A 113,733-nucleotide genomic window follows, 5' to 3' on the forward strand; every position below is an offset into this window, starting at 1 on the left:
GACGCGATCATGTCCCACAGCGGGGTGGCGTAGTCCATCTGCGGCTGCCACATGTCGGGCCGGTAGGCGTTCGGGTTGAGCGCCGCCGTGTCCGCCCGGTCCACGTCGAACGCGGCGTGGATCAGGGCGTTGACCCGCTTGAGCGCTTCCTGGTCCGCGCCGTTGCTGTTGATCGCGCCGAACAGGTCGGTGGAGAAGTCGTAGCCGTTGGGGCCCGCTTCGAAGATGTGCCGCCCGCCCTGGTACGAGAACCGGTAGGGCAGCGACTCGTTCACGCTCACGCTGGCGTTGAGTCGGGTCGGGTTGACCACCTGGCGCTCCTCCTGCTCGGGGCGGAGCTTGGCGGCCACCTTCTCCGCCAGCGCGTCCATGTCGAAGGTCTGTCCCGGCGCGTCGGCCGGGGCGGCGGGAGCCTGCGGCTCAGTCGTCGCGTCGGACATGTCGTTCTCCTCATCTCTGCTCGCGGCCACTCTGGTCACGCGAGCGTCGTCAAACACGGGCATCGGGGTCAGCGACACCTCGCGAAGGTCAGCGCGGCGCACCAGCGTCACGCCCTTGTTGCGCGGGTCCGGGACGGTGTCGGCGGTCATGTCGAAGTCCACGCCAACGGACATGCCGTCGTAGACCCCGTCTTCGGCCAGGCCCAGCAGTCGATCCCCGTCAGCGCCGCGCGCCACCTTGAACTTCACCCGAAGGCCCGCCGGGGTATCGGTCAGCTCAAGCGCACGGCCGATCGCCTGCTGGTGGACGTCGTACAGCTTCACGCGGCCGGGGTCGGCCCACTGGAGCGATCCCCGGTCGAACCGGTACGCCATGCCGTTCTTACGACCGACACGGCCGTACGGCATCGCCAGGCCCTCCACCGTGCGGGTCTCCGTGTCCACGGAGAACCCGGTCACCTCAGCGTCGAACGTCAGCCCCGACGGGCTGTCGAACGTCATCGCCGGGGGAGTGTCCGCCTCCACCTGCTCCGGCCGCTCTGCGGGCTGCTCCTCTGGCCGCGCGGCCAGAGGGAGGTCCGCCCAGCCTTCCGCTTCGCGGATCTCCTCCACGCTCATCGCTCCCAGGTTCTTCGCCGCTGTGTAGGTCGCCCAACGCTCCGTCGGGTTGCTCTTGAGGTAGTCGGTCAAGTCGAAGGTGACCGTGTAGCCCCGCTTCGTGACGTCACCCATCGACAGGCGGTCAGTGACCGCCCGCATGTACGGGGCCAGCACGTCATTGATGCGGTCCCGCCGACGGTCGATGACGTTGGCGTAGGTGCGGCTGGTGGTGCTGATGCCGAGGTCTTCCGGGTCGACGCCGAACGCGTTGGCGATCTCCAGCCCGGCCTGCCGCTTCAGCTCGACCAGCTGGAGCTCGCGCGGGGACGGCTGCGAAACGCTGTTGTACTTCAGCGCGGCCGGGATGTACGCGGTGCTGCGCTGCTTGCGGGCCTGCTTCCAGTCGTCGAGCATCTCGCGGATGTCGTCGTCGTCCGCCGGGTCGGCACCCTCACTGGGGGTGAAGAACGATGTGGGCTGCGGGTCGTCGGCGTACGCGGACGCGGCCCGCTTCAGCAGCATCGCCTCGCGGATCGCCTCGCCTGCCACGTCCAGCACGGCCGGGTTCGGGCTGTCGAAGCGGATCATCTCCGACGCGGGCACCGGGCGGCCCTCGACGTACACCACCGCGTCGCGCGGGTCGAGCCCGGACGGCAGCGGCGCCGGCGCGCGGGTCGACGGCGGCGTCAGCGACACGGCGGCCGGGTCGAGTCGGCGGACGCTGGTCGGGTAGCCGTCCCAGCCGAACGCGGTCACCCGCCACCACGCGATGCCGTCGAAGACGAGGTCCTCGAGAGTCTGCGACAGGTGCACGACGTTGGCCACGTCCGGGTCGAACTGCGCGAACAGCGGGTTCTCCGCCACCTGGCGGTCGGGCCGGCGCTGCACCAGCGGCAACGTTGCGATCGAGCAGATCAGGTTGCGGCCCTTGAGCACCGCGGGCACCGACAGCGCCTCAGTGCGGCCCACCGTCAGGGCACCGACGCGGTCCATCCGTGCCAGCAGCAGCTGGTCGACCGGGCGCGGCGCGGACTCAGAAAACACGGCAGTGGGACTGGCGTTGAACCAGTCCCACGCGCGCCGCAGCATCCCCACGACCCCAAGTGTAGCGCGTCTACATGTAGCGGGCCTACTTATGTGGTTGCGCCACCTACTAGGCGACGATCACCCGCGGCTTCCCCACCGGCGACGGCAGCGTCCGCGCCAGATGGACGGCACCAGCAGCGGCGTACGCGGCGTCAACATGCCCGTCGCCCTTCCGGCTGAACACCCACGCGTCACCGCGCCGCAGCCGCTCGGCGGCGCCCACGTGCGCGTCGAGCAGCGGGTCACCGGAGTGCAGCACCTGGCCGGCGGTGACCAGCTCGGCGAAGCCCATGCACAGCGCCGACACCTCGCCGCGCACCTCCTCCACCTTCACCCCGCGCGGCGGCCAGCCGGTCCGGCCACGGTCGGCGAGGTCGGCAGCCAGGGACGCCGCCGGACCGTTCGGCAGCCAGCCCAGCGCCTGCGGGCGGACCCGGGCCAGCTGGGCGGGGAGGTCCCGGCGCAGCTGGTCCGTGCACCCCTGCCCATCCCACGCCGCCACGACCTCGACGCGGGTCCGCCCGTCGGCGAGCACCGCGGCGGCGGCCAGCGTCGCGTGCCGCTGGTCCGGCGCCACGTCAAGGAACAGCGCCACCCGCGCCCGCACGGCCGCCAGGTCGCCGACGTCGAGGCAGTCCTCCCACTTGCGCGGATCCACCGCCGGGTTCAGCATCCGCACCCGCTGACACAGGATCTCCGTACGGAACCCGGCCTCTTCCTCGCCGCCGGCGGCCTTCGCTCGAGCAGCCGGACCGGCGATGTCGTCGGGGTGTACCCGGCGGCCCAGGTTCGGGTTGGCAGCCGCCCACGCCTGCGGGTCGTCGAGCTCGCAGCCCTCCGGCGCCGACCACTCGAAGATGCCCAGCCGCTGGTCGCCCTCGCCCGAGTCGATGAACCGCAGCGCCGACTCCCGCAGCGAGTCCAGCACCACCGACCGGTCGTCGCCCTGGTTGGTGATGGCGAACGCCTGCGCGTTGGGGCGGGCGTTCATCGCCGGGACCGCAGCATTCCACGCCGACCAGTCGTGATGCTCCCGCAGCTCGTCGAGGATCAGCCGATCGATCGACAGCGACCGGCCGCCGCGCCGGTTCGACGCCGCCACCTTGTACCGGCAGCGGTCCACCGTCGTCATCTGCTGCTCGCCGTTGGCCAGGCGCACGTTCTCCACCAGCCCCGACAGCTTCGGCGACTCCTCGGCCTGCTCGACGGCCTTCAGCCACGACTCCATCGCGTAGCTGAGGTTGGTCGACATGCCGACCACCAGCGGCTGCTTCTCCATGAACAGCCAGAACAGCGACAGCGTCTTGAGCAGGTGCGTCTTGCCCGACTGGCGGGCCACCACCACCAGCACCTGGCGGAACCGCGGCCTACCGTCCGGGAGCAGCTCGCCGGCGTGCTTCACCAGCCACTCCTGCCACGGGTCGAGCGGCTCGCCGAGCACGTCACGCGCGAAGTCGATGACAGCGAACCCGTACGACGTCTTCCGGGTCAGCTTGCGCAAGGGCGGCGTGTACAGCCGCGGCTCGGTCTTGCCGAGAACCCGGCTCTTCGCGAGCGTGGCGGTCACGATCTGCTCCGATCTGGCTCGTTCGGGGGAGAGAGAAAAGGGACAGAGCGGGCTGTCCGTGGGGGTGGCTGGCGGGGAAAACCGGGGCTCACCATCGCGTGCGTGGCTTCGGTTTCGGGTCGGCGTTCTTCGTTGGATCACCGATGGCGAGGTTGCATGGTGCGCAGCTGGCTACGAGGTAGCGCATGTCGTCGCCTGCTGCCTTGCCTCGTGTGTGGTGTACGTGTGTGGCTGTGTGTGTGCACACCTGGGGTAGGCGTACCTGGCACACCCCCCCATCCCTGGCCAGCACCAGGGCACGGGTTCTACGCCATGCCCTGGTGCTGCCCTTGCCCCACGCTTTGCTCATGTGCGCTTGCGGATTGCGGGCTTCTGGCGTGCGAGCCGCTGGACGGCTGCGTGCCGCACCAGGGCGACCGCTCGGCCGAGGTGCTTCTGGCAGAGCAGCACGTCACCGTCGGGGTCTACGGCTTCGCCCGTGCACATGTCGTCGTTGCGGCGCCGGTAGCGGCAGCGGGTGAGGCGGTCGCTCATCGCTTCGCCATCCGGGTGATGATCCAGCCGACGGAGGTGAGGGCCAGGACGAAGGCGAGGTTGTCGCCGACTTCGATGGTGAACATGGGTCAGCCCTTCTTGGCTTGGACGTCGTAGGCGATGGCAACGGCGTGCCGGGCGAATGCGCAGGCGTACGCCTGGATGGCCCGGTTCAGTTCCTGGTCGGCGCTGAGAGTGATTCCACGCCGCTTGAGCTGCGCTTCCAGCTCCGTGCCCTCCATGACTCGGACGGCGAATTCCTCTGCTGGGGTGTTCACGGGTTCTCCTTCAGTGGTCCTGGTCCTGAAGTGGTCCTTGCGTGGTCCTGAGGACCGCCCTCAGGTGGTCCGGTCCTGGGTGCGGGTGTATACACCCAGGACCAGGACCATCGGGTGTCCTGGCGGACTCGGCGGGGTGCTCATTCGTCGTCTTTCCGCAGGTCACGCCACCTGGCGAGTGCCTTTTGGGCCCGGTCCGACCCCCACTTGAGGCGGTCCTGAACGTCCCTCTTGCTGGTGGGCGGCGGGACCAGTCCGTCAAGCTCAGCGACGTCTGCGTCCGGGACCAGTCCGGGGGCTGAGGCGACGGTGGGTTTGGTGACCTTCCACGTGGTGGTGCCGTCGGGGTGGGCGGTCATGACGAACCGTCCGGCGGGCTGGCTCTTGCCGTTGGCCGGGCAGTGCGCGCGAACGCCACCGGGGCGGTCCTTGTGGATGGTCATGGACGCGGCACCCCCGCGGCCGGGGGCGAACGGCTCGGCGACGGTGACCCGCAGCGAGATGCCGTTGATGGTGCGCCGCTTCGCCAGGGTGCCCGTCTGCCCGTGAGAGCGGGCGTCCTCGGACTTGGGCAGGTGGTCGATGGCGATGACGGCCGCGCCGGCGTTGGACAGCGGGGTGAGTACCCGCCGGTTGCCGGACGTGTAGTCGTCGGGGCTGTTGCTGGACAGACCGAGCAGCGGCATCAGCTCACCGAGGGAGTCGACGATGGCCACAGCGGGCCGCCACGCCCTCAGCGCCGCCACCACGAGGATCAACCCTTCGGTGTCCTCCGGCTCGGCCAGGCGGAACCGGTTGGGGTCGCCGAGCATCGCCGGGGTGGCACCGAGCATCAGCAGCCGGGACAGGATCTCCGCGGCGCCGTTGTGGTCGAGGTCGATGACGGCGACCCGCCGGCCGCCCTGTAGCGCCTCCACAGCGGCAGCGAGGGCGATCCACGTCTTGCCGCATTCCGGGTCACCGAAGAGCACGTTCACCTTGGCGGCGTAGAACAGGGCGTGTCCGTCCTCCCGGCGCAGCAGCACCGGCGCGGGTGGCTTCGGTAGCCCGTTGGCGAGGATCTGCGCGACGTCTATGAACAGCGGCTCTTCGGGTGGCTCGTCGGGCAGCCGCTGCCCCCATTCCTCTTCGGGTGGGGGGGCGTCGTCGGGCTCGCGGCCTTCCAGTTCGGCGAGGGCGTCCACGAAGCCGGACCCGATGACCTCGTCGGCGATCTGGGCGTCGGTGATGGTCACCGGTCACCCCGCCGGCGGTAGCGGCAGCGCCCTTCCCGGTGTGCGCGCTCCAGCGGGTCCCGGCAGCCGCACGGCATCGGGGGCAGCCGTCGGGCGGCTTCCTGGCGTCGGCGCCAGGCTGCGGCGTCGTCGCGGTGGTTGCGGATCCGGTTGTCGCTCATGCCGCACCGCCCTCGGCGATGAACTCGCCGTCCAGTTCGGCCTCGAGGGCGTCGGCCTCGCGCCGGAGTCGGCGGGCACGGGCTGACTTGAGCGCCAGCCGGGTGTAGTGGGCACTGCGTGCGGACTCGGCGCGACGGAGCCGCTCAGCCTCAGGGAGCGTGCCGTCGGGGTCGACTTCCCGCTCGAAGCGGTCGCGGAACGCCTTGCGGGCGCCGGCGGTCGCGGCGGTGCGGTCGGGAGTCTGGGCCCACCTGGTGTGGGCGGCGACGCGAGCGAGCAGGGCGCGCTCGGTGGGGTCGTGCGCAGGCACGGGTCAACCTCCAGGGTTGGCCCGCACCAGGCTGCAACCTGGGTGCGACGCGCTGCACAACGTACAACCATCCGTCTCGCCGTTCGTGGGCGAACGTTGTACGCTGCGCGTGGGTGCATAGCGCTGCAACGCCATGCACTCCGCTTGTCGCCAAGGCTGCAACCTGGGCGAGCGAGTGAATTACATCCGTGAAACCCCCGCGGGCTTCGACGTCATCCTAGCGTTGAGCGGCGGGGGTTTCGCATGTCCGCACCCGGGACTGAGCCTCCATAGCCCCAGAACCGGTTCGCTCGCGAAAGCGGCGGGGGGCGCAGTCAGGCGTATTCACTGAGCAGGACTGAGCAACACGGAGCAGGTCGGAGCAAACCGGACGTTCAGCGGGTTTCGTCCGCGAAAGAGTGTTAGCTGCGTCACAGTCGGGCGCGGCGTGCCAGCTTGGCCCATGCAGGCCCATCAGAGCCGGTCCCCCAGCCCCATCCGGCGGTGCGCACCCCGTGCCCGCTCCACGGCCGTCGACCTCGCGTAGACCGACAACATGGCGTCCGAGCGCCAGCCGGCCAACTGCATCAGGTCCCGCTCCTGCCCGCCCTCGGCGAGCCAGCGGTGGGCGAACGTGTGCCGGAAGGCGTGCGGGTGCAGGTCGGGCACCTCGGCCACCTTGCCGAGCGACTCGAGACGCCAGCGCACCCCGTCGGCCGAGATCGGCCCGCGCTCGCTGAGCAGCAGCCGCGGTGTCCGCGAGGCGTACGGGTGGGCGGCGCGGACCCGCAGGTACCGGTCGATGGCCTGGCCGGTGCGGGCGCCGAACGGCACCACCCGCGGCCGGTTGCCCTTCCCGGTCACGTAGACCATCTCCTGGTCGAGGTCGACGTGTTCGGGGTAGTCCAGCCCGACCAGTTCGGACACGCGTAGTCCGCAGTCGGCGAGCAGCCGGATGAGCACTTCGTCGCGGCGGCCGTCGAAGATGCGGCGGTCGTACTGGCCGGCCTTCCCGCGGGGCACCTGGCACACCTTGATCAGGCGGCCGAGCTCGTCGTCGGTGAGCACCCGCACGGGCTTCTCCGCACGGGCCGGCATCTCCACGCCCTCGGTCGGGGCCTTGTCGATCTCACCCTCAGCGGCGAGCCAGCGGCAGAACCGGCGCATCCCGCGTAGCCGGGTGCGGACGGTCTCGATGTCGACGCGCTCGGCGAGGTCGGCCAGCCACGCGGTGACGGCGTGGCGGTGCAGCTGGTCGAGCGTCGTGGGCCGGCCCTGCGCGGTGAGCCACTCGCAGAAGAACCTGATGCTCTGTCCGTAGAGGATCTGTGTCCGCTCGGCCTTGCCGGCGGCGCGCAGGTGTCGGCGGAACGATGCGGCCAGGTCGGCGATCTCGGGGGATGACGTCACGGAGGTAGATTATCCGGTGAGTCAGCGTTATGCTACCCCTGTCCACGCTCGACGGATGGACGTTTTACCTGGTAGACCGCCTCGCGCGGCTCGGTTGGACCCTCTTCGGTTCGCCCGGCATTTTCGGGTGGTCCGGCGGGTAGGGCAGATCACCCTGCCCCGCCGCGGCGTCGCGGTCGGCCCACTCGAGCAACGGGGTGATGTCCCACGGGTCGCCGTCGATACCGGCGTGCGGATCGCCCTGCTCGGCCAGCCGGGCCGGAACGGTGGCCAGGTCGAAGTCGTCCGGGTCGACGTCGGGTAGTTCCTCCCAGGTGACCGGCGTGGAGACGGTGGCCCGGGCGTTGGCCCGCAGCGAGTACGCGCAGGCGATGGTGCGGTCGCGGGCCATCTGGTTGTAGTCGACGAAGACCCGGCTGCCACGCTCCTCCTTCCACCAGGAGGTGGTGACCAGCTCGGGGCGGCGCCGCTCGAGCTCCCGGCCGAGTGCGATGGTGGCCCGGCGCACCTCCACGAACGTCCAGCGGGGCTGGATACGCAGGTAGACGTGCACACCCCGGCCGCCGGAGGTCTTCGGCCAGCCGGCGACGCCCAACTCGTCGAGGACGGTGCGCAACTCACCGGCGGCCCGGGCGGCGTCGGCGAAGTCGGTGCCCGGCTGCGGGTCGAGATCGATGCGCAGTTCGTCCGGGTGGTCGGCGGCGGCGGCCCGCACCGGCCACGGGTGGAACACCACGGTGCCCATCTGCGCGGCCCACGCCACGTGTGCGAGGTCGACCGGGCAGAGCTCCGCGGCCGTACGCCCGCTGGGGAAGGTGATCTCGGCGGTCTCCACCCACGGCGGCACGCCCCGGGCCGGTATCCGCTTCTGGAAGAACATCTCCCCCTCGACGCCCTCGGGGAAGCGCTGCAACGTCGTGGGGCGGTCGCGCAGGGCCCGCAGGATGCCATCACCCACGGACAGGTAGTAGTTGAAGACGTCAGCCTTGGTGAAGCCCCGTTGCGGGAAGATCACCCGGTCCGGACTGGTCAGCCGTACGGTGTGACCGGCGACCTCGACCTCGGTGACGGCTGCCTTCGTGGTGCCACCCATCAGGCGACCATATGCGAAGCCTCCGACATCCGGCGTACGGTTGCCCGGTGAGTCTGGAAGACACTGAACTGCCCCGCACCGAGGACGAGTGGCGTGTCCGGCTGACCCCGGAGGAGTTCCGGGTGCTGCGGGAGGCCGGCACCGAGCGACCGTTCACCGGCGAGTACGTCGACACCAAGACCCCCGGGGTCTACCACTGCCGGGCCTGCGGGCTCGAACTCTTCTCCAGTGACACGAAGTTCGATTCGCACTGCGGCTGGCCCAGCTTCGACGACGCCATCCCCGGTCGGGTCAAGGAGATCGAGGACCGCACCCTCGGGATGGTCCGTACGGAGATCCGCTGCGCACGCTGCGACAGCCACCTCGGGCACGTGTTCCGGGGCGAGGGTTTCACCGACAAGGACACCCGGCACTGCGTCAACTCGATCTCCATCCGTCTCGAACCCCGCTGAACGATGGCCGACGCGAGTCGGCCATCCATCGGTTCATCGGCCGGCGGGCGGTCGGCCCGTGAGGAGCCGCACCTCGGCGGTACGTGACTGCTCGATACGCCGGGCGAGGTCGCGTACCCGCTCGTCGGTGCCGGCGGCCAGGTGCGCGCGGGCCAGGTCGGCGGCCGCCTGCTGGTGTTCGGCGAGCACCTCGCGCAGCACGCGGTCGACCTCGGTGCCGGTGGCGTCGCGCAGCCGGGCCAGGTCGGCGGCGGACAGGCCGTGCCCCGAGTGGTCGTGCCGGTGCCGGTCCGCGGCCGGGCCGGCCGCTCGCAGCCAGGCGCGCATGGTGGCCAGTTCGTCGGTCTCCGTCGCGCCGATCGCGGCGACCAGCGTCCGCAGTTCCTGATCGGAGATCCGGTCCCGGGTCAACCGGACCGTCTCCAGGGTCTGCTCGGTGTGCGCCGCCATCACGCCCAGGAAGATCAGGTCGAGCCCGCTCGGCGTCCGCAGCGCCGAGTGATCGGGTGCCGGCACCGCGTTCGCCGGTGGTGCGGGCGGATCGTCCGCCGGGCCGGCCGCACAACCGGTGGCCAGCAGCACGGCGACGAGCGGGGCCGCCACGGCCAGCCGGGTCATGTCGCTCTCCCACCTGGGGCGGGCGCGGCTCGACGCTGGGACGGCGGCCGCGCCCGCACGGTCAGATCCGGCTCCACAGCGCGGGCACGTTCGGCGGTTCCCAGCCGGCGATGGCGGTGTGCGCCTGCCGGCAGCGGTACGTCGATCCGCCGTAGGTGACCTGATCGTCGACCTGGTAGGCCCGGCCCGCCGTCCAGGTGCCACCCGAGGCGGGGGGCGGCGTGGGTCCGGGCGTCGTCGGCGTCGGTGTCGGGGTGGGTGTGGGCGTGGGCCCGGGCCCGCCACCTGCGCCGATCTGGAGGTCCACGCAGGAGTAGAACGCGTTGGCGGTGTCGGCGATGTTCCAGATGGCGAGGAGCTTGTGCCGGCCGGAGAAGCCGCTCAGATCGACGGTGTGGGACACCGTCGCCCCGGGCTGCTGGCCGTTGCCGTTGACGACGGCCACCCGGGTGTCGCCGATGTAGTACTCCCAGTTGCTGGTGGCGTGCCGGGCCGTGTTGATCCAGGTGAACGTCACCGTGCCGCCGACCGAGGTGGCGGGCCAGCCCCGGCTGTCGTCGTTGAGAACCGCGAAGTGGGCGATGTTGGCGTGGCAGTTGCGCAGCCCCTTGGGGCCCTCGACGCTCTGCGGCTCGTACTTGATCTGCCCGCAGTCCGGGACCCGGTTCTGCGCGCAGAGCGCCTGCCGGCTCGGTGGCGACGATACGTAGCCGTGGGCCTGGGCCGGGGCCGCGACGGCGAGCGAGGACAGGACGGCGCCCGCCGCCACGACCGGGAGGGTGATCCTTCGACGCATGGTGGCACCTCCGCGGGGTGATGAAGATGCCACCAACATAAATTAAACTTTGTTAACTGTAAAGACTTTCGTCGATGGATGCGGGACGTTTCCCGAGGTCTCAGATCATCAGGATGCTGCCCTGCTCGTCCACCCGGTCGGCCGTGTCGTCGTCGAGCCAGACCCCGCCGGTGCCCAGGTAGCGGAACCGGTACTCCCCCGGGCGCAACCGCACGGTCACCGTCCGGGTGCCGTCGCGACGCGGAACCAGCTCGTGCCGGCCCGGTTCCCAGTCGTTGAAGCTGCCGACCACGCTCACCGCTCCGGGCGGCACGTCACGGGGCAGGCAGAAGGTGACCCGGGTCTGATTGCCGAAGAGCCTGCTGCGCTTGATCACGAGGTACCTCCAGGGCTCAGGGCGGTCTACCAGGCACAACGGGCGACACGCGGGAGCCGACACGCCGCCGGCGGCGACACGGATAGCCGCATTCGTCCTGCCCCCGCCATCGCACTGCTGCAACCTGGGAGGCAAATGTCACGATTCAGGGGGTTCTGATGGCGACCTGCGAGGTCTGCGGCAACGACTACTGGATGGCGTTCGAGGTGCGGACGGTCAGCGGTGACACCCACACCTTCGACAGCTTCGAGTGCGCGATCCACCGGCTGGCGCCGATCTGCGAGCACTGCCAGGTCAAGATCGTGGGGCACGGGGTGGAGGTCAACGGCCGCTTCTTCTGCAGTGGGCACTCTGCCCGCGCCGTCGAGGGCACCCAGGGCGCCGAGATCCGCGACGCGGTCGGCGTACGCCCCTCCTGACGCGCGTCCACGGTATGGTCTGCCGATGCGGCCTTTCCAGGGCGTTCTGCCTCCCCCGCGCTCCTGACGGAGCGCGCCGCCCCACGCCGACCGGTTGACCCGGACCGGCCATATCGCTGTGCGCTCCGCCGACGTCGTCCCCCGTCAGCGGCTCACCCTTTCGGAGCGCACACATGCCCGCTTCCCGTACCGCGCCGGCCTCCCGACCGGCGCCGGTCACGCCTGTCTCGCCCGTCCGCACCGGCCTGATCCAGATCACCGTCGCCGGGGCCCTGTGGGGCACCACCGGGATCGTCGTACACGTCGTCCACGAGACCACCGGCCTGAACCCGGTCAGCATCGGCTTCCACCGCCTGGCGATCGCCGCGCTCGTCCTGTCGGCGTTCGCCGCCCCACGGCTGCGCCCGACGCTGGCCGCTCTGCGCGCCGCGCCACTGCCGCTGCTGGCGACCGGGGTCGGGCTCGGCATCTACCAGGCGCTGTACTTCGCGGCCGTCGCGCTCGCCGGAGTCGGCGTGGCCACGCTGGTCAGCCTCGGCCTGGCCCCGGTGTTCGTCGTGGCCTGGGAGTCGGTCCGGGCCCGCCGGCTGCCCGGCCCGTTCCGGCTGGCCACACTCGCGACCGCGGTCGCCGGACTCGCGCTGGTCACCGGGGCTTCGGCCGAGCCCACCTCGGCGGCGCCCCGACCGCTGCTGGGGCTGCTCGCGGCAGCCGGGTCCGGCCTCGGGTACGCCGCGACGACCCTCGTGAGCCGGCACGTCTCCCGAACGACCCCACCGATGACGCTCACCACCATCTCCACCGTGATCGGCGCGCTGACCCTCGCCCCGTTCGCCCTGTCCGCAGGGCTGACCGTGCCGGCCCGCCCGGACGTCGTGGCGCTGCTGCTCCACCTCGGGTTGGTCACCACCGCGCTGGCGTACGTGCTGTTCAACGCCGGGCTGCGGACCGTCGAGGGCAGCGTCGCCGCGGTGCTCACCCTCGTGGAACCGTTGACCGCCGCGGCGCTCGCCGTCGTGCTCCTCGGCGAGCCACTGCCGCTCCCCGTGCTCACCGGCGGGGTGCTGCTGCTCACTGCGGTGGCCGCCACGTACCTGGCTCCGCAGGCCGGTGGACCTACGATCGCAGGATGCCTCCGCAGACGATCGAGGTCCGCACCGCCGCGTTCCCGGACCTGACCACCCGCACGTTCCACGACCTGCTCAAACTGCGGATCGACGTGTTCGTGGTGGAGCAGAACTGCCCGTATCCGGAACTCGACGGCCGCGACGTCGAGCCGGGCACGCGGCATCTCTGGCTCACCGACGGCGGCACTCCGCTCGCGTACCTGCGCATCCTCGCCGACCCGGGCGGCGTGGCCCGGATCGGCCGGGTGGTGGTGGCCCCGCACGCCCGCGGCGGCGGGCACGCCGGCCGGCTGATGACCGAGGCGCTGGCCCTCGTGGGCGACCGGCCGTGCGTGCTGGAGGCGCAGTCGCACCTCGTCGGCTTCTACGCCCGGCACGGCTTCACCGTCAGCGGGCCGGAGTACGTCGAGGACGGTATCCCGCACACCCCGATGCGCCGCGCCGCGGACGGAAAACAGGTCGCGTAGGAGGCGCGCCGGCACGAGCATGCTCTCGTGATCGATATCAGGCCGCTCACCCCCGACGACTGGAAGCTCTGGCGCGAGGTCCGCCTCGCCGCGCTGGCCGAGGCCCCGTACGCGTTCGGCTCCCGGCTCGCCGACTGGCAGGACGACGGCGACCGCGCGGAGCGCTGGCGCTCCCGCCTCGAGATCCCCGGTTCCCACAATCTCGTCGCCCAGCTCGACGGGCGACCGGTCGGCCAAGCCAGCGGGGTGCCCACCTCCACCGCCGGGGTCGCGGAACTCATCTCGATGTGGGTGCACCCGGAGGTCCGCGGCCACGGCGTCGCAGACGCGCTGGTGGACGCCGTGGCCCGGTGGGCACGAGAGGTCGGCGCCGACCGGCTGCGGCTGGCGGTGACGGCGGGCAACGAGCGGGCCACCAGGCTGTACCGACGCCACGGCTTCATGCCCACCGGCGAGCTGGGCGACCTCATGCCCGACGGCGTGCAGCGGGAGCAGGTGATGGCCCGGGACCTGCGCGGGACGTGACCTGCGCGGGACGTGACCTGCGCGGGACGTGACCTGCGCGGGTCGCGGGCTTCGGGGCCGGGCGCCCGCTCCGGGTCACCCAGTCTGGACGCTGTCGAGCTGCCCCAGATATGGGACCACGACACCCCGACGACCCGAGCCACCCGACGCGGGACGGCCGGCCCAACACCACCCGACGCGCGACGGCCGGCCCAGCACCACCCGACGCAGGACGGCCAGCCCATCACCACCCGACGCAGGACGGCCAGCCCATCACCACCCGACGCGGGATGGCCGGCCCATCACCACCCGACGCGGGACGGCCGGCCCATCACCACCCGCACCGTCGACTCCGCGATGACCGTCGCCGGACGCCGGCCATCGCCCGTCGGCCATCGGACGGTGGACGCCGGCCATCGGACGACGGTCCACAGGGGCGCCGGACCCGCCGTGCGCTCGAGCGATGGAGCCGCCCTGCCCCGATGGAGCCGTCCTGCCCCATTTCTGGGGCAGCTCGACAGGACGCACACCACACTCCCGGGTCCGGCCGGACGGCCGCGACGACCCACCGCGCCCGACGCCGCGAACGGCGAAGCGCCACGGATCGTCGCGTCAGACCAGGCAGTTGACGATCTCGGCGATCGACCGGCGGCGACCGGTGTAGAACGGCACTTCCTCGCGCACGTGCCGGCGGGCGGCGGAGGCGCGCAGGTCGCGCATCAGGTCCACGATCCGGTGCAGCTCGTCGGCCTCGAAGGCGAGCATCCACTCGTAGTCGCCGAGGGCGAACGAGGCGACCGTGTTGGCGCGCACGTCCGGGTAGCCGCGGGCCAGCCGGCCGTGCTCGGCGAGCATCTCCCGCCGCTCCGCGTCCGGCAGCAGGTACCACTCGTAGGAGCGGACGAACGGGTAGACGCACAGGTAGGCGCGGGCCTCCTCGCCGGCGAGGAACGCCGGGATGTGGCTCTTGTTGAACTCGGCCGGCCGGTGCAGGGCCATCTGCGACCAGACCGGCGTCATGCTCCGGCCGAGGGTCGTACGGCGGAAGCGCAGGTACGCGTCCTGCAGCGCGTCGCTGGACGCGGAGTGCCACCAGATCAGCAGGTCCGCGTCGGCGCGCAGGCCGGACACGTCGTACGTGCCGCGGATCGTCACGTCCTTGCCGGCCAACTCCTCGAAGAGCGCCTCGATCTCGGCGGTGACGTTGTCCCGCAGGGACGGCAGTGGGCTGCTGGCCCGGAACACCGACCACATGGTGTAGCGGATGGTCTCGTTCAGCTCCCGCAGCCGGGCCGCGTTCGTCTGCTCGGTCATGTCCCCGATCCTCCCAATGCAGTGATGATCTCGTCGGCCGCCGTCTCGCCGGAGCGGACGCAGACCGGGATCCCGACCCCGTCGTAGCCGGCCCCGGCCAGGGCCAGGGTGGGGTGGTTGGCGCGCAGTGCGGCGCGTACCGCGGCCACCCGGTCGGTGTGTCCCGGGGCGTACTGCGGCAGCGCCCCGCCCCAGCGCTGCACGTGCCCGTCGACCGGCGCGGGCAGCGGCGTGCCGAGCACCGCGGACAGCTCCCGGTGCACGGTCGCGGCCAGGTCCTCGTCCGGGCGCTGGAGCTGCGCCTCCTCGCCGTACCGGCCCACCGAGGCACGCACGAGGGCCAGCCCGTCCGGCCGGCGCAGATGCCCCCACTTGGTGGTGAAGAAGGTGGACGCCTTGATCAGCAGTCCCTCGGTGCCGGGCACCAGGAGACCGGAGAGCTCCGGCAGCCGCGGCTGTGGCAGGGCCATGGTGACCAGCGCGACGCTGGCGTAGTCCAGCTGCCCGACGACGCCCGCCAGCTCGGGCGCCGGCCCGGCGAGCAGCCTCGCGGCCGGACGCGCCGGTACGGCGAGCACCACGGCGTCGACCTCGACGTGTTCCGGGTCACGGGTCGGGCCGACGGTCAGCCGCCAGCCGGACGGTGTCGGACGCAGTTCGCGGACGGTCGCGTCCTGGCGGATCGTCGCGCCGCTCTCGCGCGCCGCCGCGGCCACCAGGGTGCCGAGCCCGCCGACCAGGCTGCCGAAGACCGGGACGCCCGGCGCGCGCGGCGCGGCGGCCTGCGCGGCGCGGACCGCTCCGACCAGGGTGTGCTCGACCTGGGCGGCCCGGGCCAGCCCCGGCATCGTGGTCACCAGGGACAGGTCGTCGGCGCGGCCGGCGTACACCCCGCCGAGCATCGGGTCGACCAGCCGGTCGACCACCTCGTCGCCGTAGCGCGCGCGGACCAGCGAGCCGACGCTCACGTCCTCGCCGGGGCCGAGCAGCGGGCGGCCCTCGTCGCGGTCGGCCGCCGCGTCCGGCTTGGCCACCGCCGTCACCTTGGCCAGGTCGCCGGGTACGCCGACCAGCGTGCCGCCCGGGACCGGGCGCAGCCCCCCGTCGACGACGAGCGCGGCCTGCCCGACCGTCGGGTGGACGATCCGCTCGGCCAGGCCGAGCCGGCGGACCAGCGCGAGCGCGGCGGACTCCCCACCGGCCGGGTCGCGCATCAGGAAGGACTCGGCGCCGAACTCCACCGGCTGGCCGGCCAGCGCGCCGGTACGCAGCTTGCCGCCGAGCGTGCCGGACTGCTCGTACACCGTGATCTCGGTGCCCTCCGGGGCGCTGTCGCGCAACCGGACGGCGGCGGCCAGCCCGGCGATCCCGCCACCGACCACTGCCACTCGCACCGGACGCCGCATGCCGCTCAGCTCCGCTCGACCGGGCCGGCGGTGAGTTCGTGCACCAGCGCGACCACTCGCGTCAGCACGTCCGGGTCGGTCTCCGGCAGGACGCCGTGACCCAGGTTGAACACGTGCCCCGGGGCGGTCCGGCCCTGCGCCAGCACGCGACGGACCTCGGCCTCCACTACCGGCCACGGGGCGAACAGCACCGCCGGGTCGAGATTGCCCTGCACGGCGCGCTCCGGCCCGATCCGGACGGACGCCACGTCCAGCGGCGTACGCCAGTCGGCGCCCACCACGTCGGCGCCGGCCTCGCCCATCGCGCCGAGCAGTTCGCCGGTGCCCACCCCGAAGTGGATCCGCGGCACGCCCGCGTCGGCGAGCCCGCCGAGCACCGTCGCCGAGTGCGGCAGCACGTACCGGCGGTAGTCCGCCTCGGAGAGCGCGCCCGCCCAGGAGTCGAAGAGCTGCACCGCGGAGACCCCGGCCGCCACCTGGACCCGCAGGAACGCCAGCGTGACCTCGGCCAGCCGGCTGCAGAGCGCGTGCCACAGCTGCGGATCGCCGTACATCAGCGCCTTGGTCTTCGCGTGCGTACGCGACGGCCCGCCCTCGACCAGGTAGCTGGCCAGGGTGAACGGCGCGCCGGCGAAGCCGATCAACGGGGTGTCGCGCAGCTCGGCGACGAGCATCCGGACCGCCTCGTCCACGTACGGGACGTCGTCGCGGCCGATCGGACGGATCCGTTCGACGTCGGCGGCGGCGCGTACCGGCTCGGCCACGACCGGCCCGGTGCCCGGCACGATGTCGAGGTCGACCCCGGCCGCGGCGACCGGCACCACGATGTCGCTGAACAGGATCGCCGCGTCCACACCGTGCCGGCGTACCGGCTGGAGCGTGATCTCGGTGACGAGGTCGGGGCGGCGGCAGGACTCCAGCATCCCCACGTTCGCGCGGATCTCCCGGTACTCCGGCAGCGAACGGCCGGCCTGGCGCATGAACCAGACGGGAGTGTGCGGGCCGGCCTGGCGGCGGCAGGCCCGGACGAAGGGCGAGTCGCCCGGTCCGGCGGGGGCGGGGTCTCCGTCTCGGGTCGCGATGCCCGTGCTGTCCGTGCTCATCGCGGCCATCGTGCCACGCGCCACGACACCTCCGTCGGGCCCGCCCCCACTTTGTGACCCGTCCCCGGCCGCGCGGTTCCGCCGCCGTGCGCCGCCCCCCGTGTCGGCGCGCCGTCGCGGCGGGCGGGGGCACGGCGGCATAGGCTGCCGACATGGCCCCCCCGATCGCGCCCCCGGAGACCTTCGCCCGCGCGGTCGCCGGGCTGCGGTCCGCGACACCCCGCCCCGAGATCGTGCTGGAGGAGGTCGGCGCACCGAAGCGGCTCGCCCCGTACGCCTTCGCGCTCGCCGCCACCGTGCTGCGCGACGAGGACGAGGTGGCCACCGGGCGCCTGATCCTGCTCCACGATCCGGCCGGGCACGAGGCGTGGCAGGGCACCCTGCGGCTGGTCACGTACGTGACCGCCGAGCTGGAGGTCGACCTGGCCGCCGATCCGCTGCTGCCGGGGGTCGGCTGGACCTGGCTCACCGACGCGCTCGACGCCCAGGACGCCGCGCACCGCGCCATCGGCGGGACGATCACGCAGACCATGTCGACGCGGTTCGGCGAGCTGGCTGGGCCGCCCGCCGTCGGCGACATCGAGATCCGCGCCTCGTGGACGCCGGTCGACGACGAGCTCGCCCCGCACCTGCTGGCCTGGTGCGCGCTGCTGGCCTCGACGGCCGGGCTGCCACCGCCCGGGGTGACCGCGCTGCCGGGGCGTCGCCCCGCCGGCGCGGCCTGACCCCGCAGGGGCGGCGTCAGAGGTAGTTCTCGGCCTCGTCGCAGACCTTGTCGAGGCCGCTCATGGCCTTGTCGTACGCGCTCTTGTCGTTGTTCGCGGCCGCGGCCAGCGCGGTGGTCAGCTTGTCCAGGCAGCTGGCGATGACCTTCTTCTGCCGGGCCTGCTCGTCGCGGTCGTTGCGGGTACCGGTGAGGTCCTGCTCGGTGTCGGCCAGCTTGTCCTGCACGCCCTGCAGGTCGGTCTTGAGCTTCTGGATCTCCTGGGCGTTCGCGGCGATCGTGCCGTCGCGCTCGGTGACCTGGGCGGAGAGGCGCCGCTCGGTCCGGTCCAGTTCGTTGTTCTTGGTGACGTAGAGGCCGGTCATCACGCCGCCGAGGACGAAGAGCAGGCCGGCCACCAGGGCCAGGACCAGGACCGCCCGCCCCTTACGGGCTGCCGGGGCGGGCGGCCCGTACGGCGGCAGCGAACCGGGTGGCGCGGACATCGGCGCACCGTAGTAGGGGCCGGCGACCGGCGGCACCGACATCGGCTGGTCGGCTCCGGGGCCGGAGACCGGCGGCGCGGAGACCTGACCGGCGTACGGCGGCACGCCGGCGGGCGACGCGTACCCGCCCGGCGCGGGCGGAGCGGAGAAGGGCTGCGTCGGGGCGGCTTGGGCCGGGATGGGTTGGGTCGGCGCCGCGGGCTGGACCGGCGGCATCGGCTGGGTCGGTTGCCCGGTGCCGTAGGGCGCCGGCTGCTGCGGGAACTGGGGGTTGCCGTCGTACGGCGGTTGACCGGGCACGGCCGGGGGCTGCGCCGGGTCCGGCGAGGGGTAGCCCTGCGGCCCGGTCGGTGGTTGGGTCATCTCTCCTCCAAATGAGCCGATCCGGCGTGACGGATGCCACTGGACCTCCAGTGGTACGACGGCCGGTCAACAGGACCTGGCTGGTTGTCGGCAGGGGCGGCCGAGGCGGGACAGGGCTCAGCCCGGGCGCGGCGGTCGCCTCCCGGGCGGCACGGCGCGGCGGTCAGCAGATCTCGAAGCCGTCGCAGGCGATCTTGATCGGCACGGCGAGGCCGATGCCCTCGGCGTCGCGGGCCTTGGCGGTGGCGATCCCGACGACCTGCTTGCTGCCGTTCACGACCGGACCGCCCGAGTTACCCGGATTGATCGGCGCGTCGAACTGGATGACCGGCCCAGAGCCGTCCCGTGCGTCGCGGAACGCGCTCACCACGCCGGTGGTGACGCTGTCCTCGAGCCCGAGCGGCGCGCCGACCACGACGATCTGCTGGCCGGACTTCACGGCGTCCGGCGCGGCCTTCAGGCCGGTGAACCGCCCGGTGGTGCGCAGGTGGGCGATGTCGTTGGTCTTGTCGATCTTCACGATCGTGGCCGGGAAACGCTGGTCGGTGCGTTCCAGGAAGACCTCCCGGTCGCCCGCCTCCCACACCGCCTCCACCACGTGGAAGTTGGTGAACAGGTTCGTGCCGCCACCGGCGGCCGGCTTGCCGATGGCGAACGCCGTCCCGGTGAACTGCCCGGCGCGGACCCGGAACACGCTGGGCAGCACGGCGCCGGCGACCGCCTCGGGGTTGAACGTGGCACCGGCCTGCTGCTCCAACACCCCGGCCCGCTGCTCCAGGCCGTCGAGGCGGGCGCGGTCCTCGCCCTGGGCCTCGGCCAACCGCCGGTCGGTGGACGCGAGCCGGTCGGTGAGCCGGTCGATCTGGTACGCCTGGAAGCCGGCCAGCCCGGCCAGCAACAGCACGACCAGCGCCGCGACGAGGCCGGGCCAACGCCGTCGGCGCGCTCCGCCCGAAGGCACCGCCGGCGGGCCCGGGTGCGCTCCGGCGCCGGCGGGCCACGCCGGTCCCCCTGGCGGCCCGGCCGGGAAGTACGGCCCGGAGGCCCCGGACGGCGGCGCTCCGGCCGGCCCGTAGGGCGCCGGCGCGGCGGGATCGGCGAACGGGCTCAGCGCCGGCGCGCCGGGCTGAGCCGGAACGGGGCTGCCCGGCTGCACCGGTCCGGGCGCACCGGGCGGGAACGGAGCGGCGGCCTGCGCCGGCACGGACGCGCCGGGCTGGAAAGGACCAGCGGGCTGCGCCGGCACGGGCGGGGCAGGCCTGAACGGTGCCGAAGTGCCGGGCGCGGGCCAGGCGGGCGCCGGACCGTACGCGGGTTCGATCCGGGGCGGCAACGGTCCGGGGCGATTCGTCGCCGGGGCCTCCGCCGACTCGCCAGACCCGTGCCCCACCGGCTGCCCCTCCGCCGGACCGTGCCCACCGGCACCGTGACCGGCCGAACCGTAGCCATCCGTCATGATCGCCACGCCCTCCCGTTGAAGCCCCCGTGCCACCACCCGCGCCGGTACGGTCCATCGACCCACGCGGCGGCTCGATGGACCGTACCGGCGCGGTCGGGGTTTGTCTCCCCCGTTGTCCGTACTCAGGCGACTGTCTGCGGCATCCGGCGGGCACACACGCCGACCGGCTGCGCCCACCGGTCCGCCGGGCGCACTAGGGTTGTCAGGTGACCGACGAACCACCCCTGCGCCGTCGGGCCGCCGAGAGCCGTCCGGGCGACGCACCGCACCACCCGCTGTCAGTTCAGCCGGAGTCGGCGGACGCGGCCAACGACCCGACCGCCGGTGGCCCCGAACTGCTGACCGCGCCCCGTGAGGGCACCCCGCAACCGGTGGCCACCCCGGAGGAGCTGGCCGACGTCGTCGCCCGTTTCGCCGCGGGCAGCGGCCCGGTCGCCCTGGACGCCGAACGCGCCTCGGGCTACCGCTACAGCCAGCGGGCGTATCTCGTGCAGCTGCGCCGCGCCGGCGCCGGCACCGCCCTGATCGACCCGCTCCCCCTGTCCGACCTGACCACGCTCGACGAGGTGATCGGCGAGGCGGAGTGGGTGCTCCACGCGGCCAGCCAGGATCTGCCCTGCCTCGCCGAGGTGGGGCTGCGGCCGCGCCGACTGTTCGACACGGAGCTGGCCGCGCGGCTGGCGGGCTTCGAGCGGGTCGGCCTGGCCGCGCTGACCGAGCAACTGCTGGGGTTCACCCTGGAGAAGCACCACTCGGCCGCCGACTGGTCGAACCGGCCGCTGCCCGAGTCCTGGCTGACCTACGCGGCGCTCGACGTGGAGCTTCTCGTCGACCTGCGGGACGCGCTCGACGCGGAGCTGACCCGGCAGGGCAAGTCGGAGTGGGCGGCGGAGGAGTTCGCCGCGCTGGTCCGCACCGGCGCCCGGCCGCCGCGGGTCCGCGCCGAGCCCTGGCGGCGTACCTCCGGTATCCACCGGGTGCGCGGGGCGCGGGCTCAAGCCCGGGTCCGGTCGATGTGGTACGCGAGAGACCAGATAGCCGCACGTCGGGATTCCGCGCCGGGGCGCGTACTGCCGGACTCGGCGATCATCGCGGCTGCCGAGCTGGACCCGAAGGACGAGAAGAGCCTGCTCACGCTGCCCGGCTTCGGCGGCCGCTCGGTACGCCGGCTGGCCCGCACCTGGCTGGCTGCGCTGGAGGACGCGCGGCAGCTGCCCGAGGACGCCCTCCCGGTCGCCCCGGTGGTGGAGGGCCCGCCGCCACCGCACCGGTGGGCCGAGCGGGATCCGGTGGCCGCGGCGCGGCTGGCCCGGTGCCGGGAAGTGGTGCTACGGATCTCCGGGAAGCATCGGCTGCCCGCCGAGAACCTGATCGCCCCGGACTCCGTACGCCGGCTGGCCTGGGTGCCGCCGGAGGAGGTCACCGAGACGACGGTGGCCGAGACGCTGCGCGGTTTCGGCGCGCGCGAGTGGCAGATCGGCCTGCTCGCCGTCGACCTCACAACCGCCCTGACCCCCCCACCCCCCACCTCCTAACCCCAACCCAACCCCGCCCCACCCCAGCCCCAGCCCCAGCCCCAGCCCCGTTGATCATGAAGTTATTGCCCGGCCAGGCGGCGTGTCGCCGCAACAACTTCATGATCAACGGAAGGTAGGGCGGACGGCAGCGCGGGAGGCGGGGCGGACGGCACTGGGGACGGCGGGCGGGAGGCTGGGGCGCTGGGCGGGCGGAGTGAGCGGTGTGGGATGCGCCACACGGGGCGCGGTGCCGGGGTCGGTTACTGACAAGTAGCATCCGAGGAACCACGCCCGTGCCGGCGACCTCATTCGGTCCGTGCCGCCGCCTGTCGGCGCAGAGGCCGAGTCATGGTCGAAAAGGAGGCTCAAGTGCCCCGTGAAGTTCGGGATGTCGTCTTCGTCGACGGCGTCCGCACCCCGTTCGGCAAGGCGGGTGGCATGTACGCCAACACCCGCGCCGACGACCTGGTGATCCGCTGCATCCGAGAACTCCTGCGTCGCAACCCGCAGCTGCCGCCGGAGCGGGTCGAGGAGGTCGCGATCGCCGCCACCACTCAGATCGGCGACCAGGGCCTCACCATCGGCCGGACCGCCGCCCTGCTGGCCGGTCTCCCCAAGACGGTGCCCGGTTTCGCCATCGACCGGATGTGCGCCGGCGCGATGACCGCGGTGACCACTGTGGCCGGCGGCATCGCCATGGGCGCGTACGACGTCGCGATCGCCGGCGGCGTCGAGCACATGGGCCGCCACCCGATGGGCGAAGGTGTCGACCCCAACCCCCGGATCCTCGCCGAGAAGCTGGTCGACCCGTCCGCGCTGGTCATGGGCGCCACCGCGGAGAACCTGCACGACCTGGTTCCGCACATCACCAAGGAGCGCACCGACGCCTTCGCGCTCGCCTCGCAACAGAAGACCGCCAAGGCGTACGCCAACGGCAAGCTCCAGGGTGACCTGGTGCCCGTCGCGATGCGCGACCCCGAGACCGGCTGGGGCCTGGCCACGGTGGACGAGGCTCCACGGGACACCTCGATGGAGAAGCTCGCCACCCTCAAGACCCCGTTCCGCCCGCACGGCAAGGTGACCGCGGGCAACGCGGCCGGCCTGAACGACGGCGCGACGGCGAGCCTGCTCGCCGACGAGGCGACGGCCCGCGAACTGGGCCTGCCGGTCGCCATGCGGCTGGTGTCGTACGGCTTCGTCGGGGTGGAGCCGGAGGTGATGGGTGTCGGCCCGATCCCGTCCACCGAGAAGGCGCTGCGCATCGCCGGCCTGACCATCGACGACATCGGCCTGTTCGAGCTGAACGAGGCGTTCGCCGTGCAGGTGCTGGCGTTCCTCGACCACTTCGGCATCGCCGACGACGACCCGCGGGTCAACCAGTGGGGCGGTGCGATCGCCGTCGGCCACCCGCTCGCCTCCTCGGGCGTACGACTGATGACCCAGCTCGCCCGGCAGTTCGCCGAGCACCCCGAGGTCCGCTACGGCCTCACCGCCATGTGCGTCGGCATCGGCATGGGCGGCACCGTGATCTGGGAGAACCCACACTGGACGGAGTCCAGCAAGCCGGCTCAGCGGGAGGGTGGAGACAAGTGAGCGCGCTCGCCGCACCGAACGAGGTCGTCACCCGGGCGCTGCTGCGTCAGGTGACCGTACCGGGGCTGGACCGTCCCGCCGCCCTGATCACGCTGGACAACGGTCTCGATCACACCAAGCCGAACACCTTCGGCCCGGCCGGCCTGACCAGCCTGGACGAGGCGATCACCGCCGCCCTCGCGGCGGACCCGGCGTTCGTCGCGGTCACCGGCAAGCCGTACATCTTCTGCGTCGGCGCGGACATCACCGGCCTGCCGCTGCTCGCCGACCGGGAACAGGCGCTGGAGATCGGCCGGCTCGGCCACCGGGTCTTCGCCCGGCTCAGGGACAGCAGCGTGCCGACGTTCGCGTTCGTCAACGGCGCGGCGATGGGCGGCGGCCTGGAGTTGGCGCTGCACTGCCACTACCGGACGCTCTCCGGCGGCGCGGCCGCGCTCGCCCTGCCCGAGGTCTCGCTCGGCCTGGTACCCGGCTGGGGCGGCACCCAGCTGCTGCCGAATCTCATCGGCATCCCCGCGGCGACCCAGGTGATCGTCCAGAACCCGCTGATGCAGAACAGGATGCTCAAGCCGAAGCAGGCCGCGGAGATGGGCATCGCGGACGTCCTGCTGGAGCCGGCCGACTTTCTGGAGCGCTCGCTGGAGTGGGCCGCCGGCGTGGTCCGCGGCGAGGTCACCGTCACCCGGCCCGAGGTGGACCGGGCCATGTGGGCCGGGGTGCTCTACTTCGCCCGGCAGACCCTCGACCAGCGACTGCACGGATCCGTTCCCGCGGCCTACAAGGCACTGGACCTGCTCGACACGGCGAAGGACGCCGACTTCGCCACCGGCACCGCCGCCGAGGACGAGGCGCTGGCCGACCTCATCTTCTCCGAGGAGCTGCGCAGCGGCTTGTACGCGTTCGACCTGGTGCAGCGACGCGCCAAGCGTCCGGCCGGAGCACCCGACAAGAGCCTGGCCCGCCCGGTCACCAAGGTGGGCATCGTGGGCGCCGGCCTCATGGCGAGCCAGCTCGCGTTGCTGTTCGCCCGCCGGCTGCAGGTGCCGGTGGTGATGACCGACCTCGACCAGGCCCGGGTCGACAAGGGCGTCGGATACGTCCACACCCAGATCGAGAAGGCCGTCACCAAGGGCCGGATGGACAAGGGCACCGCCGCCAAGCTGTACGGGCTGGTCAGCGGCGCACCGAAGGCGGAGGCCTTCGCCGCGGCGACGCCGGGCCAGCGCACTTCGTTCGCCGACTGTGATTTCGTGATCGAGGCGGTCTTCGAGGACCTGGCCGTCAAGAAGCAGGTCTGGGCCGAGCTTGAGAAGGTCGTCACGCCGGAGGCGGTACTCGCCACCAACACCTCCAGCCTGGCCGTTACCGCGATGGCCGAGGAGCTGGAGCACCCGGAGCGGGTGGTCGGGTTCCACTTCTTCAACCCGGTCGCGGTGCTGCCGCTGCTGGAGATCGTGCGGGGCGAGCGCACCGACGACGCCACGCTGGCCACCGCGTTCGCGGTCGGCAAGCAGCTGAAGAAGTCGTCGGTGCTGGTGAAGGACGCTCCGGCGTTCGTCGTCAACCGGCTGCTCACCCGCTTCCTCGGCGCCGTCTTCGCCGCCGTGGACGCCGGCACCCCGCTCGACGTGGCGAACAGCGCGCTGGATTCGCTGGGCCTGCCGATGCGCCCGCTCGCCCTGCTCCAACTGGTCGGCCCGGCGGTCGCGTACCACGTGGGCGGGACGCTGCACGACGCGTTCCCGGACCGCTTCGGGGTCAGCGGAAACCTCAAGCGGATCGCCGACTCCGGGCAACCGATCGTCGTCGACGACGAGGTGAACCCGGAGGTGGCCAAGCTGCTGGTGGTCGGCGACGCACCGCTCACCGCCGAGCAGGTACGACAGAACGCGCTGGACGCGCTGGCGCAGGAGATTCGGCTCATGCTCGACGAGGGTGTGGTGGCCGAGGCGCAGGACATCGACCTGTGCATGATCCTCGGTGCCGGTTGGCCGTTCCACCTGGGTGGGATCACCCCGTACCTGGACCGGACCGGCACGTCCGAGCGCGTCACCGGCCGGCGCTTCCTCCCCCGCGGGGCGGCCAGCCTGCCCGCCTGACCCGCCGCTCCCCCCGAAGAGCGCGGTGGCCGACAGCGTCCGGTGCGGACGTGCTCGGCCGCCGCGCTCTTCTACCTGTCGGCTTTCGGGGCAGCGGCGGCGGACCGGGCGTGGATAACATCACCCGTCCCGCTTCTCTCAACGGGAGCTGCCCGATGTCGTACCCGCCGGCTGATTCCTACCCCCCGTCTCCGGGGCGTGGTCCCTACCCGCCGCCCCAGGGCGGCCATCCGGGCCCGCAGCAATCGGATGACCATCCGCCGCGCCAGCAGGGCGGCCATGCCGGCCAGTACGGCGGCGGCTATCCCGGCGGTCATCCACAGCAACCCCAGCAGGGCGGGGGCTACTCCGGCGGCCATGCCCGGCAAGCGCCACACGCCGGCCACCCGGGCGGGCAGCCGACCGGCAGCCACCCCGGCCGGCCGACCGGCAGCCACGGCGAGGCGCACCGTGGCGGTTACCCCGCGCGGGAGCCCGGCGGCTACCCCGGGGCGCAGCCTGGCGGCTACCCACCGCCCCACCAGAGTGGTCACCCCGACCAGCACGGCGGTCACCCCGGCCAGCACGGCGGTCACCCCGGTGGGCCGACGGGCGGTTACCGGCCGCAACCGCAGCCGGGCGGCCACCCCGGCCAGCAGTACGACGGCTACCCCGGCGGCTACGCCGGCCAGCAGGCCGTTGGCTACCCGGGCGGTCGTCCCGTTCAGCAGACCGACGGATACCCGGGCGGCTACCCCGGCCAGCAGACCGGCGGTCATCCGCAGCAGCCTCAGCAGGGCGGCTACCCGGGCAGCCAGCAGCCCGTCGGCTACGCCGGGCCGCAGCCCGGCGGTCACCCCGGGGCGCAGCCCGTCGGCTATCCGCCGCACCAGCAGGGTGGCTCGATTCCGTCCCAGAGCGGCCAGCCGCACGGGGGAACCTCGCTCGGCCCGTCGGCGCCGAAGAGGTCCAACACCGGCAGGATCGTCCTGATCGCGGTCGCCGTGGTGCTGGTGCTCTGCCTCGGCGGCGGGATCGCGACCTGGTTCGTGATCAAGAATGACGTGAGCGAGGGCCTCGAGGCCGCCAGTACCCGGGTCGTCGCACCGGAGACGCTCGCCGGCCGGCCCAGGGTCACCAACACCGAACTTCAGAGCATCGCCGACCAGATGGTCACCGAGATGAAGAAGGGTACGCAGGGCGGGTTCACCAGCACGGTGGGCGCCTTCTACGGCGACCCCGCCAAGCGGGAACTCACGATGATCGTCAGCGCCTCCGGGCTGATAGCCGATCCCAAGAAGGAACTCGACGGCGCGGTCACCGAGATCTCCCCGGAACTCGCCATCACCGAGACGACGCCAGTGGATCCCGGTCCGCTCGGCGGCGAGGCCCGCTGCGGCGACGGCAAGGTCGACACCACACCGCTTGGCGTCTGCCTCTGGGCCGACCGGGGCAGTATCGGCGCGATCGTGGTCTACTTCAAGTCCGCCGAGGAGATCAAGGCCGATTTCGTCACCATGCGCGGCGAGATCGAGCAGCGGTCCTGACCCGTACCGGACGTGGGCCACGGTCACCGGCCCGGTGACCGTGGCCCCGCCGTCTCAGGCCGACGCGGCCCGCTCCGCAGCGCTACGCAACACGCAGAACTCGTTTCCCTCCGGGTCGGCGAGCAGCACCCAGCCGGAGCCGTCCGGCCGACGGTGGTCGGCGACCTGCGTCGCGCCGATGCCGAGCAGTCGCTCGACCTCCTCGTCCCGGGTACGGTCGGCCGGCTCCAGGTCGAGATGGAGCCGGTTCTTCACCACCTTGTCTTCGGGTACGGCCAGGAAGAGCACCTCCGGGCCGCCGGGCGGCAGCAGCATGGCCTCCGGGTCGCCGGGGAAGTCGTCGGGCTGGCGGGGGCAGTCGAAGACCTGGGCCCAGAACCCGGCCAGAGCATAGGTGTCGCGGCAATCGATGCCGATGTTGTGGATCCGTGCGCTCACGGTCGCTCCTTCGAGCTGGATGAACGCGCTCCGCGGGCCGGCAGAGTCAGCGGTGACCGGGGCGGGGCGCGGGAATCGTCAAGGTGGACATCAACCACACCCCCTCTCGACCGTCGGGCTGACTTCGATGATCCTCGCAGGCCCGGCGGAGTTCGCGCAATCCCGTCGGCCGGTCAACGCCCGGCCACGGGCTCCGTCCCACCCCGACCGTCCGCTGCCGCGGAGGCGGCCGGAACGGCGTCGGCCGAGGGCAGCCGTACCGTCACCTCGAGTCCACCGCCGGGCTGGGCCACCGCCTGCACGGTCCCGCCGTGCGCGTCGCAGACCGCCCGGACGATCGACAGTCCCAGCCCGGAGCCACGCGCGCCGGTACGCTCCCGCCCACCTCGCCGGAACGGCTCGAAGAGTCCGGGCACGTCCGCCGGATCCACCTCGAACCCGGTGTTGCCGACCACGAGCCAGGAGTGCCGCCCATCCGTGCCGGTACGCACCCAGAGCCGCCCGTGCAGGTGGTTGTAGCGGACCGCGTTCTCGATGAGGTTCCCGGCCAGCCGGTCGAGCAGCCCCGGATCGCCGACGACGGATGCGGTCTTCAACGACGTCTGCACGCGCAGCCCGATCCGCTCCACCTCGCGCCGCATCGCCGAGAGCGCGTTGGCGGTCCCGCCCGCCAGATCGCACTCGGTACGCCGGCCGAGCCGACGGCCGGCCTGGGCCTCGCTGCGGGCCAGCACCAGCAGCGCGTCGACCAGCCCGTTCGCCCGTTCGGAGGCGTCCCGGACGACGGTCGCCATCCGGCGATACTCGGCGATGTCCGCCTCGTCGTCGCTGAGCGTCACGTCGATCTCGGTACGCATCACCGCGAGCGGCGTACGCAGCTCGTGCGAGGCGTTCGCCACGAACCGCTTCTGCGTCTCGAACGAGGCGGCGATCCGGTCCAGCATCGCGTCGAACGTCTTCGCCAGCTCGGCCACCTCGTCGTCGGCGCCCGAGTAGCCGATGCGCTGGTCGAGGGTGGCCTCGCCGAGCCGCTGCGCGGTGGCGGTGAGCTGGTGCAGCGGGCGCAGCGTACGACCGGCCACCGCGTACGCCCCGGCCACCCCGACCACGCTGATCGCCAGCAGCGCCACCAGGCCCTTGACGAGCAGCTCGCCGGAGGAGACGTCGACCAGTTGCCGCTGCCACTCGCCCGCGTCGACCGTACGACCGTCGGCGAGCACCACCGTGGTGCCCGGCAGCAGCTCGTCGGTCGGGCGCAGCGCGTCGCGTACCAGCAGCCAGGCGAGCAGCACGAGGATCGCGCCGGCGCCGACCAGCAGCACGCCGTTGAGCAGGGTGAGGCGCAGCCGCAGCGTCGGGCGCAGCCGGAGCCGCCGGTCCGCGCCGGCGCTGCCGGTGGCGGTGGCGGCGAGGCCGGTCATGCTGCCACCTCGGCCGTTCGGTAGCCGGCGCCCACCACCGTCTCGATCAGCGGCGGATCGCCGAGCTTCTTGCGCAGGGTCATCACGGTGACCCGGACGATGGTGGTGAACGGGTCCGTGTTGGCGTCCCAGACCCGCTCCAGCAGTTCCTCGCTGGAGACCACCGCACCGCGTGCCTTCAGCAGCTCGCGGAGCACGCCGAACTCCTTGTTGGTCAGTTCGATCGGTACCCCTGCCCGGGTGGCGACGCGCCGCGCCGGGTCCAGCACCAAATCGGCCAGGGAGAGCACCGGCGGGGCGGCCGGGGTGGCCCGCCGGGCCAGCGCCTGCACCCGGGCGACCAGTTCGTCGAAGGCGAACGGCTTCGGTAGGTAGTCGTCGGCGCCGAGTTGCAGGCCCTCCACCCGGTCCGCCACCGTGCCGCTGGCGGTGAGCATCAGCACCCGGGTCAGCGTCTCCGAGGCCGCCAGTTCGGCGCAGATCTGGTCGCCGTGCACGCCGGGCAGGTCCCGGTCCAGCACCACCACGTCGTAGCGGGTCACGAAGGCCAGCTCGTGCCCGGTGTCACCGTCGTAGGCGACGTCGACCGCCATGCCCCGTTTGCGCAACCCGCGCGCGATCGCGTCGGCGAGGTTGCGCTCGTCCTCCACCACCAGTACCCGCATGCCGATCTCCTCGCTGCCGACCTCCCGACAATCTAGGGCCTGGCGCAAAGAGCCCGGCCTGCCCGCCATTGCCGGGGACCGTCGGCGTGGGCGATGCTTCCGACACCCGGCACAGCGACGAACGGACGGCACCATGAGCACAGCAGCCCCGCCCCGGACCCGGGACATCGCCTACCGCGGCTTCCGCCTCCCCGGCGAGCAGGCGTCCGGTACCACCGCGGGGCTTCGCCCAGACGCGCGCGGGCTGCTGATCGCCGAGCCAGCCGGCGTCCGGCCCAGCCCGCCGGGCGACGAGCAGCGGTACGAGTGGGGCACCTGGACGTCGCCGCCGGTGCCCACCGGCTTCGCCGTCGGCGAGGTGGTCCCGTCGTGGACCGCGGAGACCCCGGACGGCTGCTGGATCGAGGTGGAGCTGCGCGGCTGGCACGGGGACACCCCGGCCACCGGCTGGTACCTGCTGGGCCGCTGGGCGGCCGACGACCGGGCGGTGCCCCGCAGCTCGGTGCCCGGCCAGCGCGACGGGGCCGCCCGGGTGGACACCGACACGCTCGTCGTCGGCGAGGCGACGGTCAGCGGCTGGCAGTTGCGGGTGACGCTGCTCCGGCCGGCCGGCAGCGGACTCGGCCCGGTGTTGCGTACGGTCGGCGCCGTCGCCACCGGCCGCCCGGACGCGGATCCCCCGGCGGCGGACGCGGCCCGCATGCCCGGGCCGGCGACGCACCGGCCCACCTCTGCGGCGGGCGGTCCAGGCGGGGTGCCGACCGCGACCGGCGCGGACCGGCCCGGCGCCGCCCGGGGCGTCGTGCTGGACGTGCCCCGGTACTCGCAGCGGCTGCACGGCGCGTACCCCCACTGGGGTGGGGGTGGCGACTCCTGGTGCAGCCCCACCTGCACCTCGATGGTGCTCGCCTTCTGGAACGCCGCCCCGGCCGCGCAGCGGTACGCGTGGGTCGACCCGCCCGGCCCCCGCCCGGTGGTGGTGCACGCCGCTCGGCACTGCTACGACCACGCCTACGGCGGGGCCGGCAACTGGTCGTTCAACACCGCCTACGCCGGTATGCACGGGGTGGACGCCTTCGTCACCCGGCTGCGGTCGCTGGTCGAGGCGGAGGCGTTCATCGCCGCCGGAATCCCGCTGGTGGTGTCCGCCGCGTTCCGCGCGGGCGAGGTGCCCGGGCTGGAGTACGACACCCGCGGCCATCTGATCGTGCTGGTCGGTTTCACCTCCGGCGGGGATCCGGTGCTCAACGATCCGTACGCCCCGGACGACGAGGCGGTGCGCCGGACCGTCAACCGGGAGCGGTTCGAGCTGGTCTGGCAGCGCGGCAGCGGCGGGATGGCGTACGTCATCCGGCCGGCGGAGGTGCCGCTGCCGCCGGCGCCCGACCAGGCCAACTGGTGAACGACGGGCCGGGGCAGCCACGCTCAGGGTTTCAACCGCCACAGTCCGAACCCGCCCGCCGGCTTCCGGCAGGCCAGCTGGTAGCCGATGCTCTGGCACTCTCCGGAGGCGTCGGGCAGCACATCGAGCGGTCGGGCCGCCCCGGCGACCAGGTCCAGTTCGGCGACGAGCAGTCCCCCGCCCGGCCGCGGCCGGACACCCATGAACGGCCCACCGGCTTCCGTGGGTGCGACCACGTCCCACCGCCCCAGCTGTCCGCGTACCGCGCCGGTGAGAGGGTCGAGCACCTCGAGCCGATCCGCTCCGCTGTCGTTCCCGGCCGTGGCCATCAACCCCGCACCGGTCGACCAGACGATCCAGCCGGGACCCGTCCAGAGTCGGCGACCGGTGGCCGGATCGACCGCCTGGAGGTCGCCGGAGCGGCCCTGGAAGCAGAGGACCGGCCCGCACTCCGACGCGTAGGCGGCACCGTCGAGTTCGGTCCGCCAGCGCCGGTCCAGCCGGTCCAGGCCGTACGCGGTGACCGTCATGGGCCGGCCGCCGAGGGTGAGGAGCAGGTCCCCGACCACCTGCACGCCCATCTCGAGGCCGTCGGTCGGCACGCTCACCTCGCGACCGTCGGCGGGGTTCCACAGATGCGCCTCCGCCCGTACCGCTCCGGTGGCCGCGTCGCGCACCACGACCCGACCGTCGGCGGTGCTGTGCACCAGCCGGTCGACGCCGGACTCGGTGGACCGGAAGGTGAACTGCCCCGCCGGTTTGTCCGCCCGCCAGCGGACCCTGCCGCAGCAGCTGTCCACCACCCGCAGTGTCCCGCCCTGCTCGTCGTCGCCCGTCTGGAGCAGCAGGCCGCCGCCGCTCACCGGCAGTGGAGACCCCGGCTGCTGCCACCGGGATTCACCGGTGGCCGGATCCAGGGCGATGGTCAGGGTGCCCGGCGGGTCGCCCTCGGTGACCTCGTAGCCGGCGATCAGCAGCATTCCGTCCCGCAGCGACATTCCCCAGTACCGGCCCGGCACCGGCAGCGGCACCTGCCAGATCCGCTCGCCCCCCGGTAGCCGGTACGCGTCCAGCCGGCGCTGGGAACCGTTCGGGCCGGTCGGTTCGATCACCAGGTACAGATCGCCGGCGATCAACGCTTCGGAGCCGAGGGCCGCCGGCAAGGAGATCACCTCGCGTCGCGGCAGCGGTGTTGCGGAGACCAGGGTGGCCAGCAGGAGCAGGAGCACCAGCGCTCCGCGCAGCGGCCGGCCGGCGGCCCGTGGCGGCCGGGGCAGCGGCTCCTCCGGCTCGGCGCCGTGCCGCAACTCGCCGAGGTCGATGACGCGGTCGTTCACTCCGACCACCGCCAGACCCCGAACGACGCGCCGTCGGCGCGTTGGCAGACCAGCGTCGGACCCGCGCCGACTCTGCAGCCGCCGGCCGCACCGGTGATCACGTCCAGCGTGCGGACACGCGCAGCCGCGAGATCCAACGCGACGACGATCTGGCGGCCGCCGGGGCGGCGGCGGATGCCGATCACAGGTCCGTCCGCGTCGTAGCTCGAAAGCAGCTCGTTGGCGCTCAGCTCGACGAGCGGCCGGCCGGTCGCGGCGTCCAGCACGGCGTACCGGGTGACGGCTCTCCGGTTGGGCAGGACGAGCAGTCGATCTCCCCGCGCGGCGATGAGCGTCGCCGGTTCGGGCATGGTCCACCGGACGACGCCCGTCGTCGGGTCGAGCGCTCGAAGGCCGCCGTTCACTCCGACGGCGCAGAGCAGCCGTCCGCAGCTCTCGACGTGCGATGCCATCGGCAGGGAAGCCTGCCATCGTCTGCGCAGCCCGGCCAGGTCGTAGGCGGTCACCGTGGAGGTGAGTCCCTCGATTTTCAGCAGCAGCTCATCGACGACCTCGACGCGCTGCTCCCCGCTCGACACGTCGTAGCCGAGGTCCGCGCGGTGGGTGAGCGCACCGCTCGCCGGGTCGCGCACCTCGACCGTGCCGTCGGTCGCGAGCAGCAGAAGGCCCTCGAGCACGCCGTCGCGCAGGTGGTACTGCGGTCCGTAGCCCTGGTTGGGTATCGACCAGAGCGTCCGACCGGAGACCACGTCCACCGCCCGCACCTTTCCGGCGGCGACGCTGAAGTCGAGCAGCAGCAGCCGCCCGGCGGCGTCGAGCTGGGCGACGCCGGGCTGCCGCCATCCGACGCGTCCGGTGTGGGTGTCCAGCATCACCGATTCGGGTCCCAGCGGCCGCTCGCCCCTGCTGGTCAGCAGTAGCAGGTCATCGCCCGCCTGAATTCGCGCCAGGTCACCGATGGCCGGTAGCCGGGTCCGCCACCGCGGCTCGGGCCGCTGGACGACGAGACTCGCCCGCTCGGGCAGCGGATAGGCGACGACCTCGACGGTGCCGTCGGTCGTCCCCGCCGCCGGCGCCTCCACGATCAGCAGGTCGCCCGCGAGGAACACCCGGGCGCCGAGCGCTGCGGGCACCACGGCGGCGATCCGGCCCTTCCCCGTCTGGTCGGCGGCGAGCAGCGTCAGCACGAGCAGTGCGGCGAGGGCCGTCCACAGCGGACGTCGGGCCGCCCGCCGCCGGGACCGGGACGGGCGGACGTACGGATCCGGGTCCTCGCGCAGCTCACCGAGATCGATGACTGCCAACCTCGCCCTCCTTTTCCCCCGCGGCGCGCGGTCCCTACCCGGCGAACCGGCCGCCGCCGTGCCGGCCCGGCAAATGCCCCGGATCCGGCCTGTACGATGGCCCGTCGTGGCCGTGCCGGTAATAGACCCCTCGCTGAAACCCCTTGCCGACAACGACCAGGCCGAGGTTGGCGCGTCGCGAGCGAGCCGACGTCGGCCGGCGCGAGCCGACCTGATGGCCCTCGGAGCCTATGTGTTGCTCGGGGTTCTCGTCTGCCTCAACTACTGGGGTGATGTGCAGGGCCGGGTCTCCTCACACCTGCCCACCGACCACAGTTGGTTCGAATGGCTGTTCGCGCACGGCGCGTACTCGGTGCGGCACCTGGAGAATCCGCTCTTCACCGTGCGGCAGAACGCCCCGCTCGGGGTGAACATGATGGCGAACACCGCGCTGCTCGGGGTGACGCTGCCGCTGGCGCCGCTGACCATGCTGCTCGGTCCGCAGGTGATGTACGCCCTCTACCTGGGCGGGGCACTGGCGGCCACCGCCGCGACGAGCTACTGGGTGCTCTCCCGGCACCTGGTGCGTTCCCGCGGGGCGGCCTTCGTGGGCGGCGCCTTCCTCGGCTTCGCGCCCGGCATCGTGCACCACGCCAACGGCCAGCCCAACTTCGTCTCCAACTTCCTGCTACCCCTGATCGTGTCGCGGGTGTTGCGGCTCGGCGAGCCGGGACGGTGGCGGCGCAACGGCCTCGCGCTCGGCCTGCTGGTCGCGTACCAGATCTTCATCAACGAGGAGATGCTGCTGCTCACCGCGTTGGCCTGCCTGGTCGTCGTGGTCGCGTACGCGGTGCAGCGGCCGGCCGCCACGCGGGCCGTGGCGGGCACGTTCACCGCGGCGCTCGGCCTCGCCGGCGGGGTGGCGCTGCTGCTCACCGCCTACCCGATCTGGTTCCAGTTCAACGGGCCGCAGTCGTACCGGGGCCTGCAGGGCGGGGTGTTCCACAACTGGGGCGAGGACCTGGCGGCGTTCGTCACCTTTCCCCGGGACACCCTGGCCGGCGACCCCGCCGTCGAGCAGACCATCGGGCTCACCGAGCAGAACTCCTGGTTCGGCTGGCCGCTGGTGCTGGTCGCCGTCGTGGCCGTCGTGCTGCTGGTCCGCCGGTCGCTGGCGGCTCGGATCACGGCGCTGCTGATGGTGCTCTTCACCGTCGCGGCGCTCGGCCCCCGGATCCGGGTCGGCGGCGAGGAGACCACGGTCAACGGTCCGTGGCACTACATTCCGGACGACCTGCCGCTGGTCGAGATGATGATGCCGACCCGGCTGGCGCTGGTGGTGGCGGCCGCGGTGGGCGTGCTGCTCGCACTCGCCTGGGACGCGCTCACGCCCGTCGGCCGTCCGGTCACCGTGAAGGTGCCGGCCCAGCGCACCGGCGAGCCCGACGACGCCGCGGGGCCGGCGCCCACAACCGCCGGTGCGGCCCGCACGACGGCCAACGCGCGACGGTGGCTGCGCCCGGTGGGGTACGCGGCCGTCACACTCGCCCTGCTGCCGCTCATTCCTCGACCGCTACCGGCCCAGCCGGTGGAACCACCGCCGCACTTCGTCACCGCCGGCGGCTGGCGCCCGTACGTCCCGGCCGGACGCACCCTGGTCCCGGTGCCCATCCCGAGCAACGTGCACGGCCTGCCGACGCTGCGCTGGAGCGTCCTGACCGGGCAGGAGTTCCCGATCCCGGCGGGCTACTTCATCGGACCGAACGAGAAGGGCGAGGGAGTCTTCGGCGCGCCCAACCGCCCCACCAGCACCCTCACTTACTCCACGATGGACTCCGGTGAGGTACCCGCGCTCACCGAGGAGAACCGCCGGCAGGCCGTCGAGGATCTGCGCTGGTGGCGGGCCTCGGTGGTGGTGCTCGGCGCCCAGCCGAAGGAGGCGGTGCTGCGGGAGCTGATGACCGGCCTGCTCGGGCAACCGCAGCGGGTCGACGACGTCTGGCTCTGGGACGTACGCCCGTTGGTGGACTGAGCGGGGCGACCCGAGGCCGATCGACGCACCCGGTCGCGGACGTCCCGCACCCGGGCGCCGTCGATCTCACGTCCGGGACCGACCAGCACGTCGCGCGCCGGTGGACATCAAGCTTCGCGGCTGCTCAGCGTCCGCACGTCCCAGACCCAGACATCCAGCTCCCGGCGGCCGGGGCCGGCCAACTGCTCGACCGTACGCCGCAGCGGCTCGACATTCTGCTGGCTGAACGGAAGCACCAGGATCGCCGCCCGCCAGTGCCGCAGTTCGTCCAGGAATCGGCGGCGCTGCCGGTCGTCCAGCTTCGGCGTACGTCCGGTGGTGGCCACCTCCTGCAGCAACTCCCCCACGCCACTGGGCCGACCACCGAATCGGCCCGGGTCGCCGGTGTTGCCGTTACGTGGCGCGAGGAAGTACCCGCCCGGGATCTTGAAGTCGAGGTTGGTGGCGGCCGCCCAGCGCATGCCGTTGGTGTTGCCCATGCTCGGTACCGGGATCGGCACCAGCGTCTGGTCCGGCCCCACGTAGGCCCGCCACCGGTCGGCGGTGATGAACTTCGGCACCGGCGGGCGGGAGACCACACTCAGCGGCATGGGCACGATCGGCAGCAGCGCGAGCACCAGGCCGGCGACGGTGAGTGTCCGGGCGGTACGCCGGTCCGGCAGCCGCAGCGACCAGGCCCGTTCCACCGCGAACGCCAGCAGGATGGCCACCGTCACGGAGGTGATCAGACCGAACCGGGTCGGCACCACCGCGTCGAGCAGCGGCAACCGGACCAACCACTCCCACGGCCCGGTGGCCACCTCCCGGTGCCACCAGGAGATCCGCTCGCCGAGGGAGAGCACGGCGAACAGGGCGCCGGTGACCGCGAGCGCCCGGACCATCACCTCCCGGCGCAGCCAGCACACGATGCCGACGGTGAGCAGGGCGAGGCTCCACCCGAGGAACGCGTTCTCCTCCGAGTAGTTCGGGGCCAGGCCGACGTTCGCCCGTTGGTTCCCGCCGAGCGTGGGCGAGCCGGGTGCGAAGAAGGCGGCGATGTCGTTGCCGTAGTCCCGCACCGCGTCGCTGAGCCCGTGGTACGCCATCGGCCCGGCGAACTGGAAGTGCAACGGGTACGCCAGCAGCGCACCGGCCAGCAGCGCGCACGCGGACAGCCCCACCGCCATCGACCGCCACGCCGCCGCCCAGCGGTGCGGTTCCTGCACGACCACCGCGAGCAGGAACACCGCGCAGGTCAGCGCGGTGAAGAGAAGGATCTCCTCGTTGATGAACGCCTGCGCGGTGACCAGCAGGGCGAGCAGCAGTCCGTCCCGGACCGGTCGGCGGGTGCGGGAGAGCACGAGCACCCGCCAGACGATGAACGGCAGCAGGTACTGGCTGATGATGTTCGGATGCCAGTTGGCGTGCGACAGCATCGCCGGGGAGAAGCCGCAGAACCAACCGCCTACCGCCGCGGCCAGCCGGTTGCGGACCAGGTGCCGGGAGAGCACGTGGTACCAGGCGGCGGCGGTGCCGGCGAGGCCGAGCGTGACCAGCAGCACGAAGGAGACCGCGGGGCCGAAGAGGAGGGTCACCGGCACCATCGGGATGCCCAGCGCCAGGATGGCGGTGTTGGCCATCAGGTTGACGCCGTCGGGGTAGTTGAACTGTTCGGTGTAGAACGGGAACTCGCCGTGCAGCACGACCCGTACGGAGTGCGCGAGGAAGAACTGCACCTGGGCCGGGTCGCTGCTGTAGAGCGACGCGACCCGGCCGGCCGGGTCCATCCAGATCCGACTGGTCACCCAGAGCGCGGCGAGCAGGAAGACGGCGTAGGCCGCCAGGTCCTGCCGGCGAGGGCTCCACCGCCGCCATCGAGCGGCCACGGGCGCGGTGGTGTCGGTCCGGGTCGCGCCGGCCGTGCGGTCGGTCTGCTCGACCAGCGACCGACCGGCGTCCGGGGCGGGCGACGCATCGGTGACGGCCAACGCGATCGCGCCGTCACGTGCGGCCTCGCCGGCACCGTCCACGCCTGCGCAGGCCGCGCTCCGGTCGGGTCGGACGCCCGTGGCGGCGTCGTTATCCAGGGCGGATGCGGCGCGGGGCTCGACAGGCGTCACAGTCGGCGGAGTCTACCGGAGTGGCGAAAAGGCAGGAAAACCATGGTGTCGGTCCTTTGTGGTGTGCCGTCCGGTGCGCACGGCTGGTCCGGCACGAGGTGCTGCGTCATGTTGGTCGGACATCTCGTACTATGGCGCTTCCGACTTGAGGGCGAACGATCGGGGGCGTACAGGTGGCTCCAGTCCGCCGACGCGGCACGACGGCCACCGCGCTGCTGGCCGTACTGCTGGCCGCGACGGCCTGCGCTCCGGTCGCGGACCGTCAACCCGGCGACCTGCGGGTCGGCTACGACAGCCTCGACGGCACGCTCGCGATCTGGCCGCCGCGAGGCGACCTCGCCGGCGACGCTTCCGTGACCGCGGCGATCAGCGAGGCGGTACGCGACTGGCGGTCACCGGCCGACGACCGGGTGCACCTGCCCTCCTCCGGCATCCTCTTCTCCGGTGAGGTCGACGGCGCGCCGTTGGCTCTGGTCGCCGCCGACGTGCCCGGCCACAGCGCCTCCTGGCTGTTGCAGCTCACCCGCGACGGCGACCGCTACGTCGTCGCACAGGCCGCCGAGTACACCGATCCCGGTTATCTGGTCTACTCCGACGTGTTACCGGTGCTGACTCGGGCTGGGCGTCGTTATCTGGTCTCCGACCGGGTACGGCGCCTCGTCGGGCCTGACGGGAAGGTGCTGGCGACCGAGGACGGCGTCAGCGCGCCGGTCCCGGTGCCGGCCTGCCGTGCGGTGCCGGTGACGGCCAGCCTGCGAAGCACCGAGTCGTTGCCCCGCGGTCGGGAGACGCAGCGCCTGCTCGACCTCGGCACGGGCATCGACGACCCGCGCTACCCCCTGGTCGACGACGAGACCGGCTCCGGCCGGCGGGCGCTGACCGGGCTCGACACCTGTGCGCTCGCCGGGGATCGGGGGCCGTTCGGCAGCATCCCACGCCGCATCGGCGACCGGGACGCGCCGGGCTCGGTGCCCGAGTCGTGGCCGATGGCGAAGGTGGCGGTCCGATCGCTCGGCGAGTTGACCCTGGGCCGGGGCGAGCCGGGCGAGCTCGAGCAGCTCACCTGGCAGAGTGCCACCGACACGATGACCGCCGTGGTCTACCGACCACCCGGGCGCGACGCCCCGGTGCTCTCCCCCGCCGACCGGGTCGGCCCGTTCCAGGCCTACCGGCTACCCGTACCCGACCAGCCGCTGGTGGTGTTGAGCTGGCGTTCGACGCGCGACAGCTCTCTGTCGGTGGCACCGGGTACGCCGCTGCTGGTGCAGCGGCCCGGGTTGGCGGTGATGTCGGAGCCCGAGCGGCCCGAGACGGTCAGCTTGGCCGGCACGGAGAAGACCCACTACCGGTCGGTCGGCGGTCGCTGACCGGCTGACGCGCGCCCCGTGGCGGGTGCCCGCTGGAAGCGCCGGTACGCGATCCGGGTGCGACGGCGGCGGGCGTCCCGTCCGGGACGCCCGCCGCCGTCGTCGTCAGTTCTGCGCGGCCGTGTCGTCGGCGCCGACCCGCACCGCATCGACCGACGCGCCGTCGAGCCCCGAGATCCAGCCGGTGACGTCCCGGGCCACGTCCTGCGCGGTGAGCCGCAGGTCGGCGAGGATCTGCGCCCGGGTGCCGTGCGGGTGCCAGTCCGCCGGCACGCCGAGGTCGCGCAGCGGCACCCGGACGTCCGCGTCCCGCATCGCCTGGGCCAGCGCGTCACCGACTCCGCCGACCCGCACCCCGTCCTCGACGGTGACCACGAGCCGGTGCCGGGCGGCCAGCTCGACGAGCTCGGCCGGGACCGGGCGGACCCAGCGGGGGTCGACCACGGTGACGCCGTAGCCCTGCTCGGCGACCCGGGCGGCGACCTCCATGCCGAGGTGCCCGAAAGCGCCCACGGCGACCAGCAGCACGTCGGTACGCGCCGACTCGGTCAGCACGTCGACCGTGCCGACCCGGCGCGCGGCGGGCAGGTCGCCGGCCACGGAGCCGGTCGGGAAGCGGAGCACGGTCGGGCCGTCGTCGATCCCGACCGCCTCGCGCAGTTCCTCGCGCAGGGTGGCGGCGTCGCGGGGCGCGGCGATCCGCAGGCCCGGCACGACACCGAACACCGACATGTCCCAGATGCCGTAGTGGCTCGGCCCGTCCGGGCCGGTGATGCCGGCGCGGTCGAGCACGAAGGTCACCGGGAGCTTGTGCATCGCCACGTCGAGCAGCACCTGGTCGAAGGCCCGGTTGAGGAAGGTCGCGTAGACCGCCACGACCGGGTGCAGGCCGCCCAGCGCGAGGCCCGCCGCGGAGGTGGCGGCGTGCTGCTCGGCGATGCCGACGTCGTACACCCGCTCCGGGTACTTGCGGGCCAGTTTGGCGATGCCCGTCGGTTCGGCCATGGCGGCGGTGATGCCGACCACATCGGGCCGCTCGTCGGCGATCGCGACCAGCTCGTCGGCGAAGACGTGGGTCCACTTCACCGACGGGGCGGCCGTCGCCTTGCCGGTGGCGATGTCGAATGCGCCGGGCCCGTGGAAGCAGTCCGCCTCGTCCTCCTCGGCCGGGCGGTAGCCGTACCCCTTGCGGGTGACGGCGTGCACGATGACCGGGCCGCCGAACTGCTTCGCCGCCCGCAGCGCGGACTCCACCGCGGCGATGTCGTGCCCGTCGACCGGGCCGACGTACTTGATGCCGAGGTCCTCGAACATCGCCTGCGGCGCGACGGCGTCCTTGATGCCCTTCTTGACCGCGTGCAGCACCTCGTACATCGGCCTGCCGACCAGGGGGGTCGAACCGAGGGCGTCCTTGACCGTGTCGAGGACCTTCTCGTAGCCGGGATTGAGGCGCAGCGAGGACAGGTGGTCGGCGAGACCACCGATGGTCGGCGAGTACGACCGGCCGTTGTCGTTGACGACGATGACCAGCGGGTTTCCGGCGGTGGCGATGTTGTTCAGCGCCTCCCAGCACATGCCGCCGGTGAGCGCTCCGTCGCCGACCATGGCGACCACCGAGCGCGACTCGCCGCGCAGCGCGTACGCCTTGGCCAGGCCGTCGGCGTACGACAGGGCGGTGGAGGCGTGCGAGTTCTCAATCAGGTCGTGCTCGCTCTCCGCCTGGTTCGGGTAGCCGGAGAGACCGCCGCGCTGGCGCAGCTTGTCGAACCCGGCCTGCCGACCGGTGATGATCTTGTGCACGTACGCCTGGTGGCCGGTGTCGAACAGGAGCCGGTCCCGGGGAGAGTCGAAGACCCGGTGCAGGGCGAGGGTCAGCTCGACCACACCGAGGTTAGGCCCGATGTGCCCACCGGTGCGCGACACCTTCGCGATGAGGAAGTCACGGATCTCGGCGGCGAGGATCTCCAACTGCTCGGCGGACATCCCCTTGACGTCCCGCGGACCCCGCACCTTCGCCAGCAGTTGGCTGTGGTTGACCGTGTCCTGTTCAACACTCATGACCGCAGAGTCTATCGGCCATCCGTCACTTCGCAGCCGGGCCCGACGACCATCGCGCCCGGCACGGCAGCGGACCGCCGCGCGATCAGCAGGTCAGGGGCGGATCCGCAGCCGTCGAGGCGGGACCGCGGCGGTGGCGCCGGGCGGGGGCCCGGAGGGGGTCCAGGAGCCGAGGACGGCGGCCCGCGCCGCTCCGGTCACCGATCGGATCGAACCGGGCAGGCCATGCCAGGAGAGCCAACCCAGCAGGGCGAAGGCGTACGCCTCCTTGGCCTGCGCCGGCACGCCCAGCTCGTCGGTGGTACGCACCCGCCAGCGCCCCGCCCCCAGCTCGGTGAGCCGGGCGAGCAGCGTCCGGTTGCGCACCCCGCCGCCGGAGGCGATGACCTCGGTCACCCCGTGCCGGTCGCACTCGGCGGCCACCACCCGGGCCGTCAACTCGGTCAGCGTGGCCAGTACGTCGTCGGCCGCGACCGGCTCACCGATCGCCGCGAGGCGCTCGTCCAGGTAGCCGGCGTGGAACAGCTCCTTGCCCGTCGACTTCGGCGCGGGCGCGGCGTAGTACGGCTCGGCGAGGAGCCGATCGAGCAGGCCCGGATGCACCCGACCGGCCGCCGCCCGAGCGCCGTCGAGGTCGCAGGGCCGGCCGAGGAAGCGGCGGGCCGCGGCGTCGAGCAGCGCGTTGGCCGGCCCGACGTCGTACCCGAGCACCGGTGCGCCCTGGGCGACCACCGTGAGGTTGGCGATCCCGCCGAGGTTCAGCGCCGCCCGCGGCGCCCCGGAACGGCCGCTTCCGGCGCCCGTCCCGGCGGCCCCGGCCGCCCCCGTCACCGGCGGTGCGGTCCCGGGGCCGACCGGCGGGTCGGCGTCCGGGGCGAGCAGCAGGGCGTCGAAGGCCGGCACCAGCGGCGCGCCCTGCCCGCCGGCCGCGATGTCCGCCGAGCGCAGATCACTGAGCACCGGTACGCCCACCCGAGCGGCGACCCGAGCCACCGCACCGAGTTGCAGGGTGCCCCGGGCCACCCCGTCCTGCACCCAGTGGAAGACGGTCTGCCCCGGCGAGACCACCAGGTCGGCGCGACCACCGGCGAGTTCCAGCCCGACCGCCGCCGCCTCGGCGAAGACGTCGCCGAGCAGGTTGTCCAGCCGGCAGACCGCCTCGATCGTGGTGGCGGCCGGCGGTAGCAGGTCGCCGACCAGGGCGCGCAGCTCGTCGTCGTAGTCGAGGCCGCGGTGCCCGAGCGGCCGCAGCCGGAGTGTCTCCCCGTCGACGGCGAACTCCGCCGCCGCCACGTCCACCCCGTCGTACGACGTTCCCGACATCAGCCCGACGATCTTCATGTGCGGAGGCTAGCCCCTCCCGCCTCCACCGGGCAGCCATCGGTTGATCATGAGGTTGGCCGGCGAACCGGTGATCGAGTCCCCCGCCCACCTCGTGATCAGGGAGCCGAGGGCGGCAGCAGCAGCCCGACCAGCTCGACGTGCTGGGTCATCGGGAACAGGTCGAATCCGCGCAGCGCGGCGAGCCGCCAGCCCGCCTCGGCGAACGTGCGTACGTCCCGGGCGAAAGCGGCCGGGTCGCAGGCCACGTAGCCGATCGCGCGGGGCCCGGCGGCGACAAGTTCGCGTACCACCCGCGAGCCGGCGCCGGTACGGGGCGGGTCGAGCACGACCACGTCGACCGGACCGGTGATCCGGCGGCGGGCCAGCGCGGTCTCCACCCGGGCGGCGACCACCTCGACGCGGGGCAGGTCGCGCAGGTTCTCCCGAGCCGCGGCGACACCCTGCTCGGCGGCCTCGACCAGGGTGACCCGGCCGGTGTCGCCGACCACGCCGGCCAGCGCGGCGGCGAAGAGCCCCGCGCCGCCGTACAGGTCCCAGGCGGTCTCCCCCGGCTGCGGGTCCACCAGCTCCAGCACCGCCCCGACCAGGGTGTCGGCGGCCGCCGGGTGCACCTGCCAGAAGGCGGTCGCCGGGAGGGTCCACTCCCGGCCGGCGGCCACCTCGCGGACCGTGGTCGGCCCCTCGGCGGTGCTGGCCACGCCGTCGACCACGGTCACGACCGACACGTCACCCCCGGTGGAGGCGACCGTCTCCACCGCCTCGGCGTCCGGCCAGCGGGTGCCGCTCGCGGCCAGCACCGGCAGGCTCTGGATCGCCGGATGGGCGATCAGGCAGCGGTCGATCGGCACCACCTCGTGCGAGCGGTGCTTGAGCAGCCCAGCCCGGTCGCCGGCGTCCACCGCGTACCGGACCCGGGAGCGCCAACCCAACCGTCCACCGGGCAGCGCCTCGACCCGGACGCCGAGGCCGTCCAGTTCGGCGTCCGACAGCCCGCCCAGCCGGCTCAGCTGCTCCCGCACCACGGCGACCTTCCACTCCAGCTGCGCGGCGGGCGCGACGTGCTGCAGGTCGCAGCCGCCGCACCGGCCCGGCCGGGCGTACGGGCAGGGCGGCTCGACCCGGTCCGGTGAGGCGTCCAGCACCGTCACCGCGTCGGCCCGGACGAACCCCCGGTGCACCTCGGTCACCTCGGCGACGACCCGTTCCCCGGGCAGCGCGTGCCGGACGAAGACCACGTGCCCGTCGACCCGGGCCACGCAGTGCCCGCCCGGGGCGACCGCCCCGACGGTCAGCTCGACCCGCTCCGCCTCGGCCAGACCACGTTCAGTCACGGTCACCATCACTCGACTCGCCGGGCGGCACGGAGACCATCGGCGGGACGCTCGGCGGCAGGGCGCTGCGCGGCACGACGCGAGGCCCGCGGGCGGGGCCGCGCGAGAGGGTGGCGTCCAGCCGGGACAGGTTCTTGTTCGCGGTCGAGGCGAGCTGCCACGGCACGCTGGTCACCATCACGCCCGGCTCGAACAGCAGCCGGGTCTTGAGCCGCAGCGCGCTCTGGTTGTGCAGCAGGTTCTCCCACCAGTGCCCGACGACGTACTCCGGAATGAAGACCGTGACGACGTCGCGGGGCGACTCCCGGCGGGTGCTGGCGACGAAGTCGAGGATCGGCCGGGTGATCTCCCGGTACGGCGAGTCGACCACCGTCAGCGGCACGGGCAGCTCCCGCCGCTCCCACTCCTCCTGAAGGTCCCGGGTGTCCTTCTCGTCCACGTTCACCGTCACTGCGGTGAGGGTGTCCGGCCGGGTGGCCCGGGCGTACGCGATGGCCCGCAGCGTCGGCTGGTGCAGCTTGCTGACCAGGACGATGGCGTGGTTCCGCGCCGGCAGCACGGCGCGTCCCTCGTCCGGCGGGGTGAGCTCCTCCGAGACCCGGTCGTAGTGCCGCCGGATGGCCAGCATGAGCCCGTAGATCACCGCCATCGCGGCGATCGCGATCCAGGCGCCGAGCAGGAACTTGGTGAGCAGCACGATCACCAGGACGGTCCCGGTGAGCCCCATGCCGAAGGCGTTGATGGCCCGGGAGCGGTGCATCCGGCGGCGCGCCTCCGGGTCCCGTTCGCTCTTCAGGTGCCGGTTCCAGTGCCGGATCATGCCCGCCTGGGAGACGGTGAACGAGACGAAGACCCCGACGATGTAGAGCTGGATGAGCCGGGTCACCTCGGCCTGGAAGCCGACGATCAACACGATGGCGAAGGCCGCGAGGAAGAGGATGCCGTTGGAGAAGGCCAGCCGGTCGCCCCGGGTGTGGAACTGCCGGGGCAGGAACCGGTCCTGCGCGAGGATCGAGCCGAGCACCGGGAAACCGTTGAACGCGGTGTTCGCGGCCAGGAACAGGATCAGGGCGGTCACCCCGGCCACCACGTAGAGCAGGATCGACCCGGAGCCGAAGACCGCCTCGCCGAGCTGCGTGGTGACCGTCTTCTGCACGTACCCCTCGGGGCCGGCGACGATCTGCGCCGCCGGGTCCTCGACGAACTGGAGGTGGGTCAGCCGGGCCAGCCAGATGATCCCGACCAGCATGGTCACGGCGATCCCGCCGAGCAGCAGCAGGGTGGTGGCCGCGTTACGGCTCTTCGGCGGCTTGAACGCGGGTACGCCGTTGGAGATCGCCTCGACGCCGGTGAGCGCTGCGGCGCCCGAACTGAACGTCCGCAGCAGCAGGAAGATCAGGGCGAAACCCGTCACGCTGTGCTCGGCCTGGATGACCAGCTCGGCGCTGGGGGCGCGCAGCTGGTCGCCGAGCACGAAGACCCGGACGAGGCCGGTTAGCAGCATCCCGCCGATCACGATCACGAACCCGTACGTCGGGATGGCGAACGCGGTGCCCGACTCACGCAGCCCGCGCAGGTTGACGGCGCTCAGCAGCACCACCGCGGTCACCGCGATCATGACCTTGTGGGTGGCCACGAAGGGCACCACCGAGCCCAGGTTCGCCACCCCGGAGGAGACCGACACGGCCACCGTCAGCACGTAGTCGACCAGCAGCGCGCTGGCCACCCCGAGGCCGAACTTCGGCCCGAGGTTGACCGTGGCCACCTCGTAGTCGCCGCCGCCGGAAGGGTAGGCGTGGACGTTCTGCCGGTAGCTGGCCACCACGGTCAGCATCACCACGACCACCGCGAGCGCGATCCACGGCGAGAAGAAGTAGGCCGAAGCGCCCGCGATCGACAGCGTCAGCAGGATCTCGTCCGGCGCGTACGCGACGCTGGACAGCGCGTCGGACGCGAAGACGGGCAGCGCGATGCGCTTCGGCAGGAGGGTGTGCTGCAGCCGGTCGGACCGGAACGGTCGACCGAGGAGCAGCCGCTTCAGCAGCGAGGTGGGACTGGCCACGAACGCCAAGGGTACGTCCACTCCGGCGAGGGTGCGGGGGTGGGCGATCGGCGACGGTGCGTGCGGGCGCGGTACCGTCGGTCCCCGTTCCCAGCCGGGACATGGCAGGCTCGCACTCGACGGGCGCCGTGCGGACGGGCGCGCAGCTTGGGAGGGAAGCGTGCATGTCGTGATCATGGGTTGCGGGCGGGTCGGCTCGACCCTCGCCCACAGCCTGGAATCCCGAGGGCACTCGGTCGCGGTGATCGACCACGACGCGGACGCCTTCCGCCGGCTCGGCCCGGACTTCGCCGGAGTGACGGTGACCGGTGCCGGCTTCGACGGAGACGTGTTGCGGCAGGCCGGCATCGAGCGGGCCGACGCCTTCGCCGCGGTCTCCAGCGGCGACAACTCCAACATCATCTCCGCTCGCCTGGCGCGGGAGACCTTCGGCGTGTGCCGGGTCGCCGCGCGGATCTACGACCAGCGGCGGGCACAGGTCTACGAGCGGCTCGGCATCCCCACGGTCGCCACCGTCCGATGGACCGCAGACCGGATGTTGCGGCACCTCGTGCCGGAGGGGAACGTGGAGATCTTCCGCGACCCCACCAGTACCGTCTCGATCGTCGAGGTGCCGATACACAAGGAATGGGTCGGCCGGCCGGTGCACACGCTGGAGGACGAGACCGGGGCGCGGGTGGCGTACCTCATCCGCTTCGGCATCGGCACGCTCCCCACCACGTCCAGCGTGGTGCAGGAGGGTGACCAGGTCTTCATGCTGGTCACCGACGACATCGTGGCGACGGTCACGTCGGTGGCGTCGCGGCCGCCGGAAGGGGGGCACTGAGCCATGCGGGTCGCCATCGCCGGCGCGGGCAACGTGGGGCGCTCGATCGCCCAGGAATTGATCGAGAACGGCCACCAGGTGATGCTCATCGAACGGCAGCCCAAGATGCTGCGGCCGGACCGGGTGCCCGCCGCCGAATGGGTGCTCGCCGACGCGTGCGAGCTGACCAGCCTGGAGGAGGCGGACATCGCCGGCTGTGACGTGGTGGTCGCCGCCACCGGCGACGACAAGGTCAACCTGGTGGTGTCACTGCTGGCCAAGACCGAGTTCGCGGTGCCCCGGGTGGTGGCCCGGGTCAACCGGGCCGAGAACGAGTGGCTCTTCACCGACCAGTGGGGCGTCGACGTGGCGGTGAGCAAGCCGCGGGTGATGGCCGCGCTGGTCGAGGAGGCCGTCACCGTCGGCGATCTGGTCCGGCTGATGACCTTCCGGCAGGGCGAGGCGAACCTGGTGGAGATCACCCTGCCGCCCGCCGCGCCCTACGTCGGCCGGCCGATCCATGCGGTGCCGCTGCCCCGCGACGCCGCACTGGTGGCGATCGTTCGCGGCAAGCGGGTGCTGGTGCCCAGCCCGGACGACCCGATCGAGGCCGGCGACGAGCTGATCTTCGTGTGCACGGCCGAGGTGGAGGACGACGTCCGCGCGGTGATCCTCGGCCCGGGCAGCGTGGAGCGTACCCGCGGGGGAAGCTGACCTGATCGCTCGCGCCGCCTCGACTCCGGCGGCGCGGGCGACGGACGGTCAGTTGCCGGGCAGTGGCTCGGGAGCCGCCTCCCGGGTCACCCGCCGGACGGTCCAGACGGTGATGAGCAGCAGCAGCGCGTACGGCGGGTAGCCCAGCAGCAGCCGGGCCACACCGAGCGCGGTGTCCTGGTGGGCGAGGTAGAGCCCGGCCTGCACACCGACCTTCGCCAGCCAGACGACACCCCAGAGCACGGTCAGCCCGGTGAACGTACGCACCAGCCGTGGGTCGTCACGCCATTCGGAGCGCCCCTTGGCGACGAGGACCGACCAGATCCACCCCACCAACGGCTGGCGGATGGCGGCGGAGAGCAGCAGGACGAGCCCGTAACCGACGCCGTAGAGGATGCCGGGAAGGTAGAAGTCCCGCTCGTTACCGGTGCGCCAGGCGATGGCCGCGCCGATGGCGATGCCGAAGAGCCCGTTGACGGCGTGCCTGATCGGGCGGCGCTGGGCCAGCCGCAGGCCGGCGATCAACAGCGCCACGGCCACCGAGGCGATCACCGCGGGGCGCAGCTCGCCGATGACGTTGGCGATCACGAAGACCACCACGGGGATGCTGGATTCCACCAGCCCCCGCCAGCCGCCGAGCTGGTCGGCCATCTGCTCGGCGATGCTGGGCAGCCGCTCCTCGTCCGGCGATCCGGCGCCCGGCTGAGCGGCCCGGTCCTGTCCCGTGGTCATCGGCTCCCGTCCGTCCGCGCGGTCACTTCGGCAGGTCCAGCTCGTAGTACGGGTTGTAGATCACCTTGCGTTCGTCCCGCATGGCGACCCGGCCGCGGGCGGTCAGGTGCCGGCCCGGCTCGATGCCGGCGATGTGCCGGCGCCCCAGCCAGACCAGCGTCACCACGTCGCTGCCGTCGTAGAGGTCCGCCTCCAGGGTGGGCAGGTTGGTGCGCGGCGTGTAAACCACGGTGCGGAGCCGCCCGCTCACCGACACCACCTGACCCCGAAAACACTCCAGGGCCGGCACACCGCCGCACTCCGCACTCTCCCGCTGCAGCTCCTGCGCCTCGATCTCGGCCTCGCTCGCGGTGAGCCGGTGCAGGATCCGCCGCAGCGATCCTCGGCTCTCGTCGGTGGTCATGACCCCCGCGTCACCCTCTCCATCTGGCCGGCCACGCCGACACCGGGTCGCCCCGGCGTCGCCGGGACGTCCCGCCAGCGTACGCCGGTCCGCCCGATCCCGGCGGGCCGGCGAGCCCGGTCAGACCTGCCGCGGCTGCTCCGCCGGGCGCCCGCCGTCCGGGCCGGGTTGCGCCGACTCGTCGGCGACTTCCCGCGGCAGCCGCAGCGGCAGCGGCTCACGTACCGGCTTGGCCTCCTGGCCGCGGTCGACCACGAGCCCGTGCAGGCACACGGCCAGTGGACCGGCGGCTGCCGGGTCCACCGCCGCCGCGCCCTGGAAGACGCCGCGCACCATCCACCGCGGGCCGTCGATCCCCACGAACCGCAGGTCGGTCGGGCCGTCAGGGGTACGCACCTGGGCCCGCAGCTCGGGGCCGTACTCGCCCTCGACCTCCTGCGGCGCGGCGCCGTCGTTGAACAGCGACTGGCGGATCTCCTCTCGCACCTCGTCCCAGATCCCCTCGGACCGGGGCGCGGCGAAGACGCCGAGCTGCAACGCGTTCTGCCCGTGCACCAGCACGACCTGCTGGACGACGCCCTGCTGGTCGGCCTGCACCCGCACCTCGACCTCGGGGATCGCGGGAATGTGCAGGCTGCCCAGGTCCAGCCGCGGCACGTCGGACGGGGCCTCGGAGATGTCGTACGGGCCGTGGGTGGGCACCGCCCGGGTGTCCTCCCCCTGGAGGTCGTCGAGGACCTCGGTGGTCCGCTCGTCACCGGCGTGCCGCCCGGCACGCTTCCGGGAGAAGATCACTGCGTCCACCCTCCGCTGTTCGTCTTCAACCTGTCACCTCTTCGCTGCGCCGTTCGCCTCCGGACGGGTCCGCCGGTGGTGGCACCAGGCCGGCGTGCCCGCCGGTGGAGCCGTGCCCGCCCGTCCCGCGCGGGGACGACGGCAGCTCGGCCACCGGCTGGAACTCGACCCGCGCCACCCGCTGCACCACGAGCTGAGCGATCCGGTCGCCCCGGAAGATCTTCGCCGATGCGAACCGATCATGGTTGATCAGGTTCACCATGATCTCGCCCCGGTAGCCGGCGTCGACCGTACCGGGCGCGTTGAGGACGGTCACACCGAGCCTGGCCGCGAGTCCGGACCGGGGGTGGACCAGGCCCACGTACCCCTCCGGCAGGGCGATCGCCACTCCGGTCGGGACCAGGGCCCGGCCGCCGGGCGGCAGCTCCACGTCCGCGGCGGCCACCAGGTCGGCGCCGGCGTCGCCGGGATGGGCGTACGCCGGCAGCGGCAGCTCCGGGTCGAGCTGCCGTACGGGCACGGGTACCACGTCGGTCACGGTTCTCCTCTTCCGTCCGGTACGGCGATGACCCTGCCATCCTGCCGGGTGGCGAGGCCGCCGTCCGCCGTACCCTCGGACTGTGAGCCTGTCGCCGTCGTCATCGTCCTCAGCGCCGCCCGTTCCGACCCGCGTTGAGCGCTCGGAGCGGCTGACCCTGCCCTGGTGGCTGTGGCTGGCCGGTCTGGCGTCCGCCGGCCTGCTCGCCGTCGAGGTCTGGATGGGCGCGCCCGGGCTGCGTGCCTGGCTGCCGTTCGTGGTGCTGTTGCCCGCCACCGCGGCAGGGCTCTGGTGGCTGGGAAGGATCCGGGTCTCGGTCCGGGACGGCGAATTTCTGGTCGACGACGCCCGCCTCCCGGTGCGGTACGTCTCGGACGTGGTTCCACTCGACTCGGCCGGCCGCCGTGAGGTGCTCGGCGTGGGCGCCGACCCGCTGGCCTTCGTGGTGCAGCGTCCGTGGATCGGTGGCGCCGTCCAGGTGGTGCTGGACGACCCGGCCGACCCCACCCCGTTCTGGGTGGTGAGCACCCGCCGCCCGGTCGAGCTGGCCGAGGCGATCCTGGCCGCCCGCGACGCCCACTGACGAGCGACGCCCGCCGGATCGGCGACGGCGGCCGGGGACCCGCTGAACGGGACGTCCCCGGACCGCGCCCACCTGGATCCGCTCGATGCTCCGTGGCGGCTCAGGGGGCATCTGGCAGGGAGCGTGGCGGAACGGGTAGTTGGCGGCGCTTGCGGCGCAGATCGTCTCGCACCTGGTCGCCGAGCCCTCTGGTGGCCCGGCGGTTGAGGTAGCTGGCGACGGCCGCGCCGGTCAGGAACGGCCCCAGTGTGGTGAGGTTGCGCCCGAAGCGTCGTAGCAGGGTGTCGCGCAGCTCCCGGCGGGCGGCGGTGCCGAGCACCGCCCCCACTCCCGCACCGGGCATCGTCGGGCTGATCCCGCGTTGGGTGGCCCAGGCCTGCACCAGGGCGATGGCACGCTGGCCCCGGCCTTCGGGGAGCCCGATGCCGTACACCTCGTGCAGCTCCCCGACGAGCTTGAGTTCGATCGCCACCACGGTGATCGTCTCGGCCGCCAGCAGCACCGGGGCGGACAGCAGGGTGGGCGTGACGGTCCACTCCACGGCGGCCACTCCACCGCCGGCGGCACCCACCCCGGCGGTCGCCCGGGCGGCGTTGCGTACCAGCCGGTCGGCGAGCGCCTCGTCGTCCAGGCCCTCGAAGTGCCGCCGCAACGTGGCCAGGTCCCGGACCGGCACGTGCGGAGCGATCTCGGTGACGGTGTCGACCATCCAGCGGACGGCGGCGCGGGGCTTGAACAGGTCGCCCAGGCCGCGGACGCGGGCCTGACCGACCAGCCGGCTGAGCAGCTGCCGCCGCCGGGCCGGCTCGATGTCGTCCGCGGTCAGCGCTGCCACGGTGGCGCCCAGCTCGGCCGGATCGTGCTTCGGGGCGTCGCCCTGCTCGCTCATCGCACTCGACCTCCCGGATCGCTGGTACGGCTACCCGTTCCGAGTCAAGCAGGTCCCCACCCGTGGCGCATGGCGACGCCGACAGCGGCGGCCTCGTTCCGAAGGCCGCCGCCGGATCAGTAATTGAAGGTCAGACGCACTCGCGGCAGATCAGCTCGCCGTTGCGCTCGACCGCCAGCTGGCTGCGGTGGTGGACGAGGAAGCAGCGAGCACAGCGGAACTCGTCCTGCTGCATCGGCAGCACCTTGACCGTGAGCTCCTCGTCGGCCAGGTCGGCTCCGGGCAGCTCGAAGCTCTCGGCCACCTCGGCCTCGTCGACGTCCACGGCACCCGACTGTGAGTCGACGCGCCGGGCCTTGAGCTCTTCCAGGCTGTCCTCGCCGAGGTCGACCTCGTCGCGACGCGGGGCGTCGTAGTCGGTGGCCATCGGTTTCACTCTCCCATGTTGATGTGGTCGTACGGTTGTAACGCCGGACGACGCTTTTCCGGTTCCGCTGGCCGGCCACCCATTGTGTCGGTCACCCGACCCGACGACCCGTCGGTCGAGGCCGCCAGAGAAACTCCCCCGGCGAGCGCGGTACCTTACCCCCCCTTTGGGCGAGGCATGTATACCGCCCTCGTGGCAGAGATGTACGCCCCCGCACGGCAAGTTGTTCCCAATGTGACTCAGGCGACACGAAGATAGGGGTAGTAGTACCTGGTTCATGGGCGGCGCGCCGCCATGTCCGGCTGTTTCCACGCGACGGTCGGACAACCGTTAACCTCAGCGGCGTACCCGGCGGCCGGGGCGGCACGTCCGCCGTCGGTCGCCGCCACCCTCTCGAAGTCCGGGGAGCGCCCAGATGAGTTTTGCGCGAGTGCGGGCACTCGTTGTCGTCGGCCTGCTGGCGGTCCTCGCCGTGATCTTCGTGGCCGTCGCCGTGGTGCGCGACAGCCAGAGCGAGGCGGGTGCCGCCAAGAGCTGTCCGGACGGCTGGCCGCTCGCCGACGTCACACTGCGCGAGACCAACGAAGTCAAGATCAATGTGCTGAACGCGACCGACGAGGCGGGTCGGGCGAGCAGCGTCGCGGACGATTTCCGCAATCGCAAGTTCCAGGTCAAGAAGGTGGGCAACGCCCCCAAGGGGGTCGACGAGGTGGCAGTGCTGCGGTACGGCCCGAAGGGGGTCGGCTCGGCGCATCTGCTCCGCGCGTACTTCCTCGACAACGCCGAGACCGAATACGACCCGAAGCGCACCGACGACACCGTGGACGTGGTGCTGGGTGACGCCTTCCAGCAGCTGGCCACCACGACCGAGGTGAACCAGTCCCTCGGCGACCTCGGCTCGCCGATCGCGCCGCCCGGTTCCTGCCCCGCGCCCGTCGAGGACTGACCCGGTGTCTCCGGCGGCCTGTCACGGGCCGCCGGAGGCGTCCAGGTCGGCGAGCCGGTCGTGCAGCGGCGCGAAGAGCGCGGGAGGCGCGGCGATCACCAGGTCCGGCCCGGCCGGCAGGCCACCCAGCCCCGCGACCAGCATCCCCGCCTCGGTGGCCACCAGGGCTCCGGCCGCCTGGTCCCACGCGGCCAGCCCCTTCTCGTAGTAGACGTCCACCCGTCCCTCGGCGGCCAGGCAGAGGTCCAGCGCCGCCGCGCCGAGGCGGCGGATGTCCCGTACGTGCGGAATCAGCTCGGCGACCACCCGCGCCTGGTGCGCCCGGCGTCTCGGGTCGTAGCCGAACCCGGTGGCGACGAGCGCCTGACCCAGGTCGGTCTCGGTCGAGCAGCGCAGCCGCTCGCCGTCGCGCCACGCACCGCCACCGGCGGTGGCGGTCCACTCCTCGCCGGTGGTCACATTGCGGACCACCCCGGCGACCACCTCGCCGTCGACCTCGGCCGCGAGCGACACGGCGCAGTGCGGCAGCCCGTATAGGTAGTTGACGGTGCCGTCGATCGGGTCGAGGATCCAGCGAACCCCGCCGGCGCCCACCTCCGTGTCGCCCGGGCCGTACTCCTCACCGAGCACCGCGTCCGCAGGCCGCAGCCGACGCAGCGCGTCGAGGACCTGCATCTCGACCGCCCGGTCGGCAGCGGTCACCACGTCGGTCACCGTGCTCTTGGTGGCGGCGACCGAGACTCCCTCGGCCCGCATCCGGTACGCCGTCGCGGCGGCGTCCCGGGCCAACTCGACCGCGATCTCCAACAGTTCGCCCGCTGACGGCGCCCCACGCTCCATGCCTCGTCCCCTTCCCGCACGATCGGGGTGTCCCGTCTCATGCGCGAGTACCATCCTTACAAACTCCACATCTGCGCCGTTTCGACGGTCTCGACAACCCGATACGCCGTGCGGCGCAGGATGATCGCCGCAGACGGCGTTACAATTCACCCCTGCCCACGCGCCACGGACCGCCGGTGACCGGCCGGCCCGGGACACGGGGGTTCTCAAACCACATCGCCCGGCGCGGTGGCCCCCGCTGCACCGGACAACCCGGCCGTGCTCGCTCTTCGCCTCCGGAAGGTCATTCGTGACAGAACCCCGCCAGAACGGCGCCGACGTTCGCTCGCTCACCGACACTCTGATTGCCCACGCCCAGAGCGCCGGCGGTCAGCTGACGTCGGCCCAGCTCGCGCGCACCGTCGAGACCGCCGAGGTGACGCCGGCCCAGGCCAAGAAGATCCTGCGGGCGCTCTCCGAGGCGGGAGTGACCGTGGTCGTGGACGGGTCGGCCAGCACCCGCCGTCGAGTGGCCGCGGCCCGGTCCGCCACTCCCGCGTCGCGTGCCACCACCGCCAAGACCACCAAGAAGGCCGCCCCGGCCCCGAAGCAGGCGCCCTCCGCCGACGAGGCCACGGCGCCCGCCCCGCGAAAGGCGACCGCCCGCAAGAGCGCCGACACCACGGCCCAGGTGGCCAAGGCGGCGGCACCGGCCAAGGCCGCCAAGGCGACCCGGGCCACCAAGGCGACCGTGGCCGTAGCCGGTAAGGCGAAGGCGGCCTCGGGGAAGGCCAAGGGCGACGGGGCCGAGGGAGACATCGATCCCGAGGAACTGGCCGCCGAGATCGAGGACGTGGTGGTCGACGAGCCGGCCGAGCTCACCCAGGCCGCCGAGGCCGATGCGGCGAACTCCGCCAGCGACAACGACTTCGAGTGGGACGACGAGGAGTCCGAGGCGCTCAAGCAGGCCCGGCGTGACGCCGAGCTGACCGCCTCCGCCGACTCGGTCCGGGCGTACCTCAAGCAGATCGGCAAGGTTCCGCTGCTGAACGCCGAGCAGGAGGTGGAGCTCGCCAAGCGGATCGAGGCCGGGCTCTACGCCGCCGAGCGGCTGCGCGCTGCCGAGGAGGGTGAGGAGAAGCTCACCCGCGAGATGCAGCGCGACCTGATGTGGATCTCCCGGGACGGCGAGCGGGCCAAGAACCACCTGCTCGAGGCCAACCTGCGGCTGGTCGTGTCGCTGGCCAAGCGCTACACCGGTCGCGGCATGGCCTTCCTCGACCTCATCCAGGAAGGCAACCTCGGCCTGATCCGCGCCGTCGAAAAGTTCGACTACACCAAGGGCTACAAGTTCTCCACCTACGCCACCTGGTGGATCCGCCAAGCCATCACCCGCGCCATGGCCGACCAGGCCCGCACCATCCGCATCCCGGTGCACATGGTCGAGGTGATCAACAAGCTTGGCCGGATCCAGCGCGAGCTGCTCCAGGACCTGGGCCGCGAGCCCACCCCGGAGGAGCTGGCCAAGGAGATGGACATCACACCGGAGAAGGTGCTGGAGATCCAGCAGTACGCCCGGGAGCCCATCTCGCTGGACCAGACCATCGGTGACGAGGGTGACAGCCAGCTCGGTGACTTCATCGAGGATTCGGAGGCCGTGGTCGCGGTCGACGCGGTCTCGTTCTCGCTGCTGCAGGACCAGCTCCAGCAGGTGCTGCAGACGCTCTCCGAGCGTGAGGCGGGCGTGGTACGCCTGCGCTTCGGCCTGACGGACGGTCAGCCGCGCACGCTGGACGAGATCGGCCAGGTCTACGGGGTGACCCGGGAACGGATCCGGCAGATCGAGTCGAAGACCATGTCCAAGCTGCGTCACCCGTCACGGTCGCAGGTCCTTCGGGATTACCTGGACTGAGCCCACATCGTCAACCCGGCGTGTCGTTTTGATCACCTGGCGTGCAACGCTGGATGGTGATTCGCCGGTTGCACGATTGTGATCGTTGACGTGGCACCCTTGGTGCACGGCACACTGTGCCTGTCATGTGTGACCTCGGTCCCCCGCGGGCACACAGGGAAGGCCAGACGCCACGAGGATGTTGCAGGATACGTGAGCAACGACCGAAGAGATTGTTCATCGGTGACGACCAGAGGAGGAAGGCGATGACCCCGACCCTCACGCCGCCGCCCGAGACGGTGAGCCCCCCGGCCGCCGATGAACGGTGCGACCGCTGCAATGCTGCCGGCAAGCTCCGTGTCACGCTGGCCGGTGGAAGTGAGCTCGTGTTCTGCGGGCACCACGCGAACAAGTACGCGGAGGATCTTGTGAAGATCACCGTTCGGTACGCGGCGGACCCGGAGTTCAGCTGGCGCGGTGCCGACCTGATGGCGAACTGAATCCGCAAGCCGACATAAAGGCCGGCCGGAAGCATCGAGAGGTGCTTCCGGCCGGCCTCTTTTCGTCCCACCCACCCCAACCGGACCGTCCCCGAACAGCCGGGTCGATCAGGTTGGCCGGTGGAGCCGAATCGCCAACACCGGCAAACCTCCTGATCGACGCGCCGGCGACCGGCGCGGAATCCCGGGACGGGTAGGTCAGAGGGTCTGGACGGTGGCGATGCGCTCCTCGAGCTGCTCGATCGTCGCCTGGGCGCTCGGTGGGCCGCCGCAGAGCCGGCGAAGCTCGGCGTGGATCTTGCCGTGCGGCTGGCCCGTACGGTGGTGTCGGGCCGCCACCAGCGCGTTGAGCTGCCGGCGGAGCGCCACCCGACGCTGGGCGGCACTCATCGGTGCCGGCGGCGCCGCCGGCGCGGCAGCGGCCGGCTCAGCGGTCCGCACGGCCGCCTTGCGTCGCTGGGCGGCCAGCTGCTCGGCCTGCCGCTTCGAGAGCAGCACGGCGACCTGGTCGGCGGTGAGCAGACCGGGCAGCCCGAGGTACTCCTCCTCCTCCGGGGTGCCGGCCTGGGCCGCGGTGCCGAAGGACGCGCCGTCGAAGATCACCTGATCCAGTTCGGCGGTGGCGGACAGCGCGGCGAACCTCTTCTCCAGCTCGCCGCTGGCCTGCTCGTCACGCTGGGCCCGTTCGAGCAGGTCGTCGTCGAAGCCTTCGCGGTCCTTCGGCTTGCCCAGCACGTGGTCGCGGGCGGCCTCCATCTCGCTGGCCAACCCGAGCAGATGCGGCACGCTGGGGAGGAAAACCGAGGCCGTCTCCCCCGGACGCCGAGCCCGGACGAAACGGCCGATCGCCTGGGCGAAGTAGAGCGGGGTGCTCGCGCTGGTGGCGTAGACCCCGACCGCGAGGCGCGGGATGTCGACGCCCTCGGAGACCATCCGTACCGCGACCAGCCACCGTTGCTCGGACGCCGCGAACGTGGCGATCCGGGCGGACGCCCCGGCGTCGTCGGAGAGCACCACCGCCGCCTTCTCGCCTGTCAGCTGTTCGATGAGCTTGGCGTACGAGCGGGCGGTCTGCTGGTCGCTGGCGATCACCAGTCCACCGGCGTCGGGCATTCCGGCGTTACGCAGCACGCCGAGCCGGGCGTCGGCGGCCCGCAGCACCTGCGGCATCCAGTCGCCGGCCGGGTCCAGGGCGGTCCGCCAGGCCTGAGCGATGAGGTCCTGCGTCATCGGCTCGCCGAGCCGCGCTGCCAACTCCTCCCCCGCGTTGGTCCGCCAACGGGTCTCCCCGGAGTACGCGAGGAACAGCACCGGCCGCACCACGTTGTCACGAAGCGCGTCCGCGTAGCCGTAGACCGAGTCGGCGCGGGAACGCAGCAGCCCTTCCTCGCCACGCTCGTACGTGACGAACGGGATCGGATTGTCGTCGGAGCGGAACGGCGTGCCGGTGAGCATCAGGCGGCGTACGGCCGGCTCGAAGGCGGCCTTGACGCCGTCCCCCCACGAGCGGGAGTCACCGGCGTGGTGGATCTCGTCGAGGATTACGAGGGTGCGCCGGGTCATGGTGCGTCGGCGGTGCACCTGCGGGGCCATGCCGACCTGGGCGTACGTGACGACGGCCCCGTGGAAGTCGGCCGAGGAGTGCACGTCGGCGTTGCGGAAGGCGGCGTCCAGCTGGATGCCGACCCGGGCGGCGGCCTCGGCCCACTGCTTCTTCAGGTGCTCGGTCGGGGCGACCACGGTCACCGCCTCCACGGTGCCGTCCACGAGCAGCTCGGCGGCGATCCGCAGGGCGAATGTGGTCTTACCGGCACCGGGCGTGGCGACCGCGGTGAAGTCCTCGGAGCGGCGGCGCAGGTACTCCACGAGCGCCTTGCGCTGCCAGGCGCGTAGTGCCGGAAACGTCTCGATCGCCGGCAACGGGGCTGGCACGCGAAGGCTCCTCTCCGACCGCACGAAGGCGGACCTGGGTGAGGGCCACCGGTCCGCACCGCCCATGAAAACGCCTCCGCGCAGAAGATGCCGCGAAGGCCGACTCAGCATAACCAGCGGGCGTCCCTCCGCCCAGGCGACGCCACGCTGGTCACATCAGCGCTGGCCCGGTCCGGGGTCGCGGGTACGCGGCGGGCGCAGTGTCGCGACCGGCACGGTCCAGCGCCGGCGCAACGCCACCATCCGCAGTCCGAAGATCAGCACCGCCGCGCCCAGGAGCGGTGCCGAGTGGGCCTGACCCGCCCGGTGCAGCACCGCCACGACGACCGCCCCGGCCAGGGCGGCCACGGCGTAGATCTCCCGGCGCAGCACCACCGGGATCTCGCCGGTGAGCAGGTCCCGGCCCAGTCCACCGCCGATCCCGCTGAGCATGCCGACCACGCAGGCCCCGACCGGGGGTACGTGTGCGTCGAGCGCCTTGAGCGTGCCGGTGACCGTGAAGAGCGCGAGCCCGGCCGCGTCGAGTAACAGCACGGTGGTCCGCAGCCGGGCCAGTTGGGGGTGCAGCCAGAAGACTGCGCCGGCGGTGATCGCGGCCGTGGTGGCGTACCGCCAGTCGGCGAAGGCGAGTGGCGGCATCTCCCCGATGACCAGGCCACGGAAGATCCCGCCGCCCAGGGCGGCCACGAAACCGACGAAGACGACGCCGAACAGGTCGAGCCGTTTGGCCACCGCGGCGGAGGCGCCGGAGGCGGCGAATACCGCGACGCCGACCAGGTCGGCGATGAGCAGGGCGGTGGAGGTGGTCACCGCCGAAGGCTACGCGCGGGGCCGGAGCGGGTGCCCCGGATCAGTCGGCCCAGGAGTCGTAGATCTCCTTGCACTTCGGGCAGACCGGTGAGCCCGGCTTGGCGGCCTTGGTTACCGGGAAGGTCTCCCCGCAGAGCGCCACGACGAACGTGCCCATGACGGCACTCTCGGCGATCTTCTCCTTACGGACGTAGTGGAACAACTCCGGGCCGGTGTCGGCGTCCTTCAGCTCCGGCCGTTCGAGAACCTGTGTGCTCACGTCTGCACCTCCAACACTCAAGTTTGGCAGCTCCTGACGGCCCGGTCCAATTCACTGCGACCGGGGGCTGGCCGTACGGTGATCACTGTGACCAACTTTCACATCCGTTACGGCACCGAGGTGGCCGACGCTCTGCGTGACGGGCGTCCCGTCGTCGCCTTGGAGAGCACCATCGTCTCGCACGGCCTTCCCCGACCGGAGAACCTCCGGGTCGCCCGCCGGATCGAAGCGACCGTACGGGACGCCGGAGCGGTACCGGCCACCATCGGCATGGTCGGCGGTGAACTCGTGGTCGGCCTGGACGACGCCCAGCTGACCCGCCTCGCCACCGCCGAGGGTGTGGCCAAGCTCTCCGTACGCGACCTGGCCGTGGCCGCGGCGACCGGCGCGGACGGCGCGACGACCGTCGCGGCGACCAGCGCGCTGGCCGCCACGGCAGGGATCGGTGTGTTCGCCACCGGCGGCCTCGGCGGGGTGCACCGGGAGGCGGCGCAGACCTTCGACGAGTCGGCGGACCTCGTCACCCTCGCTCGGACCCCGATCGCGGTGGTCTGCGCCGGGGTCAAGTCGATCCTCGACGTGGGCGCGACGCTGGAGCGGCTGGAGACGCTCGGCGTGAGCGTGCTCGGTTACCGCACCCGCCGGTTCCCCGGCTTCTACCTCACCGACGGCGGCTTCGACCTCGACTGGTCGGTGGACTCGCCCGAGCAGGTCGCCGACGTGCTCGCCGCCCGGACCCAGCAGGACCTGCACCGAGGGGGCCTCGTCGTGGCCAATCCGCTCCCCGCCGACGAGCAGCTCGACCCGGCGCTGCACGACCGCACACTCACCGAGGGCCTGGCGCGGCTGGAGCGCGACGGGGTGACCGGCAAGGCCGTGACTCCCTACCTGCTGGCCCACTTCCATTCCGCCACCGAGGGCGCCAGCCTGGCGGTGAACGTCCGGATCATCCTGCGCAACGCCGACCTGGCCGCGCGGATCGCGGTGGCCTCGGCCGCCCGCCGCGCCGACACCGAGGCATGAGCCCGAATCACCGGATCGTCGTCGTCGGTGACGTGATCACCGACGTGCTCGCCGTGCTCAGCGGGCCGCTCGCCGCCGGCTCGGACACGGCGGCCGAGATCCGGTTCAGCGGCGGCGGTCAGGCGGCCAACACCGCCGCCTGGCTCGCCGCGCAGGGCGCCCCCGTGACGCTGGTCGCGGCGGTGGGCGACGACGCGGAGGGGCGTGACCGGACGGCCGAACTGCGGTCCGCCGGTGTCGACTGCGCGATCGAGAGCATCGGGGATGCCGTGACCGGCACGGTCATCGTGCTGGCCAACGACGGCGAGCGGACGATGGTCAGCCAGCGCGGGGCGAACCTGCGGCTGACCGCGGAGCACGTCGAGCGGGCCCTGGCCGCGGTACCCGACCCGGGGCATCTGCACCTGTCCGGGTACACCCTTTTGGACGCCGGGTCGCGCGAGGCCGGACTGCGGGCGTTGACCGCCGCCCGCGCGCGTGGGCTCACCACCAGTGTCGACGCGGCGTCCGCGGCACCGCTGCGGCGCGTCGGCGCGACGGCCTTCCTGGCCTGGGTACGCGACGTCGACCTGCTGCTGGTCAACGCGGACGAGGCGACGGTGCTGGCCGGCGGGCTGGAACCGGCGGCCCAGGCGAGGGCGCTGTCGGCGACCGCCCGGCGGGTGGTGGTCAAGCGGGGTGCGGCCGGCGCGGTCTGGGCGGACCGGACGGGCCGGCTCAGTTCGGCGCCCGCCCGCCGGGTGGCCGTGGTGGACGTCACCGGGGCCGGGGACGCGTTCGCCGCGGGCCTGTTGACGGCCTGGCTGGCCGGTGCGGATCCGGATGTGGCGCTGGCCCGGGCCGGTGACCTCGGCGCGGTGGCCGTCTCCACCCTCGGCGCCCGCCCGGCACCCTGACGGCGCCGGGTTCAACCTTGCCCGTCCCCCGGGCGCGGCAACCGAGCCGGTGGTGCCCCTGCCGACCCGCACGCCGGAACGATCAGTCCGGTCGACCGGCAGGCCAGGTACCGGGCTCGGCGAACTCGATGATGTTGCCGAGGTTGTCGGTGACGAACGCGATGCGCTGACCGATCGCGGCTACCGCCATGGGGCCTCCGATCAGCGCCACGCCGAGGTCGCGCAGCGCGGAGACGGTCGCGTCGAGATCCTCGACGGCGAGGCAGAAGTGGTGCAGGCGCACCGGGTCCATGCTCGTCAGGACGTCAGGGATCGGTGGCTGCCGGTGGGACGCGCCGGCCAGGAGCTCGATCTTGACATCCCCGCTGACGAGGTAGACGAACGTCGTGCCGTGGGAGTCGAATTGCTGGTCGACAGTGAAGCCGAGCTTGCTCACGTACCACTCGATGGTGGCGTCGAGGTCCTCGGGAGTCACGCTCAGACCGACATGGTCGTGGGAGAAGGACATGCTCATGCAGCCGAGGCTGCCCGCTCGTCGAGCCCGCGACCAGGGACGGGACGACGGTAGGAACACGGGTACCACCCTCGACCGGAGGTCAGGAGCAAGAATCAACGGCATGAACACGGACGGGACCGCGCTGGGCGCGACGCTGCGCGCGTGGCGCGACCGGGTCTCCCCGGCGGCGGCAGGGCTGCCGGGCCGGCGCGGGCGCCGGACGAAGGGGTTACGCCGGGAGGAACTCGCGGAACTCGCCGGGATCTCGGTCGACTACGTCGTACGTCTGGAGCAGGGGCGGTCCACCACCCCGTCGGCGCAGGTGGTCGCCGCGCTCGCCCGCGCCCTGCGGCTCACGGACGCCGAACGGGATCATCTGCACCGGTTGGCCGGTCTCGGGCCGCCGTCGCACGAGGAGCTTTCCGACCACCTTCCGCCGGGGCTGCGCCGCCTCCTCGACCGGCTGGCGGACACCGCCGTCGCCGTCTTCGCCGCGGACTGGCAGCTGATCTGGTGGAACCGCGGTTGGGCGGCCCTGCTGGGTGACCCCTCGGCGACACCGCCGCCGCTGCGCAACTTCGCTCGCGACACCTTCCCGATCGACGGCGAGGGGCCGCGCCTGTCGCACTGGCCGGTGACCTCGCTCGCTCAGGGCGGGGTGGAGTCGGCCGTCGTGTCCGACCTGCGCCGGGCGACGGGACGCTTCCCCGGCAGCAACCGGCTGGCCGACCTGATCCGGCTGCTCGCCACCGGCAACGCCCGCTTCACCGAACTGTGGGCCGCCGGCGTGGTCGGTGCGCATCGCGAGGATCACAAGATTGTCCACCACCCGACGGTCGGCCTGATCGCGGTGGACTGCGACGTGATCACCGACGGCGACGCGGAACGGAAGATTGTCGTGCTGACCGCGGCCCCGGACACCGAGGACGAGTCCAGGTTCCGGCTGGCGCTGCTATCCGGGTCACCGACCCCACATGCGCCTAGGGCTCGACCTCGATGACCTTGTGCGGGCGCTCCTCGGCGGTGAGGCTCATCGGCGGGTTCTCGTCGCGGTGCCGGGGCTGGAACTTGTTGGCCAGCCGGTGCTCCTCCTTCGGCGGACGGTCGTTGGCCAGCAGCACGGCGAGCCACGGAATGAGCACCATGCCGAGGCCGCAGAGCGGCAGCCAGAGCCAGAGCAGGGGAGCCTGCGCGCCGACCAGGATCGCACCCACGATCAGACAGCCGACCCTGATGCCCATCATCAGCACGTATCGCCGCTGCCGACTGTTGAGCTGGTCGCCCTGGCTGCGTGAGGCGTCGGTGATCAGGATCGGTTGGTACGCCTGACGCTTCACCACGGACCTCCTCGAGGGGGTTACGCCTCATCCTGTCACTTGACAGGCGTGATCAGCGAAGTTCGGTCGCGGCGGCAGCTCCGGGGGCACGGCAGCGCAGGCCCGAGGCGCGCGTGTTACGCGCGTGGTACGCTCCGCCCGTGGGCAGCAGGTTCAGCTTCACCGAAGAGGCGCTGGCTAACCTGAAGGTCTACGACGTCACGCCGGGGGAAGTCTGGGAGGCGCTGCACAGCGTCCGGCGGGTGATCCGCCACCTGGGCGACGACGTGATGGTCGTCTACGCCGCCGCCCGGCGGGGCCGTCGGCTGGCTGTGCTGCTCGCCGAGGCCGACGGCACCGACAACGACTGGGACATCCTCTCCGCCCGTGAGCTCAGCGACGCCGAGTCGAAGCGCTACGACGAGGCAGTGCGGAGAGATCGCCGATGAGGAGGCGGTGACATGCACCGTGACGACGCGACCAAGCAGTTCCACAGCGGCGACGACCGGCTCGCGGAACTGATCGACGAGAGCCAGCCGGCGGAGCTGCCCACCCCCGACACCGACGTGCCGATGGTGAGCCGGTCGGTACGGCTGCCACTGGAGACCTACGAACGGGTGCGGGCGGCAGCCGAGGCGCGCGGCATCGGGGTCACCACGCTGATGCGGCAGTGGATCGAGGCGGGCCTGGCCGACCTCGACGACTCGACCACCGTCTCGCTCGCCGACGTCCGGCGGGCGCTCGCCTCGCTCGCCCACCCCACCGCCGCCTGAGCCCACGCGACGGTCGGCCGGCAACCGCCGCCCCCATTCCGGGCGGGCCCGGCGGCGGTCAGTCGGCGGCCTTCGTCTTGGCCGCCGCCTTCATCTGCTGCTTGTACTCCCGCACCCGGCGCAGCGACTCACCGTCGGTCACATCGGCGACCGAGCGGTACGCGTCCGGGTCGCCGTACCCGCCGGCCGCCTCCCGCCAGCCCTCCGGCCGCACGTCGAAGCGCTTGCCGAGCAGGGCGAGGAAGATCTGCGCCTTCTGTTTGCCGAATCCGGGCAGCTCGGCGATCCGGTTGAACAGCTCCCGGCCGTCTTTCACACCGGCCCAGAGCCCGGCGGCGTCGCCGTCGTACCGGTCGACGAGCATTCGGCACACCTCCTGCACCCGGGCCGCCATCGCCTTCGGGAAGCGGTGCAGCGCGGGCGGCTGGGCGAAGACGGCGATCAGCTGTTCCGGGTCGTACCCGGCCAGCTCCCGCGCGTCGAGGTCGTGCCCGAGCCGCTGCGTCAGCACGTACGGCGAGGAGAAAGCCTTCTCCATCGGAATCTGTTGATCCAGAACCATGCCGAGGATGCGCGCCAGCGGGTCCCGGTTGAGGAGGTCGTTCGCCGCGGAGTCGATCGGAAGAGCCAACGCCATGCCGCCATGCTGCCAGACCGCGATCGGCAGCCGACGGACACACGCGGATGCGCACGCCCACGCCGCCCCGGCAGGGTCGCACCCGGCGCTTGGCGGCACGACCGGTGGCCGCGGAACCGCCCTCGACCGGGACGCCGATGTTCGATAGCGCGTGCTGGCGGCACTGATGTTCCGGGTGGGCGCGTCCGCTCTGGCGGCAGCAGGCAGGATGGCGAGGTGGCCGAACAAGACATGCTGCTCTCTCCCGCCGGGGTCGCGGCGCTGCGCACCGCGCTGACCCGCGCCCGGTTCACCTCGAACGGCATCGCCGACCGGCTCGGTCCGCAGGCGACCGGCGGGGTGGCCCGCAACGACTTCCGCGCCGCCCTGAAGGCGACCGAGGATCGCGACCCGCTCGCCACGCTGATCCGGGTCTTCATCTGCGACCAGACCGAACCGGAGGCCGTGGTGGCCGCCGCGCTCGCGCCGCTCGACATCGCCGAGGCGGTCGACGGCGGGCTGGTCGAGCGACACGGCGACGGCCTGCGAGCCGGCGTCGACCTGGAACCGTACGGGGACGAGTGGTGGGTGCTCGCCGACGTGCCGGCCAGCGCCCGCCCGGGTCGCCCGTTGCACTCCGAGCACGTGCTCGGCATCGGCGGGGCGACCCAGACGTTGATCGGCGCGACCATCCGGCGACCGGTCGAGACCGCACTGGACCTGGGTACCGGTTCCGGCGTGCAGGCGCTGCACCTGTCCACCCACGCGCGTTCGGTCACCGCCACCGACGTCTCTCCCCGGGCGTTGCGCTTCGCCGCCACCACGGCCGCGCTCAACGGCCAGGACTGGGAGCTGCTCCGCGGCGACATGGTGGCGCCGGTGGCGGGCCGCCGGTTCGACCTGGTGGTGAGCAACCCACCCTTCGTGGTCGGGCCCGGCACGACCACGCACGTCTACCGGGACTCCGGCCGGGTCGGCGACGCGATCGGCAGCGAACTCGCCGCGGCCGCGCCCGGCCTGCTGACCGAGGGCGGCACGATGCAGTACCTGGCGAACTGGGTGCACGTCGCGGGCGAGCAGTGGGACGAGCGGGTGGCCGGCTGGTTCGCCGGAACCGGCCTGGACGCCTGGGTCATCCAGCGCGAGGTGGCCGACCCGATGGCGTACGTCAACCTGTGGCTGACCGACGTCGGCGAGGCGCCCGACCCGCAGCGGATGGCCGCCTGGCTGGACTGGTTCGACGCGCACAAGGTGGAGGCGATCGGCTTCGGCGTCATCTCGCTACGCCGCGGCGGGCACGCCGACCCCGTCCTTCGGGTGGAGGACCTCCGGCAGCGGGTCGAGCCGCCGATGGGTGACCGCATCGCCACCTGGTTCGACCGCCAGGACTTCCTCCGGGTACGCGACACCGAAGCGCTGCTCGCCGAGCGCTACCGGGCCGCCGAAGGGCTCCAACTGCGGCAGGAGGCGACCATGGGCGACGAGGGCTGGGCCGTGGACCGGCAGATGCTGACCATGCCGCGCGGTCTGCGCTGGACCGAGGAGGTCGACCCCCTGGTGTTGGCGCTGGTCGGCGGCGCCGACGGCCGTCTGCCGCTTCGCGACCAGCTCGCTCTCCTCGCGGTGGCGCACGACGTGGCGCCCGACGAGCTCGCCGAGGCGGCCGGCCCGATAGTGGCGCACCTGGTGGAGCGCGGCATCATCGAGCCGGTGGCCGGTTGATGGGCGCAGCGGGGTCGCCCCAGCGCATCGTTGCGACCCGGCGCATCGGCGCGCCCCGGCGCATCGGGGCGACCCGGCGCATCGGGGCGACCCGGCGGAGCAACGAAGGTGCGGCGGCCCCCGCCCGGTACGCCGGCGGGAACAGCGGACGCAACGCGTCCGCCGCCAAGCTGGACCCGCGCGGCTACCCCGGCGTGCCCGGCCTCGTCCCGCCGGCCGGCCGGGACGGCTCGCGAACGCCGGGCGCCGTTCCCGGCCGGAACAGCGGACGGAGGGCGTGCTGATGCGTGCGGTGGTGCAGACGGTCGGCCGGGCCAGTGTCACGGTCGGTGACGAGGTGGTCGGCGCGATCGACGACGGGCTGCTGGTGCTGCTCGGAGTGACGCACACCGATACCCCGGAGATCGCCCGGACGATGGCCCGCAAGGTCCACGAGCTGCGCATCCTCGACGACGAGCGGTCCGCCGCCGACACCGGTGCCCCGGTCCTCGTGGTCAGTCAGTTCACCCTCTACGGCGATGCCCGCAAGGGCCGCCGCCCGAGCTGGACGGCCGCGGCATCCGCGGAGGTCGCCGAGCCGCTGGTCACGGCCGTGGTCGAGGCGTTACGCGAGCGCGGCGCCAAGGTGGAAACCGGTCGTTTCCGCGCCCACATGCTGGTCGAGAGCGTCAACGTAGGCCCCCGCACCATCCTCCTAGACCTCTAACCCCACCCCCACCCCCGGCCCACCCCCCCACCCGCAGCCGCAGCCGCAGCCGCGGTGATCATGAAGTTATTGCTCCGACACGCCGAACAGCCGGGCAATAAATTCATGATCACCGCGGCAGGGCAGGGCGGGGTGGGGTGGGAAGTGGGGTGGGTCAGGAGAAGAGGCCGCGGCGTTGGAGGGACTGGCGCAACCAGCCGTCGAGCTGAGCGGTCCAGTCGACCCGGTCCATCGTGGCGTGTTCGACGGTGAACCGGCCGAACGCGTCCCGTCCCTCCGTGAACAGGCCACCGCGCTTGTCCAGCTCCAACACCACCTGCGTCTGCTGCCGGTCGGCGATGAAGGTGACCTCCAGCTGGTTGATCGCCCGGCCGTACTGGGGCGCCGGGTGGAACTCGATCTCCTGGTAGAAGGGGAGCGTCTGCCGCACCCCGTAGATGTGGCCACGTTCCACGTCCGCCCGTGCGAACCGGAAACCCAGCCGCAGCAACGCCTCGAGCAGGCGCTCCTGAGCGGGCAGCGGGTGCACGGCGACGGCGTCCAGGTCGCTCTTGTCGACCGCGCGCGCCACCTCCAGTTCCGTACGCAGCCCCATCGTCATCCCGTGCAGGTGCTGCCCGTACAGCTCGGTGACCGGCGTCTCCCACGGCACGTCGAAGCGGAACGGGATCTCGTGCTGCTGCCCCCGCTCCAGCCGGAACGCGCCGGTGACCCGCTGCCGATGGAACTCCTGGGTGGTGTCGTACTCGTTGTCGCCGCTCTCCACCTCGACCCGGGTGACCAGCCCGAGGGCCACGTACTCGATGTCGACCTGATGGTCGCCACCCGTCACCTGGATGCGGCCCTCCAACTGGCCGCCGGGGCGGCAGTTCGGGTTGGTCAGCACGGTTTCCACCGATGGGCCACCCACACCCATCGCCTGCATGAGCCGTTTGAAGACCACTGCACCCCTCCGTAGCCTCGCGGGCCGGCCACGCCGACCGGTCGATGGCACGGTAACCGGGCCGGGCAAAGCCGACCCGGGCCGACACTCCGGCCCTCGATGCCTCCCCGACTCCACCGATCCGACCATATTGCTGTCGGGTCCCCGATCGCCTCACTCCCGTTTTACGCCCTGCCCGCCAAGCTGTTTGTCACCGGCGGCACCAGGCCGGAATCGCACGACACGGACACGGGGAGAGACGAAGATGGCCCTGCAGATGACGGAGCACCAGATGCGCCCGACCGCGGGCACGGACACCGACCCGAGCGCCGAGGTCCTCACCGACCTGGACGCCACCGACGAGCGGGGCGTCTCCACGGACCTCGTCCGGGCATACCTCAACGGCATCGGCCGGACGAAGCTGCTCACCGCGGCGCAGGAGGTCGAGCTCGCCAAGCGCATCGAGGCCGGCCTGTTCGCCGAGGAGAAGCTGGCCACCTGCACCCCGGTCTCCACCGAATTGGGGGCCGACCTGGAGCTGATCGCCGCGGAGGGTCGGGCCGCCAAGGACCATCTGCTCGAGGCGAACCTGCGGCTGGTGGTGAGCATCGCCAAGCGCTACACCGGTCGCGGCATGGCCTTCCTCGACCTCATCCAGGAAGGCAACCTCGGCCTGATCCGCGCCGTCGAAAAGTTCGACTACACCAAGGGCTACAAGTTCTCCACCTACGCCACCTGGTGGATCCGCCAAGCCATCACCCGCGCCATGGCCGACCAGGCCCGCACCATCCGCATCCCGGTGCACATGGTCGAGCAGGTCAACCGGATGGTCCGGGCCCGCCGGGAGTTGTCGGTGACGCTGGGTCGCGAGCCCACCGTCACCGAGGTGGCACGGGCGCTCGACGTCCCCGAGTTCCAGGTCATCGAGCTGATCTCGTACGACCGTGAGCCGGTCAGCCTGGACCAGGCCGTCGGCGAGGACGGCGAGAGCGCGCTCGGCGACTTCGTCGCCGCGGTGGACCCGCGCGAGCAGCCCGGCGACGCTGCGGCCAACGGCGAGCTGCGCAACGAGGTACGGATCGTGCTGGCCACCCTCTCGCAGCGGGAGCAGGCGGTGATCCGGCTGCGGTTCGGTCTGGACGACGGACGGCAGCGCACGCTCGACGAGGTCGGCCGCGAGTTCGGCCTCTCCCGGGAACGGATCCGGCAGATCGAGAAGGTGACGCTGCTGAAGCTACGTGCCCCGGAGCGAGCGCAGCGCCTGGAGGCGTACGCCTGCTGATCAGGGTGCGTGGTCGGAAGGCCCCGGCGGTTCGCCGGGGCCTTCCGCGCGAGATGACCGGGCTTCGTCCACAACCACGCGGCCCCTGGGGTGGTTGATTCACTCGGCCGGGCCTGCTAACAAGGCGTGACCGGCACCACCCACAGCGTGAGGGGACGCAGCGTGAACTGGACCTTGGAAGTCGTGGTGATCCCAGTCTCCGACGTGGACCGGGCCAAGGCGTTCTACGTCGACCAGCTCGGGTTCAACCTCGACCACGACACCACCGCCGGCGGCCTCGGCCGGGTCGTGCAGCTGACCCCGCCGGGCTCCGGCTGCTCGATCGTGATCGGCACGGGCATCGTTCCGGACATGCCACCGGGGTCGCTCAAGGGGCTGCAACTGGTGGTGAACGACCTCGAGCGGGCCCGCGCCGAGCTGGTCGGTCGAGGCGTGCCGGTCAGCGAGATCCAGGTGCTGGGAAAGAGCCCGAGCCCGACCGGGCACCCGCTGGACAATGTCGGCTTCGTCTTCTTCGCCGACCCGGACGGCAACTCGTGGGCCGTTCAGCAGATCTCTACCCGCGGTTGACCCCGCCCGGCGTACCTCGGTCCGATCCCGCCGGCGTGGCCTTCCGGTCGCGCGGCGAACCGCTCTCACAGCCGGCGCGGGCCGGTGTCGGGACGGTCGGCGGCAGCGCCGAGGCGTACGGAGGCGTGCAGCACCGAGAGGCCGTCCGGGCGGGCGAGCACCGGGTTCAACGTGAGGGCGCGTACCCGAGGCTGCTCGTCGGCCAGCCGTCCGACCCGCAACAGCAGCTCCGCCAGGGCGGACCGGTCCACCGGAACGGCTCCCCGGTGACCCCGCAGCAGTGGGGCGGCCCGTGGTTCGTCGACCAGTTCCTCGGCGTCGCGATCGGTCAACGGCACCGCGCGCCACGCCCGGTCACCGAGCAACTCGGTGGCGACACCGCCGATGCCGAAGCCGACCACCGGCCCGAACGCCGGATCCTCCACCAACTCGATCACGCAGGCCACCCCGGGCGGCACCATCGGCTGCACCAGGACGTCAGCGCCGAAGAGCACGGACATCTCGGCGTATGCCCGGCGGACGGTGGCCGCGTCAGGCAGGTCGAGCCGTACGGCGCCCAGGTCGAGGCGATGCCGAAGCCCGTACGCGGCGGCCTTGAGCGCCACCGGGAAGCCGAGCCGGGCCGCCGCGTCGGCCGCCTCGTCCGCCGAACCCGCCGGCACCGAGTCGACCAGTTCGATCCCGTACGCGGTGAGCAGTCCGGCCGTGTCCACACCGTCGGGACGCAGCGCGGCCTGACCGGCCGCCGAGTCGATGCCGGGAAGCTCCGGCAACGTCCCGGGCGGCCGGCGGAGCCAGTCCGCGTACCGGTGCACCCGGGCCAGCGCCCGGATCGCCTCCTCGACACCCGCGTACGTCGGCAACCCGGCCAGGGGCCGGCCGGCCAGGACGGTCACCACGACAGGCTTGGTGGTGTCCAGCGCGGCGGGCAACGCGACCGTGAGGTCGGCCTCCGCGGGCTGACCGGGCAGCGGCGGGGCGAGCATCACCGCGAGCGCGTCCACCCCGTCGTCGGCGGCCGCCGCGGCGAGCACGGCGGCGAACTCGGCGGCGTCGGCGTTCGGCCCGACGTCGCGGGGATGCCCCTCGGCCAGCGTGAGCCCGTGAGCCGCGCAGGCGCTGGCGGCGAGGCTGCCGAGCGCCGAGGAGTTGCCCACCACGGCGACCCGCGGGCCGGCCGGCAGCGGCTGGTTGGCCAGTAGCACCCCGACGTCCAGCAGCTCGGCGACGGTGTCGACCCGGATCACGCCGGACTGGGCGAAGAGGGCGGCCACCGCCACCTCGTCCGGGCCGGCAGAGCTACCCACTCCCGGCGGTCGGGCCGGCGACGCGAGCGCCACCACCGGCTTCTTCCGCCCGATCCGCCTGGCGAGCCGGGCGAACTTGCGGGGATTGCCGAAGGTCTCCAGGTGCAGCATGACCACGTCCGTACCGGGATCGTCCTGCCAGTACTGGAGAAGGTCGTTGCCGGAGACGTCGGCCCGGTTCCCCGCCGAGACGAAGCTGGACAGTCCGAGGCCGCGCCGGTCCGCCTCCGCCAGCAACGCCACCCCGAACGCCCCGGACTGGCTGAAGATCCCGACCCGTCCGGGCGCCGGCAACGCCGGCGCGAGCATGGCGTTGAGGCGTACCGCCGGGTCGGTGTTGGCCACACCGAGGCAGTTCGGACCGATCACCCGCATCCCGGCGGCGTGTGCCGCCCGGACCAGCGTCCGCTGCACGGCGGCGCCCTCCGCCCCGGCCTCGGCGAACCCTGCCGAGATCACCACCAGCCCGTGCACGCCGGCGGCCGCCGCGTCGGCGACCACGGCCGGTGCCGCGTCCGGTGGAACCGCAACCACCGCCAGGTCCAGCGGTACGCCGGCGTCGACCGCGTGCGGATACGCGGGCAGCCCGGCGACGGTCGGGGCGGTCGGATGCACCGGCACGACGTCCCCCGCGAAGCCGCCGTCGCGCAGGTGCCCGAGCACGGCCGCGCCCACCCCCTGCCCGGTGGCGCTGGCACCGTAGACGGCGACCCCGCGTGGGGCCAGCAGGCGGGCTATCGAGCGGGCCTCGGTGCGATGTTCCCGGCCACGTTGCACGGCCAGGGTCGCCTCGGTCGGTGCGATCGGAAAACTCAGGTGCACCACTCCGTCGGCGAACTGCCGCCGCACCTGGTAGCCGAAGTCCGAGAAGACCCTCAGCATCGCGCCGTTGGCCGGCAGCACCTCGGCGACGAAGTGCACGATGCCGACCCGGCGGGCCACGTCGGCCAGATGCTCCAGCAGCACCGAGCCGATCCCCCGGCCCTGATGGGCGTCCTCCACCACGAAGGCCACCTCGGCCTCGGGGGCCTCCGGCCCGAGGCGCTCGTACCGGCCGACGGCGACGATCCGCCCGCCCGCCAGGACCACGATCGCCTCCCGGTCGTGGTGATCGACGTTGACGAAGCGTCGCAGGTCCCGGTCCGGAATCCGGGGGTACGGCGAGAAGTAGCGCAGGTAGCGGGTGCGCTCGGAGAAGCGGCCGTGCATGGCCACGATCTCCGCCGCGTCCTCCGGCCGGATCGGTCGCAGTTGGACGGTGGTGCCGTCGCTGAGCAGCACGTCCACCGGTTGGTCCACGGTCGTCACGGGCCGGCGTCCCGGGTCGCTCAGTCGCGCGGGTCGTACGGGTCGAGCCCGAGCAGCGGGAAGACCGTCTTGCGGGTTGCCGCGATCGCCCGGTCCACCGCGGTCGGCTCGCCGCTGGGCTGCCACGGCTCGTACGACGGGTCGATGTCGTCGGTCATCCGCAGCGGCACCTCGCTGCCGGGACGGCGCGCGGTGGCCAGCTCACGCCAGGCGGGCGGGGTCAGCGTCGCCGGGTCGAGCGGCTCTCCGGTCGCGACCGCCAGCAGGTGGGTCCAGGCCCGGGGTACCGCCTCGACGAGCGCGTACCCGCCCCCGCCGGTGGCCACCCAACGTCCCTCGCACAACTCGTCGGCGAGCGCCCGCAGTGCCAGGTAGGTGGCGCGCTGCCCGTCGACGGAGAGGTTCAGGTCGGCGAGGGGGTCGAGCCGGTGTCCGTCCGCGCCGCACTGGGTGACGAGCATCTGCGGCCGGAAGGCCCGCAGCACCGACGGGACGATCGCGTGGAAGGCACGCTGCCAGCCCGCGTCGCCGGTACCCGGCGGCAACGCCACGTTGACCGCACTCCCCGCGGCGCCCGGTCCACCGGTCTCGTCCGGGAAGCCGGTGCCCGGGAAGAGGGCGAGCGGGGTCTCGTGCAGGCTGACCGTCAGCACCCGCGGATCGTCCCAGAAGACGTGCTGCACCCCGTCGCCGTGGTGTACGTCCACGTCCACGTACGCGATCCGCTCGGCGCCGAGGTCGAGCAGGCGGGCGATGGCCACGGCCGGGTCGTTGTAGACGCAGAAACCCGCGGCCTGGGCCGGCATGGCGTGGTGCAGCCCGCCGGCCACGTTGACCGCCCGGCGCGCCTCGCCCCGCCAGACCGCCTCGGCGGCGGCCACCGTGGCTCCGGCGACCAGGGCGCTCGCCTCGTGCATCCCGTCGAAGATCGGATTGTCCGAGGTGCCCAGCCCGAAGCCCGCGAACAACGGGTCGCCCGGTGCCGCCCGGACCGCCGACAGGTAGCGCCGATCGTGCACCCGGGTCAGGAGCGCGTCGTCGGCCGGCTCCGGCTTGACCAGGCGTACCCGGGGCCGGTCCAGAACGCCGAGCTCCCGGGCGAGCGCCACGGTCAGCTCCACCCGGACCGGATCGAGGGGATGGTCACCCATGTCGTAGGCGAGCAGCGACTCGTCCCACACCACCACCGTGTCGTCGGACATGCGCACATCGTCGCACGTGGACCGGCCGGTCGCGGTGGACGCGCTGGTCACGACCCGGGTGTCACGGTGGTGCCGGTCACCTCCGGTGGATCAACGCGGCGCCGGTCACGACCAACGGCGGTGTGGCGCCGGTCACGCGTCGTCGGCCGCCCCGGACGATTCCCGTGCCGGGATCACGCGCCGGTGGCCACCGGACGGTCCGGGTCCGCGACCCAGTTGCTCCACGACCCGACGTAGAGCGCGGCGTCGGGCCGGCCGGCGAGGTGCATGGCGAGCACCGCCTGGGCGGCGGTCACACCCGACCCGCAGTACGCCCCGACCGCAGTGCTGTCGGAGACCCCGGCGACGGCGAACCGCTCCCGCAGCGCCTCCGCCGCAGGGAACCGGCCGTCCGTGACGTATTCGGAGGCGGGCAGGTTGACGGCGCCCGGCACGTGCCCGGCCACCGGGTCGATCGGCTCGGTCTCCCCCCGGTAGCGGGGCGCGGCCCGCACGTCGATCAGCACGCCGCCGTCCGCGGCCGCCAGCCGGGCGGCCTCCGCCGCGTCGAGCACGGGCAGCGCGCCGGGCCGGACGGACACGTCCCCCGGCTCCGGTTCGGGTACGTCGGCGCTGGTGGGCAGGGCGGCGGCCGTCCAGGCCGGGTAACCGCCGTGCAGCACGCGGACGTGCGCGTGCCCCACCCAGCGCAGCGTCCACCAGGCGCGGGCGGCCGCCATGCCGTCGCCGCCGTCGTACACCACGACGGGGTGGCCGGTCCGGACACCGGCGGCCCGTAGGGCGGCCTGCAACGCCGAAGGATCGGGCAGCGGGTGCCGTCCGGCGGCGCCGGGCGGGCCGCAGAGCTCCGTGTCCAGATCGACGAAGACCGCGCCGGGCAGGTGACCGACGGCGTAGTCGTCGCGGCCGGGCGGCCCGGTCAGCCGCCAGCGGACGTCGAGCAGGGTGGGCGGGTCGGCGGAGTCGAGCTCGGCGGCGAGTCGGTCGGGCTCGACCAGCAGATCGTCGGTACCGGACATGACGACCAGTCAACACCATTCGGTGAACGGCCTCGCGTTTCGGCCTCGGTCGTTACACCTGCGACGCGGTAACATCGATCACCGGAGGGCCGCTGACGTGAAACACGACCTGGTCGACACGAGCGAGGGTGACGTTACCTCCGGGAAGAGGTGGTAGCGATGGCCAAACACGATCTTGTTGACACGACGGAGATGTACCTGCGCACCATCCTCGAGCTCGAGGAGGAAGGGGTGCCGCCGCTGCGCGCCCGGATCGCCGAGCGGCTGAAGCAGAGCGGTCCCACGGTGAGCCAGACGGTCGCGCGAATGGAGCGCGACGGCCTGCTGACGGTCGAGGGTGACCGCCATCTGTCGCTCACCCTGGAGGGCCGCAACGCCGCTGTCTCCGTCATGCGTAAGCACCGGCTCGCCGAGCTGCTGCTGGTGAACGTGATCGGGATGCCCTACGAGGAGGCCCACGAGGAGGCCTGCCGGTGGGAGCACGTGATGAGCGACGCAGTCGAGAAGCGGGTCTACGACCTGCTCAACCGGCCGACCCGCTCGCCGTACGGCAACCCGATCCCCGGCCTCGAAGGACTCGGCTCCCCGGAGCCTGAGGACACCGTCGTCGTCGACGGTGAACGCAATCTCGCCTTCCCCGGTCTCTCCGGGAAGGTCGTCGTCCGGCGGATCTGCGAGAGCGTGCAGACCAACGCCGACGTGCTCCGCCAGCTGCACGCCGCAGGTGTCGACCCGGGCGCGACGGTGACCGTGGCCCAGGAGCGGGACGGCGTGTCCATCGATCGCTCCGGCGACCGGGTCCGGCTCCCCCGCGAGGTCGCCTCCCGGGTGTTCGTCGCCGCCGCCTGAGGCTTCGGGTCCGGTCGCGCCCGGCCGCATTCGGGCGGGCGCTCCGGAATCCGTGTCGCCTGCCTGAGCCTCTGGGTGCGGCCCGACCCGCTCGTGGGCGACCACCGCTGAGCGGATGCCCGGCCGCACGTGGGGTCGAGGCCCCCGCCCGCGTCGGCCGTCGTCACAGGGCGCGGGTGTCGACCTTCTTGGCCAGGGCCGCCAGCTGGACCGCCACCTTCTCCGCAGCCGACTTGGCGGTGCCCTTCGCGGTGGTCCAGCGCAGTACGGCGAGCCTGCCGTCGGCGGAGAGCCAGCCCACCTCGGCGACCGGCCCGTGCCCGTCCGCCGCGCCGAAGGTACGCCGGTAGGCCTGCTTGCCCAGCCCGGAGACCTTGCCGGCTGAATCGGGCACCACGTCGGCGGCGAAGGTGGCCTTGTCCATCGAGGTCTCCGTCGCCGTCAGGGTCAGCTCCGGCAGGGTGGCCTGGCCGCCCCGGACGACGCAGGTGTGGGTGTCGCCGCGCTCGCTCGCCGCGGCCACGTCGAACCGGACCTTCACATACTGCTCGATCACCGCGAAGTCGAGCAGCCGGCAGGCGCCGCCGGAGGAGGCGGCCGCCACGTCGACCGCCATCGGCGCCGGGGGTGGCACCTCCACCGGTTCCCGCTCTGTCGCGCAGCCCGCCGTGGACAGTACGGCCGCGACGACGAGCAGAATCCGGGAACGCACGTGGAACCTCCGCAGTAGTCGGCGGGGTCACCCGCCGGATGTCCGTCGGACACCGTACGAAACGTCCGGGCCGGGCGGAACCCCTCATCCGTCCCGACGTTCCGGCGTCACCTCCGCGTCACCGGCCAGATCGTCGACGTACGGGCAGTGGCGGCAACCGCGGCCGCAACAGGTGCCGCGGCGGGCCAGGAAACCGGCGGTGAGCACGAAGAGACCCGTGTCCGGGTCGAGGTAACCGGCTTCCCCCGCGTCGAGCGCGGCGGCGTGGGCGGCGAGGAGGCGCTCCCGGCCCGGGTGGTCGCGCGGCAGCCGGGACGGGTGCGGCTCGGTCAGCGGGCGCGCGGCCAACGGTCGTCGCTTCCCGGTCACCGCCGCAGTCTAGGCACGGCAGGACCGGTCAGCGGAACCGGGCCAACGCGGCTTCCAGCGCCTCCGTGTCCAAGCCGGCGGCGAGCAGCAGCCGCAACAGCACCCGTGCCTTGTAGGGGTCGAGCAGCCCGCCGTTGAGCAGCCCGCGCCGCTGCAGGTCGGTCTCCGATCCGACCGCCCCGTACGTCTGGCGCAGCACCGATCCGGCGCCGGTACGGGAGGTGAGCAGCACCGGTATCCGCCCGGTCAGCTCCCCGAGCAGCGGCGCCAGCGCGGCGGGCACGTGTCCCACGCCGAAACCGGCGACCACCAGACCATGGTGGGTGTCGGCGACGCCGGTGAGCAGCAGGCCGTCGTCGTCCAGGGTGACCGGGTACAGGGCGACCCGGGTGGCGTCGAGCCGCTCCGGGTCGACCGACGGCAACGGGTCGCGCCGCTGCGGGCGCACCAGCACGCGTACCTCCCCTTCGATCACCTGCCCGATCGGGCCGGCGTTCGGTGAGGCGAAGGTCGCGGTGCTCGTGCTGTGTGTCTTGCGTACCCAGCGGGCCGCGTGCACCTCGTCGTTCACGACCACCAGTACGCCCAGGTCACCGGCCGCCGGTGCGGCGGCGACGCGGATCGCCGCCAGCAGGTTCGCCGGGCCGTCCGGGCCGGCCAGCGTGGGATTGCGCATCGCGCCGGTGAACACCAGTGGGGCGGCGTGCGGCCAGACCAGGTCTGCCAGGAACGCCGACTCCTCCAGCGTGTCGGTGCCCTGGCTGACCACCACACCGGTCGCTCCGGCGGCAACCGCGGTCGAGGCGACGCCGACCACGTCCAGCAACTGCCGGTAGGTGAGACTCGCACTCGGCACCGCCTGCACGTCCCGGACGTCCAGCTGCACCCCGAGGTCGGCGAGGCCCGGCACGGCCGCCGTCAGGTCGGCGCCGGTGAGCCGGGTGACCACGCCGGGTCGCGCCCGGTCGACCCCGCCCATCGCGATCGTGCCGCCGAGGGTGATGAGAGCGATCGACATCCGCTGGACCTCCGTCCGTCGCCGGTGAGCCCACGGACCCTACCCGGGCGATATCGGCTGGCGCAGTCGGCCGCTGCGAGGGCAGGCTGAGCCGACCCCATGATCGTCCACCACCGACGACGCACCCCACAGACAGGCGAATCCTTGAGCCAGCACGTCGCCGACCCGCCGGCGCCCGCGACCGTCCGACCGCCCTCGCTGCTGCGGAGCCGGAACTTCCTGCTGTTGTGGAGCGGACAGACCGTCAGCGAGCTGGGCACCCGGATCGCCGGCGTGGCGGTCCCGCTGCTCGCCGCGGACACCCTGCACGCCAGCGTCTTCCAGGTCTCGCTGCTCACCTTCCTGGCGTGGCTGCCGTACCTGCTCGTCTCGCTACCGGCGGGGATCCTCGCCGACCGGGTGGACCAGCGCCGCCTGATGATCCTCTGCGACCTCGGCCGTGGCGCGCTGATGCTGTCGCTCCCGGGCGTCGCGCTGGTCGGACAACTCACCCTCGGTTACCTGTACGCGGTGGTGGGGCTCTCCGGTGTGCTCACCGTGCTCTTCACCGTCGCGTACAAGAGCATGCTGCCGGGACTGATCCCGGCGGGGCAGCTGGTCGACGCCAACGCCAAGCTCATCATGAGCCAGGACGCGGCCGAGCTGGTCGGGCCGACGGCCAGCGGCGTCCTCATCGGTCTGGTCGGGGCCACCCGGACGTTCCTCAGCAACGGGCTGGCCTTCCTGGTGAGCGCGGTGACCCTGCTGCTGATCCGGCCCGCCCCGCGCACGGCGGAGCAGCGCGAACGGTTGCCGCTGCGGGTGGAGATGACCGACGGGCTGCGGTTCATCCGCAGCCAGCCGATCCTCCTGCGCATCCTGGCCTGCACGACCACCTCGAACTTCTTCGTCATGGCGGCCGGCTCGATCGAGGTGACCTTCATGCTGCGGGAGTTGCACGCCTCGTCGGTACAGGTCGGACTGGTGTTCTCGGTCAGCGCGATCGGCGGCCTCGTCGTCGGCGCGCTCGCCGGGCGGCTGTCGGCCCGGATCGGCTCGGCCCGGGTCATCTGGGTGGCCATGGCCGCCCCCGGCCCGTTCTACCTGCTGATGCCGCTGGCACAGCCGGGCTGGGGGGTACTCCTCTACGGCGCCGGACTGGCCGCGTTCTCCGCCAACGCGGTGCTGTACAACGTCGCGTCGACCACCTACCGGCAGCGGATCACCCCGCCGGCGATCCTCGGCCGGGTCAACGCGGCGTTCCTGTGGATCTGCTTCGGGGTGATCCCGCTCGGCGCGCTGGTCGGCGGGGGGCTCGGCACGGCGCTGGGACTGCGTACGGCGCTCTGGATCTGCGTACTGGGCACGTGGAGCGCATGCCTGTTCGTGGTGTTCTCTCCACTGCGCCGGCTGCGGGACATGCCGGAACCGGCGGTTTCGTCGTAGCCGACGGGCAGACTCGGCAGCGGATGTCCGATCAGGTGGGAGGCGCAGCGATGCGAAGAATTGTGGTGCACATGAGCGTGTCGCTGGACGGCTACTTCGAGGGCCCCGGTGGCGACCTCAGCTGGCACCTGGTCGATGACGAGCTGCACGAGCACTTCAACGCCGAACTCCGCACGATGGGCGCTTTCCTCAACGGGCGGATCGCGTACGAGCTGATGGCCGCGTACTGGCCGACCGCGGACCAGGACCCGGCGAGCCCGCCGGCGGTGCGGGAGTACGCGGGCATCTGGCGCGAGATGCCGAAGATCGTCTACTCGCGCACGCTGGAACGGGCCGACTGGAACGCCACAGTGGTGCGCGAGGTCGATCCCGACGAGGTGCGCCGGCTCAAGGCCGAACCGGGCGGTGACCTCGCGCTCGGCGGCGCGGACCTGATGGTCACGTTCATGCGGCACGGCCTGGTCGACGAGTGGCGGACCTACGTCCACCCGGTGCTGCTGGGCCGGGGTCGCCCGCTCTTCCCGGCCGGGGTCGGGCCCACCGACCTGCGGCTGGTCGAGAACCGCGTCTTCGGCAACGGGGTAGTCCTGCTGCGCCACCGGCGCTGAGCACCGGGTCGCAGGCGCACTCGTCGTCGCGTCAGCCGAACCAGACCATCGACTGGCCGTGCCCGCGGGTCCAGGCCAGCGGCCTGCCGTCCAGGGCGAGCACGTTGTGCAATGCCTGCCCCGGCTGCTCCGGGAGCCCGTCGTACGCCAGCACGTCTGGGGCCTCATTGGAGATCCAGTGCCCGGGCAGCTCGCGTACCAGGTCGACGAAGGCGTCCCGCCGAGGCTGCGGCACCTGGTAGAGCACCGAGGTGTGGAACACCACGAGCGTCGCGCCGGCCGGTGCCTGCGCGGCCAGCGCCGGCAGGTCGTCCACCAGGTCACCGCGTAGCAGCAGGGGCGGCTCGGCGGCGGCGACGGCAGCGGCGGCCCGCAACCGCTCCCGGCGGTGGGCGTGCTCCGGCCAGATGAGAGCGTCCAGCCACGCCACGTCTTCGGTGTCGGTCACGTCGAGCGGATTCGAATCCAGGCCGGCCCGCCACACCACCTCGGGCAGCCGGGTCGGCGGCACCAGACCATCGGCCGTGCACTCCAGGACCGGTTCGCCCGTGCCGAGCCGCTGGTGGCCGTAGCGGTACGCGTACCGGTCCGGGTAGAGGCACAGCCCGGCGGACGCGCCGACCTCCAGCAACGCGAGCGGCTGCGGCAGCGCGGCGAGCACCGGCAGCAGCACGGCGCAGCGGCCGGCCTCGTTCGTCTGGGTGGCCCGGACCCGCATCTCCGCCTCCACCGCCGGCCAGTGCGTCACCGCGAAGTCGTGGAACGCCGCCGGGTCCTCGACCGGGCCGCCGAGCAGTCGTACGACGCCGAAGAGCAGGTTCGGCTGCCGCTTCGCCGGCGGGAGCGTGCCGAGCAGGGCGAGCAAGTCGTCATCACGGGAGACCGCGAGCGCCAACCGTTCGTACGCGGGTGACAGCCCGCGAAACTCCCGGACGGCTAAGTCGACGTAGTCGACGGCGATGGACATGCCCCGATCGTCGCAGCGGCACCGCCGGGCGGGAACCTGCCGGACGTGACGGAGGGCGCAGTGAGTCGAACGGCACACCCCTGCCCGTGGGAACGACGTGGGGAACCGCCACGGGCAACTCGTAGAGTCTGCGACGGCCGGGGAGCCGGAGCGGAGGCTCAGCCCCGGCCGTGGCGCGCAGTGGGGAGGACTGAACGTGCGGGGTGAGGGTGTCCGGGTACTGATCGTCGGAGGCGGTGTCGCCGGGCTGGCGACGGTTGCCGCACTGCGCGAGTGGGGCGCGACGATCGATCTGGTCGAACGGGCCGAGGCTTCCGCCACCTCCGGCACCGGCATCTACCTGACCGGCAACGCGACCCGGACCCTCGACGTGCTGGGGCTGTGGGAGCCGGTCGCCGACGTGGCCGTGGAGATCAGGCGACAGCGCAGCGCGAACCAGCGTGGCCGGCGGCTCTTCGACATCGACGTGGCCGCCCTGTGGCACGGCGTCGGGCCCTGCGTCTCGCTTCCCCGGGCCGAACTGCACCGGGCGCTGCTCGCCGGCATCGGGAACTTTCCGATCCGGTGGGGCCGCCAACCGGTCGCGCTCAACCAGGAGGGTGACCGGGTGGCCGTCGAATTCGACGGCGGGACCGCGGAGTCGTACGACCTGGTGATCGGCGCGGACGGGGTGAACTCGACGGTCCGGCGGCTCGCCTTCGATGGCCAGGTGGCCCGGCCCCTCGGCCAGTACGCGTACCGCTGGATCGCCCCGCGGATCGACGCCGAGCCGGTCTGGTCCGTACTGTTGGGGCGCGGCATCCAGTTCCTCACGATCCCCGTCTCCGACGAGCTGACGTACTGCTACTACAACGACGGCCCGGTCGCCGACCGGCCGGGCTGGCGCGACGAACTGCGGGCGACGTTCGCCGGGCCGGTCGCCACCATGCTCGACGCGCTCGACGCGGACGCCAGCACCCTGCACGCCGGCCCGAACCAGGAGGTCGTGCTCGACTCGTGGACGCGCGGCCCGGTGCTGCTGGTCGGCGACGCCGCCCACGCCACCTCTCCGAACATGGCGCAGGGCGGCGCGATGGCTCTCGAGGATGCCGTGGTGCTGGCCGACTCGCTCGCGACCGCCGGCAGCATCGCCGAGGCGCTGCGCGGGTACGAGGCACGCCGCCGCCCGCGTACGGACTGGGTGGTCGGTCAGACTCACCGCCGGGACAAGGCGAGCGGGTTGCCACCCGTACTGCGTGACACGGTGATGCGCCACCTCGGCGAGAAGATGTTCCGGTCCAACTACGGACCCCTGTTCGCCCAGCCCTGACCACGACGTCAGCGGCCCACCCGCCGATCATCCACTCGGCTTCCTTCAACTCGGGTGATCCTGCCGGTGGCGGAGTCGGCGACGGCGACGGTCAGGAAGTCGAATTGACCAGTGAATACGGCGCTGCCCCGACCCCCTGACGGGATCGGGGCAGCGCCGCGGGTGTCGTACCTCAGCTGCAGCCGCTGGTGGAGCCGCAGCCCTCGCAGACGTAGCAGCTACCGGCGGGGCGCATCTTCGTACCGCAGGTGAAGCAGAGCGGCGCGTCCGCGACCTGGCCGAGCACGGCCTCCAGCAGTTCGGTGCTGGAGCCGACCGACGGCGCCGGCTTCACCGCGGCCACGTCGGCGACCTCCTGCGCCGGCTGGGCGACCGGGCCGGTCTTCGGCTCCTCCACCTTGATCTCGACCGGGGCGGAGGCGGCCATCGCGGTGAGGTCCGCACCGTTCGCCTCCGCCTCCGCCTCGGCCTGGAGCTGGGCGGCCCGCTCCTTGGCGGTGAAGATGCCCAGCTCCGCGCGGCGCTCGTACGGCAGGAAGTCCAGCGCCAGCCGACGGAAGATGTAGTCCATCACCGAGGCGGCCATCCGCACGTCCGGGTCGTCGGTCATGCCGGCCGGCTCGAAGCGCATGTTGGTGAACTTGCTGACGTACGTCTCCAGCGGGACGCCGTACTGGAGACCGATGGAGATGGCCACCGAGAAGGCGTCCATCACGCCGGCCAGGGTGGAACCCTGCTTCGACATCTTGAGGAAGACCTCGCCGAGGCCGTCGTCCGGGTAGGACGACGCGGTGAGGTAGCCCTCGGCGCCGCCCACCGAGAAGGAGATCGTCTCCGACGGACGCTTCTTCGGCAGCCGCTTACGCACCGGCCGGTACTCGACGACCTTCTCGACGACCTTCTCCACCTCGCCCGGAGCCTCGACGGTGGCCTTGTTCGGCTTCGCCGCGGAGAGCGGCTGGCCGACCTTGCAGTTGTCCCGGTAGATCGCGAGCGCCTTGAGGCCGAGCTTCCAGCCCTCGAAGTAGATCTTCTCGACGTCCTCGACGGTGGCCTGCTCGGGCATGTTGACCGTCTTGGAGATGGCGCCGGAGATGAACGGCTGGACGGCCGCCATCATCCGCACGTGCCCCATCGGGGCGATGGAACGCTCACCCATCGCGCAGTCGAAGACCGCGTAGTGCTCCGGCTTCAGGCCGGGGGCGTCCACCACGTGCCCGTGGTCGGCGATGTGCTCGACGATCGCCTCGACCTGCTCCTCCGGGTAGCCGAGGCTGCGCAGGGCCCGCGGCACCGTCTGGTTGACGATCTGCATCGAGCCGCCGCCGACCAGCTTCTTGAACTTGACGAGCGCCAGGTCCGGCTCGACGCCGGTGGTGTCGCAGTCCATCATCAGGCCGATGGTGCCGGTGGGCGCGAGCACGCTGGCCTGCGAGTTCCGCCAACCGTTCTTGTCGCCGATCTTGTTGCCCAGCGTCCACTGCTTGGTGGCCTCCCGCTGGATGGCGGTGGCCACGGCGCCGGCCGGCTTGATCTCGTCGTTGGCTGCGGCGTGCTTGCGCATGACCCGCTTGTGCGGCTCGGCGTTGCGGGCGTAGCCGTCGTACGCGCCGACGATGCCGGCCAGTTCGGCCGAGCGGCGGTACGCGGTGCCGGTCATCAGCGAGGTGATCGCGGCGGCGACCGAACGACCCTGCTCCGAGTCGTAGGGCAGGCCGGACGCCATCAGCAGCGCGCCCAGGTTGGCGTAGCCGATGCCCAGCTGGCGGTAGGCGCGGGTGGTCTCACCGATCTTCTCGGTCGGGAAGTCGGCGAAGCAGATCGAGATGTCCATCGCGGTGATGACGAACTCGACCGACTTGACGAACTTCTCCACCTCGAAGCCACCGTCGGCGCGGAGGAACTTCATGAGGTTCAGCGAGGCCAGGTTGCAGGAGGAGTTGTCCAGGTGCAGGTACTCCGAGCACGGGTTCGACGCGGTGATCCGCCCGGTCTCCGGGCAGGTGTGCCAGTCGTTGATCGTGTCGTCGTACTGCAGGCCGGGGTCGGCGCACTCCCAAGCCGCCTGGGAGATGGTGCGGAACAGCTTCTTCGCGTTGATCGTCTCGATCACCGCGCCGTCCAGCCGCCCGCGCAGGTCGAAGCTGCCGTCCTTCTCCACCGCGGTCATGAACTCGTCGGAGACCCGAACCGAGTTGTTGGCGTTCTGGTACTGGACGCTGACGATGTCGGCGCCGCCCAGGTCCATGTCGAATCCGGCGTCCCGCAGGGCGCGGATCTTGTCCTCCTCGCGCGCCTTGGTGACCACGAACTCCTCGATGTCGGGGTGATCGACGTCGAGGATGACCATCTTGGCCGCGCGCCGGGTGGCGCCTCCGGACTTGATGGTGCCGGCCGAGGCGTCCGCGCCCCGCATGAAGCTCACCGGGCCGGAGGCGGTGCCACCGGAGGAGAGCAGCTCCTTGGAGGAACGGATCCGGGACAGGTTCACGCCGGAGCCGGAGCCGCCCTTGAAGATCAGGCCCTCCTCCTTGTACCAGTCGAGGATCGAGTCCATCGAGTCGTCGACGGCGAGGATGAAGCACGCGCTTACCTGCTGCGGCGACGGCGTGCCCACGTTGAACCACACCGGCGAGTTGAAGCTGAACACCTGGTGCAGCAGCATCCAGGTCAACTCGTGCGCGAAGATCTCGGCGTCCGCCGGGCTGGCGAAGTAGCCGTACTCCTCGCCGGCCGTCCGGTAGGTGGTGACCACCCGGTCGATCAGCTGCTTGAGCGACCACTCCCGCTCCGGGGTCCCCACCGCTCCCCGGAAGTACTTGGTGGTCACGATGTTCGCCGCGTTGACGCTCCACGACTCGGGGTACTCCACCCCGCGCTGCTCGAAGTTGATCGAGCCGTCCCGCCAGTTCGTCATCACGACGTCCCGGCGCTCCCACGTGACCTCGTCGTACGGGTGGACCCCCTCGGTCGTCCAGACCCGCTCGATCTTCAGGCCTGCGCCTGACTTGCTTCGCGACCTGCTCGTCGTCACGCCGTCGCCCCCCTGTCTGCGCGGTCACCCACCGCGCGTCCCGATACCGTTGGAAAAATTCGAAAAGTCAGTTGGGCCGGCCCGCGGCCTCGACCGCGTCGGCCCCGCCGTTGTCCCGGGCGCGCGCCGCGGCCCGCAACGACTCGATCTCGCGCTCGAAGTCGGCCAGCGAGTCGAAGGACCGGTAGACGCTGGCGAACCTCATGTACGCCACCTCGTCGAGGTCCCGCAGCGGACCCAGGATCGCCAGCCCCACCTCGTGGCTGGGGATCTCGGCGGCGCCCTTGGCGCGGACGGTCTCCTCCACCCGCTGGGCGAGCAGCGCGATCGAGTCCTCGTCGACCGGCCGGCCCTGGCACGCCTTGCGTACCCCGCCGATGATCTTCGTCCGGCTGAACGGCTCGGTCACCCCGCTGCGCTTGACCACCGCGAGGACAGCCTCCTCGACCGTGGTGAACCGCTTGCCGCACTCCGGGCAGGCGCGTCGCCGCCGGATGAGCTGGCCGTCGTCGGCCTCCCGCGAGTCGACCACTCGTGAGTCGGCGTGCCGGCAGTACGGACACCGCATCGCTGACCTCCTTGATCGACCACGGCCGCACCGGGCACTCCCGGGCACAGTGCACCGCGACGGCACCATCGCTCGATGGCCGCTCGCCGTGACACTGTACGGGAGTGCGGTCGGTAGTCGGACCCAACCTATGGGCAACTTACGCCCGTGTGACTACTACATCTAGGGGTCGACCGTATGTCGCCAGCAGACCCCGGTCAAGTTGGCGGCGTGTCCCGCGTGTCACTCCACACCCACGACACCCCTGCCGACACGACCCGCCGAGCAGGCCCGCCCGAACGGCCGACCCACAGCGCGACACCGCCCGCCCGAGCCGCCGGTGGGCCCAACGGGCAGGACCGCGCGGAGTTACCGCCATCCGGTGGGGATTCCACCAGCCCGACCGCCGCAATTCGAACAGGCGTGCCAACCGAAGTAACATTTATCAGAACGCCAGTACGAAAGACGCGCTTTTCATCGCGACACGCCGGTGACAGGTCGTACAGATGTTTGAAAATGGCCGATCTCACCTATACGGTCATGACCAACCGGTCGCGGCGAGTTCCGCCGCACCAGCACGCACACCGGCATCACCGCATGCATCACGGGGCGCCGGGGGGCACCCAGCGCCGACAGGGAGGACGGACGTGACCGAGGACCGGGCCAGCCGGCCGAAGAACCCGCAGCAGGTCGCCGAGGCGGGTCCACCGGCCACTCGGCGCCGGGGCGCCGCGCGCAGCCGGACGGGGCAACCCACCCTGCGGCCTGTCACCCCGGTGGTCAGCAGCTTCCCCGAGCCGGCCACGATCGACCTCACGGCCCGGCAACGGCGAATCCTCGAATTCATCCGCACCTGGGTCGAGCGGCACGGCTACCCGCCGAGCGTCCGGGAGATCGGCGAGGCGGTCGGGCTGGTGTCGCCCTCCAGCGTGGCCTACCAGCTGAAGGAGTTGGAGAAGAAGGGCTTCCTGCGCCGCGACCCCAACCGTCCGCGTGCCGTGGACGTCCGCTCCCCCAACGACGCGTTGGACGACGAGCTGACCCGCTCGCAACGCCCCACCCCGGCGTACGTGCCGATGCTGGGCCGGATCGCCGCCGGTGGCCCGATCCTCGCGGAGCAGGCGGTGGAGGACGTCTTCCCTCTCCCCCGCGAGCTGGTGGGCGAGGGTGAGGTGTTCATGCTCCAGGTCAAGGGCGACTCGATGCTGGACGCGGCGATCTGCGACGGCGACTGGGTGGTGGTGCGGCAGCAGCCCACCGCCGAATCCGGTGACATCGTCGCGGCCATGCTCGACGGCGAGGCGACCGTCAAGACCTACCGGCGCCGCGACGGGCACGTCTGGCTGATGCCGCAGAACCCGGCGTTCGACCCGATTCCCGGCGACGACGCCACCATCATGGGCCGCGTCGTAGCGGTGCTACGACGCATCTGACAGCTACCAGGCATCCCGGTCGACCGGCCGACGTGACAGCCGGGTGACCAACGCACCCGCCTGGTCACCCGCCCTGGACCTCGGCCCACCCACATCTCCAGCGCCAGCACAGCCGCGCAGGCGGTTGTGCTGGCGCGGCTCAGGCAACCCCCAGCGCTGCGCCAGCGGGAGCCGAGACGATCAGTAGCGGTCGCCGCGGTACCGGTCCCGGCCGCCGGGGTACTGGCCGTACGGGTCGACGTCCTCCTGGCGTCGGCGACCACCACGTTGACCCTGGTAGTCCGGATCGGGTCCGCCACGCCGGGGCGGTTCCGCGCGCCCGCCACCACCGCCGTAGGAGCCACCACCGGGCTGCCCGCCGCCGTAGGAGCCACCACCCGGCTGCCCGCCGCCGTAGGAGCCACCACCGGGCTGTCCGCCGCCAGGCCGTCCACCACCCGGGGGCCGGCCGCCACCGTAGACGCCACCGCCCGGGCGGGCGTCGCCTGCACCGTTCGGACGGGCACCCCCATAGACCCCGCCTGCGCCACCCGCCGGACGACCGCCGCCGTAGACGCCACCGCCAGCCGGTGCCGCACCACCCCGACTCGGGCCGCCGCCGTAGACCCCGCCACCGCCTGGGCCGGCATCGCGCCCCGGAGCCCCGCCGTAGACCCCGCCACCGCCCGGTCCGGGGCCTGCGAAATCCTCATCCGTACGGCCGCCGGGCGAGTCGTCGCCGCGGCCACCCGCGGAGCGGTCCGCGCCGGTCGCCTTGCGCTTTCGCGCTCGGAGAATCCCGAAGATCCCGACGCCGACCAGCAGCACGCCCACCACGCCGACCGCGGCGACCAGGTAGGTGATGTCCTGAATGCTGAGATTGTCATACCAGGAGCGGGCCGAGCCCGGCTTGGCGTCAGCGCCCACAGCGACCGGGTCAGCCCCCTTCGTGGAGGGGGTGTAGCTCAGGATCTCGACCTTGGCGTCGTCGTCGCCGAGCTTCGCGACATCCGAGGCCGTGAGAAAACTCGTCCCGTCCGGCGAGTAGGTGATCGCCTCACCGAACGGATCGGTCAACGGCGTCACCCGGGGCTCGCCGCCCGTGAGCGCCTTGACGATGTCGCCGTCCGTGACGTCGTACTCGAAGGCGTCGGCGTACGTCCGCAGCACCACCTTGCTGCCGTCCGGCGAACGGGCCGCACCGGTGATCGCGACCCGGCCCATGACAGCGAGCGGATTCTCCGTCTGCGTCATCGGCAGCGTGAGCGAGCCGACCTTCTCCATGGGCACCGGCTCGGCGTCTCCGCTGGCGAGCGCCGCCGTCGGTCGGTAGATCTCGGCCGCGCCCGACGTGACCTTCGTGATGATCAATGGCAGTTTGTCGTCGCCGACCAGGAGCGCCTCGGCGTCGTGCGGCTTTCCCTCCGGGTAGGAGAGGCGATGCAGGGTCGGCTTCCTGGAGCCGCTGACCGGCATCGTCCAAACCGCCACATGCTTGCGTCGCTCACCGATGGGTTCGTCACCGGTGTCGGCGATCCAGACCGTCTTCTTGTCCGGGGAGAGCGCCACATCCTCCGTGTCGACCGGGCCGTCGCCCGGGTACGACACCTCCTTGGAGAACTTGCACTTGCTGTCCAGGAGGTAGATGCGCTTACGCGACTCGATATCGGAGTCGTCGTTGATGACGACGAAGCCACTGCTCGTCGCGGCCAGACCGGAGAGCTGACGCGGCCGCTCGTCGGTGATGGTGCACAGCTTCTTGCCCGGAACGGGCGCGGTAGCAGACGAGGCGGCGGGAGCCGCCAGCGCGACTCCGGTAAACGCCACGGTCGCCCCGACGAGTCCGAGGGCGACCGTGACCGAGGAAACAGCGCGGCGCATTGCGCAAGTGTCGCATGCCCCGGTTTCGACCGGGTGACGCCGGCAAGGTGTCTAGCGGCGCCCGGCGGCCGTCCGCTCCTCGAACGGAGCCAGCTCCGCGGCGAGTGCCTGGCCGACCCGGACATGCACGCGGGTGCCTTCCGGCAGGTGCGCCGTGCTGAGCACCTCGCCCGTGCGGTGCACCCGGGCGACCAGGTCGCCCCGGTCGTACGGCAGGACCGCGCAGACCTCCACCGCCGGCCGCGGCAGCCGGGCCTCGATGGCGCTGCGCAGATCGTCGACGCCGCGCCCGGAATGCGCGGACACGAAGATCGACTCCGGCCAGAGACGCTTGAGCCGCAGCAGGGTCTCCTCGTCCGCGGCGTCGGTCTTGTTGACCACCAGCAGCTCCGGCAGCCGGTCGGCGCCCACCTCGGCGAGCACCTCACGCACCGCCCGGACCTGCTCCTCCGGATCCGGATGGGCGCCGTCGACGACGTGCACCACCAGGTCGGCGTCGGCGACCTCCTCGAGCGTCGAGCGGAACGCCTCGACGATCTGGTGCGGCAGGTGCCGGACGAAGCCCACCGTGTCGGAGAGGGTGTAGACCCGCCCGTCGGAGGTGGTGGCCTTACGGATGGTCGGGTCCAGGGTGGCGAAGAGGGCGTTCTCCACCAGCACACCCGCCCCGGTCAGACGGTTGAGCAGGCTCGACTTGCCGGCGTTCGTGTAGCCGGCGATCGCCACCGCGGGCACAGCGTTTCGAGTGCGACGGGCGCGCTTGGTCTGGCGTACCGTCCGCATGCCCTTGATCTCACGGCGCAGCCGTGCGATCCGGGTGCGGATGCGGCGCCGATCGGTCTCCAGCTTCGTCTCACCGGGACCGCGCAGACCCACGCCACCGCCGGCACCGCCGCCGCGTGCGCTACCACCGGTCTGCCGGGAGAGCGTCTCACCCCAACCGCGGAGGCGGGGCAGCAGGTATTCCAGCTGGGCCAGCTCGACCTGCGCCTTACCCTCCTTGCTCTTCGCGTGCTGGGCGAAGATGTCGAGGATGAGCGCGGTGCGATCGACCACCTTGACCTTGGTGCGCTGCTCGAGATTGCGCAGCTGGGACGGGGAGAGCTCGCCGTCGCAGATGACGGTGTCCGCGCCGGAGGCGAGCACCACCGAACCCAGGTCGTCGACCTTGCCCCGGCCGATGTACGTCGCCGGGTCGGGCCGGTTGCGACGCTGGATCAGCCCCTCGAGCACCTGCGAGCCGGCGGTCTCGGCCAGCGCGGCCAGCTCGGTGAGGGAGTTCTCGGCGTCGCTCTGCGTGCCCTCGGTCCAGACCCCGACCAGCACCACCCGTTCCAGGCGGAGCTGCCGGTATTCGACCTCGGTGACGTCGGTGAGCTCGGTGGAGAGGCCGGGGACCCGCCGCAGCGCCTGCCGCTCTGACAGCTCGAGCTCGCCGGTGGTGGCGTCGAGCTCCTCGTCCTCGAATGGGACGACGACGGTGTCCTGGTCGCGCAAGCCGATCTCCTGTCCGTTCTGCCGGGTAGAAAGCAATCCTGACATGTGGCAACGCCGCACGCACCTGCTATATGCCCGCGTGGTCGTTTCTTAGGCGCGCGGAGGACGCCAGAGTTCCGTCGCCCCCACGCCACCGCGACCGCCTTCGCGGCACGCGGACGGTGGTCGTACCCACCGGTAGTGGGGCCGGATGCCGAGCGACCTCGGCAGGCGGGTAGAAATGCGAGTCGAGCCGCTCAGCGTTGACGGAGGAAACACCTGTGGCCATCACCCGACTCCCGAGTGCCGGATTCTCCATCACGATCCGGATCGCCGTACCGGCGGACGCCTCGTCGATCGGGCGGCTGACCACCTCCGTCGGAGAGGCCGGAGCGATCGTCACCGCGCTGGACGTGGTCGACTCCGACCCCACCCACGTGCTCGTCGACCTCACCTGCGACACGGCCGACGCCAGCCACGCCGACCAGGTCGTTCAGGCGATCTCCGCGCTCGACGGGGTCGACGTGCGGAAGGTCTCCGACCGGACGTTCCTGCTGCACCTGGGCGGCAAGATCGAGGTCAGCTCGAAGGTCGCCCTGCGGACCCGCGACGAGCTGTCCCGCGCGTACACCCCGGGCGTGGCCCGGGTCTGCATGGCCATCGCGGAGAACCCGGCGGACGCCCGGCGGCTGACCATCAAGCGCAACACCGTCGCCGTGGTCAGCGACGGCTCGGCCGTGCTCGGCCTGGGCAACCTCGGTCCCGCCGCCGCACTCCCGGTCATGGAGGGCAAGGCCGCGCTGTTCAAGCGGTTCGGCGGCGTGGACGCCTGGCCGGTGGTGCTCGACACCCAGGACACGGACGAGATCGTCTCCATCGTGAAGGCGATCGCGCCCGCGTACGGCGGCATCAACCTGGAGGACATCGCGGCGCCGCGGTGCTTCGAGATCGAGGCCCGGCTGCGCGAGGCGCTGGACATCCCGGTCTTCCACGACGACCAGCACGGCACCGCCATCTGCGTGCTGGCCGCACTCACCAACGCGCTGCGCGTCGTCGGCAAGCAGCTCGAGGACGTCCGGGTGGTCGTCTCCGGCGCCGGCGCCGCCGGCACCGCGATCATGAAGCTGCTGCTGCGCCAGGGCGTCGGCGACATCATCGCGTACGACCGGCAGGGTGCCCTGCACCGCGGCCAGACCGGCCTGAACTCGGCCTGGCAGTGGCTGGCCGAGAACACCAACAAGGAGAACTACTCCGGCGACCTGCGCGGGGCGATCCGCGACGCCGACGTCTTCATCGGGGTCAGCGCGCCGAACCTGCTCACCGGCGAGGACATCGCCACCATGGCCAAGGACTCGATCGTGTTCGCGCTGGCCAACCCCGACCCGGAGGTGGACCCGCGGGAGGCGCGCAAGCACGCCGCGATCGTCGCCACCGGCCGGTCGGACCAGCCCAACCAGATCAACAACGTGCTGGCCTTCCCCGGCGTCTTCCGCGGCATGCTCGATGCGCACGCCGAGGAGTTCACCGAGGAGATGGCGATCGCGGCCGCGCACGCCATCGCGGACGTCGTCGGCGAAGACAAGATCAACCCGACGGTGATCGTGCCGAGCGTCTTCGACTCCCGGGTCGCCCCGGCCGTGGCCGCCGCCGTGCGCGCCGCCGCGCACAGCCCTGCCCCCGCGCCGGCCGCCGACCCCGGTCCGGCCGACCTTCCGGAGATCGCCGCCGAGGCCTCCGCCAACCCGTGACGGTGGTCAGCCCGGCAGGTTGGCGGAGGCCAACCTGCCGGTGGCCACGAGGAGAGCGGGGCCGGCGAGCCAGCAGGTGTCAGCGGTGACGGTGACGGTGAGGCGTCCGCCGGGAACGTCGACCGCGACCACGCCGGTGTCCCGTGCGAGGTCCCGCAGCGCCACCGCGGCCACCGCGCAGGCGCCCGTGCCGCAGGACAGGGTCTCCGCCGAGCCGCGCTCGTAGACGCGCATGAGCACGTGCCCGTCGACCCCGTCGACCGCTCCACCCGGGGCGATGAACTCGACGTTCACCCCGGCCGGGAAGACCGCCGGATCGAATTCGGGTGCCCGGGTCAGATCCAGCGTGGGCAGGTCCAGCCCGGCCGGCAGCGCGCAGACCAGGTGCGGGTTACCCACATCGACCGCGGTACCGGCCAGGGTGAGGCCGCCCAGGGTCGCGGTGGAGGCGTCGTACAGCCGGGGGCGACGCATCTCCACCGCGATGGTCTCGCCGTCGACCCGCGCGCGGACGATCCCGGCCCGGGTCGCCACCGGCAACGCCGCGTCGGCGGGGGCGGCCAGCCCGGAGTCGACCAGGTAGCGGACGAACACGCGTGCCCCGTTGCCGCACATCTCGGCGATGGAACCGTCGGAGTTCCAGTAGTCCATGAACCACTCGGCCTCGCCGGCCAGCGCCACGCCCTCCGGGTGCTTGGCGGCCCGCACGACCCGCAGCACCCCGTCTGCGCCGAGCCCTCGCCGGCGGTCGCAGACGGCGGCGACCAGGCCGGGTGTGAGGTCGAGCACCCCGTCCGGGTCGGGCAGGATCACGAAGTCGTTGCCGGTGCCATGTCCCTTGGTGAACTCCACGACTCCATCATCCCGCAGCGGCGGCGACCGACCGCAGGGCCTCGGCGACCAGGCCCGGCTCGGCGGAGTCCAGCCAGTGGACCCGCGGGTCGCGGCGGAACCAGGAGCGCTGCCGGCGTACGAACCGGCGGGTCGCCCGGATCGTCTCCTCGTACGCCTCGGTCTCGGTCAGCTCGCCGGCCAGGAAGCGCAGCACCTGCTGGTAGCCGAGCGCGCGACTGGCGGTACGCCCGTCGGGCAGGCCACGTCCGACCAGTTCGCGGGTCTCGGCGACCAGGCCGTCGGCCCACATCCGGTCCACCCGAAGGGCGATCCGCTCGTCGAGCAGCACGGTGTCCAGATCGACGCCGACCTGCACGGACGGGTAGTACGGGGTCGGTTCGGGCAGCGACGCCGTGAACGGTGCCCCCGTCAGCTCGATCACCTCCAGGGCACGGACGATCCGGCGGCCGTTGCCGGGGAGGATCCCCTGGGCCGCGGCCGGGTCGGCGGCACGCAGGCGCGCGTACAGGGGCGCCGGGCCGAACTCGGCCAGTTCCCGCTCCAGCCGCTCCCGGATCGCCGGGTCGGTGCCCGGGAACTCGAACTGCTCCAGCACCGCCCGCACATAGAGGCCGGAGCCCCCGACCAACAGCGGCACCCGTCCCCGGGCCAGGATGTCGTCGACCGCCGCGCGGGCCAGCCGCTGGTACTCGGCGACGCTGGCCGGCTCGGTGACGTCCCAGATGTCCAGCAGGTGATGCGGCACACCGTCCCGCTCCGCCGGTGTGAGCTTGGCCGTACCGATGTCCATACCCCGGTAGAGCTGCATCGAGTCGGCGTTGACCACCTCGCCGTCGAGCGCGTGTGCCAGCGCGATGCTCAGCGCCGACTTGCCGGCCGCCGTCGGCCCGACCACGGCCACGACCATCCCGACCGGGGGTCGGCTGCCACCGGCCTCGACCGTCCCGCTCACGCCGACTCCCAGCCGGCCACGAAGTAGGCCACGCCGTAGGGGGCCCCGGCGTAGTGCAGCTCGCCCCGCCAGTCGCCACCCGCCGCACGGACCGCGCCGGCGAGCACCTGCCACGGTGCCCGGCCGGCGGCCTTCAGCTCCGCCGACAACACCGGGTCCAGGCCGAGCAGCGCCCCGGCGTCCGCGCCGGCCAGGGCGACGGCGACCGATTCGTCGTACGCCCCCGCGCGCGGGTCGTCGTAGCCGGGTGCCTGTTGCCCCCGGCAGGCCGACCCGTCCCCCATCACGAGCAGCGCCGTGCGCGCCTCGGCGCGCTCGACCAGTTGCACACCCATGTCCTCGCAGTCGGCGGGGGCGGCCTGGTCCGCGATCGCCGCCGCGAACCGGGGCAGCGGCGTACCGGTCCGGCCGACCAGCCACGCGCCGACGGTCAGGCTGAGTGGCAGCACGTCCGCCCCCGCGCGGTCGGTCCTCCACAGCGGCACCGCCCGGTCGAGCCCGTACCCGCGTAGGGATCCGTAGTCGCCGCTACCGAAGCTGCGAGTCTCCGGACCGCTGCCGACCAGCAGGATCGCCTCCGGCTCGGCGGCGAGCAGCCGGGCCAACGCGGCGTCGCAGGCGGCGCGGAGCGGGTCGAGCTCAGCGGCGGCGGCACCGGCCACCTCGGGCACGAGCAGGGGCGGATGGGGGCAGACGGCGGCGGCGACCAGTGGCACCCGTTCACGGTAGCGGGACGCGCCGGTGAGTCTGCGTGCCGATCCGGTCATCTGGGCGCTAGGACACCGTATGGTCACGGTCGGCGATAGGCGCTCGACGGGGACGGGGTCGTACCTGTGACAATGCCGGGGAGAAACTTGGCTGCGCTGTGGCGGCGATCGGGACACTGCTCTCCCGACGCCGGGAGAACGAGGATGGGCACATGAGCGACTGGACTGCCTTCGGACGGGTGGACGCGGACGGCACCGTGTACGTCAAGACCGCCGAAGGCGAGCGGGTGGTCGGATCCTGGCAGGCAGGAGCACCGGAGGAGGGGCTGGCGCACTTCGCCCGCCGCTTCGCCGACCTGGTGACCGAGGTGGACCTGACTGAAGCCCGGCTCAACTCGGGTGCGGCGGACGCCGGCCATTCACTGAGCACGATCCGCCGGATCCGGGCCTCGCTCGCCGAGGCGCACGTGGTCGGCGACATCGACGCGCTGGCCGCGCGGCTGGACCGGCTCGCCGGCGTGGCCGAGGAGAAGGCCGGTGAGGCGCGCGCGGCGCGGGACGCGGCGCGTAGCGAGGCGCTGGCCCGCAAGACCGCACTGGTCGAGGAGGCGGAGAAGCTCGCCGCCGAGTCGACCGGATGGAAGACCGCCGGGGACCGGCTCAAGGAGATCCTCGACGAGTGGAAGACCATCCGCGGCGTCGACAAGAAGACCGACGGGGAGCTGTGGAAGCGGTTCGCGGCGGCCCGGGACGGCTTCACCCGCCGCCGGGGCGCCCACTTCGCGTCCCTCGACGCGCAGCGCAAGCAGGCGCAGACGGTCAAGGAGGAGCTGGTCGCCGAGGCTGAGAAGCTCAAGGACTCCAGCGAGTGGGCGGCCACCGCCAACCAGCTCAAGGACCTGATGACGCGCTGGAAGGCGGCGCCGCGCGCGTCCAAGGAGGCCGAGCAGCGGCTGTGGGAACGGTTCCGCGCGGCGCAGGACGACTTCTTCACCCGGCGCAGCGAGGTCTTCTCCGCTCGGGACACCGAGATGCGGGGCAACCTGGAGCGCAAGCAGGCGCTGCTCGCCGAGGCGGAGGCGCTGGACGTCGACGCTGACCCGAAGGGCGCACAGGCGAAGCTGCGGGACATCCAGGCACAGTGGCACGAGGCCGGCCGGGTGCCCCGCGAGGCGGCCGCCGGGCTGGAGCGCCGGCTGCGGGCCGTCGACGAGAAGGTCCGCGAGGTCATGGACTCGGCGTGGCGGCGGACCTCCAAGGAGGACAGCCCGTTGCTCGCCCAGATGCGGGCGCAGGTCGCCGAGGCCGAGGAGCGGCTGTCCCGGGCCCAGGCCGCCGGCGACGCCCGCCGGATCCGTGAGGCCGAGCAGGCACTGGCGTCCAAGCGACAGTTCCTCCAGCTCGCCGAACAGTCCAGCTGAGCTGATCGCTTTCCGGCGGCCCCGGTTCCCGCGCGGGAACCGGGGCCGCCGGGTATCCGACGGTGGCCCTACCCGGCCTGATGCTCCGCGCGGAGAGTGCGGAGATCTCGGGCGTGCCATGTCACAAGATGACCGACGCCAGTGTGGTCAGTGCGCGGCGCAGCCCGAGGTGGCGGCGGGCATCGCCGCCGGCGCGCCGACCGTGGGCAGCCCGAGCAGCACGCCCGGCGTACGCGGGGAGCGCCCCGCCTCGAACGCGTCCCCGGCCCGGGTACGCCGGTGAGCCAGCGGCTCGCCGTCGGCGTTCAGGTGGTGCGGGGCGGCGTACGTGACGGCGGTGTGCACGATGTCACCCGGGCGGATCTGCCCGGCGAGGGATCCCGCGTCGAAGTGCACGAGGCGGCCGTCGCGAGCGCGGCCGGACATGCGTCCGGTGCGCTCGTCCTTGCGTCCCTCGCCGACGGCGACCAGCACCTCGACGTCCTGACCGACCAACTTCTTGTTCTCCGCCCAGGTGATCTCCTCGACGCAGGCGATCAGGCGGTCGTAGCGCTCCTGCACCACCTGCTTGGGCAGCTGGCCCTCCATGGTGGCGGCGGGGGTGCCGGGGCGCTTGGAGTACTGGAAGGTGAAGGCCGAGGAGAACCGGGACTCGCGCACCACGTCGAGGGTGCGCTCGAAGTCGGCGTCGGTCTCGCCGGGGAAGCCGACGATGATGTCGGTGGTGATCGCCGCGTCCGGCATCGCCGCGCGGACCTTCTCGATGATCCCGAGGTAGCGCTCCGCCCGGTACGACCGGCGCATGGCGCGCAGCACCGCGTCGGAGCCCGACTGCAACGGCATGTGCAGCGAGTGGCAGACGTTCGGCGTCTCGGCCATGGCGGCGATCACGTCGTCGGTGAAGTCCTTCGGGTGCGGGCTGGTGAAACGGACCCGCTCCAGTCCGTCGATCTCGCCGCAGGCGCGCAGCAGCTTGCCGAAGGCGAGCCGGTCACCGAACTCCACCCCGTAGGAGTTGACGTTCTGACCGAGCAGGGTCACCTCCAGCACGCCCTCGTCGACCAGCGCGCGGACCTCGGACAGGATGTCGCCGGGGCGACGGTCCTTCTCCTTGCCGCGCAGCGACGGCACGATGCAGAAGGTGCAGGTGTTGTTGCAGCCCACCGAGATCGACACCCAGCCGGCGTAGGTCGACTCGCGGCGGGTGGGCAGCGTCGACGGGAAGACGTCGAGGGACTCCAGGATCTCCACCTCGGCGGCGGCGTTGTGCCGGGCCCGCTCGAGCAGCACCGGCAGTGAACCGATGTTGTGCGTGCCGAAGACCACGTCCACCCAGGGGGCCTTGCGGACGATGTCGCCGCGATCCTTCTGGGCCAGGCAGCCGCCGACGGCGATCTGCATCTCCGGGTGCTTGTCCTTGACCGGACGCAGCCGGCCGAGGTTGCCGTAGAGCCGGTTGTCGGCGTTCTCCCGGACCGCACAGGTGTTGAAGACGACGATGTCGGGGGTCTCGTCGCCCCCGGCGGCGCGCACGTAACCCGCCTGCTCCAACAGGCCGGAGATGCGTTCCGAGTCGTGCACGTTCATCTGGCAGCCGTACGTCACGACGTTGTAGGTCCTAGCCACCTGCTCGGCGCCCCTTTCCTCGGGCTACCAGGGTAGCGGCCCGCTCGGCCGCCCCGATCGCCCGGCATTGACCCGGCGGCCAATGGCGGGGTCACCCTGCGGGCAGTACGCTGCACAGCAGGACGATGTTCTGGGTGGTTTCGGGGGCTTTGCACTCAAGACCGACAGGTGTGCGTTCGGGGAAGCACATGAAAAAGCCGCGGGAGGCCACCGTGACGCTAGAGAACGCGGCACAGCACACCGTCGTCACCCGCGACGGGCGACGCCTCGCGGTGGAGACCTCCGGCGCGCCGGACGGCCCGGCGGTCTTCCTTCTGCACGGCACTCCCGGCAGCCGCAGCGGCCCGCGGCCCCGTCCGGTCGTCCTCTACCGCCTAGGCGTGCACCTGATCTGCTACGACCGGCCCGGGTACGGCGACTCGGATCGGCACGAGGGCCGTCGGGTGGCCGACACCGCGGCCGACGTCGCGGCGATCGCCGACGCCTTCGGCATCGACCGGTTCGCCCTGGTGGGCCGCTCCGGCGGCGGTCCGCACGCGCTGGCCTGCGCCGCGCTGCTGCCCGACCGGGTGACCCGGGCGGCGGTGCTGGTCGGGCTCGCTCCGGCCGACGCCCCCGACCTCGACTGGTACGCCGGCATGACCGACGAGAACGTCGACGAGCACACCCTGGGCGACGCGGACGCCGCCGAGCTGCGCGACCTGCTCACCGTGCGGGCCAAGGACGTCCAGCGGGACCCCATGACCCTGCTGGAGTTCCTCCGCCCGCAGCTCACCGAGCCGGACATCCGGGTCGTCGACGACGTCACCATCCGCCGCCTGCTCACCGACATGTACGCCGAGGCGCTGCGGCACGGCCCCGAGGGCTGGATCGACGACGTGCTCGCCGTCCACCGGTCATGGGGCTTCGACCTCGGCGCGATCCGGCTACCCGTCCGCCTGTGGCACGGCGAGCAGGACCGGTTCTCTCCGGTTGCGCACTCCCGGTGGCTGGCCGCGCGGATCCCCACCGCCGAGGTCCAGGTGCAGCCCGGCGCCGCGCACTTCGGTGCGGTGGAGATCCTGCCGCAGACCCTCGCCTGGCTGACCACTCCAGAACTCGCGGCGGCCCCGCAGCTCTGACTCCGGTCGGCCGCGGCACCATCCGCGAGCGACCGGGACGACGAGCAATGCCGACCGTCAGAACGGGTTCGGGTCGATGACCCGGGCCACCAGCCGACCACCCCGGAGCGTCTGCACGCTGGGATGCTCGTGGCCGATCACGTCGGCCAGCCGGTCCGCCGCAGCGCCGGCGTCGGCCTCCGGCCCGGTGCCGCCGGTCCGGCGGGTGACCACGGCCACGTCGCCGAGGCAGCGCAGCGTGTCGGGGTGATCGGCGCCGACGGTTGCCGCCAACCGTTCGGCGGTGTCCCGCAGCCGTTGCCGCGCCGACTCCCACTCCCCGTCCTCGGCCAGGCAGACCGCGTGGTTGACCTCGGCCGCCAGGGTGTGCGGATGTTCCGGGCCGAGGACCTTGCGCAGCTCGTCGGCGGCGTGGGCGGCGGTGGCCCGGGCGGCGGGCAGCTGGCCGAGGGACCGTTCGGCCGCCGACCGGTTGCTCAGCGTGGCCAGCGTGTGCGGGTGCGTCGGACCGAGACGCAGCACGTCGTCATACGTCCGGCCGACGGCGACCATCTCGCTGAGCGCCCGGTTCGCGTCGCCGATCGCGAGCAGGTTCGCGGCTCGGCTCGACCGGCAGGCCACCGTGTCCGGGTTGTTCGGACCGAACCGCTCCTCCAGCCGCCGGTAGGCCTCCTCGAAGAGAGGCGTCGCGTCGGCGGCCCGGCCGACGCTGCGCAGCGACACCGCCACGTTGACCTGGGCGGTGAGGGTCAGCAGGTCATCGGCGCCCAGCACCTCGACGAAGCTGTCGTACACCCCGCGCAGCAGCGACACCGCCTTCTCGTACTCGCCGGCCTCCCGCAGGTCGCTGCCGAGCCGCACGGCGGACTGCAGCGTGTACGGGTCGGTGGGGCCGAGGACGGCCCGGCGCCTCTGGTGCACGTCCTCGTCCCACCTGCGGGCCGAGCGGTAGTCACCGACCAACCGGAACGACACGGCCAGGTTGTTGGCCGCGCTCAAGGTGCGGGGGTGCTCCTCGCCGAGCAGGTCGACCCAGGAGGCGTAGGTGGCGCGGTCCCGCTCCAGCGCCTCGGCGTACCGCCCGAGGGCGCGCAGGTCGGCGCCGAGGCTACCGGCCGTCATCAACGCGTGCGGGTGGCTCGCTCCGAGGAGTCGCTGCTGGTCCTCGAGGACCTTCTTGTCGAGTTCCCAGGCCTCGGCGAACCGGCCCATGGTGCGCAGGATGTTCGCCCGGTTGAACCGCAGGTGCAGCAGGTGCTGGTCCGGCTCGAGCCCGCCGCCGGCCCCGGTGAGCTGCGCCGACCAGATCTCGTCGACGCGCCGGCTGAACTCCTCGGCCTGCCCCAGACCACCACGCTGCCACAGGTACCGGGCCCGGTCGATGAGCAACTGGCGCACCGACTCCTCCCGGCAGGTCAACGCGTCGGACACCTCCAGGTGCGGCCAGAGCATCCGCAGGCGCGGCCACGTGGTGGGGTCGTCGACGTTCTCGCGGGGCCGGGACGCGGCCAGCACCAGGTGGACCTGGTGGCGCGCCTCGGCGATCTCCTCGGCGTCCATCCGGTCCCGGACCACGGCCTGCAACAGCCGGTGCACCTGAATCCGGCCGCCCTGCACGTCCAGCTTCAGCAGCGCCAGCCGGTTGATCTGCTGGACCAGGGCGCCGCGCACCAGCCGCTCCGACACCGACGGGTCGTACGGCACCAGTGCCGCCGCCATCTCGTCGCTGTAGATGAGGTCCAGCGCGATCTCCGGTGCCAGCACCGAGCAGAGCTGCAGGAGCCGGTACGCGGCCGGCGCCTGCGCCCGCAGTCGGTTCAGGGACAGGTCCCAGGTGGCCTCGACCGACAGGGCGCTGGGCCCGTGCCGCTCGATCAGCCGCAGGTAGTCGGGGATCGGGGTGCCGGTGTCGGCCAGCCAGGCACCGGCCGCGGCGACGGCGATCGGCAGGTCACCCAACGCCTCGGCGACCCGGTCGGCCTCCTCGCGGCTGATCGCCGGCACCCGCTGGGCGAGGTGCGCGACGCTCTCGGCCCGGTCGAAGACGTCCACCTGGATCGGGTTCGCCCGCTCCCCCCACGCCCGGTTGCGTGAGGTCAACAGCACATGCCCGGGGCCCTGCGGGAGGAACTGCTCGACGTGTTCGAGTTCCTCGGCGTTGTCGAAGACGACGAGCCACCGCTCGTACGGCTCGCCGCGGCCGAGGGACTGCAGCACCGTCTGCACCGTCTCGGGCAGCGCCGGACCGGCCGGCAGGCCGAGGCGGGCGCCCAGGTCGGACAGTGCCGTGTCGACGAACTGCGGCGGGTCCGCCACGACCCACCAGACCACGTCGTACGCCGACCGGAACCGGTGCACGTACTCCAGCGCGACCTGCGTCTTACCGACACCACCCATGCCCTGCAGGGCGACGGGGAGCACCACCGCGCTGCCCCCGCTCTGCAGCTGCCGGCGCAGCTCGGCGAGGTCGTCCTCGCGGCCGGTGAACCGGGCGTTGCGGTTCGGCGCGTTGAAGATCAGCGGCTCGGTGCCGGGGAAGCGGGTGGCAGCGGCCGGGGCGCCCTGCGCGGCCGGCGGCACCGGCCGGCCCACCAGTCGTAGCACCCGCTCGACCGCCGTCTCCGCGGTCACGTTGACCAGGTGGGCGGAGACCTGTGCGGGGAACTCCGCCAGCGGGCGCAGGTCTGCCACGTAGACCGCGAGCGCTGTCGAACCGGTACTCGACTCCCGCGGTGGCAGCCCGCCGGTCGGCGTCGCCAGGTAGGCCGGCGAGATGACGGTCAGTGTCCGCGGGGCCGGCGTGGCCGCCGAGCCGACCGCCGCGGCGGGCGAGACGACCTGCATCCCGGCCGCACTGAGCACCCGTTCCAGCCACTCCGCCCAGACCGCGTCCTCGGGGGCGTGCCGGAGCACGATCTGGTCGTCGACCGCCTCGGCACGTCGGCGGAACCGGGCCTTGCCCCGCTCGCGGACCGACTCGTCCATCACCGGCAGCGCGCTCACCTCGCTGTCGGTGAGGATCCCGGTCAGCGTCTCGAACGCGGACAGCAGCGAGGTCGGCGAGCCGGGCGGGTCGCCGAAGGTGGCGAGGGTCTCCTCGTACGCGTAGAACGGCCGGTACGGCACCTCCACCGCGGCCCAGTAGCGCCGGCGCTCCGCCTCGGTCATACCGGTGGGCAGGCCCGCGAAGCGGCGCATCGCCAGCGAGCGACCGGCCTCCGCCTTCTCCTTCTCCGCCTGGTCGACCCGCATCGGCACCGGCAGGATGCGGATGTCGCGGCGACGGAACCGGTCCCGCACCGAGTGGGCCACCCGGGCCGCACCCTCGATGCCCTGGTCGCTGAGGGTGAAGCAGTCGACGAGGGTGTCCGGCAGGTGCAGGGTGCAGATGTCGGCGACGTCGCTGAGGCCCGTCCGGCTGTCGATGAGCGTGTAGTCGTACTCACGCTTCATGTCGGCGCGCAGCGCCTCGAAGAACTGTGCACCGCCCAGCCGGTTGTAGAAGTTGTCCCAGTCCAGGCCGCTCACCGACACCGCGTAGTCGCTGTTCTGCCGGCCGGCGGAGAGGAAGTCCAGGCTGCCGCCGTCGGGGAAGTTCCAGCGCAGCGAGAAGGCGTGCCGCCGGACCCGGGCGAACTGCTCGACCCAGCGGTCCGGTCGGTCAACGGTGCGAGTGGTCTCCCACTCGTAGTCGCGGATCATGTCGATGACCCCGCTGGTGCTCTGGATCGCCTCGGCGTCCAGGAACGGATGGAAGAAGCGGTGCAGGCCGGGGGATTCCAGGTCCCAGTCGGCGACCAGCACCCGCCGGCCGTTGGCGGCCAGGATCCAGGCGACGTTCGCCAGCGCCATCGTCCGGCCCGTACCACCCTTGAACGAGTAGAACGTGACGACCTGACCTTCACGATCGTTGCTCATCGGTTCTCTCCCCGGGGACGCGGCGACGCCGGATCGTCGTGGGCGGGCGGCGGGTCGAACGACGCGCCGGGGCGTGGGCGGGGCTCCGGCCCGCGCCGCAGGCTGGGTGGCGGTTCGGCCTCGGGGAACTCCGTCACCGGGCCGTGTTTCAGGTACTGACGGCGGGCCTCGGTCACCAGGGCCGGCATGAGGTCCACGAACTCCTGGACGCTCCTGGCCCGCTTGACCTGCGGTACGCCCGCATTCTGCAGCATGTCGCCGATAATTTCGGCGTGCCGCGCGGCGTCCTGCGGGTCGTCGCCGTCGGTGACGACGATCGGCACCACCCAGGGGCGCAGGTCGCGCATCGCTTCGGCGAGGGTTTCCGCCGCGTCCGGGTCCGCGGCCACCCACGGATCGATCAGCAGTACGGTGGGCCGGCGATCCAGCAGGTCGCCGCAGCCCTCGAAGTCCGCGGTGCGTGCCGCCAGCCCCAGCCGCTCAGCGGTGCTGGCGACGTACTCGGCCGCCGGCAGCTTCTGCCGGCCGCCGAAGGGCCGCCACTGGCGGGCGCTGCTCGCGTACCCGCTCTTCGCCCGGCCTACCGGCAGCCGGTCCCGGGTGGGCGCCAGCACGGCCACCACGAGGTCCGGGTCGGCAGGCGCCGGTCGGGTCACCTCGTCCAGGCTGGGCGCCCGGGACGGGCCGAGCGGGTGCCGTTCCGCGGCCTCCACGATCCGGTGGGCCAGCCGTCCGAGCAGGCGGTCGTACTGCTCCCGGTAGGCGGCGAGCATGCACAGCGCGCGCAACCCGTTCTCGGCGTACTCGGGAACGTCCCGGCCCAGCTCCAACGCCTCGTCGAGTTCGGAACGGTTCTCCCAGCTCGGGAACGGGATCCAGAGCACCGGCAGGACGTGCCCGGCGGTGTCCGGCTTGTTGGCTGCGGCCAGCCGACCGCGGAAGGACTCCTGCTCGCCGAGCGCCCAGGGGCGTCGGAAGTAGCCCGGCGAGTAGAGCGGCACGAAGACCTCGACTCCGCTCAACGCCTCGGCCAGCGCGGCCTTCCAATCGGCGTCGGGCGGGATCTGCTGGTCGAAGAAGCCGATCCGCATCCCGGGCACCAGCTCGGCCCGGCGAGCCCGAGCCACCTCCGCCGACAGGTCGGCGAAGAACTGCCCCACCCAGACGTCGGCGTCGGCCCGCGCGCCCTGCGGCGGAGCCGAGTGGGCGTAGCTGAGGAAGAAGTAGGTCCGGCGGGCCCCCGGCCTCGCCGTCCGCGGCACCGCGCCGGGCCGGCTCACCCCGACTCCTCGGCGAACAGATTCCGCAGCTCGCTCACGCCCGCCGGCACCAGCGGTTCGACCCGGTACGCCCGATGGATCGCGACGATGCGCTGGGCGAGCCGCCACACCACCGCCCGGTACGCGTTCTCCATCTGCAAGGTCAGCAATCCGTAGACCCCCTCCCGCTGGTACTGGGCCACGATCTCCGCCGGCATCGGGGTGGGCGAGAACCGCTGGATCTCGCCGACCACCTTCGGCAGGCGGGCACCCTCCGTCGGCGACCAGGTGACGGGGACGATCGCCGTCTCGTGCGCCGAGACGTCGTCGCGTCGCCGCTCGATACGCCGGCGTGAGAAGGCGTGCCACTCCATCCCGCACCAGTCGCTGCGGAGCAGCGCGCTGGACAGCAGGGGTACGAAGACCTGGCAGGTCCCGGCGGCGCGCAGCAGCTCCGGCGTCCACCGTTCCCCACCGGTCATTGCGGTGTCCATGAAACCCGGATCGACCCCGGTCTCCGGACCGACGAGCTCGCTGACGTGCCCCGAGAGGTCCTCGTAGAAGCGGAGCAGGTATTCGGAGGGGCCTGCGGCGGCCCGGCGGGCCGGCGAGCGGGAGTGGCTCAGGAAGAACAGCGGGGCCCGCATGCCGGCGGGCATGTCCACTGTGCTCACCCGTGTGCCTCCGCCCCTCCCCGCGCGGCCGAACCATCAGCCTAGTCCCCACGTCAACGCCCCAGATGTGGTCGGTGGGCGCTGAACCAGCCGACCGCGAAGTCCACTGTGTCACGCACCGGCATTAATCGCGCCTCGGCTCTCCCGACCTGACCGTGACGGACGAAGGGCGCCTCGTCGAGGGCCTGTCCGGCCGCGGCGAAGTCGCTGTCATCCAGGTCGAGCGCGTCGAAATCCAGGCGTACCCGCCGGCCGGCGAGCAGGCGGTAGCAGCTGTAGGGACGGCGCGGCGGAGGTACCGGCAACCAGTACTCCGCCAGGTGCAACGCCGTGCACGCCTGGTAGCCCACACCGAGCAGCAGGATCCAGCCGGCGGCCGCGTACAGCCGGCCCAACGGTGACCGCTCTCCCAGGTGGCAGTCCAGGTCGTGGCCTTCGGTCAGCTCCCGCGCCCGGGGGCCGAGCGCGGCGAAGGAGGTCTGCGGGTGGTCACTGCGGAGCGCGCCGGGAGTGAGCCGGACGTGTTCGGCGAACGCGCCGGTGCCCTCCGACGGCGTGCCGGCCCGATCCCAGCCGGGCATCGCCGCGTGGTAGTCGGCGAGCCGCCCCGCGTCCATCCCCCGGGTCGCAGCCCGGTAGGCCCGCGAGCTCGTCGAGTTGCCGGCGTTCTCGGTCGGTACGAGCAGCGTGCCGGTCGGGCCGAGGACCTCCCGCAGCGCCGACGCCAGAGCCGCGGGACCGCCCTCCGGCCGACCGAGCCGTCGCAGCGAGCAGTGCACCAGGACGTCCCGACCGGCGGTCAGGCCGAGCGCCCGCAGGTCGGCGACGAGGCGCGCCGCGTCGATGTGCCCGGGCAGCACGTCGGCGCTGCCGTCAGCCCTGGTCGGCACGGAACTCCTCCAGGGCGTGCCCCATCCGTCCGACGAACCGCTCACCGAGATCGGTGAGCGTCCCGGACCCGAGCAGGGCCTCGACCGCCTCGCCGGTCCAGTCCCGGTAGCGCACCAGGTGTCCGCGGGCGACCTGCGCGTCCGGCCGGTCGGCCGTGGCGCGGGCATGCCAGACCTCGGTCACCGCCAGGTGGGCGTACGCACCCTGGAGCACCCCCTCGACGGGGCGCGGATCGGGCCGCCAGGCCACCGGGATCCGCACCGACGACGCCGGGTCGACCAGGTCGAAGAGATCGAGCAACGCGCCGAGTTTGCCGTGCTGCCACTCGTGCACGAGGAGCACGGCCATCGCGTCCGCATCGGACATCTCGGCCACGGCGATCGCGCCGAAGGCTTGCCGGGCGGTGGCGCTGCGCCAGGGTGCCCGCGGGTCCGGCGCCAACGGCACCACGGCCCGCAGACCGGCGTCGAGTGCGACGCCGTGCGCCGGCACGTCACGGTGGACGGCCAGCCAGGCCCGGGCGAGCGTACCCCCCATCGCGTTCGCCGCGTCGTCGTCCAGTGTCGGCGCCACCGGCTGGCCGTAGCAGTCCCGTTCTGGATCGACGTCCTCGATGGTGATCGTCGCTCCGGCGACGGGCGCGCGACGGACCGGCTGCCACCCGGTCGGCGTCACGCCGGCACCGTCCAGCGGAACCATCCGGGACACCGCCCCGGCGCGGACGTGCAGCCCGCCCGGGACGGTGCGCACCTCGCCGGCCCGCTCACCGCCGACCGTCAACCGACCCAGCCTGGGCAGCACCAGCGCATCACCTCGCACCGGCACCTCCACCACCGCCTCGACGCCGGCCCGTACGGCGGCCGTGACGGCGAGCGCCGGCAGCAGGTCGACGTCGGGTGCGCCGGGCCGGGCCAACCGGCGAACCAGCCAGGGGCGGACGAACGGGTGCGCCAGCACGGCGCCGACCGCGTCGTCGGCGGTGGCGTCGAGCTCGGCGAGCAATTCCCACGCGCCACTGACGCCGGCGACGTCCCGCCAGGTCTCCAGCAGCGCCCTGGTGATGAAGAGCTGGGTCTGCGCGAGGAAGTCCAGCGCCGACGGACCGCCGTGGCCCCCGGCGATCTCGGCCAGCAACCGGTCGGTGGCCGGGTCGACGGCCCTCTCCTCGGCTCTCTCCGCGGACCGCGGCACGGGGACACCGGGTCGACTCGACGGCCGGCCACCGGCGCCGGCCGAAGCCGGGCCATCCCGCGGGCGTCGGGCGCCGGCCGTTGCCGAGCCGTCGCCCGGGTTTCGGCCGACGGCCTGATCAGGCGCTGGGCGACTGTCCACGGTGGCGATGAGCGCCTGGAGGTCCGCGCAGTAGACCGAGGGGTTGTCGAAGCCGGTGCCGGTCCGCCAGCGATGCGGGTACAACCCTCCGCCACAGCGGCTCACCACCGGGCAGGCACGGCAGGTGGCGCAGAGCCCGGCGAGCCCTTCCTGACGGATCGCCACACCGGGATGGCGGGCGGCCTCGTCGACCGGATGGGCGAAGACGTCCAGGTCGGTGCCGGCCGCGCCGTGGAACGCGACCTTCAACGAGTCGACCTGCTCCCAGCTGCCGTCGGTCTCGACGACGAGCAGGTCGGCCGGGGCGAGCCCGACGGCCTCGGTGCCGCCGCCGGCCCCGGAGGCCAGGGCCTCGAAGAGCCGGATCGGCACGGGCCGCCCGTCGTCCACCCAGCGCCGGTGGATCCGGCCCAGCCAGTCCGCGTACGGGGTGGCGACGCCCGGCGGGCGCCAGGGCGGCCGGTCCCAGGTGGCGTGGGGCAGCAGCAGATCGATCCGGGGTGGCTCCTCGGCCAGCAGGGCCGAGTAGACCTGGTCCGGGTCGTTGCGCACGTCGATGGTGCACAGGATGCCCGCGTAGCTGCTGCGGAACTCCGGACGGCGGAGCAGCGCCAGCGCTCGCCGGGCGTGCGCATGGCTGCTGCCGCCGTGCGCGAAGATCCGATGCCGGTCGTTGGCCGCACGGTCACCGTCGAGCGACACCCCGACCTTCACTTCGTACGCCGCCAGCAGGCGGCACAGTTCCTCGTCGAGCAGCACACCGTTGGTCTGCATCCGCAGGTCGAGCACGACGTCAGGGGTCAGTGCGGCGCGCAGCTCGGCAAGTACCTCGCGCAGCCCCGCCGGACCGAGCAGCAGTGGCTCGCCGCCGTGCAGCACCACGTGCACGACGGGGAGATCGTGTGCCCGGGCGTGCTCGGTGATCCGGATGGCGGCGGCCCGGACGGTCGATGGGGCCATCCGCACCGGCCTGGCCCGCCAGGTCTGGTCCGCCTCCTGGTAGACGTAGCAGTGGTCGCAGCTCAGGTCACACCGGCTGTGCACCTTGAGGACGTACTGGCTGATCGGCCGGCAGGGCGCAGCCGGGCCGGCGGCACCGCACCGACACGCCATACCTCAGATGGACGAGTTGAATGCGGCGACGGGCACGGTGCCCGGTGGGGTGCTGTCGCCCGGCAGGACGCGCCGCCGGACGAGCGCGAGCGCCTCGGGGTGCTCGGTGGCCACCCGACCGAGCGGTGTCCGCAGGCTACGCGTCAGGACGTCGATGGACGGTGGGCTGTGACGAGGGGCTGTCTGGTCCACAATGAGTCTCCGGGGGCCCGGGGCGCGACGGCGCGAGCGGCAGCATGGCTCGAAGGGCTCTGATCCGTGACCAGAATAGACAAGTCTCGACCGCTTGTCACCGTCGGTGCCACACCGGGTACCACCTGTGGCGACCCCGGTCGCAGAAAGAGGAGCAGAGCATGTGCCGGAGCATCAAGACCCTGCGGGAGCCGTACGTCCCGGAGGTGACGCCTGCGGACATCGACGCCGCCGCGTTGCAGTACGTCCGGAAGATCTCGGGCTTCCGGACCCCGGCTCCGCACAACGCGGAGGCCTTCCACGCTGCGGTCGCGGCCGTCGCCGCCGCCACCGCCACCCTGCTCGACCAGCTCGTGGTGCGCGGCGGACGATCAAGCGGGGCCGCCCCCACGGTCCGGTCCTGAGCGGCCCGTTCCTGAGCCTCCGGTCCAGAGCGGCTTGGTCTAGACCGGTCCGGGCCAGAGCGGTCCGGGCGGGCCGGCGTCGTGTCGGCCGCCGGCCCCACCCTGGACCCACCCCTGCCGGGAACCGCCGAACCCGCCCGGCCGTCAGGCCGCCGCGAGTGCCGGGGCGACCGTGTCGGGGGCCCACCGTGAACGGTGACACTGCGACCAGCCACGGCAGGCGGGGTCGGCGTCGGTGCAGAGGCGCTGATTGCCGAGCACCTCGCCGTCATCGGTCTCCCGGACGTCGAAGTGCACCGGGCGGATCGTGCCGTCGGGCGCGACGAGCAGGTGCCGACCGGCGTCGAGGGTGTCGTCACGCAGTACGCAGTTGCGATCCAACAGCCGGGCCAGCGCCGCGATGCTGGCGTGCTCGGAGAGCCGCTCGGGCACCCCGTAGCAGTCCACGATCGTGGCGAACTCGCCCGGCGCCTGCCAGACGTCGCTGATCACCGCGTACGTCGGCAGTCGGGCCGGGTCGGCGATCGCCAGGGGCATCACCACCCGACCGAGCGCCTCCGCCAGCGCCGGGTAGACCTCCACGGGTCGTACCTGGTCGATTCTCCAGTTCCACAGCTCGGTCATGCCGCCTCCTCGCTGCGTTCGTCCCACCGGCCTCCGGATCGGGCCTTACTGACGATGGTGCGGTGCATTTGCCCTCAGCCGGGGGCAAGTTACCGGTCTGTGACCAAACCGGGCAAAAAATCCTCCCGGCCCATAGCTCAAGGTGGCGGGAAGATGACAGTTTATCGGGTACGGTGCCGCATTCCGCTCCGCCGCACCGGGCCGGGCGGCACCGGACCGAGGCCGTCCGAACCGGCGACAGGACTCAACGGACGACGACCATGTGCTCACCACGTGGCAGGAGCTCACCGACCACCGGAGCGCCGGGCAGCTCCCCGGCCACCAACAGGCCGCCCGAGGTCTGCGCGTCGGCCAGCAGCAGCCGCTCCTGCTCCCCCGCCGCGCCGAAGTCCGTCCACGGGGTCACCCAGTCCAGGTTGCGACGGCTACCGCCGCTGACGTACCCGTCCCGTACCGCCTCGCGGGCACCCGCCAGGTAGGGCACCCGAGCGGCGTCGATCGCCACCGTGAGGCCGCTGGCCCGGGCCAGTTTCGACGCGTGCCCGAGCAGACCGAAGCCGGTCACGTCGGTACCGCAGCGGATCCCGGCGGCGACCGCGGCCCGGGCCGCGTCCCGGTTCAGCGTGCTCATCGAGGCCACCGCCTCGCCGAACACCTCGCCGGTGGCCTTGTGCCGGGTGTTCAGCACCCCGACGCCGAGCGGCTTGGTCAGCGACAGCGGTTGCCCCGGTCGGCCCGCCTCCAGTGTGATCAGCTCTTCCGGCCGGACCACCCCGGTGACCGCCAGCCCGTACTTCGGGCCGTCGTCGTCGACGCTGTGCCCGCCGGCGAGATGACAACCGGCCTCGCGGGCCACGTCCTGTCCGCCGCGCAGCACCTCGCGGGCCAGCTCCATCGGCAGTACGTCCCGGGGCCAGCAGAGCAGGTTCAACGCGACCAGCGGGGTGCCCCCCATCGCGTACACATCGGATAGCGCGTTCGCCGCCGCGATGCGCCCCCAGTCGTAGGCGTCGTCGACGACCGGGGTGAAGAAATCGGCGGTGGCGACCAGGCCCGTCCGCTCGTCGAGGCGGACCACCGCGGCGTCGTCGCCGTGGTCCAGCCCGACCAGCAGATCGGTGGTCCCGGTCGCCGGGCCGAGGCCCGCCACCATCAACTCGAGCTCACCGGGTGGGATCTTGCATGCGCAACCGCCGCCCCGGGCGTACCGGGTCAGCCGTACCGGTTCTGTCATCCCCACATGTTCGCCGCACGGAAAGGTCACCCGCTACCGTCACCGGACAAGTCGCCCGGTCGAAACCGGACACTCGACACCCGCCCCGGTGGGTGTTACCGCTCCGTGACCAACTGGGTTGCGTCCTGCCACAACTGGCCGCCTACAGTTGCCCAACCAGGGGTCAACCGGCCCCGAGTGGGAGACGACAGGGACGGTGGACGACGTGACGACGGGCGAACCGCTCATCGTGCTGGACTCGGTCAACAAGTGGTTCGGGCCGTTGCACGTGCTCGACGACGTCTCGCTCTCGGTCGGCCGCGGCGAGGTGGTCGTGGTGATCGGCCCGTCCGGCTCCGGCAAGTCGACGTTGTGCCGGACCATCAACCGGCTGGAACCGATCAACTCCGGCACCATCACCTTCGACGGGCAGCCGCTGCCGGCGGAGGGCAAGGCCCTCGCCAGGCTGCGCAGTGAGGTCGGCATGGTCTTCCAGTCGTTCAACCTCTTCGCGCACAAGACCATCCTCGAGAACGTGACCCTCGGCCCGGTCAAGGTCCGCAAGGAGAAGCCGGCCGCGGCACGGGAACGCGCCATGACGCTGCTCGACCGGGTCGGCATCGCCAACCAGGCCGACAAGTTCCCGGCCCAGCTCTCCGGCGGCCAGCAGCAGCGGGCCGCGATCGCCCGCGCGCTGGCCATGCAGCCCAAGGCGATGCTCTTCGACGAGCCCACCAGCGCACTGGACCCGGAGATGGTCGGCGAGGTGCTGGACGTGATGACCTCGCTGGCGAGTGACGGCATGACGATGGTCGTGGTCACCCACGAGATGGGCTTCGCGCGGCACGCGGCCAACAGGGTCATCTTCATGGCCGACGGCCAACTGGTGGAGGATGCTCCGCCGGCCGAGTTCTTCGCCAACCCGCGCAGCGAGCGGGCCAAGGACTTCCTCTCCAAGATCCTCACGCACTAGGCGTCCACCCAGGAGCGCGCCATCCCCCGGCGGGCTTCGTCGAAGAAGGAGAAGAGTATGCGTATGAAGCGCGTGGCGGCGGTCGCGGCGGCCGCGACCCTCGCCCTCGGGCTGGCTGCCTGTGGCGACAACGGGTCCGACGAGGGCACCGGCAGCGGCGGCGAGAGCAAGTCGTTCGCGGCCGGCAGCACGATGGAGCGGCTCAACAAGGCCCAGGCCATCAAGATCGGCACCAAGTTCGACCAGCCCGGCTTCGGACAGAAGGGCCTGTCGGGCAAGCCGGAGGGCTTCGACGTCGAGGTCGCGAAGATCATCGTCAAGGAGCTCGGCATCCCCGAGGACAAGATCGAGTGGGTCGAGGCCCCCTCGAAGGTCCGCGAGGACGTGCTCGTCAACGGCACCGTCGACCTGGTCGCGGCGACCTACACCATCAACGACAAGCGCAAGGAGCGCATCGCGTTCGCCGGGCCGTACTACGAGGCCGGCCAGAACATCATGGTGAAGAAGAACGACACCGCCATCACCGGGCCGGACTCCTTCGCGGACGGCACCAAGAAGGTCTGCTCGGTCACCGGCTCCACGCCGGCCGAGGAGATCAAGAAGCACGTCAAGGACGTCGCCACCCAGCTGGTGCTCTTCGACACGTACGACAAGTGCCGGGACGCCCTCAAGGGCGGCCAGGTGGACGCGGTGACCACCGACAACGTGATCCTGCTCGGCTACATCGCCAAGGACGAGGCGTCGTTCAAGCTGGCCGGTGCCAACTTCACCAAGGAGCCGTACGGCATCGGCGTGAAGAAGGACGACACCGACTTCCGCAACTTCATCAACGACACGTTGGAGAAGGCGTACAGCGACGGCAGCTGGAAGAAGGCCTGGGACGACACCGCCGGCAAGTTCGGTGCCGAGCTGGGCAACCCGCCGGCCGTGAACCGTTACTGATCTGACCCGTTGATCCGGAGGGTGGGGAGGAAGTCCGACCCGTGAGTGTGCTCATCGACAAGTTCGACGTCTTCGCGGGGGGCTTCTGGCTCACCCTCCAGATCTGCGTACTCGCCGCGATCGGCGCCCTGATCCTGGGCGCCATCGTGGCGGTGCTACGCATCTCGCCCGTACCGCCCTTGCGGGCCGTCGGCACCGCGTACGTCAACATCTTCCGGAACATGCCGCTCACCGTGGTCATGTTCTTCGCCGCCTTCGGCCTGCCGGCGCTGGGTTCCAACGCGGACTTCCTGCGGATCCCCGGGCTCGACGCGATCTTCAACCGGCTCGGCACCGACCTGCCCTACTTCCGCTTCGCGCTGATCGCCCTGGTGCTCTACACCGCGGCGTTCGTCTGCGAGGCGCTGCGCTCGGGCGTCAACGCCGTACCGCCCGGACAGGCCGAGGCCGCCCGGTCACTGGGACTCACCTTCGGCCAGAACCTGCGCTACGTGGTGCTGCCGCAGTCCTGGAAGGCCTCGATCGTGCCACTCGGTTCCGTGATCATCGCGATGATCAAGAACTCCGCCCTGGTCGGCTTCTTCGGCGTGGTCGGTGACCTGTCCCAGACCGCCGACCAGCTCACCTCGGCCGAGGGCTACGCGTTCGTGCCGGTCGCCATCGGCATCTCGATCGGCTACCTGATCATGACCGTTCCCCTCGGCGCTCTCCTCGACCGGATCGAGAAGCGACAGGCGGTGGCCCGATGAGCCAGCAGAGCGTCCTCTACGACGTCCCCGGTCCACGGCAGCGCCGGGTCACCCTGATCAGCAGCCTGGTCGCCACCGTGCTGCTGCTGGTCGGCGCGTACTTCCTGATCTACCAGCCGCTGGACGACAAGGGACAGTTCTCGCTGGACCTCTGGGGACCGCTGGTCGACCCCTCCGACGAGAACTTCTCGCTGGTGTGGGAACGGATCGGCACCGGCTTCAAGAACACTCTGATGGCCGCCGCGCTGGCCATCCTCTCGTCGCTGGTGGTCGGCACCCTGCTGGCGATGCTGCGGATTCAGCTCAAGAGCCTCGCCCAGCGCCGCTTCACCGGGCTGGCCACCCCCGTGTCGTACCTGCTGCGCGGGCTGACCTGGTTGCTCTCCGCGGTCACCCGGATCTGCGTCGAGGTGTTCCGCGGCCTGCCCGTGGTGATCACGATCTTCTTCGTCGCCCGCGGCTTTCCCGAGTTCGGCGTCACGTTCGACACGCTCTGGTACCTGGTCATCGGCCTGACCATCTACAACTCGGTGGTCATCGCGGAGATCCTCCGCTCCGGCATGGAGGGTCTGCCGGGCGGGCAGTCCGAGGCCGCCGCGGCGATCGGGCTCGCCCCGTGGCAGACCACCCGGATGATCCTGCTGCCGCAGGCGTTCCGGATCATGCTGCCGGCGCTGATCAGCCAGCTGGTCGTGGTACTCAAGGACACCTCGCTCGGCTTCATCATCAGCTATGAGGAGACCCTGAGCATCGGCAAGCAGATCATCGGCGCGCTGGACAACCCCATCCAGGTGTACGTGGTGATCGCGGTGATGTTCATCGTCGTCAACTACACGCTGTCGAAGCTGGCCCAGTACGTCCAGCGCCGGCTCTCGCGGGGCCGGAAGACGGCGGGCACCCCGGCCCAGAACCCTCCCCCGGCGGCGCTCATGTCGCAGGCCGAGGGCGGCGGCATGGGCGGCGGCGTCTGAGCCCTGCCGCAACGACCACGAAGGGCCGCCCCGACGATTCGGGGCGGCCCTTCGGCCATCTGCTCCCGACCCCCGTGTCGTGTCGCGGAACGGCGTCGACAAGGCAGACTCACGATCGATGAACAACGTTGTCCGGGTCGTCGTCGGGACGGTCGTGGCGCCGTCCGCGGCCGTCGCCGTCTATCTGCACGGACTGTGGGCGGGGCACTTCCTCGACCTGCGTGCCACCAGCGTGTACTGCCCCGCCAAGCCGTTGGACTCCACCGCGACCAGCGCCGACTGGCTGCCACTGCGGCACCTCTGCCGCTACGCGGACGGCACCACCACGGAGCTGGTTCCCGCGTACGTCAACCCGCTCC

Annotated in this window: 106 protein-coding genes (2 of these 106 only partly in view); 42 read left to right on the forward strand and 64 right to left on the reverse strand. The window is 72.3% G+C overall.

Annotated features, from left to right (window positions below):
- The 9 genes from AB0F98_RS02050 to ligD form a co-directional block, all read right to left on the reverse strand.
- Positions 1 to 2,129, reverse strand: partial view of a phage portal protein gene (locus AB0F98_RS02050; protein WP_357728996.1) — the 5' portion only. 808 nt of this gene lie to the left of the window's left edge; 2,129 of the gene's 2,937 nt are visible here — the first part of the coding sequence; the start codon lies at positions 2,127 to 2,129; the stop codon falls past the left edge of the window.
- Between the two features lie 64 nt (positions 2,130 to 2,193).
- Positions 2,194 to 3,693 (reverse strand): terminase, encoded by a 1,500-nt coding sequence (locus AB0F98_RS02055; RefSeq protein ID WP_357727237.1) that lies wholly within the window; start codon positions 3,691 to 3,693, stop codon positions 2,194 to 2,196.
- A 345-nt stretch (positions 3,694 to 4,038) separates the two neighbouring features.
- Positions 4,039 to 4,227: a hypothetical protein gene (locus tag AB0F98_RS02060; protein WP_357727240.1), complete on the reverse strand. Its 189-nt coding sequence runs from the start codon at positions 4,225 to 4,227 to the stop codon at positions 4,039 to 4,041.
- A gap of 89 nt (positions 4,228 to 4,316) precedes the next feature.
- Positions 4,317 to 4,505: a hypothetical protein gene (locus tag AB0F98_RS02065; protein ID WP_357727243.1), complete on the reverse strand. Its 189-nt coding sequence runs from the start codon at positions 4,503 to 4,505 to the stop codon at positions 4,317 to 4,319.
- A gap of 140 nt (positions 4,506 to 4,645) precedes the next feature.
- Entirely contained in the window at positions 4,646 to 5,740 is a 1,095-nt protein-coding gene (locus tag AB0F98_RS02070; RefSeq protein WP_357727246.1) for an AAA family ATPase, read from the reverse strand.
- Entirely contained in the window at positions 5,737 to 5,901 is a 165-nt protein-coding gene (locus tag AB0F98_RS02075) for a hypothetical protein (RefSeq protein ID WP_357727249.1), read from the reverse strand. Before AB0F98_RS02075 ends, AB0F98_RS02070 begins: the two co-directional genes overlap by 4 nt.
- Positions 5,898 to 6,212, reverse strand: coding sequence for a hypothetical protein (locus tag AB0F98_RS02080; protein ID WP_357727252.1), 315 nt, complete (start codon positions 6,210 to 6,212; stop codon positions 5,898 to 5,900). Before AB0F98_RS02080 ends, AB0F98_RS02075 begins: the two co-directional genes overlap by 4 nt.
- Positions 6,213 to 6,665: 453 nt before the next feature.
- Positions 6,666 to 7,601 (reverse strand): tyrosine-type recombinase/integrase, encoded by a 936-nt coding sequence (locus AB0F98_RS02085; protein WP_357727255.1) that lies wholly within the window; start codon positions 7,599 to 7,601, stop codon positions 6,666 to 6,668.
- Between the two features lie 64 nt (positions 7,602 to 7,665).
- Entirely contained in the window at positions 7,666 to 8,694 is a 1,029-nt protein-coding gene (ligD, locus tag AB0F98_RS02090; RefSeq protein WP_357727258.1) for a non-homologous end-joining DNA ligase, read from the reverse strand.
- A 47-nt stretch (positions 8,695 to 8,741) separates the two neighbouring features.
- Here ligD and msrB point away from each other — a divergent pair, with 47 nt between their 5' ends.
- Positions 8,742 to 9,146: a peptide-methionine (R)-S-oxide reductase MsrB gene (gene msrB / locus AB0F98_RS02095; RefSeq protein ID WP_357727261.1), complete on the forward strand. Its 405-nt coding sequence runs from the start codon at positions 8,742 to 8,744 to the stop codon at positions 9,144 to 9,146.
- Positions 9,147 to 9,179: 33 nt separating this feature from the next.
- On the opposite strand, the gene AB0F98_RS02100 is transcribed toward msrB, so the two are convergent.
- The 3 genes from AB0F98_RS02100 to AB0F98_RS02110 form a co-directional block, all read right to left on the reverse strand.
- Positions 9,180 to 9,764 carry a DUF305 domain-containing protein gene (locus AB0F98_RS02100; RefSeq protein WP_357727264.1) on the reverse strand — a complete coding sequence of 195 codons (585 nt, stop codon included), beginning with the start codon at positions 9,762 to 9,764 and terminating at the stop codon, positions 9,180 to 9,182.
- Positions 9,765 to 9,825: 61 nt separating this feature from the next.
- Positions 9,826 to 10,560 (reverse strand): lytic polysaccharide monooxygenase, encoded by a 735-nt coding sequence (locus AB0F98_RS02105; protein ID WP_357727267.1) that lies wholly within the window; start codon positions 10,558 to 10,560, stop codon positions 9,826 to 9,828.
- Positions 10,561 to 10,660: 100 nt separating this feature from the next.
- Positions 10,661 to 10,936: an isoamylase early set domain-containing protein gene (locus tag AB0F98_RS02110; protein WP_357727270.1), complete on the reverse strand. Its 276-nt coding sequence runs from the start codon at positions 10,934 to 10,936 to the stop codon at positions 10,661 to 10,663.
- 158 nt (positions 10,937 to 11,094) lie between these two features.
- Here AB0F98_RS02110 and AB0F98_RS02115 point away from each other — a divergent pair, with 158 nt between their 5' ends.
- The 4 genes from AB0F98_RS02115 (at position 11,095) to AB0F98_RS02130 (ending at position 13,474) form a co-directional block, all read left to right on the forward strand.
- The gene (locus AB0F98_RS02115) at positions 11,095 to 11,355 is read left to right on the forward strand and encodes a Prokaryotic metallothionein (RefSeq protein WP_357727273.1); all 261 of its coding nucleotides are present in this window, start codon (positions 11,095 to 11,097) and stop codon (positions 11,353 to 11,355) included.
- A gap of 173 nt (positions 11,356 to 11,528) precedes the next feature.
- On the forward strand, positions 11,529 to 12,533 hold the full coding sequence (locus AB0F98_RS02120) for an EamA family transporter (RefSeq protein ID WP_357727276.1): 1,005 nt from the start codon (positions 11,529 to 11,531) through the stop codon (positions 12,531 to 12,533).
- Positions 12,485 to 12,949: a GNAT family N-acetyltransferase gene (locus AB0F98_RS02125; RefSeq protein ID WP_357727279.1), complete on the forward strand. Its 465-nt coding sequence runs from the start codon at positions 12,485 to 12,487 to the stop codon at positions 12,947 to 12,949. Before AB0F98_RS02120 ends, AB0F98_RS02125 begins: the two co-directional genes overlap by 49 nt.
- A 27-nt stretch (positions 12,950 to 12,976) precedes the next feature.
- On the forward strand, positions 12,977 to 13,474 hold the full coding sequence (locus AB0F98_RS02130; RefSeq protein ID WP_357727282.1) for a GNAT family N-acetyltransferase: 498 nt from the start codon (positions 12,977 to 12,979) through the stop codon (positions 13,472 to 13,474).
- 591 nt (positions 13,475 to 14,065) lie between these two features.
- On the opposite strand, the gene hemQ is transcribed toward AB0F98_RS02130, so the two are convergent.
- Genes hemQ through hemE form a run of 3 tightly spaced genes read right to left on the reverse strand, consistent with a single transcriptional unit; the run spans position 14,066 to position 17,276 of the window.
- On the reverse strand, positions 14,066 to 14,767 hold the full coding sequence (gene hemQ, locus AB0F98_RS02135; RefSeq protein ID WP_357727284.1) for a hydrogen peroxide-dependent heme synthase: 702 nt from the start codon (positions 14,765 to 14,767) through the stop codon (positions 14,066 to 14,068).
- Positions 14,764 to 16,173 (reverse strand): protoporphyrinogen oxidase, encoded by a 1,410-nt coding sequence (gene hemG, locus AB0F98_RS02140; RefSeq protein WP_357727287.1) that lies wholly within the window; start codon positions 16,171 to 16,173, stop codon positions 14,764 to 14,766. Before hemG ends, hemQ begins: the two co-directional genes overlap by 4 nt.
- Before the next feature lie 5 nt (positions 16,174 to 16,178).
- Positions 16,179 to 17,276: a uroporphyrinogen decarboxylase gene (gene hemE, locus AB0F98_RS02145; protein ID WP_357727290.1), complete on the reverse strand. Its 1,098-nt coding sequence runs from the start codon at positions 17,274 to 17,276 to the stop codon at positions 16,179 to 16,181.
- Positions 17,277 to 17,428: 152 nt separating this feature from the next.
- On the opposite strand from hemE, the gene AB0F98_RS02150 reads away from it, so the two are divergent.
- On the forward strand, positions 17,429 to 18,001 hold the full coding sequence (locus AB0F98_RS02150) for a DUF3000 domain-containing protein (RefSeq protein ID WP_357727293.1): 573 nt from the start codon (positions 17,429 to 17,431) through the stop codon (positions 17,999 to 18,001).
- Between the two features lie 16 nt (positions 18,002 to 18,017).
- Here the strand turns inward: AB0F98_RS02150 and AB0F98_RS02155 are convergent, their stop codons facing one another.
- On the reverse strand, positions 18,018 to 18,848 hold the full coding sequence (locus tag AB0F98_RS02155; RefSeq protein WP_357727296.1) for a hypothetical protein: 831 nt from the start codon (positions 18,846 to 18,848) through the stop codon (positions 18,018 to 18,020).
- Between the two features lie 163 nt (positions 18,849 to 19,011).
- Entirely contained in the window at positions 19,012 to 20,052 is a 1,041-nt protein-coding gene (locus AB0F98_RS02160; RefSeq protein ID WP_357727298.1) for a trypsin-like peptidase domain-containing protein, read from the reverse strand.
- A 461-nt stretch (positions 20,053 to 20,513) separates the two neighbouring features.
- On the opposite strand from AB0F98_RS02160, the gene AB0F98_RS02165 reads away from it, so the two are divergent.
- From AB0F98_RS02165 to AB0F98_RS02175, 3 genes are all read left to right on the forward strand, one after another.
- Complete coding sequence (locus tag AB0F98_RS02165; RefSeq protein ID WP_357727301.1) at positions 20,514 to 21,842, forward strand: ribonuclease D; 1,329 nt, start codon at positions 20,514 to 20,516, stop codon at positions 21,840 to 21,842.
- A gap of 351 nt (positions 21,843 to 22,193) precedes the next feature.
- Positions 22,194 to 23,417, forward strand: coding sequence for an acetyl-CoA C-acyltransferase (locus AB0F98_RS02170; RefSeq protein WP_357727304.1), 1,224 nt, complete (start codon positions 22,194 to 22,196; stop codon positions 23,415 to 23,417).
- Positions 23,414 to 25,516, forward strand: coding sequence for a 3-hydroxyacyl-CoA dehydrogenase NAD-binding domain-containing protein (locus AB0F98_RS02175; RefSeq protein WP_357727307.1), 2,103 nt, complete (start codon positions 23,414 to 23,416; stop codon positions 25,514 to 25,516). The genes AB0F98_RS02170 and AB0F98_RS02175 overlap by 4 nt, the downstream gene beginning before the upstream one ends.
- Positions 25,517 to 25,587: 71 nt before the next feature.
- Here the strand turns inward: AB0F98_RS02175 and AB0F98_RS02180 are convergent, their stop codons facing one another.
- Positions 25,588 to 26,427 (reverse strand): hypothetical protein, encoded by an 840-nt coding sequence (locus AB0F98_RS02180; RefSeq protein WP_357727310.1) that lies wholly within the window; start codon positions 26,425 to 26,427, stop codon positions 25,588 to 25,590.
- A gap of 72 nt (positions 26,428 to 26,499) precedes the next feature.
- Between AB0F98_RS02180 and AB0F98_RS02185 the strand changes: the two genes are divergently transcribed.
- Entirely contained in the window at positions 26,500 to 27,042 is a 543-nt protein-coding gene (locus AB0F98_RS02185) for a hypothetical protein (RefSeq protein WP_357727313.1), read from the forward strand.
- A 54-nt stretch (positions 27,043 to 27,096) separates the two neighbouring features.
- On the opposite strand, the gene AB0F98_RS02190 is transcribed toward AB0F98_RS02185, so the two are convergent.
- The 3 genes from AB0F98_RS02190 to AB0F98_RS02200 all read right to left on the reverse strand — a co-directional run bounded on the left by AB0F98_RS02190 (position 27,097) and on the right by AB0F98_RS02200 (position 29,566).
- Positions 27,097 to 27,480, reverse strand: coding sequence for a VOC family protein (locus AB0F98_RS02190; protein WP_357727316.1), 384 nt, complete (start codon positions 27,478 to 27,480; stop codon positions 27,097 to 27,099).
- 173 nt (positions 27,481 to 27,653) lie between these two features.
- Positions 27,654 to 28,901 carry a HAMP domain-containing sensor histidine kinase gene (locus AB0F98_RS02195; protein ID WP_357727318.1) on the reverse strand — a complete coding sequence of 416 codons (1,248 nt, stop codon included), beginning with the start codon at positions 28,899 to 28,901 and terminating at the stop codon, positions 27,654 to 27,656.
- Positions 28,898 to 29,566: a response regulator transcription factor gene (locus AB0F98_RS02200; RefSeq protein ID WP_357727321.1), complete on the reverse strand. Its 669-nt coding sequence runs from the start codon at positions 29,564 to 29,566 to the stop codon at positions 28,898 to 28,900. Before AB0F98_RS02200 ends, AB0F98_RS02195 begins: the two co-directional genes overlap by 4 nt.
- A gap of 133 nt (positions 29,567 to 29,699) precedes the next feature.
- Between AB0F98_RS02200 and AB0F98_RS02205 the strand changes: the two genes are divergently transcribed.
- On the forward strand, positions 29,700 to 30,968 hold the full coding sequence (locus AB0F98_RS02205) for a C39 family peptidase (protein ID WP_357727324.1): 1,269 nt from the start codon (positions 29,700 to 29,702) through the stop codon (positions 30,966 to 30,968).
- A gap of 23 nt (positions 30,969 to 30,991) precedes the next feature.
- Here the strand turns inward: AB0F98_RS02205 and AB0F98_RS02210 are convergent, their stop codons facing one another.
- Together AB0F98_RS02210 and AB0F98_RS02215 are read right to left on the reverse strand one after the other, a co-directional pair.
- Positions 30,992 to 32,305 (reverse strand): PQQ-binding-like beta-propeller repeat protein, encoded by a 1,314-nt coding sequence (locus AB0F98_RS02210; protein ID WP_357727327.1) that lies wholly within the window; start codon positions 32,303 to 32,305, stop codon positions 30,992 to 30,994.
- The gene (locus tag AB0F98_RS02215) at positions 32,302 to 33,609 is read right to left on the reverse strand and encodes a PQQ-binding-like beta-propeller repeat protein (protein WP_357727330.1); all 1,308 of its coding nucleotides are present in this window, start codon (positions 33,607 to 33,609) and stop codon (positions 32,302 to 32,304) included. The genes AB0F98_RS02210 and AB0F98_RS02215 overlap by 4 nt, the downstream gene beginning before the upstream one ends.
- Before the next feature lie 106 nt (positions 33,610 to 33,715).
- Between AB0F98_RS02215 and AB0F98_RS02220 the strand changes: the two genes are divergently transcribed.
- Entirely contained in the window at positions 33,716 to 35,620 is a 1,905-nt protein-coding gene (locus AB0F98_RS02220; protein ID WP_357727334.1) for a hypothetical protein, read from the forward strand.
- Between the two features lie 107 nt (positions 35,621 to 35,727).
- Here the strand turns inward: AB0F98_RS02220 and AB0F98_RS02225 are convergent, their stop codons facing one another.
- Positions 35,728 to 37,485 carry a hypothetical protein gene (locus AB0F98_RS02225; protein WP_357728999.1) on the reverse strand — a complete coding sequence of 586 codons (1,758 nt, stop codon included), beginning with the start codon at positions 37,483 to 37,485 and terminating at the stop codon, positions 35,728 to 35,730.
- A gap of 407 nt (positions 37,486 to 37,892) precedes the next feature.
- Here AB0F98_RS02225 and AB0F98_RS02230 point away from each other — a divergent pair, with 407 nt between their 5' ends.
- Positions 37,893 to 39,086, forward strand: coding sequence for a hypothetical protein (locus tag AB0F98_RS02230; protein WP_357727337.1), 1,194 nt, complete (start codon positions 37,893 to 37,895; stop codon positions 39,084 to 39,086).
- A gap of 105 nt (positions 39,087 to 39,191) precedes the next feature.
- Here the strand turns inward: AB0F98_RS02230 and dxs are convergent, their stop codons facing one another.
- The 4 genes from dxs to AB0F98_RS02250 all read right to left on the reverse strand — a co-directional run bounded on the left by dxs (position 39,192) and on the right by AB0F98_RS02250 (position 45,881).
- Entirely contained in the window at positions 39,192 to 41,144 is a 1,953-nt protein-coding gene (gene dxs, locus AB0F98_RS02235) for a 1-deoxy-D-xylulose-5-phosphate synthase (RefSeq protein ID WP_357727340.1), read from the reverse strand.
- Between the two features lie 93 nt (positions 41,145 to 41,237).
- Complete coding sequence (locus AB0F98_RS02240; protein WP_357727343.1) at positions 41,238 to 42,485, reverse strand: anhydro-N-acetylmuramic acid kinase; 1,248 nt, start codon at positions 42,483 to 42,485, stop codon at positions 41,238 to 41,240.
- Positions 42,486 to 42,583: 98 nt separating this feature from the next.
- Positions 42,584 to 43,819 carry a TRAM domain-containing protein gene (locus tag AB0F98_RS02245; protein WP_357727346.1) on the reverse strand — a complete coding sequence of 412 codons (1,236 nt, stop codon included), beginning with the start codon at positions 43,817 to 43,819 and terminating at the stop codon, positions 42,584 to 42,586.
- Positions 43,812 to 45,881, reverse strand: coding sequence for an APC family permease (locus tag AB0F98_RS02250; RefSeq protein ID WP_357729002.1), 2,070 nt, complete (start codon positions 45,879 to 45,881; stop codon positions 43,812 to 43,814). The genes AB0F98_RS02245 and AB0F98_RS02250 overlap by 8 nt, the downstream gene beginning before the upstream one ends.
- A 160-nt stretch (positions 45,882 to 46,041) precedes the next feature.
- On the opposite strand from AB0F98_RS02250, the gene AB0F98_RS02255 reads away from it, so the two are divergent.
- Together AB0F98_RS02255 and AB0F98_RS02260 are read left to right on the forward strand one after the other, a co-directional pair.
- Positions 46,042 to 46,707 (forward strand): TrkA family potassium uptake protein, encoded by a 666-nt coding sequence (locus AB0F98_RS02255; protein ID WP_357727349.1) that lies wholly within the window; start codon positions 46,042 to 46,044, stop codon positions 46,705 to 46,707.
- Between the two features lie 3 nt (positions 46,708 to 46,710).
- Positions 46,711 to 47,400 carry a TrkA family potassium uptake protein gene (locus tag AB0F98_RS02260; protein ID WP_357727352.1) on the forward strand — a complete coding sequence of 230 codons (690 nt, stop codon included), beginning with the start codon at positions 46,711 to 46,713 and terminating at the stop codon, positions 47,398 to 47,400.
- Positions 47,401 to 47,448: 48 nt separating this feature from the next.
- Here AB0F98_RS02260 and AB0F98_RS02265 read toward each other — a convergent pair whose 3' ends face one another.
- The 4 genes from AB0F98_RS02265 to dut all read right to left on the reverse strand — a co-directional run bounded on the left by AB0F98_RS02265 (position 47,449) and on the right by dut (position 49,868).
- Entirely contained in the window at positions 47,449 to 48,132 is a 684-nt protein-coding gene (locus AB0F98_RS02265; RefSeq protein WP_357727355.1) for a DUF3159 domain-containing protein, read from the reverse strand.
- A 22-nt stretch (positions 48,133 to 48,154) separates the two neighbouring features.
- Positions 48,155 to 48,535, reverse strand: a complete 381-nt coding sequence (locus AB0F98_RS02270; protein WP_357727358.1) for an OB-fold nucleic acid binding domain-containing protein — start codon at positions 48,533 to 48,535, stop codon at positions 48,155 to 48,157.
- Between the two features lie 120 nt (positions 48,536 to 48,655).
- Positions 48,656 to 49,330, reverse strand: a complete 675-nt coding sequence (locus AB0F98_RS02275; RefSeq protein ID WP_357727361.1) for a DUF3710 domain-containing protein — start codon at positions 49,328 to 49,330, stop codon at positions 48,656 to 48,658.
- Between the two features lie 25 nt (positions 49,331 to 49,355).
- Complete coding sequence (gene dut, locus AB0F98_RS02280) at positions 49,356 to 49,868, reverse strand: dUTP diphosphatase (protein WP_357727364.1); 513 nt, start codon at positions 49,866 to 49,868, stop codon at positions 49,356 to 49,358.
- 88 nt (positions 49,869 to 49,956) lie between these two features.
- Between dut and AB0F98_RS02285 the strand changes: the two genes are divergently transcribed.
- Positions 49,957 to 50,451 carry a DUF3093 domain-containing protein gene (locus AB0F98_RS02285; protein ID WP_357729005.1) on the forward strand — a complete coding sequence of 165 codons (495 nt, stop codon included), beginning with the start codon at positions 49,957 to 49,959 and terminating at the stop codon, positions 50,449 to 50,451.
- 100 nt (positions 50,452 to 50,551) lie between these two features.
- Here the strand turns inward: AB0F98_RS02285 and AB0F98_RS02290 are convergent, their stop codons facing one another.
- Positions 50,552 to 51,340, reverse strand: coding sequence for a hypothetical protein (locus tag AB0F98_RS02290; protein WP_357727367.1), 789 nt, complete (start codon positions 51,338 to 51,340; stop codon positions 50,552 to 50,554).
- Positions 51,341 to 51,470: 130 nt separating this feature from the next.
- Entirely contained in the window at positions 51,471 to 51,767 is a 297-nt protein-coding gene (locus tag AB0F98_RS02295; RefSeq protein WP_007075406.1) for a DUF4193 domain-containing protein, read from the reverse strand.
- A 430-nt stretch (positions 51,768 to 52,197) separates the two neighbouring features.
- Between AB0F98_RS02295 and AB0F98_RS02300 the strand changes: the two genes are divergently transcribed.
- Complete coding sequence (locus AB0F98_RS02300) at positions 52,198 to 52,713, forward strand: LytR C-terminal domain-containing protein (RefSeq protein ID WP_357729008.1); 516 nt, start codon at positions 52,198 to 52,200, stop codon at positions 52,711 to 52,713.
- A 21-nt stretch (positions 52,714 to 52,734) separates the two neighbouring features.
- On the opposite strand, the gene AB0F98_RS02305 is transcribed toward AB0F98_RS02300, so the two are convergent.
- Entirely contained in the window at positions 52,735 to 53,553 is an 819-nt protein-coding gene (locus AB0F98_RS02305) for an inositol monophosphatase family protein (RefSeq protein WP_357727370.1), read from the reverse strand.
- Positions 53,554 to 53,842: 289 nt separating this feature from the next.
- Here AB0F98_RS02305 and AB0F98_RS02310 point away from each other — a divergent pair, with 289 nt between their 5' ends.
- Together AB0F98_RS02310 and AB0F98_RS02315 are read left to right on the forward strand one after the other, a co-directional pair.
- Positions 53,843 to 55,444, forward strand: a complete 1,602-nt coding sequence (locus AB0F98_RS02310) for an RNA polymerase sigma factor (RefSeq protein WP_357727373.1) — start codon at positions 53,843 to 53,845, stop codon at positions 55,442 to 55,444.
- A gap of 245 nt (positions 55,445 to 55,689) precedes the next feature.
- Positions 55,690 to 55,923, forward strand: a complete 234-nt coding sequence (locus tag AB0F98_RS02315) for a hypothetical protein (protein ID WP_076471365.1) — start codon at positions 55,690 to 55,692, stop codon at positions 55,921 to 55,923.
- A 198-nt stretch (positions 55,924 to 56,121) separates the two neighbouring features.
- Here the strand turns inward: AB0F98_RS02315 and AB0F98_RS02320 are convergent, their stop codons facing one another.
- The 3 genes from AB0F98_RS02320 to AB0F98_RS02330 all read right to left on the reverse strand — a co-directional run bounded on the left by AB0F98_RS02320 (position 56,122) and on the right by AB0F98_RS02330 (position 58,924).
- On the reverse strand, positions 56,122 to 57,855 hold the full coding sequence (locus AB0F98_RS02320; protein ID WP_357727376.1) for a DEAD/DEAH box helicase: 1,734 nt from the start codon (positions 57,853 to 57,855) through the stop codon (positions 56,122 to 56,124).
- 156 nt (positions 57,856 to 58,011) lie between these two features.
- Positions 58,012 to 58,665: a TRIC cation channel family protein gene (locus tag AB0F98_RS02325; protein ID WP_357727379.1), complete on the reverse strand. Its 654-nt coding sequence runs from the start codon at positions 58,663 to 58,665 to the stop codon at positions 58,012 to 58,014.
- Between the two features lie 40 nt (positions 58,666 to 58,705).
- Positions 58,706 to 58,924 (reverse strand): DUF3039 domain-containing protein, encoded by a 219-nt coding sequence (locus AB0F98_RS02330; protein WP_076471362.1) that lies wholly within the window; start codon positions 58,922 to 58,924, stop codon positions 58,706 to 58,708.
- 87 nt (positions 58,925 to 59,011) lie between these two features.
- Here AB0F98_RS02330 and AB0F98_RS02335 point away from each other — a divergent pair, with 87 nt between their 5' ends.
- Both AB0F98_RS02335 and AB0F98_RS02340 read left to right on the forward strand, forming a co-directional pair.
- Entirely contained in the window at positions 59,012 to 59,947 is a 936-nt protein-coding gene (locus AB0F98_RS02335; RefSeq protein ID WP_357727383.1) for a pseudouridine-5'-phosphate glycosidase, read from the forward strand.
- Positions 59,944 to 60,843 (forward strand): PfkB family carbohydrate kinase, encoded by a 900-nt coding sequence (locus AB0F98_RS02340; RefSeq protein WP_357727386.1) that lies wholly within the window; start codon positions 59,944 to 59,946, stop codon positions 60,841 to 60,843. Before AB0F98_RS02335 ends, AB0F98_RS02340 begins: the two co-directional genes overlap by 4 nt.
- A gap of 82 nt (positions 60,844 to 60,925) precedes the next feature.
- Here the strand turns inward: AB0F98_RS02340 and AB0F98_RS02345 are convergent, their stop codons facing one another.
- On the reverse strand, positions 60,926 to 61,357 hold the full coding sequence (locus AB0F98_RS02345) for a VOC family protein (RefSeq protein WP_357727390.1): 432 nt from the start codon (positions 61,355 to 61,357) through the stop codon (positions 60,926 to 60,928).
- A gap of 103 nt (positions 61,358 to 61,460) precedes the next feature.
- Here AB0F98_RS02345 and AB0F98_RS02350 point away from each other — a divergent pair, with 103 nt between their 5' ends.
- Positions 61,461 to 62,339: a helix-turn-helix transcriptional regulator gene (locus AB0F98_RS02350; RefSeq protein WP_357727393.1), complete on the forward strand. Its 879-nt coding sequence runs from the start codon at positions 61,461 to 61,463 to the stop codon at positions 62,337 to 62,339.
- On the opposite strand, the gene AB0F98_RS02355 is transcribed toward AB0F98_RS02350, so the two are convergent.
- Positions 62,320 to 62,676 carry a DUF3099 domain-containing protein gene (locus tag AB0F98_RS02355; RefSeq protein ID WP_357727396.1) on the reverse strand — a complete coding sequence of 119 codons (357 nt, stop codon included), beginning with the start codon at positions 62,674 to 62,676 and terminating at the stop codon, positions 62,320 to 62,322. The two genes, AB0F98_RS02350 and AB0F98_RS02355, sit on opposite strands and share 20 nt — an antisense overlap.
- 140 nt (positions 62,677 to 62,816) lie before the next feature.
- Here AB0F98_RS02355 and AB0F98_RS02360 point away from each other — a divergent pair, with 140 nt between their 5' ends.
- Complete coding sequence (locus AB0F98_RS02360; protein WP_233563109.1) at positions 62,817 to 63,104, forward strand: hypothetical protein; 288 nt, start codon at positions 62,817 to 62,819, stop codon at positions 63,102 to 63,104.
- A gap of 12 nt (positions 63,105 to 63,116) precedes the next feature.
- On the forward strand, positions 63,117 to 63,428 hold the full coding sequence (locus tag AB0F98_RS02365) for a hypothetical protein (protein WP_076471355.1): 312 nt from the start codon (positions 63,117 to 63,119) through the stop codon (positions 63,426 to 63,428).
- A gap of 58 nt (positions 63,429 to 63,486) precedes the next feature.
- Here the strand turns inward: AB0F98_RS02365 and AB0F98_RS02370 are convergent, their stop codons facing one another.
- Positions 63,487 to 64,065: an HhH-GPD-type base excision DNA repair protein gene (locus tag AB0F98_RS02370; RefSeq protein WP_357727400.1), complete on the reverse strand. Its 579-nt coding sequence runs from the start codon at positions 64,063 to 64,065 to the stop codon at positions 63,487 to 63,489.
- 216 nt (positions 64,066 to 64,281) lie between these two features.
- On the opposite strand from AB0F98_RS02370, the gene AB0F98_RS02375 reads away from it, so the two are divergent.
- The gene (locus AB0F98_RS02375; RefSeq protein ID WP_357727403.1) at positions 64,282 to 65,766 is read left to right on the forward strand and encodes a methyltransferase; all 1,485 of its coding nucleotides are present in this window, start codon (positions 64,282 to 64,284) and stop codon (positions 65,764 to 65,766) included.
- A gap of 283 nt (positions 65,767 to 66,049) precedes the next feature.
- Positions 66,050 to 66,472, forward strand: coding sequence for a D-aminoacyl-tRNA deacylase (gene dtd, locus AB0F98_RS02380; protein WP_357729011.1), 423 nt, complete (start codon positions 66,050 to 66,052; stop codon positions 66,470 to 66,472).
- Positions 66,473 to 66,626: 154 nt separating this feature from the next.
- Here the strand turns inward: dtd and AB0F98_RS02385 are convergent, their stop codons facing one another.
- Positions 66,627 to 67,415 (reverse strand): sporulation protein, encoded by a 789-nt coding sequence (locus AB0F98_RS02385; RefSeq protein ID WP_357727406.1) that lies wholly within the window; start codon positions 67,413 to 67,415, stop codon positions 66,627 to 66,629.
- 256 nt (positions 67,416 to 67,671) lie between these two features.
- Between AB0F98_RS02385 and sigB the strand changes: the two genes are divergently transcribed.
- Together sigB and AB0F98_RS02395 are read left to right on the forward strand one after the other, a co-directional pair.
- Positions 67,672 to 68,676 (forward strand): RNA polymerase sigma factor SigB, encoded by a 1,005-nt coding sequence (sigB, locus tag AB0F98_RS02390; RefSeq protein WP_357729014.1) that lies wholly within the window; start codon positions 67,672 to 67,674, stop codon positions 68,674 to 68,676.
- 162 nt (positions 68,677 to 68,838) lie between these two features.
- The gene (locus AB0F98_RS02395; protein WP_357727409.1) at positions 68,839 to 69,246 is read left to right on the forward strand and encodes a VOC family protein; all 408 of its coding nucleotides are present in this window, start codon (positions 68,839 to 68,841) and stop codon (positions 69,244 to 69,246) included.
- A gap of 65 nt (positions 69,247 to 69,311) precedes the next feature.
- Here AB0F98_RS02395 and AB0F98_RS02400 read toward each other — a convergent pair whose 3' ends face one another.
- From AB0F98_RS02400 to AB0F98_RS02410, 3 genes are all read right to left on the reverse strand, one after another.
- Complete coding sequence (locus tag AB0F98_RS02400) at positions 69,312 to 71,861, reverse strand: GNAT family N-acetyltransferase (protein WP_357727412.1); 2,550 nt, start codon at positions 71,859 to 71,861, stop codon at positions 69,312 to 69,314.
- A gap of 20 nt (positions 71,862 to 71,881) precedes the next feature.
- Positions 71,882 to 73,063, reverse strand: coding sequence for an acetoin utilization protein AcuC (locus tag AB0F98_RS02405; protein WP_357727416.1), 1,182 nt, complete (start codon positions 73,061 to 73,063; stop codon positions 71,882 to 71,884).
- 173 nt (positions 73,064 to 73,236) lie between these two features.
- Positions 73,237 to 74,082 (reverse strand): sulfurtransferase, encoded by an 846-nt coding sequence (locus AB0F98_RS02410; RefSeq protein ID WP_357727419.1) that lies wholly within the window; start codon positions 74,080 to 74,082, stop codon positions 73,237 to 73,239.
- A gap of 150 nt (positions 74,083 to 74,232) precedes the next feature.
- On the opposite strand from AB0F98_RS02410, the gene AB0F98_RS02415 reads away from it, so the two are divergent.
- A complete protein-coding gene (locus tag AB0F98_RS02415; protein ID WP_357727421.1) occupies positions 74,233 to 74,931 on the forward strand; it encodes a metal-dependent transcriptional regulator in 699 nt (232 codons plus the stop codon).
- Between the two features lie 163 nt (positions 74,932 to 75,094).
- Here AB0F98_RS02415 and AB0F98_RS02420 read toward each other — a convergent pair whose 3' ends face one another.
- The 3 genes from AB0F98_RS02420 to AB0F98_RS02430 all read right to left on the reverse strand — a co-directional run bounded on the left by AB0F98_RS02420 (position 75,095) and on the right by AB0F98_RS02430 (position 77,030).
- Entirely contained in the window at positions 75,095 to 75,643 is a 549-nt protein-coding gene (locus AB0F98_RS02420; protein WP_357727424.1) for a hypothetical protein, read from the reverse strand.
- Positions 75,644 to 75,727: 84 nt separating this feature from the next.
- Positions 75,728 to 76,012, reverse strand: coding sequence for a DUF5522 domain-containing protein (locus tag AB0F98_RS02425; protein WP_357727427.1), 285 nt, complete (start codon positions 76,010 to 76,012; stop codon positions 75,728 to 75,730).
- Positions 76,013 to 76,040: 28 nt separating this feature from the next.
- Positions 76,041 to 77,030 (reverse strand): asparaginase, encoded by a 990-nt coding sequence (locus AB0F98_RS02430; protein ID WP_357727430.1) that lies wholly within the window; start codon positions 77,028 to 77,030, stop codon positions 76,041 to 76,043.
- A 144-nt stretch (positions 77,031 to 77,174) separates the two neighbouring features.
- Here AB0F98_RS02430 and AB0F98_RS02435 point away from each other — a divergent pair, with 144 nt between their 5' ends.
- A complete protein-coding gene (locus AB0F98_RS02435) occupies positions 77,175 to 78,455 on the forward strand; it encodes an MFS transporter (RefSeq protein WP_357727433.1) in 1,281 nt (426 codons plus the stop codon).
- Between the two features lie 50 nt (positions 78,456 to 78,505).
- Positions 78,506 to 79,063 carry a dihydrofolate reductase family protein gene (locus AB0F98_RS02440; RefSeq protein WP_357727436.1) on the forward strand — a complete coding sequence of 186 codons (558 nt, stop codon included), beginning with the start codon at positions 78,506 to 78,508 and terminating at the stop codon, positions 79,061 to 79,063.
- 31 nt (positions 79,064 to 79,094) lie between these two features.
- Here the strand turns inward: AB0F98_RS02440 and AB0F98_RS02445 are convergent, their stop codons facing one another.
- A complete protein-coding gene (locus tag AB0F98_RS02445) occupies positions 79,095 to 80,030 on the reverse strand; it encodes a DUF2332 domain-containing protein (RefSeq protein ID WP_357727439.1) in 936 nt (311 codons plus the stop codon).
- Between the two features lie 196 nt (positions 80,031 to 80,226).
- On the opposite strand from AB0F98_RS02445, the gene AB0F98_RS02450 reads away from it, so the two are divergent.
- Positions 80,227 to 81,339 (forward strand): FAD-dependent monooxygenase, encoded by a 1,113-nt coding sequence (locus AB0F98_RS02450; RefSeq protein WP_357727442.1) that lies wholly within the window; start codon positions 80,227 to 80,229, stop codon positions 81,337 to 81,339.
- Positions 81,340 to 81,511: 172 nt separating this feature from the next.
- Here AB0F98_RS02450 and AB0F98_RS02455 read toward each other — a convergent pair whose 3' ends face one another.
- Both AB0F98_RS02455 and nrdR read right to left on the reverse strand, forming a co-directional pair.
- Positions 81,512 to 84,373, reverse strand: coding sequence for a vitamin B12-dependent ribonucleotide reductase (locus AB0F98_RS02455; RefSeq protein ID WP_357727445.1), 2,862 nt, complete (start codon positions 84,371 to 84,373; stop codon positions 81,512 to 81,514).
- Between the two features lie 67 nt (positions 84,374 to 84,440).
- Positions 84,441 to 84,941 carry a transcriptional regulator NrdR gene (gene nrdR / locus AB0F98_RS02460; RefSeq protein ID WP_357727448.1) on the reverse strand — a complete coding sequence of 167 codons (501 nt, stop codon included), beginning with the start codon at positions 84,939 to 84,941 and terminating at the stop codon, positions 84,441 to 84,443.
- Between the two features lie 626 nt (positions 84,942 to 85,567).
- Here nrdR and lexA point away from each other — a divergent pair.
- On the forward strand, positions 85,568 to 86,353 hold the full coding sequence (gene lexA / locus AB0F98_RS02465) for a transcriptional repressor LexA (RefSeq protein WP_357727451.1): 786 nt from the start codon (positions 85,568 to 85,570) through the stop codon (positions 86,351 to 86,353).
- 180 nt (positions 86,354 to 86,533) lie between these two features.
- Here lexA and AB0F98_RS02470 read toward each other — a convergent pair whose 3' ends face one another.
- Positions 86,534 to 88,213 (reverse strand): hypothetical protein, encoded by a 1,680-nt coding sequence (locus tag AB0F98_RS02470; RefSeq protein WP_357727454.1) that lies wholly within the window; start codon positions 88,211 to 88,213, stop codon positions 86,534 to 86,536.
- A gap of 51 nt (positions 88,214 to 88,264) precedes the next feature.
- Positions 88,265 to 89,710: a GTPase HflX gene (gene hflX / locus AB0F98_RS02475; RefSeq protein ID WP_357727457.1), complete on the reverse strand. Its 1,446-nt coding sequence runs from the start codon at positions 89,708 to 89,710 to the stop codon at positions 88,265 to 88,267.
- Between the two features lie 260 nt (positions 89,711 to 89,970).
- On the opposite strand from hflX, the gene AB0F98_RS02480 reads away from it, so the two are divergent.
- Positions 89,971 to 91,437: an NAD-dependent malic enzyme gene (locus tag AB0F98_RS02480; RefSeq protein WP_357727460.1), complete on the forward strand. Its 1,467-nt coding sequence runs from the start codon at positions 89,971 to 89,973 to the stop codon at positions 91,435 to 91,437.
- Positions 91,438 to 91,443: 6 nt separating this feature from the next.
- Here AB0F98_RS02480 and dapF read toward each other — a convergent pair whose 3' ends face one another.
- The 3 genes from dapF to AB0F98_RS02495 are packed head-to-tail and all read right to left on the reverse strand — an operon-like array spanning position 91,444 to position 94,011.
- On the reverse strand, positions 91,444 to 92,289 hold the full coding sequence (dapF, locus tag AB0F98_RS02485) for a diaminopimelate epimerase (protein ID WP_357727463.1): 846 nt from the start codon (positions 92,287 to 92,289) through the stop codon (positions 91,444 to 91,446).
- Between the two features lie 7 nt (positions 92,290 to 92,296).
- Positions 92,297 to 93,199 (reverse strand): tRNA (adenosine(37)-N6)-dimethylallyltransferase MiaA, encoded by a 903-nt coding sequence (miaA, locus tag AB0F98_RS02490; protein ID WP_357729017.1) that lies wholly within the window; start codon positions 93,197 to 93,199, stop codon positions 92,297 to 92,299.
- Positions 93,200 to 93,240: 41 nt separating this feature from the next.
- Entirely contained in the window at positions 93,241 to 94,011 is a 771-nt protein-coding gene (locus AB0F98_RS02495; RefSeq protein WP_357727466.1) for a hypothetical protein, read from the reverse strand.
- 152 nt (positions 94,012 to 94,163) lie between these two features.
- Here AB0F98_RS02495 and AB0F98_RS02500 point away from each other — a divergent pair, with 152 nt between their 5' ends.
- Positions 94,164 to 95,372: a DUF349 domain-containing protein gene (locus AB0F98_RS02500; RefSeq protein WP_357727469.1), complete on the forward strand. Its 1,209-nt coding sequence runs from the start codon at positions 94,164 to 94,166 to the stop codon at positions 95,370 to 95,372.
- A gap of 147 nt (positions 95,373 to 95,519) precedes the next feature.
- Here AB0F98_RS02500 and miaB read toward each other — a convergent pair whose 3' ends face one another.
- On the reverse strand, positions 95,520 to 96,998 hold the full coding sequence (gene miaB / locus AB0F98_RS02505; RefSeq protein WP_357727472.1) for a tRNA (N6-isopentenyl adenosine(37)-C2)-methylthiotransferase MiaB: 1,479 nt from the start codon (positions 96,996 to 96,998) through the stop codon (positions 95,520 to 95,522).
- A gap of 212 nt (positions 96,999 to 97,210) precedes the next feature.
- Here miaB and AB0F98_RS02510 point away from each other — a divergent pair, with 212 nt between their 5' ends.
- A complete protein-coding gene (locus AB0F98_RS02510) occupies positions 97,211 to 98,119 on the forward strand; it encodes an alpha/beta hydrolase (protein ID WP_357727475.1) in 909 nt (302 codons plus the stop codon).
- A 57-nt stretch (positions 98,120 to 98,176) separates the two neighbouring features.
- Here AB0F98_RS02510 and fxsT read toward each other — a convergent pair whose 3' ends face one another.
- The 5 genes from fxsT to AB0F98_RS02535 are packed head-to-tail and all read right to left on the reverse strand — an operon-like array spanning position 98,177 to position 107,306.
- Positions 98,177 to 102,037 (reverse strand): FxSxx-COOH system tetratricopeptide repeat protein, encoded by a 3,861-nt coding sequence (fxsT, locus tag AB0F98_RS02515; protein WP_357727478.1) that lies wholly within the window; start codon positions 102,035 to 102,037, stop codon positions 98,177 to 98,179.
- Positions 102,034 to 103,317, reverse strand: coding sequence for a TIR-like protein FxsC (locus tag AB0F98_RS02520; protein ID WP_357727481.1), 1,284 nt, complete (start codon positions 103,315 to 103,317; stop codon positions 102,034 to 102,036). Before AB0F98_RS02520 ends, fxsT begins: the two co-directional genes overlap by 4 nt.
- Positions 103,314 to 103,970 (reverse strand): TIR-like protein FxsC, encoded by a 657-nt coding sequence (locus tag AB0F98_RS02525; RefSeq protein WP_357727484.1) that lies wholly within the window; start codon positions 103,968 to 103,970, stop codon positions 103,314 to 103,316. The genes AB0F98_RS02520 and AB0F98_RS02525 overlap by 4 nt, the downstream gene beginning before the upstream one ends.
- A 53-nt stretch (positions 103,971 to 104,023) precedes the next feature.
- Positions 104,024 to 104,860, reverse strand: coding sequence for an AAC(3) family N-acetyltransferase (locus AB0F98_RS02530; protein WP_357727487.1), 837 nt, complete (start codon positions 104,858 to 104,860; stop codon positions 104,024 to 104,026).
- On the reverse strand, positions 104,844 to 107,306 hold the full coding sequence (locus AB0F98_RS02535) for an FxsB family cyclophane-forming radical SAM/SPASM peptide maturase (RefSeq protein WP_357727490.1): 2,463 nt from the start codon (positions 107,304 to 107,306) through the stop codon (positions 104,844 to 104,846). The genes AB0F98_RS02530 and AB0F98_RS02535 overlap by 17 nt, the downstream gene beginning before the upstream one ends.
- A 353-nt stretch (positions 107,307 to 107,659) precedes the next feature.
- Between AB0F98_RS02535 and AB0F98_RS02540 the strand changes: the two genes are divergently transcribed.
- Positions 107,660 to 107,902, forward strand: coding sequence for a DUF2277 domain-containing protein (locus tag AB0F98_RS02540; RefSeq protein ID WP_357727493.1), 243 nt, complete (start codon positions 107,660 to 107,662; stop codon positions 107,900 to 107,902).
- A gap of 144 nt (positions 107,903 to 108,046) precedes the next feature.
- Here the strand turns inward: AB0F98_RS02540 and AB0F98_RS02545 are convergent, their stop codons facing one another.
- Together AB0F98_RS02545 and selD are read right to left on the reverse strand one after the other, a co-directional pair.
- Positions 108,047 to 108,526 carry a hypothetical protein gene (locus tag AB0F98_RS02545; protein WP_357727496.1) on the reverse strand — a complete coding sequence of 160 codons (480 nt, stop codon included), beginning with the start codon at positions 108,524 to 108,526 and terminating at the stop codon, positions 108,047 to 108,049.
- 244 nt (positions 108,527 to 108,770) lie between these two features.
- Positions 108,771 to 109,760, reverse strand: coding sequence for a selenide, water dikinase SelD (gene selD, locus AB0F98_RS02550; RefSeq protein WP_357727499.1), 990 nt, complete (start codon positions 109,758 to 109,760; stop codon positions 108,771 to 108,773).
- Between the two features lie 196 nt (positions 109,761 to 109,956).
- On the opposite strand from selD, the gene AB0F98_RS02555 reads away from it, so the two are divergent.
- The 5 genes from AB0F98_RS02555 to AB0F98_RS02575 form a co-directional block, all read left to right on the forward strand.
- Positions 109,957 to 110,712 (forward strand): amino acid ABC transporter ATP-binding protein, encoded by a 756-nt coding sequence (locus tag AB0F98_RS02555; RefSeq protein ID WP_350786775.1) that lies wholly within the window; start codon positions 109,957 to 109,959, stop codon positions 110,710 to 110,712.
- Between the two features lie 57 nt (positions 110,713 to 110,769).
- Positions 110,770 to 111,654 carry a glutamate ABC transporter substrate-binding protein gene (locus AB0F98_RS02560; protein ID WP_357727503.1) on the forward strand — a complete coding sequence of 295 codons (885 nt, stop codon included), beginning with the start codon at positions 110,770 to 110,772 and terminating at the stop codon, positions 111,652 to 111,654.
- 41 nt (positions 111,655 to 111,695) lie between these two features.
- On the forward strand, positions 111,696 to 112,403 hold the full coding sequence (locus tag AB0F98_RS02565; protein WP_132349989.1) for an amino acid ABC transporter permease: 708 nt from the start codon (positions 111,696 to 111,698) through the stop codon (positions 112,401 to 112,403).
- A complete protein-coding gene (locus tag AB0F98_RS02570) occupies positions 112,400 to 113,374 on the forward strand; it encodes an amino acid ABC transporter permease (RefSeq protein ID WP_357727507.1) in 975 nt (324 codons plus the stop codon). Before AB0F98_RS02565 ends, AB0F98_RS02570 begins: the two co-directional genes overlap by 4 nt.
- Before the next feature lie 118 nt (positions 113,375 to 113,492).
- On the forward strand, positions 113,493 to 113,733 hold the 5' portion of the coding sequence (locus tag AB0F98_RS02575) for a hypothetical protein (protein WP_357727511.1). 113 nt of this gene lie beyond the right edge of the window; 241 of the gene's 354 nt are visible here — the first part of the coding sequence; its start codon is at positions 113,493 to 113,495; the stop codon falls past the right edge of the window.

The organism is Micromonospora sp. NPDC023737, assembly GCF_040639715.1.
Taxonomy (GTDB): domain Bacteria; phylum Actinomycetota; class Actinomycetes; order Mycobacteriales; family Micromonosporaceae; genus Micromonospora.

Bases quoted from the DNA above. Each gene is read 5' to 3' on its own strand.
- hemE (WP_357727290.1), bottom strand. From the start codon at position 17,276: ATGAGCACGGACAGCACGGGCATCGCGACCCGAGACGGAGACCCCGCC.
- AB0F98_RS02100 (WP_357727264.1), bottom strand. From the start codon at position 9,764: ATGACCCGGCTGGCCGTGGCGGCCCCGCTCGTCGCCGTGCTGCTGGCC.
- fxsT (WP_357727478.1), bottom strand. From the start codon at position 102,037: ATGAGCAACGATCGTGAAGGTCAGGTCGTCACGTTCTACTCGTTCAAG.
- AB0F98_RS02315 (WP_076471365.1), top strand. From the start codon at position 55,690: ATGACCCCGACCCTCACGCCGCCGCCCGAGACGGTGAGCCCCCCGGCC.
- AB0F98_RS02270 (WP_357727358.1), bottom strand. From the start codon at position 48,535: ATGACCACCGACGAGAGCCGAGGATCGCTGCGGCGGATCCTGCACCGG.
- AB0F98_RS02495 (WP_357727466.1), bottom strand. From the start codon at position 94,011: ATGACCGGATCGGCACGCAGACTCACCGGCGCGTCCCGCTACCGTGAA.
- AB0F98_RS02260 (WP_357727352.1), top strand. From the start codon at position 46,711: ATGCGGGTCGCCATCGCCGGCGCGGGCAACGTGGGGCGCTCGATCGCC.
- AB0F98_RS02410 (WP_357727419.1), bottom strand. From the start codon at position 74,082: ATGTCCGGTACCGACGATCTGCTGGTCGAGCCCGACCGACTCGCCGCC.
- AB0F98_RS02535 (WP_357727490.1), bottom strand. From the start codon at position 107,306: ATGGCGTGTCGGTGCGGTGCCGCCGGCCCGGCTGCGCCCTGCCGGCCG.
- AB0F98_RS02350 (WP_357727393.1), top strand. From the start codon at position 61,461: ATGAACACGGACGGGACCGCGCTGGGCGCGACGCTGCGCGCGTGGCGC.
- dxs (WP_357727340.1), bottom strand. From the start codon at position 41,144: ATGAGTGTTGAACAGGACACGGTCAACCACAGCCAACTGCTGGCGAAG.
- AB0F98_RS02105 (WP_357727267.1), bottom strand. From the start codon at position 10,560: ATGCGTCGAAGGATCACCCTCCCGGTCGTGGCGGCGGGCGCCGTCCTG.
- sigB (WP_357729014.1), top strand. From the start codon at position 67,672: ATGACGGAGCACCAGATGCGCCCGACCGCGGGCACGGACACCGACCCG.
- AB0F98_RS02120 (WP_357727276.1), top strand. From the start codon at position 11,529: ATGCCCGCTTCCCGTACCGCGCCGGCCTCCCGACCGGCGCCGGTCACG.
- AB0F98_RS02365 (WP_076471355.1), top strand. From the start codon at position 63,117: ATGCACCGTGACGACGCGACCAAGCAGTTCCACAGCGGCGACGACCGG.
- AB0F98_RS02155 (WP_357727296.1), bottom strand. From the start codon at position 18,848: ATGACCCAACCACCGACCGGGCCGCAGGGCTACCCCTCGCCGGACCCG.
- AB0F98_RS02060 (WP_357727240.1), bottom strand. From the start codon at position 4,227: ATGAGCGACCGCCTCACCCGCTGCCGCTACCGGCGCCGCAACGACGAC.
- AB0F98_RS02440 (WP_357727436.1), top strand. From the start codon at position 78,506: ATGCGAAGAATTGTGGTGCACATGAGCGTGTCGCTGGACGGCTACTTC.
- AB0F98_RS02500 (WP_357727469.1), top strand. From the start codon at position 94,164: ATGAGCGACTGGACTGCCTTCGGACGGGTGGACGCGGACGGCACCGTG.
- nrdR (WP_357727448.1), bottom strand. From the start codon at position 84,941: ATGCGGTGTCCGTACTGCCGGCACGCCGACTCACGAGTGGTCGACTCG.
- AB0F98_RS02445 (WP_357727439.1), bottom strand. From the start codon at position 80,030: ATGTCCATCGCCGTCGACTACGTCGACTTAGCCGTCCGGGAGTTTCGC.
- AB0F98_RS02340 (WP_357727386.1), top strand. From the start codon at position 59,944: ATGAGCCCGAATCACCGGATCGTCGTCGTCGGTGACGTGATCACCGAC.
- AB0F98_RS02205 (WP_357727324.1), top strand. From the start codon at position 29,700: ATGAGCACAGCAGCCCCGCCCCGGACCCGGGACATCGCCTACCGCGGC.
- AB0F98_RS02195 (WP_357727318.1), bottom strand. From the start codon at position 28,901: ATGACCGGCCTCGCCGCCACCGCCACCGGCAGCGCCGGCGCGGACCGG.
- AB0F98_RS02430 (WP_357727430.1), bottom strand. From the start codon at position 77,030: ATGTCGATCGCTCTCATCACCCTCGGCGGCACGATCGCGATGGGCGGG.
- miaA (WP_357729017.1), bottom strand. From the start codon at position 93,199: ATGGTCGTGGCCGTGGTCGGGCCGACGGCGGCCGGCAAGTCGGCGCTG.
- AB0F98_RS02290 (WP_357727367.1), bottom strand. From the start codon at position 51,340: ATGAGCGAGCAGGGCGACGCCCCGAAGCACGATCCGGCCGAGCTGGGC.
- AB0F98_RS02470 (WP_357727454.1), bottom strand. From the start codon at position 88,213: ATGCGCCGCGCTGTTTCCTCGGTCACGGTCGCCCTCGGACTCGTCGGG.
- AB0F98_RS02305 (WP_357727370.1), bottom strand. From the start codon at position 53,553: ATGGAGCGTGGGGCGCCGTCAGCGGGCGAACTGTTGGAGATCGCGGTC.
- AB0F98_RS02125 (WP_357727279.1), top strand. From the start codon at position 12,485: ATGCCTCCGCAGACGATCGAGGTCCGCACCGCCGCGTTCCCGGACCTG.
- AB0F98_RS02570 (WP_357727507.1), top strand. From the start codon at position 112,400: ATGAGCCAGCAGAGCGTCCTCTACGACGTCCCCGGTCCACGGCAGCGC.
- ligD (WP_357727258.1), bottom strand. From the start codon at position 8,694: ATGGGTGGCACCACGAAGGCAGCCGTCACCGAGGTCGAGGTCGCCGGT.
- AB0F98_RS02115 (WP_357727273.1), top strand. From the start codon at position 11,095: ATGGCGACCTGCGAGGTCTGCGGCAACGACTACTGGATGGCGTTCGAG.
- AB0F98_RS02405 (WP_357727416.1), bottom strand. From the start codon at position 73,063: ATGTCCGACGACACGGTGGTGGTGTGGGACGAGTCGCTGCTCGCCTAC.
- AB0F98_RS02295 (WP_007075406.1), bottom strand. From the start codon at position 51,767: ATGGCCACCGACTACGACGCCCCGCGTCGCGACGAGGTCGACCTCGGC.
- AB0F98_RS02545 (WP_357727496.1), bottom strand. From the start codon at position 108,526: ATGACCGAGCTGTGGAACTGGAGAATCGACCAGGTACGACCCGTGGAG.
- AB0F98_RS02240 (WP_357727343.1), bottom strand. From the start codon at position 42,485: ATGAAGATCGTCGGGCTGATGTCGGGAACGTCGTACGACGGGGTGGAC.
- AB0F98_RS02150 (WP_357727293.1), top strand. From the start codon at position 17,429: ATGGCCCCCCCGATCGCGCCCCCGGAGACCTTCGCCCGCGCGGTCGCC.
- AB0F98_RS02345 (WP_357727390.1), bottom strand. From the start codon at position 61,357: ATGAGCATGTCCTTCTCCCACGACCATGTCGGTCTGAGCGTGACTCCC.
- AB0F98_RS02265 (WP_357727355.1), bottom strand. From the start codon at position 48,132: ATGACCACGGGACAGGACCGGGCCGCTCAGCCGGGCGCCGGATCGCCG.
- dtd (WP_357729011.1), top strand. From the start codon at position 66,050: ATGCGTGCGGTGGTGCAGACGGTCGGCCGGGCCAGTGTCACGGTCGGT.
- hemG (WP_357727287.1), bottom strand. From the start codon at position 16,173: ATGCGGCGTCCGGTGCGAGTGGCAGTGGTCGGTGGCGGGATCGCCGGG.
- AB0F98_RS02560 (WP_357727503.1), top strand. From the start codon at position 110,770: ATGCGTATGAAGCGCGTGGCGGCGGTCGCGGCGGCCGCGACCCTCGCC.
- AB0F98_RS02075 (WP_357727249.1), bottom strand. From the start codon at position 5,901: ATGAGCGACAACCGGATCCGCAACCACCGCGACGACGCCGCAGCCTGG.
- selD (WP_357727499.1), bottom strand. From the start codon at position 109,760: ATGACAGAACCGGTACGGCTGACCCGGTACGCCCGGGGCGGCGGTTGC.
- AB0F98_RS02370 (WP_357727400.1), bottom strand. From the start codon at position 64,065: ATGGCGTTGGCTCTTCCGATCGACTCCGCGGCGAACGACCTCCTCAAC.
- hemQ (WP_357727284.1), bottom strand. From the start codon at position 14,767: ATGACCGAGCAGACGAACGCGGCCCGGCTGCGGGAGCTGAACGAGACC.
- AB0F98_RS02540 (WP_357727493.1), top strand. From the start codon at position 107,660: ATGTGCCGGAGCATCAAGACCCTGCGGGAGCCGTACGTCCCGGAGGTG.
- AB0F98_RS02200 (WP_357727321.1), bottom strand. From the start codon at position 29,566: ATGCGGGTACTGGTGGTGGAGGACGAGCGCAACCTCGCCGACGCGATC.